Source organism: Pseudomonas sp. 18175, from assembly GCF_050432925.1.
Taxonomy (GTDB): Bacteria; Pseudomonadota; Gammaproteobacteria; order Pseudomonadales; family Pseudomonadaceae; genus Aquipseudomonas.
Genome location: NZ_JBKFTO010000009.1, coordinates 113,029 through 228,371 on the forward strand (window position 1 = coordinate 113,029; position 115,343 = coordinate 228,371).

Below are 115,343 nucleotides of genomic sequence, written 5' to 3' on the forward strand. Positions count from 1 at the left end.
CCACGCGGGTGTCCGGGAAGTAGGCCATCAGGCCCACCACCAGCACCAGAAACGCCAGCGCCAGGTAGGAACTGACCGGGTACAACCACATGCGGTACTTGAGGCCGGCCTGCTCGGCCGGGCTCAAGCCTTTGCGGAATTTGAGCTGGGCCAGCAGGATCATCAGCCAGGTCCAGATCGCGCCGAAAGTGGCGATGGACGTCACCCAGACGAACACCTGGTCCGGCACCAGGTAGTTGAGCAACACCCCCAGCAGCAAAGCGAAGATCGACAACAACAGTGCCTTGCGCGGCACGCCATTGCTGGAGGTTGTACCGAAGGTGGCCGGCGCCTGGCCATTCTGCGCCAGGCTGTAGAGCATGCGCCCGGTGCTGAAGATGCCGCCGTTGCACGACGACAACGCCGCAGTGATCACCACGAAGTTGATGATGCCGGCCGCCGTCTTGATGCCCAGGCGCTCGAAGGTCATCACGAACGGGCTGCCCTGAGTGCCGATTTCATTCCACGGGTAGATCGACAAAATCACGAACAACGCACCCACGTAGAACAGCAGGATGCGCCAGAACACCGAGCCGATGGCACTCGGGATGGTCTTCTGTGGGTTCTTTGCTTCACCGGCGGTAAGGCCGATCATCTCCACGCCCAGGTAGGCGAACATCACCATTTGCAGGGACATCAGCACACCCTGCACGCCATTGGGCATGAAGCCGCCGTGGGCCCACAGGTTGGAAATACCCAGCGCCACGCCGTCATTGCCAAAGCCGAACGCGATAATGCCGACGCCGCCGATGACCATCGCAATAATCGTGACGATCTTGATCAGCGCAAACCAGAATTCGAATTCACCGAAGGCTTTTACCGCGATGAGGTTGATGGTGCCCATGCTGATCAATGCGGCCAGCGCCCAGATCCAGCGCGGCGTTTCGGGGAACCACACGCCCATGTACACCGCGACGGCAGTGATCTCCGCGACGCAGGTCACCAACCACAGGAACCAGTAGTTCCAACCAGTGAGAAAGCCCGCCAACGGGCCGAGGTAATCTTGGGCATAACGGCTGAACGAACCGGCGACGGGGTTATGCACCGCCATTTCGCCAAGGGCGCGCATGATCACCAGGATCGCCAGGCCGCCGATGATGTACGACAGCATGATCGCCGGGCCGGCCATTTCGATGGCCTTGGCCGAACCGAGGAACAGGCCGACACCGATGCAGGCACCGAGGGCCATCAGGCGAATGTGCCGTTCACCGAGTTCGCGTTTGAGCGGGCCGCCTTGAGCGGTCTCGCCATGGGGCAGTGGGTTGCCGACTGGCATAAAGGTACAACCTCATTTTGTTATTGGAGTGTCCGCCGAGGGGCTGGCCCGGTGGGGCGTGCAGTATAAAAAGCCCGGCTCAGGTTCTTTCACCATAAAAGCGGGCCAATTCAGTGAAAGAGCCCGCAAAAATACGACTTTACAGGAGTACTTCACCTGCACCGAGCGACCAAACGTCGCACAGCCATTAATGAAAACTTCCTACAAATAAAACAGAATCACCTCACAAACAGTCCCCAGCGACTAAGCTTCCAGCAAGTCCGATCAATCTGCGTGCAGGGATCAATCGACTATGGGCGCACTGTGGCAAACCGAATCGAGCAAGGCTGCGAAAGTACACGGCAGTTCGGACCCAGCGCCTTTACCCAAAAATAAACCCCGGCCGCGCTACGGGCTTCGGCTGTTCGGGTTAATCGTGCTGGCGGCGCTGGTTGCCCTGGGTTTTGCCGCCAACAAAGAGATGCGCACCTCACGCCTGCAGGCCCAGGAACTGAGCCGCCTGGCCCACGACCTCACGTACCAAGTCAAGCCCGGCGCCAGTGACGCCCTGGTCTATCCCGGCGCCGGGCCGTTCGATCGACGCCTGGGCTACAGCGACCTCGGCACCTTCCTGCCACGCCTGCTCAAACGGGGTTATGTCATCCAGGCCCAGGCGCGCTTTTCGCCCGCGCTGATGGACTACAGCGCCAAGGGCCTGTTCGTGCCCTACACGGAAAAGATCCAGGCCGGGCTGTCGATCACCGATTGCCGTGCGGTGCCGCTGTACCAGTACAACTACCCGCAACAGCTGTACGCCAGCTTCGCCGCGATCCCACCGTTGGTGGTCAACAGCCTGTTGTTTATCGAGAACCGCGACCTGCTCGACCCCACCCAACCCCAGGCCAACCCAGCGGTGGACTGGCCGCGCTTTGCCAAGGCCGCATGGTCGCAAGTGGCCAAACTGCTGCACCTGCCCGGCCAGAGTGCCGGCGGCAGTACCCTGGCCACCCAGTTGGAAAAATACCGCCACTCGCCGGATGGCTTGACCGTATCCGGCGGGGAAAAACTACGCCAGATGTTCTCCGCCGCCGTGCGTGCTTACCAGGACGGCCCCGATACCCTGCCCGCACGCCAGAACATCCTGCGGGACTACCTCAACAGCGTGCCGCTGTCGGCGGTGCCCGGGCATGGCGAAGTGCACGGCATGGCCGAGGGTTTGCGGGTGTGGTACGGCGCCGATTTCAACCAGGTCAACCAGGCGTTGCGTGGCCCGGTGAACGCAGCACAAGGTCTGGCCTTGCGTGAAGTGCTGTCGCTGATCATCGCCCAGCGCCGCCCGTCTCATTATTTGGCCAAGGGTCGTGATGAACTGGCGCAGCTCACCGATAGCCACCTGCGCCTGCTGGCCCAGAATGGCGTGATCGATCCCGCGCTGCTCAAGGCCGCCCTGGCGAGCAAGGTGACCTACCGCGATTGGGTGCAACAACCCACGGTGCAACCCATCGAGACCAACAAAGGCATCAGTGTGGCCCGCAGTCGCCTGGCCGCGTTGCTGGACCGGCCACTGTACGACCTGGACCGCTTGGACCTGTCCGCAACCTCAACCCTGAACGCGCAGTTGCAAGGTGAAGCCAGCGACTACCTCAAGCACCTTGCCGACCCAGCGTACGCCCGCCAGATCGGCCTGCTCGGCGAACGCCTGCTCACCCCCGCCAGCACCGCGCAAGTGCGCTACAGCTTTACCCTGTTCGAGCTGACCCCGGACGGCTCGCGGGTACGTGTGCAAACCGACAACACCGACCAACCCTTCGACATCAACGAAGGCAGCAAACTGGAACTGGGCTCCACCGCCAAACTGCGGGTGCTCACCACCTACCTGCAAATCATCAGCGAGTTGCACGCCAAGTACGCAGCCCAAGCTCCCGCCGCGCTGAAGAAATTCACGGTGGACGATCAGGACCGCTTGAGTCGCTGGGCCCTCGACTACCTGATCCAGGCGCCGGACAAATCCCTGGCGAAGATGCTCGACGCAGCCCTCGACCGCACCTATTCGGCCAACCCCGCCGAGCGCTTTTTTACCGGCGGCGGCCTGCACACCTTCCATAACTTTCGCAGCCAGGACAACGGCCGCAACCCCAGCCTGCGCGATGCCCTGCGCGAATCGATCAACCTGCCGTTCATTCGCCTGATGCGTGACGTGGTGCGCTACGTCACCTATTCCGGCGAGAACAACAGCGCTGAACTGCTCAAGGACGACAGCGACCCACGCCGCCAGGAATACCTCGCCGGTTTTGCCGACCGCGAAGGCACCACGTTCCTGCGCAAGTTCTGGAAGAAGTACCAAAAGAAAGACACCCAGGCGCGCCTGGACACCTTCCTCGACAGCCTGCGCCCTACGCCGATCCGCCTGGCCGCCGTGCATCGCTACTTGCTGCCCAATGCCAGCCAGGACAGCTTCAACCGGTTTGTGCGTGCCCATCTGACCGGGATCAAAACCAATGAAAAACTTACCGATGAGCGCCTCGAAAAACTCTACACGGCCTACGGCCCCGGCACCTATGACCTGCCCGACCAAGGCTATATCGCCAAGGTCCACCCGCTGGACCTGTGGCTGCTGGGCTACCTGCTCAACCATCCCGAAGCAACCTTTACCGAGGTCGTGAAAGCCAGCCAGTTCGAACGCCAAGAGGTGTACAGCTGGCTGTTCAAGAGCCGCCACCAAAGTGCGCGCGACAGCCGCATCCGCACCATGCTGGAGATCGAGGCGTTCCTGGATATTCATCAACGCTGGCAAGCCGTGGGCTACCCGTTCGACCACTTGGTGCCGTCGCTGGCCACCGCCATCGGCAGCTCCGGCGACCGCCCCGCCGCGCTGGCGGAACTGATGGGGATCATCCTCAACGACGGCGTGCGGCCACGGGTGTTGCGCATCGACACCCTGCACTTTGCCGCCGGTACGCCGTATGAAACCCAACTGGCCAACGACCCCGTGCCGGGCAAACAGGTGATTCCCGTGGAAGTGGCCAGGGCCTTGCGCGGCGCCCTGTCCCAGGTGGTGGATGCCGGCACCGCCAAGCGCGTCGCCGGCAGCTTCAAGCTGGCTGACGGCACGCCGCTGGCCATGGGCGGCAAGACCGGCACCGGGGACAACCGGATCGAAGCGATTGGCGCGGGCGGGCGGATTCTGAGTTCAAAATCCATTAACCGCACCGCGACCTTTGTGTTCTACCTGGGAGAGCATCACTTCGGCACATTGACGGCCTTTGTGCCTGGCCAGTCGGCCGAACACTTCACCTTTACCTCGGCGTTGCCGGTGCAGGTGCTCAAGGGCATGGCACCGATCCTGCTGCCGTACCTGCAACCGGGGGAGCACACGCAGTGTGTGCCCGGTGCTTTAGTCGACGTTGAAAAATATCCGCCGCGCCAGGGCTAGGCCAATGGCCGAGCGGTGAATCTCCAGCGGTTTGCCTCCAGTGGCTTCGGCACGTGCCTGAGCCTTGCGCCCCAGGCGGTTCTGTTCGGGGGTTTTCAGGTGGCCGGCACTGAAGTGGTCATCCAGGTCCTGGGCACGCGCGTAATGGAAGTGGGCATAGGCCAGTACTTTAGCGGGCTGCACAGCCTCCACCCGGTACACCTGCAAGTAGTCGACAGGCGGCCCCTTGAGCATCACCCGTGCCCCCTCGCGCACGATGTGCACTTGCTGGTGTTGCTGCAAGAACACCAAGCCGTCCTGAGTCAGCACGTTGTTGCAGGTGGCGCGGATCCGCATAGCCAGCCCGGCCTCGTTCAGGCGCGTCACCGCCTTGCGCAGCTCGGCTTCGGCGGTGCGGGCATTGGCTTGCTGCACCGCCGCCAAACGGATATTGGCCTCGCTGTTGAGTCGTTCGCGGATCTTGTTGGCCAACCACAGACGTCGACGCGCTTCAGCTTCGAGCAGGTCTTGCAGGGAGGCCAGGTCATTGGCCCGGCCAGCCAATTGTTCAACGTTGGCAATCGCGCTATCGACTTGTTGCAACAACGTGCGGGCGGTCTTCAACAGGCTGCCCAATTCGGGGTCAGGGCGCGGCGCCGGGGTTGACGGCGTTTGCTCCCAGACGCCGTCATCGGCCTCGGTAAAGGTGCCGATCACCCTGCCGTTGGCATCCGCCAATTGTGCAGCGTTGCTGCTTTGCGGCTCCGTGCGAGCCACCAGCAGATCACGGTTGCGCATGCGAATGATCTTCTTGCGCTGGGCAGGGGCGGGCTTGGGCGCCGGCACTTCAGGCGCCGCAGGCCCCAGTAACGCCGTCAGGTCGCGCTCTACCTGCTGGTGCAAAGCGGTGAGCAGCTGCTGGAATCTATCCAAAGACTCCAAGTCGAACTTCTCCGGCTCCATGGCGCGCCAAAATTCAATCTGGTCATCGGTCTGGGCGAAGATGTGGTCGATGCTTTCGAGCAGCGCAATTTGCTCGGCATTGCTGGCCTGCACTTGTGCCCGTTCGGCCAGTGAGCGGCTGGCCCAGCCTGCACGTACGACGGTCGCCGACATGCGTTCAAGCAGGTTGCCCTCGAACGACTGCCCCGGCACGTCGATAGCCAAGCCCCACAAGGCGGTCAGTTGCAAGGATTGCAGGTCCAACAATGACGGACGCGCCGGCGTCTGGGCCAGCAGTGCCGCGCTCTTGTCGCGCCCGAACCGGGGCACTTCGCGCAGTTCATTGAGGTAACGATCTTCCTGGCTGCGCCAGTCAATCGCACTGTCGTAACTGGCCGCGACCCTGCGCATCCCTTGATTCAACGCGGCATGGTCCTGTTCGCCACCGCCGGTTTCAGAGCGTTCGAGCAGCGATATAGCCTCGGCGTTAGCCTGCTGCACTTGGGCGCGTAATCGCGTGTCGAGCAGTTGCAGCGTGAGCACGATCGACTCCAGCAGTTGGCTGAGTTCGGCCTCATAACGTGGCCGGGGGCCCAACTCACGCAAGCGTCGCAGCAGCCCCAGTTCGCCAATCGATTGCCGGGCCTTGTCCTCCAGCGCCTGGCGGTAGCGGGCCTGGGCCTGGGTGCGCCGCTGTTCGTCGGCCTGGCCTTGGGCGTGCTGCAATAGGTTGCGCGCAATTTCCAGGGCACGTTGCAGGCGCGTACCTTCAACCGTGGCTTGCTGGTACTGGGTTTCCAGCAAGTGGCGATCGACCGGCGCGGCGCGCGCCTCGTCAGCGCCGCCGCTCAAGCGCAATTGCAGGTCCAGGTCCCAACTGCCGCCCCCCACGGCTTTAAGCCACGGCCCGAGGATGCTGCCATCGGCGCTGATCACCCGCACACGCCCCTGTTCTATCCGCACGCGAAAGAGCTGACCACGCACCAGCGCCTGCCACTGTTGCTGCACCCGCAGCAACCCCCGCCAGGGCCCGCGTGGCTGGGCACCGGGTAAGGCCTTGGGCCAGGGCAGGGGAAAGGTTTTCAGGCTCAGCGTATTCAAGCGCGCCTGCACCGGGGGCGTCAGCACATCGCGGGCATTGGCCCAGGCGGCAGGGGCGATAAATTTTGCGGGGGCCGAGACCCGAGTGAGCGGCACGCGGGGAAGGTCATTCTTGGGTGCGAACACCGCGTGTTCAAGGTCCAGATGCTGCTGCACATCATCGGGCGTGGCCTGGTGCGCGAGGATCGACATCAGGTTCACCAATACGTCCATCACTGCGGCACTCCGGGCCTGGGGGTCGGAGCTTTGCAACCCGGCAATGTCCTGCTGGGCACTTGCGATCAACTGTACCAGCCAGCCGACAAGCTTCGCCGGACCGCTCAGAAGCGGTTGTATCAAGCCAAAAATCAACCAGGCGGCGCGTTTGACATCGGCCCAGTTATTCTCGGTATTGGACACCGATTCGCGGTCGGCAATATCCATCACTGCCTGGACCGCATCGACGAACAGCAGCCGGGTCAGGTCGTCTCCGGCTACGGTTTTGCTCAACTGCACGGGCGGCGGCCTGGTGTACTGGGTGAACTCATCACCCGGCGCGAAACGCCACACATGGGGCTCGCGAAAACCATCGTGGTCGTACACGCCTTGACGCTGGGGTTTGATCGCACTCAACACACTGTCGTGCAGCGTGCCGGGTTGCTTGATCGCCTCGAACAACGCCTCCAGCGAAACGAACTCCAGCAACGAGGCTTCGAACGACGGTCGGTACAGCAAGTGGCAACCGCTTGCTCCCTGTTGCGGGCCAATAACGTACATATTCGCCACTGTATCCACCGTGTCCGCCAATGAGGTGGCCGTGACCTTGAATGCCAATGGCCACAACGCCAACCCCTGACGCTGCGCCGCCGTGGCTTGCAGGGCCGCACGCAGCCGACGGATACCTTCGCGGGTGAGGCCATGTAGGCCCTTGATCTGCCATTCCAGCGCCTGCATCGGCAGTTGAATACGCAACTGCTCGCCGAAGCGTCGGCTGCGGCGTGCAGATTCGACAGGCTCATCCAGCAGATGCTTTTTCAGCAGGTCCAGGTAGGTCTGGCCGACGTCGACAGACGTGACGCAGGCTTTGAGCGCCTCATAGTTCAACCCGGCAGGCCGTATGGTTTTGGCGGTGTAGGGAAACCCGGCCAGGTTTTCCAGGGCCAACTGCGTCAGGTTCAGCTCGATATGCTCGACCTCCCCGGCCACAAAACCGCCCGGCACCGGTACAGCGACAGCGATCACACGGTCGAAGCTCAGGATGATGTCGTCTGGCTTGAGGTGGGCGGTCTTGGGGTCCTTGCGCAGGCACAGGTGCAGTTGTTCACTGGCGTAACCTTTGAGGGTGGGGATACCGTCCAGGTAGTCCGCCGTGCCGTGTTGTTGGCGATCCAGCACCAGGGCTCGCAGCAACTGGGCGTAGGCGATGCTTGCATCGGGATCGGCCTGCAGCAACCACAGCGGCAATTGGTCGTGCAGGGCCTGCTGGCGATCACTGAGGGGGCGCACGAACCAGCGATGGGTGTCCGTGATCTGCCTCAACTGCGCGAGGTAATCCTCCACCGGGCGCGGTAGCTGGGGGTTGAGGCGGTTGATGTCCTGCAACTGGCGCTGCAAGAAACTGGCGGCCAGTGCATCGAAGGGATCGCCCTGCACATCCACGGTAAACCACGGCCCGGATCGACGGGTATACGCTGGCAACAGCGCTTGCAGCGCGTCGAGGTTATCCAACCATTGCACGCCGCTGGCCGGGCTGAACAGTAAAAAACCCGCTTGCGCCGGTTGGCTGAACAACAGCAACGGCAGCATCTGTGGCGGTTGCCGAAGATGCACGGTTTGCACCTGCAATGCCGGGCTCTGGGCGCTCCATAGCCGATCAGGGCGCCGCGCACGCAGATGCGCCTTGGGAAACATCGCATCAAAACGCTCCCTGGCCATGCCTGGGGGCGGTGAAGCATCGTAGAACAACGCCAGCAACTCATCCGACAGGCCGCCCCAGCGTGTCACCTCCACCGGCAGCGCCTCGCGCCACCAGACTTGCAGGCGTCGGCTATACGCGCCCAACAACCCGGCGCCGCATTGATTGATCAGCGCCTCCGCTTCGGCAAGGCTTGGGCCAGCGGCCACATAGTCCTCGCGTACCCGTTGCAGCACCCGGTGGTAGGCCTCCACCAACAAGGTCGGCCGGGCGGCGGCCAGGCGCTGCAGCACCCAGTCCACCAGCGACCGATAAGGCCCGCTGGGCGCGACGACATACACGTGGCTGGCAACGTAGTTACGCCCGGCAAAATGCAGGTCCAGGTAGGCCTGGGCACTGTTGGCGGCTACCTCATTCAGGGTTGGAGGGGGGCTGAACAGGGCGTGTATCTCGCCCATGTGCAGTTGGCGCAAGGACGCATCGGAAACAGTCATCAACTCAGCTCTCGGTGGCATTCAAACCACCACCCTAATCGCGCCGCCTGCCCTTGCCGCACTACACATCTACCTCCCTTAACTATGTAGCTCCCGGTGCCAGGCCCGGGCTCATAGGCTGAGCGCCTTGTCCATGATTCAAGGTCACCTGCCATGCCTAAAGGCCCGCATTACTCATTGATTGCACGCAACCTGCCCGATTGGCTGGGCTCCACTGCCTGGCCCCGGGCGCAGGCACTGGGCCAGGTCTCGATGGCGCAGCTGCCACCGCTGCTGCGCAGCGACGCCCAGCGCCATGGGCCAATAAAGCTCGCCAACGCCCAGGCCTGGGCCACGCAAAACACGGTGGACCAACGCCTCAAAGACCTACAGGACGTCTATGCGTTTGCCGCGCCGTTGCTCACAGCGGCGCTGTTGCAACGCTACGCCATCGAGTTGGATGTGCGCACCACCCACCTGTTCCTGGTGATCGCCAAAGGCACAGTGCTCAAGGGCACCACCAGCCGCACCGTGTCGCTGCTGGACGCCGCACTGCAAAACTTCGCCGGTAACGAAACCTTTACCGACACTTCCAGCTACATCACCCGCCCAGACGCACGCGGGCACTTCATGATCGAGATGCATAAGGACCGCATGAGCATCGCCCAATTCGTCGCACTCTGCCGCGAGCTGGACATCGGCGCGCAGTACGCACGGCACCTGAAACAGCACCTGCTCGACGGCGCAGACCTGCAACCTCAGGTGATCGCCAGCCAACAAGCCGCGCTGGCCAACGCCGCGCATTTGGCGCAGCTGCACACTGAGATCGAGCCCGCCACCTTTCACCTCCTGCAACGCACGGTGAAGGGCGAGCGCGGGGTGATGCAGTTTTATCGGCTGCGCATGCAGGGCACATTGCTCACCGGCATCTTGCTGGTCGCCACCGACCTCGACCGGGCCGCCGATGTGGTGCCAGTCGTGGCGTACATCCCCCACGATCCCCACGGCGCGATCCGCGAATTCCCCAGCACCCTGGCGTTGCGCAACGCGCTGCTCGAACAGTTGAAAGCCCCCGACTACTGCCAGTTTTTCAGCCAGTTTGTCGATCACGCTGAACGCTCGGCGTTTTTCAGCGGGCTGCAACAACACCCGACTCTCGCCGCCGAGCGTATCGACGGCGACCTGTGGCTGCAGCTGTACCAGGCCGCGTTGAACAAGATCCTCAACGATGGCCGCAGCCTCGCGGTATCCACTGCCGATGCCGACCGCCGCGCACGCTGGGCCTGGTGGGACAAGGTCAGTCAAACCCTGGAAGGCGTGCTCAATGTGGCCCTGCTGGTGATCACGCCCTTCGTACCGTTGCTGGGCGAAGTGATGCTGGCCTACACCGCCTACCAACTGCTGGATGAACTGGTGGAGGGCGTGGTGGACCTCGCCGAGGGCCAGGCGATGGAAGCCGCCGGGCATTTTGTGGGGGTGGTCAGTGATGTGGTGCAACTGGGGGCGTTTGGCGTGGGTGGGGAGTTGGCCCAGTCAGTGTTCGTCAATGGGTTGAAGCCGGTCGAGGTCAACGGCAAGACGCGCTTGTGGAACCCCGACCCGCAGCCCTACCGGCAAAACCTGCAGCTGCCTGCCGGCTCGATCGCCGATGAGTCGGGCCTGCACAGCCACCTTGGGCAACGGATCCTGCGATTTGAGGGCGAGCACTATGCAGTCAAGCATGAGGCCGGCCAATACCGCATCCAGCACGCCACCCGCGCCGACGCCTACGCGCCGCCGCTTCAGCGCAATGACAGCCCACGGGCCTGGAGCGATCAGCGTCGCCTGCAAGCGCTCGGCCCTTTCATCCCGGCGCAACACGCGCAGATCCTGCGCACCAGCGGCCTCGACCACGCCACGCTGCGCGCCGTGCAGGCCGACACACTGGCGGCGCCGTTGCTCGACGACACCCTCAAGCGCGTGCGCCTGCACCAGCAGGCCAGCGACTTACCGGAGCAATTACGCGCCGGCCAACCGGTGGATCAAGACACTTACTGGAGCCCACATGTCGCCCGTGAGCTGCCGGGTTGGCCCCACGACCGAGCGATCCTGGTGTATGAACATGCCGACCTCAGCGGCGAGCACCTGCGCTTTGGCGAGCCCGATGCGCCGCACACCCTGGCCATCAGTCGCGATGACTTGAACCAGGGCAGGTTGCCGGAACGCCTGGTGGATACGCTCGATACTCCCCAGCTCACCGGCCTGCTCGGCGAGCTCCCCGACAGCCGCGCAGCGCGCATCGACGCCCTGCGCAACCGCCTGGCCGACCACCTGGCCCAGCGCAGAGGCTCGCTGTTCGCCTACCTCTACCGCCACAGCGAAGACCTCACCACCGAACGTGGCCTGCGCGTGCGCGAAGCCTGCCCCGGCCTGCCCAAGAGCCTGGTGCGCCACATACTGGAGCAGGCACGGCCCGATGAGCTGGCGGTGCTGGACACGCAAAAACGCCTGCCGCTGCGCCTGAAAAACCTGGCCCGCGAGTGGCAGCTGCAAGCCCGCAGCGCCCACGCCTATCAAGGTTTCTACGACCCCCAACTGCTGACCCCACAAACCGAACAAATGGTGCTCGACGCCCTGCGCCTGTTCAGCGACAACCTGCACGATTGCCGCATCGAAATCCGCCAGCACACGCCGATTGCCAACGTGCGCGCCAGTGCCGGGCCACAAGACGCCCGCCAGCGTCGCCTGCTGCTGAAAACCGACGGTGTGTATGAGGTTTACGACGAGCATCAGCAACGGTTGCAACCGGCTGCCGACTTGTTTGACGCGCTGCTCAACGCCCTGCCCACGGCCAAACGCGAGGCGCTGGGCACGGGCCAGGCGCTCAAGGGTTGGGTGATGGACACACTGCTCGCCCCCGAAGCACGCCGCACCGTGATGGCGGGGCCGCAACCGGGCACAGCGGCGCCCACGGCCTACTCACCCTGGCTGCAAAAACCCATGCATCCGGTAGCGCCATGGAGCAGTGATTTATTCCCCGGCACTCTGGAGCAGCGGGTCAAAGTGCTGTACCCCTACGCCGAGCAAGCGTTGATCGACAGCTACCTGCACAGCCTGAGCGACCCGCTGCAACGCCAGCGCTTCGAGGCCCGCGAAATCGAGAAAGCCGAACTGCACGTCGACCTGAGCAATTGGATCAATACCGCCCCGATCTCCGAAGCACCGGGAGTGGCCGATCAACGCTACTACCTGGCAAAGGCGCTGTTGCGCACTTGGGAAGAAAACCTCGGCACCGACGACTCTGGCGTGCGCCTGAGCCTACAAGGAATAAGGCTGACAGGGCTGTTGGGCAACTTGCGCCTGCGCGCCAACTTCGACCATGTGCTGCACCTGGAAATGATCGACGCAGGCCTGCTGGATAACGACACCCTGTTACTCGACAGCTTCCCGCAGCTGGTCAGCCTCAGCCTGCGCGGCAACCAATTGACCCAACTGCCGCAAGCCATCCGGAGCATGCCGTCGCTGACGTATTTGAGCCTGGAAAGCAACCCGATTGAGTGGGCCCCCGTGAGCCTGAGGCAACTCGCCGAACTGTCCCACCTACGCCAGTTGTCGTTGGGCCACAACCGGCATCTGGTGCAGGCCCCGAACCTGGCTGGCCTGCCGCATCTGGAGGCGCTGTCGCTGCGTAACACGGGGATCAGCGACTGGCCCGAGGGCTTGTTCGATCAACCCCGCCCCTGGGGCTTTTACCTGGATGTGCAGAACACCGCGATCAACCGCCTGCCGCAGTTTCTGCCCTGGCAACCCGAAGCCCAACTGCTGGCGTACACCCGCCTGGACCGCAATCACCTGAGCGCCAGCGACGATCAACTGCTGGTCAGCTATCGCCTGGAAATCGGGCTGGACCCCTATCGCAGCTATCCGCCCAAGGGCGATGCGCGCTTCTGGCTGGAAACCGAAACACCGCAACACCAAGCCTGGTTGCAGGAGCTCTGGCAAGACATCGAGGCTGAGCACGGCTCCCAAGGGTTCTTCGAGGTGCTCAAAAGCCTGGAACCCTCGACGCTGTTTGAGGATGACGCCGATGCCGAGTTGTATGAACAGGGGCGCGGTGACCTGACCGACAAGGTTTGGCGCATGCTGCTGGCCATGGCGACCGATGCCGACTTACGCACGCGCCTGTTCCAGATGGCCAGTAACCCGGTGACCTGCGCCGATGCCGGCGCACATACCTTCAATGCAATGGGCATTGAGGTGCAGTTGGTGGAGATCAACCGTGACCTGCACGGCCAGGAGCGCGAGTTGAAACTGGCGCACCTGGCCAGGGGCAAGTCCCGCCTGGATCGCCTCAACCAAGCGGCCCAGGCCGACATCCGCCAGCGCATCCAGCCTCGGGCAGAAGGCGGCCAGGGCTTGCGTTTCAGCACCAACGTCATCGACGGCGAACCCGGCACGGTGGATGAAGTGGAGGTGTACCTGGCCTATCACAGCGGGCTGAAGGCGCGCCTGAAACTGCCGTGGGTGTCGCCGCACATGCACTACCGCGCCACCGCCGAGGTTGACCTGACCCTCCTCAACCGCGCCTTCGACCACGTGATGCGCCTGGAGGCCGGCGACGGCCTGGTGGACGGCATGCGCGAGCAAGCGTTCTGGGATCGCTACCTGCGCGACACCCACGCGTCGGCGTTTCAGGCCAGCATCGCGCGCGCCAATGCGTTGATCGACCCGCTGGACGACTTGCTGTTCACCCAAAACCAATGGGCCAGCGCCGGTCCGGCGGAACAGGCGCTGCTCAAACCGCGCCTGCAAGCCCTGGCCGATGCAGTCAACGCCCCACATGCCGAGGTCTTCAGCGGCCAACCAATGAGCCCGCAGACTTATGAACGCTTGCTCGCAGCAGGCTTCACCGACGCCGTCCCCAGTGAGGAGAACCTCGCTCGCCGCCTCACCCGGGACGTGGTGCAGCGGTTGCAAGGGCATGAGTCCGGGCCCGACTCATAACCCGGAAACAGGCAAAACAACCGTTTGTCAGAAGTGCTTGCGCACGCAGTAAGATATATCTTACGTTATATCTAGACACACACAGAGGCTCCTACCTATGCGAGACCATCCTCACCAGCGCGACGGCTTTGACCCGCGCGCAGGCCGCGGTCGCGGCCCCCGGGTATTTGCACCCGGCGACTTGAAATTGCTGCTGCCGGCGCTGATCGCCGAGCAGCCCTGCCATGGCTATGACTTGATCCGCCGGATCGAAAGCCTGTTCGACGGTGCCTACAGCCCCAGTCCCGGCGTGATTTACCCGACCCTGACCTTTCTGGAAGAAAGCGACCTGATCGTCAGCGACCCAGAAGGCGGAAAAAAACGCTACACAATCACTGACGCCGGTCGTCTCTTCTTAAGCGAACAACAGGTTGCCCTGGACGGCGTGCGCATGCGCATCGACGTGAGCAAGCGCTCGCTGCGCGGCCATGACCGCCCGCCGGAGATCCACGAGGCGGTGCACAACCTGCGCCATGCCTTGCATTCGCACCACGGGCGCTGGAGCCCGGAAGAAATCGTTCGTGTCGCGGCGCTGCTCAATCGCACCGCTCAAGCCATTGCCGACGGGAAAGACCAATGAATAACCAAGTGATCCACCGCGTCAGTCACGAAATCAAACGCCGCCGCCTCGAAGTACTGCGCGTGGTCGATATCACTGCGCGCATGCGCCGCATCACCTTGGGAGGGCCTGAACTGGCGGGCTTTGTCAGCCTGGGCAGCGACGACCACATCAAGCTGCTGTTCCCGCAGAACGCTGCCGAACAGGCTGCGCTGGAAAGCCCGACGTTCAGCATCAAGGGCGATGGCCCGCAACCGGCGATGCGCGACTACACGCCACGGCGTTTTGACCTGGATATCGGCGAGCTGGACATTGATTTTGTGCTGCACGGCGATGGCCCTGCGTCCACCTGGGCCGAGCAGGTGCAGGTCGGCCAGCACCTGTATATCGGCGGGCCACGGGGTTCGATGATCGTGCCGGACATCTTCGACAGCTACCTGCTGATCGGCGATGAAACCGCCCTGCCCGCCATTGCGCGGCGCCTCGAGGAGTTGCCAGCCGGGCGCAAGGTGCTGGCAGTGATCGAGGTTGCCGACGCAGCGGAAAAGCAGACGCTCAAAAGTGCAGCGGATGTTGAAGTGATTTGGGTGATTCGCGACCAGGACGACCTGTTGGAAACGGTGCAGAAATTGACGCTGCCGAGTGGTTCGTTGTACAGCTTTGTGGCGATGGAAACCAAGGTGTCGCGCCAGGTGCGCCGCGTGTTGCTCGACACCCATCACGTCAACGAAGAGTTCCTGAAGGCCGTCGGTTACTGGCGTGCAGAAGGCAGCGAAGAAGACTGATCCAGACTCGGTCAACACTGTGGGAGCGGGCTTGCTCGCGAATACGGAGTGTCAGTCGCTGAATTTATTGACTGGTCCACCGCATTCGCGAGCAAGCCCGCTCCCACATTAATTCAGCGGTGACTTCAAGGACTTGTCCAGGCCCACCACCGCCAACGCAACCAGCACAAACCCCGCCAAAATCCCCCCGGCATTCACAAACACTTGTGGATAACCCAGGGTGCCCACGTCGATAAACGGGTACTGATACTGCCCGAGCAAATCCCCCCGCAACAGCGCATAGGCGAAATACACCAGCGGGTAAATCCCCCAGGCGCCGATGTGCTTGAGCTGCAAAGCACCCTTGGGCACGCACCGCCACCAGTAGATCAAAAACAGCACCGGCATCACGTCGTGCAGCAACTCGTCGGCGATAAATTGGAAGCCTTCGGGCTGCCACAAATGCCGCAGCAACAGGTTGTAGGCCAGGCCCACCACCACAATGCTTACTGCGATGCCGCCGCTGACCTTGGGCGCGAGAAAAAACCGCTTGGCGCTTGAGTCCCGATTGACCACGGCATAGCTCAACACCACCGCCGCCAAGGTGTTGGTCAGCACCGTGAAGAAACTGAAAAAATTGACCAGCCCGCCCAGCAGGCTGGCACCGGACTCCCAGCGCGAATAGAAAATCAGGTATTGCTGGATCGCCAGCCCCGCCCAACCGGCCAGCGCCGTTGCTGCCACGAACCGCTTCATGGGGTCAGTCCAGTGGGCGTTTGGTGCGCATCAGCTTCACGTACAACCCTTCGACTTTCTCCCGCGCCCACGGGGTTTTGCGCAAGAAAGTCAGGCTCGACTTGATGCTCGGGTCGCTTTTGAAGCAACGGATATCAATGCGCTCGGCCAGGCCCGCCCATTCGTAGTGTTCCACCAGAGTGGTGAGGACGTGTTGCAGGGTCACGCCGTGGAGAGGGTCGTTGCTTGTCGCGGTCATGCCGGGCCTATGAAAAAAGTACTCACGAAGGCGCACACCTTATCACCCCACCCACCCAGTTATAAAAAGTTCCCGTTCCCAGCGAAAAAGAGATGTTATATTGTAACTATTACTTTCAAATCTTTTCGCCGTTTTGCCAAGGAATGTCCGATGTCTCTCTCTTCTCTGTGGCGCTTGACCCCGCTTGCCGCCGCCCTGCTGATCAGCTCCGAAGCCCACGCCCTTGAGCTGCAACCCCAAGTCATCACGGGTAATCCGTTGGGTAGCGAACAGCTCGCTTCACCCACCACGGTGCTGGAAGGTGATGACCTGACCCTGCAACAAAAAGGCAGCCTGGGTGAAACCCTCAACAAGCAGCCAGGCGTGTCGTCGTCATACTTCGGCCCGGGCGCCAGCCGGCCGATCATCCGTGGCCAGGATGGCGACCGCATCCGCATCCTGCGCAACGGCGTGGGCGCGCTGGATGCGTCGTCGCTGTCCTACGACCACGCGGTGCCGCTGGACCCGGTCAACGTCGATCGCATCGAAATCGTGCGTGGCCCGGCGGCCCTGTTGTACGGCGGCAGCGCCATCGGCGGCGTGGTCAACACCTTCGACAACCGCATCCCCACAGAAGCCATCGAAGGCATCCACGGCGCCGGTGAACTGCGCTACGGCGGCGCCGACACCACCCGCAGCAGCGCGGGCAAGCTGGAAGCCGGCAACGGCACCTTTGCCCTGCACCTGGACGCCAATGCGCGGGAATTCAACGACCTGAAAATTCCTGGCCAGGCCCGCAGCCGTCACGCGCCAGAGAGCGATGACGCCCCCGGCAAAAACGGCCGCCTGGGCAACAGCGACGGGCGCCAGGACGGCGGCGCAGTGGGGGGGTCCTACACCTGGGATGACGGTTATGCCGGTTTGTCCTATAGCAGCTACGACGCCAACTACGGCTCCCCCGCCGAGCAGGACGTGCGCATCCGCATGAAGCAGGATCACTACGCCTTCGCGTCCGAGATCCGCAACCTGCAAGGCCCGTTTACCTCGGTAAAAGTCGATGCGGGTTACACCGACTACGAACACCGTGAAATTGAAGGCGGCGAGACCGGCACGATTTTCAAGAACAAAGGCTATGAAGCGCGTGTGGAAGCACGTCACCAGCCCATCGGCCCATTCGATGGCGTAGTCGGCGCCCAAGTAACCCGTAACGAATTCTCGGCCCTGGGCGAAGAAGCCTTCGTGCCGCAGACCGACACCAACGCTGGCGCGCTGTTTATCCTCGAAGAAATGCAGGCCACCGAGCGCCTCAAACTCAGCCTTGGCGGGCGCCTGGAACACACCAGCGTGGATCCGGACGCCAAAGGCAACGAACGCTTTGCCGGTGCCGATAAATCCAACGATTTCACTGCCGGCAGCCTGTCGTCGGGCGCGGTGTACACCCTCACGCCGGTCTGGTCGGTGGCCGCGACGTTGGGCTACACCGAGCGTGCGCCGACGTTCTACGAGCTGTATGCCAACGGCGCCCATGTGGCCACCGGTACCTACGAGTTGGGCGACGCTAACCTGAAAAAAGAAAAAGCCGTGTCCAGCGACCTGGCGCTGCGCTTTGACAATGGCACCCACAAGGGCAGCTTTGGCGTGTTCTACAGCCACTTCTCCAATTACATCGGCCTGCTGGGCAGTGGTCGTACGCTGAACGATGAAGGTGAAGAAGACGCAGACGGCATCCCTGAGTACAAATACTCCGGCGTACGCGCCCGTTTCGCCGGCTTCGAAGCCCAGGATCACTGGAAACTCGGCGAAGGTGCCTACGGTAAATTCGCCCTGGAGCTGTCGGGCGACTACACCCGCGCCACCAACCTGGACACCGGCGAAGCCCTGCCCCGCATCGCCCCATTGCGCTTGAACAGCGGCTTGCTGTGGGAACTGGACCGCTGGCAGGCACGCATCGACGTGGAACATGCCGCTGGCCAAGGCCGTGTGCCGGATAACGAAAGCGGCACCGATGGCTACACCACCCTGGGTGCGAGCGCGGGTTACCGCTTCAACGTGGGTGGCAGCCAGTGGCTGGCGTTTGTGAACGGGGAAAACCTGACCAACCAGACTGTGCGTTATGCCAGCTCGATCCTGCGGGATATTGCCCCTGCACCAGGCAGAAGCGTGCAATTTGGCATCCGCACCACCTTCTAACAAACACCGCCATTTTCCTGTAGAAACAGGGTTTATGTGGGAGCGGGCTTGCTCGCGAAAGCGGTGGATCAGTTGAAATATCTTTGACTGACACACCGCTTTCGCGAGCAAGCCCGCTCCCACAAAAGCCCGCTTCCGCAGGGTTTATTGCAGCGACACTTGGTCACTGTTACCAATTCAGAAATGATGCATATCGCGATTCGTCCTTTCTCTCCAAGACAACTCCCTTTATCCTTCCCGGCAACAACCTGAAACGTTTCACTCTCCCGGTCGATCCCATCTTGCCGAATCTCCGCCTTCGCAAAGACAGCGCTGTCTTACACCCCTCCGCGCCTGGGAATAAATCGCCCGCCTGTGGATAACCCCCCTTATCCCCAGAAAAACCAAATAACGCTGAACCAAGCCTGTGCCGAATCGTCATCTACAGTGAAGCACGGGGTTACATAATTCCAACGTCACGGAGAAACACACTATGAGCACTGATGGTGCTTCGAGCCAAAGCCGCCTGTTGCCCAGGCTGCTAGGCGTCTTGCTGCTGATCATGGGCCTGGCCTTGTTGGCCGGGGGTATCAAGCTGACGATGCTCGGCGGGTCGCTGTACTACCTGCTGGCGGGTATCGGCATCGCCCTGACCGGCCTGTTGCTGTTGGCGAACCACCGCGCCGCGCTGGGCCTGTACGCAGTGGTGCTGTTCGCCAGCACCGTGTGGGCCTTGTGGGAAGTGGGCCTGGACTGGTGGCAGTTGGTGCCGCGCCTGGCCCTGCTGTTTGCCTTGGGCATCGTCATGCTGCTGCCGTGGTTTCGCCGTCCGTTGCTGCGCAGCCAACCTGCACCGCTGGGCACCGGCGCGCTGAGCATCGCTGTGGTACTGGCGGGCGTTACCGCCCTGGCCAGCCAATTCACCAACCCAGGTGAAATGGTCAAGACCGGTCAACTGGACCGCGACGCTGTACCTGGCATGGCCAGCGCTGCGCCGGCTCAACCCGATGGCGACTGGAACTCCTACGGCCGCTCGGCCTTTGGTGATCGCTACTCGCCCCTGGCACAGATCACACCGCAAAACGTTAGCAAGTTGGTGCCTGCCTGGACCTACCGCACCGGCGACATCCCTGGCCCGAATGATCCAGGCGAGACCACCGCGGAAAACACCCCGCTGAAAGTCAACGGCATGCTCTATGTGTGTACTCCGCACAGTCAAGTGATTGCCCTGGACCCGGACACCGGCAAGGAAATCTGGCGCTTCGATCCGAAGATCAGCAGCATGGGCGCCGAGAACTTCAAGGGCTGGGCCCACATGACTTGCCGTGGCGTGTCGTATCACGATGACGCTGTGTACGCTTCTGAGCAGAGCCCGACCGGCAGCGCCAGCCCGGCTGCCGCGCCGACTGCCTGCCCAAAACGCATCTTCGTACCGACCGCCGACACCCGTCTGATCGCCCTGAACGCCGACACCGGCAAGATGTGCGAAGACTTCGGTGACAAAGGCCAGGTTGACCTGCGTGCCAACATCGGCAGCTTCGCCCCAGGCGGTTACTACTCCACTTCGCCACCGGCCGTGACCAAGAACCTGGTCGTGATCGGCGGTCACGTGACCGACAACGTCTCCACCGACGAGCCAAGCGGCGTGATCCGCGCGTTCGACGTACACACCGGCAAGCTGGTGTGGAACTGGGACAGCGGCAACCCGGACGACACCACCCCGTTGGCCGAGGGCAAAACCTACACCCGCAACTCGCCGAACATGTGGTCCATGTTCGCCGTGGATGAAAAACTCGGCACCCTGTACCTGCCGATGGGCAACCAGATGCCTGACCAATATGGCGGCGACCGTACCGAAGACTCGGAACGCTACAGCGCCGGCCTGACCGCCCTGGACATCGACAGCGGCCACGTGAAATGGACCTTCCAGTTCACGCACCATGACCTGTGGGACATGGACGTAGGCGGCCAGCCAACCCTGATCGACATCAAGACCGCTGACGGCGTGAAGCAAGCGGTAATGGCATCGACCAAGCAAGGCAGCATCTACGTGCTGGACCGCAGCAACGGCAAGCCGGTAGTGCCGATCAACGAAATCCCTGTACCGCAAGGCGCAGTGGCCGGTGATCACACCTCCCCGACCCAACCCAAGTCCGACCTGAACTTCATGCCGCCGCCGTTGAAAGAACGCGACATGTGGGGCGTGACCCCGTTCGACCAACTGATCTGCCGGATCGACTTCAAGTCGATGCGCTATGACGGCCCGTTCACCCCGCCGTCGCTGCAAGGCTCGATCGTGTACCCAGGTAACTTCGGCGTGTTCGACTGGGGCGGCATCTCCGTCGACCCGGTACGCCAGATTGCCTTCGTCAACCCAAGCTACATGGCGTTCAAGTCCAAGCTGATCCCGGCTGCCGACATTGCCAAACAAGGCCCACGGGTCAGCGAAACCGAAGGCGTACAGCCGAACAAAGGCGCACCGTACGGTGTGATCCTCGAAGCGCTGCTGTCGCCACTGGGCCTGCCGTGCCAGGCGCCGGCCTGGGGTTATGTGGCAGCGGTCGACCTGACCAACCACCAAACCATCTGGATGCACAAGAACGGCACCGTGCGCGACAGCTCGCCGGTTCCGATCCCGCTGACCATGGGCGTACCTAGCCTGGGCGGTACGTTCACCACCGCCGGTGGCGTGTCGTTCCTCAGCGGCACCCTGGACCAGTACCTGCGTGCCTACGACGTGAAAAACGGCAAGCAACTGTGGGAAGGCCGCCTGCCAGCAGGCGCGCAAACCACACCGATGACCTACACCGGCAAGGACGGCAAGCAATACGTGCTGGTCGTGGCGGGTGGTCATGGTTCCCTGGGTACCAAGCAGGGTGACTATGTGATGGCGTTTAAACTGCCGGATTAAGCTTTACTGGCGGTCATAAAAAGGCGGCGACCCTCAACAGGTCGCCGCCTTTTTCATTTACAACGCAGATCAAAATGTGGGAGCGGGCTTGCTCGCGAATGCGGTGTGTCAGTCAAAGCATCTGTTACTGATCCACCGCATTCGCGAGCAAGCCCGCTCCCACATTTGAACCTCATTGTCTGGGGGTCAGTGTTCGATCACTTCACCGCGCATCACCGCCAACCGGGCAATCAGGCGATTTTGTACGGGCACCGAGATGCCCTCTTGATCCATCGCCTTGATCAAGTCTTCCACCAGCGCATTGAAGTCACTGCGGCTCACGTTCTGCCCCTTGTGACTCTCCGCCATGCTATCCCCGGTATAAGTGCACGGCCCGCCCGCTTCCACACAGAACTGCTCGATCAATTTGTTGCGCAGGCGCTGGATATCAATACGCCGAAAACGCTCAACGATGCGCTCATCACGGGCGATGTTGAGCAACATGCCTTCAACAATCCGCGTGATGCCGGGCATGGCGCCGAGGTCGCGGTACAGGCTGTCATCCTTCGGCGGTTGCTGGGCACAGGCGCTGAGCAACAAAACCAATACGGCGGGTAGCAAACGCATCAGAAACTCCCCTGCACAGACAAGTAGGTGCCGTTCTGATTATCCAGCGTGGCGATTTCCCCTAGGCGTGCGTAGGCCAATACAAACGACACATGCTTGTTCGGGAAGTAGCCGACAAACACATCGGCCCAATCGCTCTCACCGGCAAACGACAGGTTGTCGGGCTTTTCGCGGTACTCCACGCCCAGCGCCCAGCGCGGGTTGAACAGCACCGCCACCGAGCCCTCCTTGAGCAGGCTGCGGCTGTCACGGCGGTCGCCGCCAAAGCCGAGCAAGCCGGTTTCATTGGCGCGGCTGTAGCGCAGGCTGCCGTTGACCAGCACGTTGTAACCAAAGGCCGCGCCCATGAACAGGCGACTGGCGGCGAGGTAGCCTTCGACGTCGCTGTCGCGTTTGGCGCCCACGAGGTTGGGGATGTCGAAGTTGGTCTGGTGCTTGTACTCCAGCCCCAATGAAACCTGGGGCAAGGCGTCATAGATCACATCGCCAAACAGGCGCACCTTGAGGCCGAGCACGTCCTGGCCGAGGTTGTCTTCAGGCAGGTTGAGCGTGTGCACCAGGGTGCCGAGGTCGAAGCGCTGGCGGGCAAAAGACACTTCGACCCGGTTGTCATACGCCAGCGCCAGCCCGGCCACATCGAGCCGGTAGTCCGGCAGGTTAACCGTGGTGGCGAACGCCGTGGCGCCCCACTCATGTTGTTCGCCGTAACCAGCCAGTACTGCCCACGGCGTGATGCCGCCGCCCGCCGCGCCTTCAAGGCTGCTGGCGCCGCCAGTGGCGATCAGGCGGCCGTTATCGGCCCACGCCGTTTGCAAGGTCAGTGCACCCAGGCAACCGATCAGAAAAGAAAAACGCACGCTCATGCCACTCAATGAACCAGGGAAGTTTGCGCACTGAGGGGCAACGCCACCCAGGCTTCGAAAGCGTCGGCGCTCAAGGGCCGACTGATCAGGTAACCCTGGGCCGTGTCGCACTGCCAGCGCTCCAGCAGGCGCAGGCTGTGGGCGTATTCAACGCCCTCGGCGACCACCTTGAGGCCCAGGTTGTGGCTCATCTCGATGGTGGAGCGCACGATCACCGCGTCTTCACTGGTTTCATCGAGGTTGCGCACAAAGGATTGGTCGATCTTCAACTCTTGCACCGGCAGGCGCTTGAGGTGCGCCAGCGACGAATAACCGGTGCCGAAGTCATCCACCGACAGGCTGATGCCGCAGTCGCGCAGCAGGTGCAGGACTTTCAGGGCTTTTTCCGGCTCGCGCATCACCGCGCTTTCGGTGATCTCGAACAGCAGTTGTTCGGCGGGCAGGCCATAGCGACGCAACAACGCCGAGACCCGATGGGCCAGTTCGTCGCCGAGCAAATCATCGGCCGAGATGTTCAGCGACAGTTGCAGGTACAGGCCGCGCCGGTTCCATTCGCACAGTTGGCGAATGCCCTCCTCGATCACCCACTGGGTCAGCAATTGAATGCTGCCTGAACGTTCGGCGAGGGGGATGAATTCTGCCGGCGAGACCATGCCGAACTGCGGATGCTGCCAACGCAGCAGGGCTTCGGCCTGGCGTACATGGCCTTGGCGGATGTCCAGCTTGGGCTGGTAGTGCAGCAGCAACTGGCCCTGATTCGGCGCGTGGCGCAGGTCGCGGATCAGGGTGATTTGCCGGCGGTGCGCAAGGTCGCGGCCCTGCTCGTAGACCTGCAGGCGGCCAGGCATCTGTGCGGCATCTTTCATGGCGATGGCTGCGCGTTCCAACAGGGTGTGGGCGCTTTCGCCATCGGCCGGGTAAGCCGCAATGCCCAGGCGGCAGTCCAGCGCCAGGTCATGCCCGTTGATGCGTTGGGGGCGCAGCAGCAGTTGTTGCAGCTGGTCGGCCATGCCCACCGCTTCGTCGCTGCCGGCGCCATCGAGCAATAGCAGGAACTCATCGGCAATCAAGTGGGCCAGGGTATCGCCGGGGCGCAGCGCGGCTTGCAGGCGCCGGCTGATGCCCAGCAGCAGTTGGTCAACCGCATCGAGCCCGGCGGTTTCGCTGGCGGCGCGCAGGTTGTCGATGCCCAGGTAGATCACCGCCACGGGCCGTTGGAGCGCAATGGCACTGCCCAGGCGCTCCATCGCCAGCGCACGATTGGGCAGGCCGGTAAGGCGATCATGCAGGGCGTTATGGGCCAGTTGATGCTCACGCTCGGCGATGCCGCTTTGCATGGAATTGACCGCATGGGCCAAGCGCCCCAGTTCATCGCTGCGTTCCAGCAAAACTGGGGTCTGGTAGTCACCCTGGCCGATGCGCTCGGCCGCCAGCGCCAGCGCCTGCACCGGGCGCGACACGCCGCGGGCCAACAACAAGGCGCCGATCAACGAGGCCAACAGCGCGATCAGGGCAATGCCGAGGATCTTTTCATCCAGTGGCACAAAGGCCTGCATCGCTGCATCCAAGGGGCTTTGCAGCAGCGCCAGCACTTGGCCTTGGTCGTCACTGGCAAGTACCAGGGACTGGCTGAGAAAGCTGTGCTCCAAGTGCTCGGTGGTGGCCACGCCACGGCGGCCAGAGTCTGCGCGCATCAACGCAATGATGCTGTCGCGCAGCAACGCAGGCTGGGTGCTGACCAACTCGCCAGGCTGCTGGCCGTCAATCGCCAGGAACGACACCTGCAGGTTGCTCAACCCATGCAGTTCTTCGGCGAAGGCTGCGTCCATGCTGAACCCCATCACTACCCGCGCAATCGGCAGCGGCGCCAGCACGGGCGCTTCCACCAGCAGGTGCGGCTGGCCTTGCAGCGGCACCATCAACATGGCCTGGCGATTGCGCCGTGCGTCACGCAGGGCCTGGTCGAAGCGAAAGATGGAGCCCTCGGGCACTGCCTCCAGGGTGCTGGCCAGGACCTTGCCATCCATGCCCAACAAGATCATGTCGCTGGCATTGATGCGGCGGCCATGGTTGAGCAGCACCGAGCGCATCGTCGCCGAGTCGCCGCTGGCCACTGCATCGCGAAAACCGAAATCTGCCGCCAGCAGTTGCACGCCATCGGCCAGGCGTCGACCACGCACGTCCAGCAAGCGTTCGAACACCCGCGCGCCGACATCCAGTTGCGCCTTGGCCTGACTGCGCACGGCGTCGCCCGTTGCGGCTTTCACGCTGAAGTACAGCGCGCCGATCACCACCAGCAACAGCAGGATCAGCACACTGGCGACACGCGCCTGGAAACTACTGCGCAGTTTCACGGGCAGCTCGGTTGAAGGCATCGCCAAAGGCCGTCGGTGTAGGGGTGGGTGGCAAGTCGGCGGACGGTGGCTCCAGGCTCAGCTGCACGGCGTGGCTCAGCCCCGCCGCCGGAATGTTCAGCGTGCCGCCGTCCCGCGGTTGCATGCCGGCCAATTGCGGGTGCCACAGGGTGACGTGGTAGGCGCCGGCCGGCAGGTCGGCCAGGCGCACGCGGCCCTGGGCATCGCTGACGCCGAAGCGTGGGTCGTCGGTGACGTAGATGTAGCCGAGCATCCAGTCGTGGATATTGCAGCCGAGCACCACCACGCCGGGCTTGTCGAACAGCAGCGGGTCGGTAGGTGTGCCTTCGTACAGGCGCAGTTCAAAGCGCTTGGCCGCCGAAAACGAATAGACCTGGTGACGGATATTGTCGCTGTTGGGGAAGCGCACCTGGGTGCCGGTGTGAACCGCCAGCACATGGGGCGCGAATTTCTGGCCGCGTTGGTCCATGTCGGCCTTGAGCGTTCCGACCGGCGCACCGACCGGGCCTTGCAGGGTCACCACGGCGTCGCTGACCGGCGTCTGGTCGGCCTGGCGCAGCACCACGTCGAGGGTCGCCGCGCGCGCCAGGTCATGGGCCGAGAGCATCAAAGCAGCAAAGGAAAGTTGCAGGAAAATCCGATTCATCAAGGGTCCGCGCGGCAATAGAAAAATAGGCGGCCTGCCTTGGCACTGAAACTTAAGCAATGCGTGTCACGACGTAGATGATGACGCAAGCAAGGCAAATTGCCATCATTGATTTTAGCGTAAAGCCTGACCGTTGGTCGGCTAAAACCTATGCAACCGGTCAAGGTATGTAGAGCTTATCGGCGCAGCCCAAAGAATCTGTAGCCGCGCAAAAGGCCTTTTTCTAGAGCGGCACCCGCTCACGGCGCATCCACATCTCGAAGGCCATGGCGTTCAACGGCCGGCTGATGAGATAGCCCTGGGCGGTATCGCACTTCCACTGCTTGAGCAGCTTCAGGCTCGGCGCGAACTCCACGCCTTCGGCCACCACCCGCAGGCCCAGGTTATGGCTCATTTCGATGGTGGAGCGCACGATCACCCCGTCGCCGCTGGTGCTGTCGAGGTTGCGCACAAAGGATTGGTCGATCTTCAATTCCTGCACCGGCAGGCGCTGCAATTGCGCCAAGGACGAGTAGCCGGTGCCAAAGTCGTCCACCGACAGGCTGATGCCACAGCCCCGCAGTTGCTCCAGCACGCTGAGAGCCTGTTGCGGGTTGTGCATGATCGCGCTTTCGGTGATCTCGAAGATCAGTTGCTCAGCCTCCACCTGGTACTGCATCAACAAAGCAGTGACGTGCACCGCCAGATCATCATTGGCCAGGTCGTCCACGGAGATGTTCACCGACAGCTGGATAAGCATGCCGCGCTGCGCCCACTCGCCGATCTGGCGGATGGCTTCTTCGATCACCCAAAGGGTCAGGCTGGCCATGCTGCCGGTACGTTCGGCCAAGGGGATAAATTCGGCAGGCGACACCAGCCCCAGGGTTGGGTGCTGCCAGCGCAGCAAGGCTTCGGCTTGGCGCACATGGCCGTGCTTGAGGTCGAGCTTGGGCTGGTAGCACAGGTACAACTCGCCTTCGACGGCGGCGCGGCGCAGGTCGCGGATCAACGTAATCTGACGTTGGTGGGCCAGGTCGCGGTCCTGCTGGTAGATCTGCAAGTGCCCCGGCAGGCTCGCTGCGTCATGCCGGGCGATGGCGGCGCGGCTGATCAACTCTTCGACCTGTTGGCCGTCATCGGGGTACGCGGCAATGCCGATGCTCACTTCATGGCGCACTTCGTCGTTGCCGATACGCTGGGGCTCGGTGAGCAGTGCGTAGAGGCGGTCGGCGCGGGCGACGGCGCGGTCGATCTCGGTATTTTCCAACAACACCAGAAACTCGCTGCCGGCGATACGCGCTGCGGTGTCGCTGGCCAACAGGCTCATGGACAGGCAGCGGCTGGCTTCGCGCAGCATCTCCTCGACACCCTCGGGGCCGAAGCCTTCGTTGATCACCCGGTAGTTTTCGATCCCCAGGTACAACAACACCACCGGCCGGCGCGCGCTGATCGCACTGCCCAGGCGCTCCATGGCCAGGGCGCGATTGGGCAGGCCGGTGAGCGGGTCATGCAAGGCGTTATGGGCCAGTTGCCGTTCGCGCACGGCGATACCGCTTTGCATGGCGTTGAAGGCGCGGGCCAGTAGGCCGAACTCGTCGTGGCTGCGCACCCGCACCGGCGAGCGGTAGTCACCGGCACCGATGCGCTCGGCGGCCTGCACCAACGCGTTCAGCGGGCGCGACACCCGTCGGGCCAAAAACAACGCACCGGCCAACGACACCACCAGCACCGCCAGGGCAATCCCGAGGAACTGCCGGTCCAGCGGCGCAAAGGATTCCAGGGCATGGTCCAGCGGGCTTTGCAGCAACACCCGCACGTCATCGCCGTCGCCGGTATTGGCCAGCGGCAACACTTGGCTGAGCACGCGTTGGCCATAGAACAGGTTGATCTGCGCATCGGGGTCGATGTGTTGATTGCGCAGTAGGCTGACAAGGGTGGCTTGGTACGCATCGGGGTGAGTGCTGTACAGCGGGCCGGGCTGGCCGTTTTGTACGCTGAGGAAGGACACCTCCAGGTTGCTCATGGAGCGCAGTTCATCGGCGAACAGTTTGTCCATGGGAAAGCCCATCACAACGCGTGCAATGGGCATCGGGTCGAGCACTTCATCCTGCACCAACAGATAGGGGCGCCCATCCATGGCCACGATCAGCATCTGCAGGCCACTGCGCCGCGCTTGGCGCAGGGCCTCGCCATAGGGGAACGACTGACCGCGGGTAAACACCGGCAACGTGCTGACCACGACCTTGCCGTCCAGGCCCAGCACAAAGACTTCACTGGCGCGGATACCGGTGCCGTGGCGACGCAACGCGGCCAGGATCGGCACGGTCTTGCCTTCGGCCACGGCCTGTTTAAAGGGAATATCGACGGTGAGCCAGTCCAGCCCGTATTGCAGGCGGCGCCCACGCAGGTCCAGCAGGCGCTCGAACACTTGTGTGCCGGTTTTCAGTTGGACTTGCGCCTGGTTTTCCACGGCGCGGGTGGTGGCGGTTTTCACCGCGAAATACGTGGCGGCAACCACCACCAGCAGCAGCAACGCCAGCACCCCGGCAATCCGGGTTTGGAACGTGTGGCGCCACCTCATTGCAGCGCCTCTGGGCAGCGCCCGCCGCTCTGTGCCACTCCGTCCCTTCGTCATATGCATTCCTGGCAGCCTGACCAACCGTCAAAAAAATATCCATTTGAATTGAATATTCGGTTTGAGCAGATTAGCTGGGACAAGCCATATGTGCACCCAATAAAACCGGGGATTTTACTGCCATTTTATTGGCGACAAGCTTCAGCCGCGCGCCCGCATAAAGTCGCCCCAACGCCGCACCAGGTAGTTGTGCTCGTCCATCACCGAGTTCCATACCGCGATATGCCCCATGCGCTGTTCATAGGAGCCGCCGTCGCGCACTTCGCCGATATCGATCAGCGGCAAACCATCGCTGCCCAGCAACTCTTCGCGGGCAGGTTTGCCGGCGTACCAGTAGTCCCACTCGGCGCTGCTGAGGTGGTCACGGCTGCGGGCAGGGTTGCCGATGTAGTAACCCTGGCGGGCCATCACCGCACCGGGCCAGCCCGACAGCCACCAGTTGAGATAGGCATACGCCGCATCCAGCACCGGGCCTTGGGCATGCCGGGACAGCGACAAGCCGCCAAACCAGGCGCGATAGCCTTCACGGGGCACCGCCAAGCGGTATTTGACCCCGGCACGGTGCAGGCGCATTAGGGTCGGCGACCACAGGCTCTGGATATCGATGCTGGGGCTGAGCATCAATTGTGCGGCCTCTTCGTCATCGGACCAGAACGCGGCGAAGTGGCCTTCTTTCTGTTTGCGCACGAGGATATCGGCGAGCACGTCGATCTCTTCGATGCTCATGTTGCCGATGTCCTTGAACTGCGCCAACCCCGCGCCCTGCACCGCCAGCGCGGCATCCAAAGCACCGATGGCGGCGTCGCTTTGCAGGGCGGTGCGCGCACTCCAGGCGGGGTCCAGCAGCCAGCCCCAGCTTTCATTGCCGTGGCAAAAACCTTCGGGCAAACGCTCGGGGCGGTAGGCGAAGCTGTCGGCGTTATGGGTCAGGGGCAGCATGCTGATGCGCTCGGTGACCGTGCTGGCGAGGCTGCCATCGTGCTGCACGAACAGGCGCTCGCTGGGCACGCTGCCGCTGCCCAGACGGTCGTTGGGCGACAGGCGGCCGCGCTTGGGCAGGTCATTGATCTCGTGCCACAGCGCAATGCGCCGGGTGTCGATGGGTTGGATCGCCCGCGCTGGCCACACAAAGTCGACGTTGTGGAACCATTGGTCATACAGGTCATAGCTGTCGGGTTGCATCACGGCGATGCGCTGGGCCTGCTCGACGTCATGCACCTGGTACACCAGGCGAATGCCCAGTTCTTGTTCGGCACGTACACGCAAACATTCAAGCAGGGTCACGGAGGTGCCGAGCACACGCAGTGTGATCATGCCGCGAACCGCCGCGAGAACACTTCAAACGAGCGGCGCAACACCACCGGGTCAAGGCCACGCAGGATAAACACCAGGCGCGATTGACGGTCACTGCCCGGCCAGGCCGGCAAATGGACCGGTGCATGCAGGCAATGCTGCACGCCATGGATGACGATGGGGGCGTTACTAGCGTTCACGTTGAGCAGTCCTTTGACCCGGAGGATTCGTTCGCCGTGGCATCTTAACAGCATCGACAGCCACACCCCGAAGCCAACCCAATCCAACGGCTGATCGAAGGTCAGGCAGCACACTTGCGCGGTGCCGTGGGTGGCGGTGGTGGGTTGATGCAGCTGCCAGCGGCTGACTTCAACGGCGGGTTCGGCACTGCGCAGGCCTTCGCCGAGCAGCAGTTGGTCGCCGCTATGGATGTCCTGGGTGTTGAGGATCGGCGTACCGGCGTTCAGCGCTTGCAAGTGCGTACGCAGCACCGTGCAATCGCCCGCCAGGTCGGTCTTGCTCAGCAGCAGGCGATCCGCTGCGGCCACCTGGGCCAGCCATTCCGGGTGCAGGCGTTCTTGCAGGGCCGCGTGGCTGGCGTCCACCAGGGTAATCACCAGGCCAATATGGAAGCGCCCGCGCAGTTGCACGTCGTTGTTCAAGGTAGCGAGGATCGGCGCCGGATCGGCCAGGCCGGTGGTTTCCAAAATCACCCGTTTGAACGCCGGAATTTCACCGCGTTCGCGGCGTTGCAGCAGCCCCAGCAGCGCGTCCTTCAACTCGCCGCGAATCGAGCAACACACGCAGCCGCTGGGCAGCAACACGGTGTCGGGGGCGACTTCTTCCACCAACAGGTGGTCGATACCGACATCGCCGAATTCGTTGATCAACAGTGCAGTGTCACCGAGGCTTTCGCCTTGCAGCAGACGCTTGAGCAAAGTGGTCTTGCCGCTGCCGAGGAAGCCGGTGATGACATTAAGGGCGATGCTCATAGTCGTTTCCCATTGTGGCGAGGGAGCTTGCTCCCGCTGGGCTGCGTAGCGGCCCCAAAAACTTGGGAGCGCTGCGCACTCCAGCGGGAGCAAGCTCCCTCGCCACAGTCAGTGTTCAAGGTGGTCGAGCAGTTTGGGGTCGAGGGGATCCAACGGTCGGCCAAGCATGGTTTCGGCGGCCTGCCAGAGCTGATCCAACCCACTGGCCAGTGCCTGTTTGCCGGTGGCGCCGAGCAACAGATAAGAGGCGCCCTGAAAGTCCTCGACCTTGAGCCGGAACACCGCCAACACCTGGTTGATCGCCGCAATCCGGCGCAGCCGTTCGCGGCGCCTGGGCAACTCATCGCCCAAAGGGTCGCTCCAGTGCAGGTCTTCGCCGAGCAGTCCGCAGAGTCCGCACATGGCTACACCTCGCTCATGGCATGACATCGCCGGAGTTCGGGCCCAGGGTCTGGCCAACGAACAGGTTGCCGCCCGGCTCACTGGCCAGCAGCACAGCGGTGGGCGCCACTTCATCGGCCAGGCCGAAACGGCCCAGGGGCAGCTCCTTGGCCTTGGCGCGTTTCCAGTCGTCGCTGATGCCGCCCACCAGCGGCGTTTCAATCGGGCCTGGGGCGATGGCGTTGACCAGCACATTGTCCTTGGCCACTTCCAGGGCCAGGGATTTAGTGAAGCCGATCACCCCGGCCTTGGCGGCGGCGTAGTGGGTGAGCTCGGCGCCGCCTTTGATGCCTAGCTGGGACGCGACATTAATGATTCGCCCCCAGCGCTGCGCGAGCATGTGGGGCAAGGCGCGCTGGCTGGCGATGAATACGCTGGTGAGGTCGACGCGCAGCATGTCGTTCCACATCTCGAGGGTGAGGTCCACGCAACGCGCCTGGGTGAGCATGCCGGCGTTATTGACCAGGATGTCGATGCCGCCGAAGTGTTCGACGCATTTATCCACACTGGCTTGGGCGCCTTCGACGGTGCCTACATCGCCCAGGCACTCGAAGACCTCGGCACCGAGGTTACGGCAGGTGATCGCGGTTTCGGCGAGGCTGGCGGCGTTGCGGTCGGCCAGCACCAGCCGTGCGCCTTCGGCGGCGTAGGCACGGGCGATGGCGGCACCGATGCCGCTGCCGGCGCCGGTGATGACGGCGCGGCGGTTAGAAAGTTGAGGCATGTAAATTCTCCTGGATCAAACACAGATCCAATGTGGGAGCGGGCTTGCTCGCGAATGCGGTGTGTCAGTCACCATTGATTTATCTGAACCACCGCTTTCGCGAGCAAGCCCGCTCCCACATTTGGACCCCGTACATTCAGTCCGGCCAGCGCACGGTCAGGCCGCCGTCGATGACGATGCTTTGCCCGGTCAAATAACTCGACGCCTCACTGGTCAAAAACTGCACCAACGACGCCACTTCATCCGCCCGCCCTACCCGGCCCAGCGGAATCGCTCGCGCCGCTTTCGCCAGCCCCTCAGGCCCCAGCGAGTTCTTCGCATCCAAGGATTGGGGCGTCTCGATCAACCCCGGGATCACCGCATTGCAGCGGATGCCCTTGGCCGCCAACTCCACCGCCAGCGAGCGGCACAACCCCGGCACACCGGCCTTGGCCGCCGCGTAGTGGCTGTGTTCCTGCCAGCCATACACACCACCGGCAATCGATGAGATCGCCACCAGCGCGCCGCCTTCGTTCATATGCCGGGTGGCCGCACGGAAGGTGCGCATCACCCCCGTCAGGTCGACATTGAGCATCTCGTCCCACAGTGCGTCGGTCATCTCCAACAGCGGCGCACGGCGCAGCAAGCCGGCGTTGGCCACGGCGTAATCGAGGCGACCAAAGTGCTGCACGGCTTGTTCGGCCAGGGCATCCACCGAGTCGGTATTGCCCACGTCCAGCGGCAGCATCAGGCATTCGCCGCCGGCTTCTTCCACCATCGCGACGGTGGTTTGCGGGTCATGGGGGTCGGTCGGGTAATACCCGCCGACCACCGCCACACCGTTGCGCGCATAGGCCACGGCGAGGGCTTGGCCGATGCCGCTGGCGGCACCGGTAATCAAGGCAACTTTACGGCTCATCACACACTCCTTACTGAACGGTTTCCGGGCGCACATGGCGCGCAGCAAACATCAACATGCCGGACAAGAAGCACGGCACCGCGCCGAACCACAGCGCAGCGGTCTGCCAGTCGCTGCCGGCGGACAGCACCTGGGTGGCACCAAAACCTGCGACCACCGCACCAATCGGGCCCATGGCATGGATGATTGCGCCGCCAGTGGCACGGATGCTGGTGGGGAAGCTTTCGCTGATAAAAAACAGTGCCGCCGAGTACGGCCCGATCAGGAAGAACAGGCCCAGGCTGTACAGCCCCACCACCATCGCCATATTGCTTGGGCCAAACAGCATGCCGGCGAATGCCAGGCCGCCGAGCATCCAACCCAGGCCGATCACGTTGCGACGGCCGATCTTGTCACCCATCCAGCCGTGGCTGAGGTAGCCGCAGTAACCCACCAGGTTCGACAGCACGAGGATGATCAGCGAGTTCTCGAACGAGATGTGGTGCACGCTGACGATCACCGAAGTGCCCAACACGCTGAACACTTGGATCGCTGCCCAGTTGAGCAACAGCGCCGCACCAATCACCAAGGTGGCACGGCGCGCCGGGCCACGGAACGCGGCTTTAAGGCCCGCCTTGCTGTGTTCGTCGTAGTCCACGCCATAGGTGACGGCAACGTTTTGCGCTTCGGTGACCGCGCCGCTTTTGCGCAGTTGGCTGATGCGTTGGTGGATCTGGAACTGCGGGCTCTCCTTGAGCTTGCGCGCCATGATCGCGATCACCACCGCCGGGATCGCGGCGAAGATAAAGCAACCCTGCCAACCGATGATCGGCAACAGCAGCGCGGTCAAACCGGCAGCAATCAACGCACCCACCGGCCAGCCGCCCTGCACCAGGCTGTAGATAAAGCCGCGACGCTTGGTCAGGCGCGGGTCTTCGGAGGCGCCATACAGCTCGGTCAAATAGGTGGCATTGACGGTTTCCTCGGCGTAACCCAGGCCGCCCAGCGAACGGATCAGAATCAGCGGCGACTTGCCCCACGCGCCGCCGATCGCTGTCAGTGCCGAGCACAGTGCAGAACCGGCCACGGTGAAAATGATGCCTTTGCGGCGCCCCAACTTATCGACGATAGGGCCGATGGCCAGGGCAACCACGGCGGTACCCACCGCCACCCAGGTCGCGATCTCGGCTTGCTCCACTTCACCCCAACCAAAGTGCCGGCCGATCTCCGGCAGCAAGGTGCCAAACAGAATGAAGTCATACACCGCAAACACCCAGGCGAAAAACGCGATCCAGGTGGCAAAACGCACTTCCTTGGAGGTGAGTTGCCGGGGTTTCCAGCCAGTCAGGTCAAGCTTGTTGTAGATGGACATGAGTCGCGCCTCGGGGGTGGGGGCAAAGGGTCAGGTACGCGGTTGACGGCGGATGAAGTCATCGGCGATTTCGTCGAAGGTGACGAAGCGCACACCGGCATGGCTCTGGATGTGTTCGATCAACCGCTCCAGCATCAACAGCACTTGCGGGCGGCCGGACACGTCGGGGTGGATGGTCATGGTGAACACCGCGTGTTCGTGTTCGCGGTAGACCCAGTCGAACTGGTCGCGCCACATTTCTTCAAGGTGACGCGGGTTGACGAAGCCGTGGCTGTTGGGGGCCTTTTTGATGAACATCATCGGCGGCAGGTCGTCCAGGTACCAGTTGGCCGGGATCTCCACCAAGTCGGTTTCTTCGCCGCGTACCAGGGGTTTCATCCAGGTGTCGGGGTGCTGGCTGTAGTCGATCTTGGTCCAGGTGTCGCCCTTGCGCACGTAGTAGGGGTGAAAGTCGTTGTGCATCAGGCTGTGGTCGTACTTGATGCCTTTTTTCAGCAGCAGTTCGTTGGTGACCTTGCTGAATTCCCACCACGGTGCAACGTAGCCAGTGGGGCGCTTGCCGGTGACTTGGGTGATCAGCTCGATGGATTTATCGAGGACGATTTCTTCCTGCTCGGCGGTCATGGCGATGGGGTTTTCATGGCTATAGCCATGCACGCCGATCTCGTGGCCGGCGTCGGCCACGGCTTTCATCTGCTCAGGGAAGGTTTCCATCGAGTGGCCGGGGATAAACCAGGTGGTGCGCAGGCCGTAGCGCTCAAACAATTTGAGCAGGCGCGGCGCGCCGATTTCACCAGCGAACAGGCCGCGGGAGATGTCGTCCGGCGAGTCCTCGCCGCCGTAGGACCCGAGCCAGCCGGCGACAGCGTCAACGTCGACGCCAAATGCACAGAGAATGTCTTTAGCCATGGTGTGTCTCCTTAAACGTTAAGTACGGATTCGACGGACAACGCCGCGCGCAACAGGCGAGCGTCTTCCCCCGTCGGGGCGCTGAGCAGCAGCCCGGTGGGCAAGCCCTGGGCATCGCAGCCGCTGGGCAGGTTCACGCCGGGCATGTCCAGAAAACTGCCGGGCATGGTCAGGCGCAGGGTGGCGAGGTTGGTTGTGACGAACAGGTCATCGTCGGCTTCCAGCGGCGCCAAGGCAGGCGCGACATGGGCGACGGTGGGGGTGATCAGAATGGCGCCGTCGAGGTCGTCCAGCAGTTGCTGTTGCAGGCGGCGACGGGCGTCGAGCAGGTGCAGCAATTGGCTGGCGGGCAACGTGCGGGCGGCTTCGAGGCGGCGGCGCACGCGGGGGTCGAGGTGTTCGGCGTCGGGGCTGTCGAGCAAGGTTTGGTGCAGGGCGAAGGCTTCAAACGAGCCGAGCCAGCCGTGGTGTTTGATCAGCTCAAGGGTGGCTTGGAAAGCGGCACATTCACGTTCTTCGATCAGCGCGCCTTGGGCCTTCAACTGTTCAACGGTACGCAGCAGGTTGTTGCCCACGGCGGGCTCCACGTCGTGTTGCGCCAGCACAAAACGTTGGCCTTTGAGGCTGCGGGCGCTGTGGGTTTGGCGGCGACCGTGGAGCAAGTCGTCGATGGCCAGCGCATCGCGCACACTGCGGGTCAGCGGGCCGAGGCTGTCGAGGGTATGGGCCAGGGGGAACACGCCGTCACGGCTGTAGCGTCGGCTGCTGCTGCGATAGCCCACCAGGCCGTTGAACGCTGCTGGAATGCGGATGGAACCGGCGGTGTCGGTGCCCATGGCGATGGGCACGATCCCGGCCGCGACGGCCACGGCCGAACCCGAGGATGAGCCGCCGGGGATGCGCGGTTGGTCGCTGCCGTGAGGGTTATGGGGCGTGCCGAAGTGCGGGTTCAGGCCAAGGCCGGAATAGGCCAGTTCGCTGAGGTTGGTCTTGCCTACGCTGACCATGCCGGCTCGGCACAACAGGCCGACGCTGGGGGCATCGAGCAAAGCGGCGGGGGCATTGCGGCGGTAGGCGGCGCCAGCGGTGGTGATGCTGCCGGCTACGTCAAACAGGTCTTTCCAGGCCAGGGGCACGCCATCGAACACACTCAAGGGCTGGCCGGCGCGCCAGCGAGCGGCAGAAGCCTGGGCTTCACGGCGGGCGCGCTCAGCGGTCAGGGAGATGAACACCCCTGAGGATTGATCGGCGCTGGCGAGTGCCTGTTCGAGGGCTTGCACCGGGTCGCTGCGACCGCTGGCGAAATCCTCGGCCATGGAAGTGGCGTCTGACATCAGGATGACCCTCACAAAACGTACATATTAATAAAATATACATTTTACAAAGGCAGCTTTCGTGCCAGTCTCAGTATGTCGCCGTGGGCGGGGTTCGGCTTTTTAGCCCAGAGCTACGGGATAGATGGTTTTGATCGAGGGAAAAAAATCTTGTCTGGACGCGAGGAAGCGCCCTCAATGAAATAATGTATCTTTTATTAATAAGTACATTTTGGTGCAGAAAAGTAACATTCCTACATTCAAGGCCCCAAAAAAGTGCCACCGACGTGGCGCAGGGTGACAGGCACAACTTATGAGAGAATCCCCGGCCACCGTCCTACGTGCACCAGAGAAAGCGATGAAAGCAGTGTCCGCCTCGGCCTCCCGCTACGCGATGATTCACCAGGTATTGCGTGACGCGATCGTCAACGGCACCGCCCGCCATGGCCTGGTGTTGCTGGAAGCCCCGCTGGCCGAACTGTTCGGCACCAGCCGCGTACCGGTGCGCAAGGCGCTGGACCTGCTGCATGCCGAAGGCCTGATCTGCCGCTTCAATGGCCGGGGTTACCTGATCAACCCCGAAGGCCTGGCCATGGAGCCGTTGCGCCTGCCCTTGAGCCATGCGCACCTGGGGCTCAATGGCGAAGATGAACTGGTGGACACGCGGCCACTGGGCGAACGCATCGTCGAAGAAATCGGCGCGGCACTGTCCACCTGCATTGCCTTCGGCCATTACCGCCTGGATGAGCAAGCCGCCGCCGACCATTACGGCGTCAGTCGCGCGGTGGTACGTGAAGCGCTGATGCGCCTGCGCGACCGTGGCCTGGTAGAAAAAGAGCCCTATTCCCAGTGGCTGGCCGGGCCGCTGACCGCGCGAGAAGTCACTGAAGACTACGAACTGCGCGCCTGCCTGGAGCCCGAAGCCCTGCGCCAAAGCGCACCAAACCTCGACCGCGAGCTGCTCGAAGCCATGTTGCAACGGGTGCTGGACGCCCAGGACAGCCCCCACTGCAGCCTGGAGGCCATCGAGCAGATCGAAGAGGATTTACACCAGCGTTGCCTGGCCGGGTTGCAAAACCGCAAGATCGCCGCGTTGATCCGCCAGGGCCAGAGCCCGATGATCATCAGCCGAATTTTCTACCGCTTGCTGGGGATCGGTGCCGATCCGGCGATGTTAGCCGAACATCGCTTGATTCTGGAGTTGTTGCTGCATGGGGCGTTTGATGCGGCGGCATTGAATCTGCGCGAGCATTTGCAGCGGGCCAGGCAACGGATGTTGCAGCGCTTGAAGGTGTTGTCGGTGCTGCCGGAACAGCCTTTGCCTTCCTACCTCCACAAAATCAGTTGATTTCATGCAATTTGTTGCTAACTGCACCTGACCATTGAAACCACCGCTGCCCCGCCCCATCTAACCTCCATACTTCCTTATGCAGGTGCCCCATGAGCGACCAGCAAGCCTTCCCCGATTACGACCTGAACGACTACGCCGACCCCGAAAACGCTGAATCCCCGTCATCTAACACCGGCCTGGCTCTGCCTGGGCAGAACCTGCCGGACAAGGTCTACATCATTCCGATCCACAATCGGCCGTTCTTCCCGGCGCAAGTGTTGCCGGTGATCGTCAACGAGGAGCCCTGGGCCGAAACCTTGGAGCTGGTGAGCAAATCCGAACACCATTCCCTTGCCCTGTTTTTCATGGACACACCGCCCGAAGACCCACGGCACTTCGACACCTCCGCCCTGCCGCTGTACGGCACCCTGGTGAAGGTGCACCACGCCAGCCGCGAGAACGGCAAGCTGCAGTTTGTCGCCCAGGGCCTGACCCGCGTGCGCATCAAGACCTGGCTCAAGCACCACCGCCCACCGTACCTGGTGGAAGTCGAATACCCGCACCAGCCCTCCGAGCCCACCGATGAAGTGAAGGCCTACGGCATGGCGCTGATCAATGCGATCAAGGAACTGCTGCCACTCAACCCGCTGTACAGCGAAGAGTTGAAGAACTACCTCAACCGCTTCAGCCCCAACGACCCGTCGCCCCTTACCGACTTCGCTGCCGCGTTGACCTCGGCCACTGGCAACGAGTTGCAGGAAGTGCTGGACTGCGTGCCCATGCTCAAGCGCATGGAAAAAGTGCTGCCGATGCTGCGCAAAGAGGTGGAAGTCGCACGCCTGCAAAAAGAACTGTCCGCCGAGGTGAACCGCAAGATCGGCGAGCACCAGCGCGAGTTTTTCCTCAAGGAACAGCTCAAGGTCATCCAGCAGGAACTGGGGTTGACCAAGGACGACCGCAGCGCCGATGTCGAACAGTTCGAGCAACGCCTCGAAGGCAAGACCCTGCCGGCCCAGGCGCAAAAACGCATCGATGAAGAGCTGAACAAACTGTCGATCCTGGAAACCGGCTCGCCGGAATACGCCGTCACCCGCAATTACCTGGACTGGGCCACCTCGGTGCCATGGGGCGTATATGGCGAAGACAAGCTCGACCTGAAACATGCGCGCAAGGTGCTGGATAAACACCATGCGGGCCTGGACGATATCAAGAGCCGCATCCTCGAATTCCTCGCGGTGGGCGCGTACAAAGGCGAAGTCGCCGGCTCCATTGTGTTGCTGGTGGGGCCGCCGGGCGTGGGCAAGACCAGCGTGGGCAAATCCATCGCCGAATCCCTGGGGCGGCCGTTCTACCGGTTCAGCGTCGGCGGCATGCGCGATGAGGCCGAGATCAAGGGCCATCGCCGCACCTACATCGGCGCTCTGCCAGGCAAACTGGTGCAGGCGCTTAAAGATGTGGAAGTGATGAACCCGGTGATCATGCTCGACGAGATCGACAAGATGGGTCAGAGCTTCCAAGGCGACCCAGCCTCAGCCTTGCTGGAGACCCTGGACCCGGAACAGAACGTCGAATTCCTCGACCACTACCTGGACCTGCGCCTGGACCTGTCCAAAGTGCTGTTCGTGTGCACCGCCAACACCCTGGACTCCATTCCCGGCCCGTTGCTAGACCGGATGGAAGTGATTCGCCTGTCGGGCTATATCACCGAAGAAAAAGTCGCCATCGCCAAGCGCCACCTGTGGCCCAAACAGCTGGAAAAAGCCGGCGTATCGAAAACCAGCCTGAGCATCAGCGACGGCGCGTTGCGTGCATTGATCGACGGTTACGCACGCGAAGCCGGGGTGCGCCAGTTGGAGAAACAGCTGGGCAAACTGGTGCGCAAGGCGGTGGTCAAGTTGCTGGATGAGCCGAACTCGGTGATCAAGATCGGCAACAAGGACCTGGAAAGCTCCCTCGGCACGCCAGTGTTCCGCAATGAGCAAGTGCTGTCCGGCACCGGTGTGATCACAGGCCTGGCCTGGACCAGCATGGGCGGCGCCACCTTGCCGATTGAAGCGACGCGTATTCATACGCTCAACCGTGGCTTCAAGCTCACCGGGCAATTGGGTGAAGTGATGAAGGAGTCTGCCGAAATTGCCTACAGCTACATCAGCTCAAACCTGAAGTCGTTTGGCGGTGATGCGAAGTTCTTCGACGAAGCCTTCGTGCACTTGCACGTACCGGAAGGCGCCACGCCCAAGGACGGCCCGAGCGCTGGAGTGACCATGGCCAGTGCGCTGTTGTCGTTGGCGCGCAACCAACCGCCGAAGAAAGGCGTGGCCATGACCGGCGAGTTGACGCTGACCGGGCATGTGCTGCCGATTGGCGGGGTACGCGAGAAGGTGATTGCGGCGCGGCGCCAGAAGATCCATGAACTGATCCTGCCGGAGCCGAACCGTGGCAGTTATGAAGAGTTGCCGGAGTACTTGAAGGAAGGTATGACGGTGCACTTTGCCAAGCGGTTTGCGGATGTGGCGAAGGTGCTTTTCTGACAGTTATGTAGCGCCTGGTCTGGCCCTTTCGCGAGCAAGCCCGCTCCCACATTCGACCGAGTACATCCTTTGGAACGCGATCAAATGTGGGAGCGGGCTTGCTCGCGAAGAGGCCAGACCAGCCAACACAAAAACCCACCCTGTCACACCTTGTCTCATCTTCGGTTATGCTCGCCCTTCGTCGTAAATGAACGGAGCCCCCATGACCGCTGCCCGTCTGCTTCTCCCCTTGGGCCTTGCCCTGCTGACTGCGTGCGCCAGTGCGCCGAAGCAAAACATCACCGTGGACAACCAGAGCGCTTGCCCGCTTGCGCTGAAAACCGGGCAAAACCTGATTCTCACGCTGCCCAGCAACCCCACCACCGGCTACCGCTGGGCCATCCAGGATTCGGCCGGCGGCGTGCTGCGCGCGCTGAGCCCTGAGGTCTACAGCAGTTCGGAATCCGGCGTAATCGGTGGCGGCGGCCAATCGACCTGGCGCTTCCAGGCCTTCGCGGCTGGCCAGGGGCGTCTGCGCCTGACCTCCCAACAACCTTGGGAGCCCGAAGCGGAACCAGCCGAAACCTTCGATTGCGCCATTACGGTGAACTGATATGCCCTGGCTGATTCTTGCGTTGATGGGCGCCGGCACCTTTATCTACGGCCTGACCACCCATGCCACGTTACTGTGCCTGCTGGTCAAGCCGCTGCCGGTGTTGGCCCTGCTGGGTTGGCTGCATGATGCGCCGCCCACCGACTACCGACGCTGGATCAGCCTGGGGCTGATTTTTTCCGTGGTGGGCGATGTGCTGCTCGCTTGGCCGGCTGATCTGTTCATCTTTGGTCTTGGCGCGTTTTTATGTGCGCACTTGGCGTACTTGAAAGCCTATTTCAGCGACTGCCGCCGTTTGGCGCTGCTGCCGCTGGTGTTGGCATTGGGCGTGGGCGCGATCCTGCTGAGCATTCTGATTTCCCACGGCCTCGGCGACTTGCTGATTCCGGTGGTGGTGTATGCGCTGGTGATCAGCGCCATGCTTTGGCGCGCGCTCGCACGGTTGGGCAGCGACGTGCCGAGACGTTCGGCGCAGCTGGCGCCGGCGGGGGCGGCGTCGTTTGTGTTTTCTGACACGCTGATCGGTATCAACCGCTTTGTGATCGCGTTCGAGGCGGCGCCCTATTTGCTGATCGTCACTTATTGGCTAGGCCAGTGGGGGATTACGGCTTCGGCGTTTGGAGAGCAGCCTCACCCTTCCCAAGCGTGAAGTCATAACTCTTGATGACGTAGATCAACTGGCCTTGAACCGCCTGTAGAAGCGCATTCACTTCTGCACGTTGCTTGGCATCTTGGGCAGGGTCTTTGTTGGGAACCAAGCAGTCACGTGCCAGCCACTCCATGTACAGAATTTTCATGATATCGGCCAGGATATCGCAGGCATTGCAGAGAACCCGCATGCTGTCCCGCACATGTATTGTCGCGCTACCCGCAGCTAAATCATCAACGTATTTCCTCAGTTCGGAAAACTCGACAGGGGTAATCCTCTTATCCTTGTTGATCTTCGCCAGCATCGCTTTCAGCTTTTTGTCGGATACCACCAGTTTCAGGCTCATGGTTCCATCCTCGATAAATAGTTAGCCACCCCGAATCTAGGCGCGCGCCAACCACCCGTCTACTGTCAAACTTAACAGGTACCCCATCTGCCATCCCTGAAACACTGCCCCCCATAACTTTCCCGCACCTTAGATAGAATAAAAACGTCTATAGAACTGGTACTTCTGACAGTTACCCAGCCGGGTTGGCTACCTTTACCGTTCATGGGCAGCGCACACAATCAGGTGGGCGAGTGGGTCAAGAGGGTTAGATCATGGCCACCCGTAAAACTAACGAGAAAGCACCGAACACATTGGCCGCATTGATTAACGATGTGGAGCACTTCAATGCCGATGAGGTTCATCTGGATGATAAGGATGGGAAGATTGCTATTGCAGGTGTGCAGAACAACTCAGAGCGCACACTGCGCCTTATCAATATTCAGTTGATGTCGGATATACAGAGCGGCGAATATGATTATCCAAGCACTGAGATTCCCGTACTCGGAGGCGCTGCGCACGCGGCTCCCGCACACTATGACACTCGTAAAGGCAGTGTGAGCATTAACGTTGACCGTAAACGTGGTCTTTACAAAGGCCACTTCCGCTTCACTGCGGTAAACATCTTCCCGCCCAAAAACACTATTGAGGTAGTCGGCGATTTCGATATTGATACGAGTTCCACTTCCAAAAAATGACGAAGGTCTCCCCCCGGCAAACCGCCGGGGCAGTGAAGCCGGTACGGCGTGCTATATCACGGTTCTCATCACTCACTCTTAGCAGGAATAAAAGCATGAAGGCCACTAAACAGAACAAGCGAGCCGATTATCGGGTTTCACTGTCGGCCGATACAGTAGTCATCGCACCTGATGCGACAACGTTTGTTAGTCGGAGCATTGAACTTCATTCACCCTTCAGCACTTACGGCTTCGTAATAACCCAAAACCCTAACTCCACTCAAAGCAATAGGTCTTTGGAACTGTTGTTAGACAAGGATATTCCGAGCGGTGAATACCCAGCAAACGGATCAGGTGGTCTATTTCATGGGTTCTCGTATACCGTCTCTAACGCAACGCCTTTTTTTCCGAGTCTCATTTTGTACACCGCGATTGATGGCGTGGTAAAAGTGGAGGCCCATCGCGACGGTGCTCTTGAACACTTCAAGATTGAATTCAGTGTCAATGTTAGAAGCCATGAAGGGGAGACCATTCCACTCACCGGACATTCCGAAATCTTCGTCAAACACCACTCGTAATCTCTGCGGGGAACGCCAATAGACACAACTACAGTCTAAGAACGTTTCCTGCCTAACTACACGTATCATCAGACAATCCGCGCGAATGTTCGCCAATTTAGCTAAAATGCCGGCCTTTCCCCATCAACGCCGGAACAACCGTGAGCAAAGAACCCGATCGCCTATTCGCCCAGCCCCTGCCCCAGGTGCCGGACTTCGCCTTTAACGAGGACGTGGTGCGGGTGTTCCCCGACATGATCAAGCGCTCGGTGCCCGGCTACCCCACCATCGTCGAGAACCTCGGCGTGCTGGCCGCGCAGTTCGCCCAGCCCAATAGCCTGCTCTACGACCTGGGTTCATCCCTCGGCGCCGTCACCCAGGCCCTGCGCCGCCATGTGCGCACCGATGGCTGCCGGGTAATCGCGGTGGATAACTCGGCGGCGATGGTTGAGCGCTGCCGTGAATACCTCAATGGCCAGGACTCGATGTTCCAGGAGCTGCTGCCGGTGGAGGTGGTCGAGGGCGATATCCTCGCGTTGCAGTTCCAACCGGCCTCGGTGGTGGCGCTGAACTTCACCCTGCAATTTATCGCCCCCGATGAACGCCTGGCCTTGCTCACGCGCATCCGCCAATCGTTGTTGCCGGGCGGCGCGTTGATCCTCTCGGAGAAGCTGCGCTTCAACGATGTCGAGGAACACGCGCTGCTCACCGACCTGCATATCGCGTTCAAACGCGCCAACGGCTACAGCGAACTGGAAATCGCCCAGAAGCGCAGCGCCATCGAAAACGTCATGAAGCCCGACAGCCTCGAAGAACACCGCCAACGCCTGCTGGCGGCGGGGTTCTCGAAAGTCGTGCCGTGGTTCCAGTGTCTTAACTTTGCCTCGTTGATTGCCTTGCCATGATTGATCTGTCCCCCCTCGCCCGCCATTTGGTCGGCACTCCCCTGGCCGTGTGGGCCCAAGGCCTGCAAGCGCAACTCGATAGCAAGATGGAAAAAGGTCATGGCGACCTGGAGCGCTGGCAGAGTGCGTTGGATGCGCTGCCGAAGATCCTTCCCAGCGAAGTGGATCTGCTCAACGGCCTGACCCTGGACACCGATTGCGACGCCGACACCCGTGCGCAGATGCACGCCGCGCTGATGGGCCTGAGCCCGTGGCGCAAAGGCCCTTTCAACCTGTTCGGCGTGCATGTGGACACCGAGTGGCGTTCGGACTGGAAGTGGTCCCGCGTTGCACCGCACTTGAACTTGAAGGGCAAGCGTATCCTCGATGTGGGCTGCGGCAACGGTTACTACATGTGGCGCATGCTTGGCGCCGGGGCCGACAGCGTGATTGGCGTGGACCCGAACTGGTTGTTCTTCTGCCAGTTCCAGGCGGTGCAGCGCTACCTGTCCGAGCCGAAGGCCTGGCATCTGCCGTTCCCGTTTGAAGACCTGCCGGCGAATCTCGAAGGTTTCGATACGGTGTTTTCCATGGGGGTGTTCTACCACCGACGTTCGCCCATCGAGCATTTGCTCGCGCTGAAAGACACCCTGGTCAAGGGTGGTGAGCTGGTGTTGGAAACCCTCGTGGTGGAAGGCGATCAGCAACAAGTGCTGGTGCCGGAAGACCGTTACGCGCAGATGCGTAACGTGTGGTTCCTGCCGTCGGTGCCGGCGTTGATGCTGTGGCTGCGGCGTGCCGGGTTCAGTGAGGTGCGGTGTGTGGATGTGAGCGTGACGACCGTCGAGGAACAGCGGGGGACTGAATGGATGAAGTATCAGTCGTTGAGTGACTTCCTCGACCCTGAAGATCACAGTAAGACGATTGAAGGGCTGCCGGCGCCGATGCGGGCGGTGATCATCGCCAAGAAGTAGCGGTGAGGTCTCATTGAAGAAACAGAGATCAAAATGTGGGAGCGGGCTTGCTCGCGAATGCGGTGGGTCAGTCACCTTATACTTGGCTGACACACCGTATTCGCGAGCAAGCCCGCTCCCACATTTGATCTCCAGTGGTCTTCAGAGTGGGGGCTTGGCCCGGCGAGCCTTGAAGAACTCACTGAGGACGGTGCCGCACTCCTCGGCCAACACCCCACCTTCAAACAGCACCCTGTGATTCAAAAAACCCTGGGTAAAAAACTGCCCCTGGCTTTGCACAACCCCGGCCTTCGGCTCCAGCGCGCCATACACCACCCGCGCCACCCGTGAATGCACGATCAAACCGGCGCACATGCTGCACGGTTCCAACGTCACATACAGTGTGCTGCCTACCAACCGGTAATTGCTGATGGCCTGCGCTGCGTCACGGATGGCGACCATCTCGGCATGGGCACTGGGGTCGTTGCCGCTGATGGGGCAGTTGAAGCCGCGGCCGATGATTTCACCGTCCTGCACCACCACCGCGCCTACGGGTACTTCGCCCAATGCCGCGCCTTGGGCGGCGAGGGCCAGGGCTTCGCGCATAAAGTCTTGGTCGCGGCTGCGGTCGATGATTGCCGTGGGGCGAATCTGGCGCATCACGCCACCTCGATGGCGGCCATCAGGCCGGTTTCCATATGGTCGATCACGTGGCAGTGGAACATCCACACCCCCGGGTTATCCGCCACCAATGCCACGCGGGCGCGTTCGTTCTTGCCCAAAAGGTAGGTGTCGGTGAAGTACGGGATCACCTTGTGGCGGTTCGAGGCAATCACCTTGAAGCTCATGCCGTGCAGGTGGATCGGGTGCTGGTACTGGGTCATGTTCTTCAATTCGAAGATGTAGCTCTTGCCCTTCTCCAGCTTGGCGATGGGCCGGTCGGCACAGGTCTTGTCGGTGATGTCCCAGGCCTTGCCGTTGATTTGCCACAGGCTCGGCGGCTTGCCGTTATCGGTTTCGACCGACACCGAACCCACCCACTCAAAATTGAAGTTGAGTTTCTCGGCATTGGCCAGGTCGGGTTCGGCAATCGGGTTGGCGGGCAACGCGGGCGGCCATTCAGTCGGCGCGTCGGTGTTGGCCACGGAGCGGAAGGTACCCAGGCGCACCGGCCCGTTGCGGATCGACAACTCTTCACCGGCCGGCGGTGCCTTGATCGCCAGGCAAATGCGCATGCCCGGGCCTAGCCAGTACTCCTTGCCCAAAGGGCGCGGTTCCACCGGGTTGCCGTCCAAGGCGTAGATCTGCGCTTCGACGTCGGGAATATTGATGCGATAGGTCAGGGTGTTGTCGAGGTTGAGCAAACGCACGCGGGTGATCTGCCCCGCAGGCAAATCGATCACCGCCTGGGACACGCCATTGATCGTCGACAACCGCCCGGCCGTACCGCCACGCGCCGCTTCACGGGGCACGCTAAAGGCCACGAACGCGCCCTCCTCGTCCACATGCCAACTTTTCAGGCTCAGGGTGCGTTCGTGCTTGAAACCGGTGGGTTCACGCTCCTCAATGATCAGCGGGCCGACCAGACCACGGCCGAGCTCCTCGCTGCTGTTCACATGGGGGTGATACCAGTAGCTGCCGGCATCGGGCACGCGGAATTTGTAGTCGAAGTATTCACCGGGCAATACCGGCAATTGGGAGACGTAGGGCACGCCGTCCATTTCCAGCGGCAAGCGGATGCCATGCCAATGGATGGTGGTGGCGACCGGCAGGTGGTTGATAAAGCGCACCCGCAGCCATTCGCCCTGACGAACCCGCAGCTCGGTGCCTGGCGCCGACGGGCCGAACGCCCAGGCTTGGGTTGTGTGGCCCGGCACCAGCTCCACGTCCAGCGGCGCAGCGATCAGTTCGTAATCGTGCCCTGCCTCGGCCTCGGCGACTTTCCCCAGCCAGTAGCGGTAGGCGCCACCGGCACCGACGCCTACGACGGCCAGGCCTGCAAGACCACCCAGGATTTGTCGACGGGAAAAGGATCGGGACACAACAACCTCACGTATCTGCCGCAGGCCCAGGGCCTGCAAAGGGCAGATACGATACACCTGCAAGGCCTAAACAGTAAGGCTTCGCATTGCCGCACGGCTGAATTCTGGATACACCGGAGATCAAATGTGTGGGCTTGCCCCAATGCCAGTCAGTTAAGGGTTAGAAAGAGTAAAAGCTAACCTGTGGCGAGGGAGCTTGCTCCCGCTGGACTGCGCAGCAGTCCCATCTTTGGGGCCGCTACGCGGCCCAGCGGGAGCAAGCTCCCTCGCCACACTGACGGTGTTTGCCCTTAACTGACTGGCATTAGGGCTTGCCCGCGATCGCGGTGGGTCAGCAAATGCAGCTTTGACTGGTTCACCGCAATCGCGGGCAAGCCCGCTCCCACATTTTTTGATCTTCAGTGGCTTTTAGACTGTGTTATTTCAGGCCTTGGCGGCAGCCAGGATCAGGGCTTTCATCTCAGCCACCGCACCTTTGAAACCGACGAACAGCGCGTGGGCCACCAGGGCGTGGCCGATGTTCAATTCGTTGATGCCCTTGATCGCAGCAACGGCTTCGACGTTGTGATAGTGCAGGCCGTGACCGGCGTTAACGATCAGGCCTTCACGCAAGCCCACCGCGACACCGTCGATGATGCGTTGCAGCTCATCGGCCACTTCGGTCGGCGTGGTGGCGTCGGCATAACGGCCGGTGTGCAGTTCGATGGCGGGCGCGCCGACACGGCGGGAGGCTTCGATCTGGCGTTCGTCGGCGTCGATGAACAGCGAGACTTCGCTGCCGATCTGCGACAGGCGATCCACTGCTGCCTTGATCCGCGCTTCCTGGCCGGCCACATCCAGGCCGCCTTCGGTGGTAAGTTCCTGGCGGGTCTCCGGCACCAGGCAAATGTGCGCCGGGCGGATGCGCTCGGCGAACGCCATCATTTCTTCGGTGACGCCCATTTCGAAATTCATGCGGGTTTGCAGCACGTCCTTGAGCAGCAGCACATCACGCTCCTGGATGTGGCGACGGTCTTCGCGCAGGTGCACGGTGATGCCGTCGGCGCCCGCTTCTTCGGCGTCCAGCGCGGCCTTGACCGGATCAGGGTAACGGGTGCCCCGGGCCTGGCGCAGGGTAGCGACGTGGTCGATGTTGACGCCAAGAAGAATGCGATTGCTGCTGGTCACGGAAGCGCTCCTGAATAGGGAAAGAAACGCTGCACAGCATACACGGGGTTGTCAGGGCTTTCGAAACAACTCGCGGCTGACCAGTGGCCGTCCGCCCAAGTGCACAGCCAAGGCCTGGCGCATCAAGCGCTTGGCGGCGGACAATGCACCCGGCGCGCTCCAGTCGGCTTCGCTCATGGCCAGCAGCTCGGTGCCCTGGAACAGGCCCGGTTGCAGCAGGTAAACGCGCTCCAGGCCGGCGTCCACTTGCAGGCGATACATGCCGTCGGCGGCGATGGGCTCGCCGTGCAGGTCGTTGGCCAGTTCAAAGCCGTAGCCTAAATCGTCGAGCAGACGCCATTCGAAGGCGCGCAGCAAGGGCTCCAGCGGGCGGCCTTCGGCGAGGGCGAGCAACGTCGCGGCGTAGTGATCAAAGACAGCCGGATGCGGGTCTTCGGCGGGCAGCAGACGGATCAGCAGTTCATTGAGATAAAGGCCGCTGAACAGCGCTTCGCCATTGAGCCAGGCCGAGGTGCCGACGCTTTCCAGGCGACCGACGTTTTTCAGCTCGCCCTTGCCGCGAAACTCCACGTCCAACGCCACGAATGGCCGTGCCTGTGTGCCGGCCTTGCCCCGAGCGCTGCGCAAGACTGCGCGCAGGCGGCCTTGGGGCGTGAGGAAGTCCACCAGGGCGCTGGTCTCGCGGTAGGCGCGGCTGTGCAGGACGTAGGCGGGTTGGCTGAGGGGTTGGGACATGGGGTCTCACTGCTGGAATGCATTGTTGAAAACTACACAAACCGAATGTGGGAGGGGGCTTGCCCCCGATGGCAGTGTGTCAGTCACTTATTTATTAACTGACCTACCGCTATCGGGAGCAAGCCCCCTCCCACATTTTTAGTCCTGCGGTGTTCTTACAGGTCGCCGTAGCCCAGGGAGCGCAGTGCACGCTCGTCATCGGACCAACCACCCTTAACCTTCACCCACAGGTTGAGCATGATCTTGGAATCGAACAGCAATTCCATGTCCTTGCGCGCTTCGGTGCCGATGCGCTTGATGCGCTCGCCCTTGTCGCCAATGATGATTTTCTTCTGGCCGTCACGTTCAACGAGGATCAGCGCATGGATATGCAGGGTTTTACCCTGCTGCTTGAACTCTTCGATTTCGACGGTGATCTGGTATGGCAGCTCGGCGCCCATCTGGCGCATGATTTTCTCGCGCACCAGTTCGGCGGCGAGGAAGCGGCTGCTGCGGTCGGTGATCTGGTCTTCCGGGAAGAAGTGTTCGTTCTCCGGCAGGTGACCGGCGATCACACGCTCCAGGGCTTCAAGGTTATGACCGTGCTGGGCTGAAATAGGGATGATCTGGGCGTTCGGCAGTTGTTCCTGCAGCCAGCTCAGGTGCGGCATCAGCTCGGCTTTGTCTTCGATGCGGTCGGTCTTGTTCAGCGCCACGATCAACGGGCCGGTAACGTATTGCACGCGTTCGAGGACCATCTGGTCTTCGTCGGTCCACTTGGTGCGGTCCACTACGAAGATCACCACATCGACGTCTTTCAACGCCGCCGAAGCGGTCTTGTTCATGTAGCGGTTGAGTGCCTTTTCGCCACCTTTGTGCATGCCCGGGGTGTCAACGTACACCGCCTGCACATTGCCTTCGGTCTTGATGCCCAGCATGTTGTGGCGGGTGGTCTGGGGCTTGCGCGAAGTGATCGCGAGCTTTTGGCCGAGGATGTGGTTCAGCAGCGTGGACTTGCCCACGTTCGGGCGGCCGACGATGGCAACATAGCCACAGCGTGTTGCGGTTGAATCAGTCATGGCCATTCTCCACGCCCAGGGCAATCAGTGCTGCAGCGGCCGCTACCTGTTCGGCAATACGACGGCTCACACCCTGACCTCGGCTTTTTTCGTTCAGTAAGGTGATTTCACATTCCACGAAGAACACGCGGCAATGGGGCTCGCCCTGGATATCCACCACTTCGTAGCGTGGCAGTTCGCAACCACGGGACTGCAAAAACTCTTGCAGGCGGGTCTTGGGGTCTTTGTTGGTGTCGACCAGCGTCAGGCTCTCGATCTCGGAGGTCAGCCAGGCGGTGACCCGCTCCTTGGCCGCTTCCATGCCGGCATCGAGGTAGATCGCACCGATCAGCGCTTCAAGGGCGTCGGCCAGGATCGATTCACGCCGGAAACCGCCGCTCTTCAACTCGCCAGAACCCAGGCGCAGGTACTCGCCCAAGCCGAAACCACGGGCCAGCACGGCCAGGGTCTCGCCCTTCACCAGGCGTGCGCGCAGGCGCGACAGCTGGCCTTCACGGGCTTGGGGGAAACGCTCGAACAGCGCTTCACCGGCGACAAAATTGAGGATGGCATCACCGAGGAATTCCAGGCGCTCGTTATTGCGCCCTGCAAAGCTGCGGTGTGTGAGGGCAAGGACCATCAATTCCTGGTCCTTGAAGGTGTAGCCGAGCTGGCGCTCGAGACGTGCTAGAGAAACGGTCACGGTTTATCCATATCTAGTTGGTGGCACCGGCGGCCATCGACGATTGACGCAGTGTTCAAATTCAAATCCTGGTTGGTACTGCATGAGGCTAGGCGAATAATTGTCCCAACCCCAGAAAAGCATTCGGCGCTGTGTTCACAGCGCCGTCTGTATTACTTGATCAGCCCGACTCGCGAGAAGTTCGGCAGGTGGCTGAGCTTGGACTCAGGCCAACTCATCCAGACCGCAAAGGCCTTGCCGACAATGTTCTCGTCGGGAACCATGCCCAGCAGGTCCTTGGGAATGGAGGGGTCATTCCAGTAACGGCTGTCATTGGAGTTGTCGCGGTTGTCGCCCATCATGAAGTAGTGCCCGGCAGGCACCTTCCACTCGCCATCAGGCTGGCGGTAGCGCGACATTTCCTTGCGGATCTCGTGCTCCACTGCGCCGAGTTTCTCTTGGTACAACTCGGCGCTGCCCAGGGAATTCGGCTCGGAACCGATCAGCTTCTCAGCCACCGACTCGCCATTGATGAACAGGCGCTTGTCGCCGGTGTAGCGGATCACGTCGCCTGGCAGGCCGATCACACGCTTGATGTAGTTGACGTTCGGGTCGCTTGGGTAGCGGAACACCATCACATCGCCGCGCTGCGGGTCACCGACTTCAATGACCTTCTTGTCGATCACCGGCAGGCGAATGCCGTAGGCAAACTTGTTCACCAGGATGAAGTCGCCCACGTCCAGCGTAGGTTTCATCGACCCCGAAGGGATCTGAAACGGCTCCACCAGGAACGAGCGCAGCACCAGCACGATGAACAACACCGGGAAGAACGATTTGCCGTATTCAACCAGCAAAGGCTCTTTGTTCAGCTTCTCGACGACCACGGCATCGGGCTGGCTGACGCTGCCCTGATAGGACGCAATAGCCGCCCGACGACGCGGGGCGAAGAACACCAGATCGAGCAACGCCAACAGACCGCAAACGGCAACGGCGATGACCAGCAACAGCGGGAAATTTAGTGACATAGGACCTAACTATCCAACCTGAGCACTGCAAGGAAGGCTTCTTGTGGAATTTCCACGTTGCCCACTTGCTTCATGCGTTTTTTACCGGCCTTTTGCTTCTCAAGCAGCTTGCGCTTACGGCTTACGTCACCGCCGTAGCATTTGGCCAGTACGTTCTTTCTGAGAGCCTTGACGGAGGTCCGCGCAATGATCTGCCCGCCAATGGCGGCCTGGATCGCGACGTCGAACATCTGGCGCGGAATCAGTTCTTTCATCTTCTCGGTCAACTGGCGACCTTTGTAGTGCGCGTTGTCCTTGTGCACGATGAGTGCCAGGGCATCGACCTTGTCGCCGTTGATCAGCACATCCAGCTTAACCAGATTAGCCGATTGGTAACGGTCGAAATGGTAATCGAGCGAAGCATAGCCGCGACTGGTGGATTTGAGACGGTCGAAGAAGTCCAGGACCACTTCGTTCATCGGCAAATCGTAGGTCACTTGCACCTGGGTACCCAGGAACAGCATGTCGTGCTGCACGCCACGCTTTTCGATACACAGGGTAATGACGTTGCCCAGGTGCTCTTGCGGCACAAGAATATTGGCGCGCACGATCGGTTCGCGCATGTCTTCGATGGAAGACAGGTCTGGAAGCTTGGACGGGTTATCGACGTAAATCGTTTCACCGGTCTTCAGCGCCAGCTCAAAAATAACCGTTGGCGCGGTGGTGATCAGGTCCAGGTCGTATTCGCGCTCCAGGCGCTCCTGGATGATCTCCATGTGCAGCATGCCCAAGAACCCGCAACGGAAGCCGAAGCCCAGCGCGTCGGAGCTTTCCGGGGTGTACTGCAACGACGAGTCGTTGAGGGTCAGCTTTTGCAGGGCTTCGCGGAAGTCTTCGAAGTCATCGGAGCTGACCGGGAACAGGCCGGCGTAAACCTGCGGCTGGATGCGCTTGAAGCCAGGCAGCACGTCGACGTCTGGGGTGCTGCTCAAGGTCAGGGTGTCACCTACCGGCGCACCGTGGATGTCCTTGATACCGGCAATGATAAAGCCCACTTCACCGGCCTTGAGGTCGGTGGTCGCGGTGTGTTTCGGGTTGAATACACCGACGCTGTCCACCAGGTGGATCTTGCCGGTGGACTTGACGAGGATCTTGTCGCCCTTCTTCACACGGCCATGGCGCACGCGTACCAGGGAGACAACGCCCAGGTAGTTGTCGAACCAGGAGTCGATGATCAACGCTTGCAGCGGATCTTCGTAGTTGCCGGTGGGGGCTGGGATGGTCTTGACCAGACGCTCGAGCACTTCGTCAACGCCCAGGCCGGTCTTGGCGCTGCACTCGACGGCGTCGGTGGCGTCAATGCCGATGATTTTTTCGATTTCTTCTTTTACGCGATCCGGATCGGCCTGTGGCAGGTCGATCTTGTTCAGCACCGGCATCACTTCCAGGCCTTGCTCGATCGCGGTGTAGCAGTTGGCGACGGACTGGGCTTCAACACCCTGGCCTGCGTCCACGACCAGCAAGGCGCCTTCGCAGGCGGCCAACGAGCGGCTGACTTCGTAGGTGAAGTCAACGTGGCCGGGGGTGTCAATGAAGTTCAACTGGTACTTGATACCGTCTTTTGCGGTGTAGTACAGGGTAACGCTGTGGGCCTTGATGGTGATGCCGCGCTCACGCTCGAGGTCCATGGAGTCCAGGACCTGGGCTTCCATTTCACGCTCGGCAAGGCCACCGCACATTTGAATGAACCGGTCGGCCAGCGTCGACTTGCCATGGTCAATGTGGGCGATGATGGAGAAATTGCGGATATGACTCAAATCACTCACGGATCAACACTCAAAAAGGCTGCAGGCAGATTGCCCGCTGAAAAATAGCCGGGAATTGTACCTGATGCTCTGCCCAGGCGTCATCTTTGCTGACCAGAACAAAAATGCCCCGATCTCTCGATCAGGGCATTTTTTGCACATAAGCGCCGTATCAACCGGCCCGGCGCAATAGCCAGAACCCGGCCAGGGCACAGATCGCGGTAGGCACCAGCACCGCAAACAGCGGCGAGAAGCCGAACACCAGGCTCGACGGGCCAAGCAGGTCCTGGGCAATGCGGAAGGTGAAGCCCACCAGCACACCGGTAAACACGCGCTGGCCGAGGGTTACCGAGCGCAGCGGGCCGAAGATGAACGAGATCGCCATCAACACCAACGCAGCAGTCACCACCGGCTGCAGCACTTTGACCCAGAACGCCAGCCAGTAACGGCCGTTGTTCAGGCCCTGGTCCTTCAAATAGTGGATATAACCCCACAGCCCGGAGATCGGCAGGCTTTCAGGGATCATCACCACCGTATTGAGCAATTGCGGCTTGAGGGCGATGTCCCACTCTTCGCTTGGCGCATTGATCACTTCGGTACTGGCCTTGGTGCCTTGGCCGATATTGCGGAAGTGGGTGGTGGTGATATCGCTCAACTGCCATTTTTCGCCGCTGTACTGCGCACGTTTGGCGAAGCTGGACGACAGCAGGTGACGTTCTTTGTCGAAGGTGTAACGCGTCACCCCCACCAACAGGCCACCCGGTTGCACGGCATTGATATGAATGAACTCATCACCCTGACGGTGCCACAAGCCGTGCTTGGAGCTTTGTGCATCCCCCGAACCCTGGGCCAGGGCGCGATTGGCCTGGGCGGTGGTTTCGGCCGGTGGCGCCACATACTCACCGATCAACACGCTGCACAGCATCAGCAGCAGCATGGGCTTCATCACCGCCCAGACAATACGGCCGATGGACACCCCGGCCGCGCGCATGATGGTCAGTTCGCTATTGCTGGCCAGGCTGCCCAGGCCGATCAGGCAGCCGATCAGCGCGGCCATCGGCATCATGTCGTAGAGGCGGCGCGGCGCGGTGAGGGCCACATAGCTCAGCACGTCCCATACGGTGTAGCTGTCGGTGACGTTGCCCACTTCATCGATGAAGGCGAACAGCGACGCCAGCCCCAGGATGATGCCCAGTACCGCCAGGATGGCGATCAGTACGCTGCTACCAATGTAGCGATCGAGCTTAGCCACGAGCCAACTCCTTCTGGCCACGACGGCTCTTCATTTTCAAACGGATCGGTTCCCAGTAGAGCAGCCCCAGGCCGATTACCAGGAAGATCCCGTGCACCCACCACAGGCCCAGGGTCGGCGACAGCTTGCCCTTCTCAAGGGAGCCACGGGCGGAAATCAGGATGGTGAGGTAAGCCATGTACAGCAGGATCGCTGGCAACAGCTTGAGGAAGCGGCCCTGGCGCGGGTTGACGCGCGACAGCGGCACGGCCATCAGGGTCACGATAAACACCAGCAGCGGCAAGGAAACACGCCATTGCAACTCGGCAATGGAACGCCGGTCGTCGCTGCCCAGCAGTTGCGAGGTCGGGATGGCGTCGCGGTCGGTGACTTCGTCGCTCACGTCCGGACGGGCCAGCATCACACCGTAGGTATCGTATTTGATGGCGCGGTAATCGGCCTGGCCAGGGCTGCCGTCATAGCGGTAGCCGTTTTCCAGGATCAGGTAGCGGCTGCCGTCGGGGCGCACTTCCTGGCGGCCCAAATCGGCCACCAGCACGGAAATGCCACGGTCTTTCTTGTCTTGCCCCAGGCGCTTCTCGGAGATGAACACCCCGCCAAGGTTGGCGCGATCTTCGGTCAGGGTCTCGGTGTAGGTCACTCGCGTGCCGTCATTGAGTGCCTGGAAGCGGCCTGGCTCGAGGGTGTCGAACTCGGTCATCGCGTCCTGCTTGTTCAGCACCAGCTGGAACTGCATGGCACCTTGCGGCGCCAGGCTCAGGCTCAGCCAGGCCACGATCAGCGCAACGCCCGCGGCCGGGATCATGGTCATGCCCAGCAAACGCTGCTGGCTCATGCCGGTGGCCGACAGCACGGTCATTTCGCTTTCCAGGTACAGGCGCCCGTAGGCCAGCAGGATCCCGAGGAACAGGCCCAGCGGCAGGATCAGCTGCAAAAAGCCCGGCAGGCGAAAGCCCATGATCAGGAACAGCGAACCTGGGTCCAACGCGCCGGAGGCAGCCTGGGCCAGGTATTTGACGAAACGACCACTCATGATGATGACCAGCAACACCGCACTCACGGCACTCAGGGTCAACAGGACTTCGCGGGACAGATAACGGAAGACGATCAAACCAGACACTCCAGGGTTGTCAGGCTAAGGCGGCCAAACAAGCAAGCATACCGAGTCAGCCCGTTTGAAGGGGCCGGCTAAAAAGATGGCGCATTATCCTGTGATTGACCGCGCCTGTCACGGAGCAACCTCCGTGCACGTGCACAAAGCGCGCAGCAAGGGTTGTCAGGCTCCGCCGCCGAGGTTCAAACTGCGGCCTTTGTCGCTGGCGGCTTACACAGCGGCCATGCATTAAAGCCTGGGTACAGACGCCAGGCTCTCAAGACCTTTATAAGGGACCCGAAAATGGAACTGGTTGTAAAAAGCGTTAGCCCCGAAACGTTGAAAACCGCCACCCTCGTGGTCGCCATTGGCGAAGGCCGCAAGCTCGGCGTTGCCGCCAAACAACTCGACGAACTGAGCGGCGGCGCGATCAGCGCGGTCCTCAAGCGCGGCGATCTGGCCGGCAAAGTCGGCCAAAGCCTGCTGCTGCAGAGCCTGCCCAACCTCAAGGCCGACCGCGTATTGCTGGTGGGCGTGGGCAAGGACGCCGAACTGGGCGACCGCCCGTTCCGCAAAATCATCAGCGGCATCCTCACTACCCTCAAGGGCCTGGGCGGCGGCGATGCCACCCTGGCGCTGGATGAAATCGTCGTAAAAGGCCGCGACAGCTACGGCAAGACCCGCCTGCTGGCCGAAACCCTGGTGGACGGCGGCTATATCTTCGACCAGTTCAAGAGCACCAAGGCCGAACCTCGCGCCCTGAAGAAAATCACCCTGCTGACCATCAAGGCCGCCCAGGCTGAAGTGCAGCGCGCCGTAACCCACGCGACCGCCATCGCCAACGGCATGTCATTCACCCGCGACCTGGGCAACCTGCCGCCGAACATCTGCCACCCGACTTACCTGGGCGAACAGGCCAAGGCGCTGGGCAAAGAGTTCAAGGGCCTCAAGGTTGAAGTGCTGGACGAGAAGAAGATCAAGGAACTGGGCATGGGCTCGTTCTACGCCGTGGGCCAGGGCAGCGACCAGCCGCCACGCTTGATCGTGATGCAATACAACGGTGGCAAGAAGGCCGAGAAGCCTTACGCCCTGGTAGGCAAAGGCATCACCTTCGACACCGGCGGCATTAGCCTCAAGCCGGGCGCGGGCATGGATGAAATGAAATACGACATGGGCGGCGCCGCCAGCGTGTTCGGCACCCTGCGTGCCGTACTTGAGCTGAAGCTGCCGATCAACCTGGTGTGTATCCTGGCGTGCGCCGAGAACATGCCGAGCGGCGGTGCGGCGCGTCCGGGCGATATCGTCACCACCATGAGCGGCCAGACCGTCGAGATCCTCAACACCGACGCCGAAGGCCGCCTGGTGCTGTGCGATGCCCTGACTTACGCCGAGCGTTTCAAACCGCAGGCCGTGATCGACATCGCCACCCTGACCGGTGCCTGCATTGTGGCCCTGGGCTCCCACACTTCGGGCCTCTTGGGCAACAACGACGAGCTGATCGAGCAACTGCTCAGCGCAGGCAAGGCCGCCGACGACCGCGCCTGGCAACTGCCGCTGTTCGATGAATACCAGGAACAGCTGGACAGCCCGTTCGCCGACATCGCCAACATCGGTGGCCCGAAAGCCGGCACCATCACCGCTGCCTGCTTCCTGTCGCGCTTTGCCAAGAACTTCAACTGGGCTCACCTGGATATCGCTGGCACGGCCTGGACCAGCGGCGGCAAGGACAAGGGTGCAACGGGTCGTCCGGTTCCATTGCTGACCCAGTACCTGCTGGATCGCGCCAAGGCCTAACCCTGTAGGAGCGAGCTTGCTCGCGAAAAACTTGAGGACGACGCGTTAACCCTGATTAAACGCGTCATCGTTGACGATCTTCGCGAGCAAGCTCGCTCCTACAGTTTTGAGGTGTTCCAGGAACTGCAATGACCCAAGTCGACTTCTATATATTGCCCAGCGCCGACCCGCTCGCGCGCCTGGACTTTGCCTGCAAGCTCACTGAAAAAGCCTGGCGCATGGGCCACCGCATCTACCTGCATTGCAGCGATGCCGCCCAACGCGATGAACTCGACGCCCGCTTGTGGCGTTTCAAGGGCGAAAGCTTCGTGCCCCACGGCCCCGCCGAATCTGAACCCGAAGGCCTGGTTGTATTGGGTTTGGGCGACAGTTGCGGCGATCACCATGACCTGCTGGTCAACCTGGACCTGAAAGTGCCGCCCTTCGCCAAGGCATTTGCCCGTGTAGCCGAAGTGGTCGTGGAAGACCCGGCTATTCGTCAGGCCGCGCGGGAGAGTTTCCGCTTTTACCGCGAACAGGGCTATCCTTTGCAGGATCACCGGCTACAACGACTTTGAGTAAATGATGGACACTCCCAACCTTAAAAAAGACGACCACCTGCTGGACGACCTTGAGTCGATCCGCCAGTTGCTCGGTGATGATGACTTGCAACCGCCCTTGTTGACCGACTCGGTCGTTGACGAGCCACAGATTCCGATGCTGTTCGACATGGTCAACGGCAAGCCCGCCGCACCGGAGCCCGTAGCGGCGGCACCTGCCGCGCCCGAAAAAGGTCCCGACGCCCTGCTGCTGCACCTGGACAACGAACTGCGCGCCGCCGCGCAACTGATCATGCAAGACGTGATCGACGACTTCGCCCCGCATATCGAAACCGAGATCAAGCGGCGGATGGATGCGCGGATGGAGCGGTTGCTCAGCCAGTATCAATCCTGACATTTTCATACAGCTGTCGTGTCACGACAGCTTATTGCTATTGGCCAGAGGGTAGTTATCTGATCACTACCGGCTATCTGCACTGTTATTTTTGACAGTAGATTGTGCGAGTGAAACTGACGAGAGTTGCTTGGCAACTTAACGTCAATGGAGCGCACGCCATGTCAACCCTATCCGCAGGCAGTAACCCTATTTTCACTGGTGCCGGGCCTGGCCCTGGCGGCCTGGCCATTATCTATGGCCAGGCCGCGCCTAACGCCATCGTTTACCTGTACCACTCAGGAGGGTCTCCACTTTACGGAACCACCACCGCCGACGCCTCCGGGCTCTTCGCCCTCACCACCACGACCCCATTGATTCAGGACGCCAACGGCAACACCCCGATTGCCATCGCAGAATTCAATTCGACTGGCCAGCAGGTTTCCGGCTGGACCAGTACCACTGTAAACAGCAGCGCGATGAATGCGCCCCCAGCTCCTACTAACCCAACCCCAGGTGGTGCCATTTTGGCATCCGGCAGCGCACCGATTTTCGTTAACTCGGCCGCCGCAGGCGCAGGAGGCGCGATCATCAACGGTGTCGCTGCCCCCAACGCAATTGTTCACGCATATCACGCCGGCGGAGCTCCGTATTATGGCTCTGCCACGACTGATGCGTATGGCAACTTCAGTCTGGCAACAATCACCCCCCTCGTGAAAGATGCTGCTGGCAATACCCCGATTGCGTTGGCTGAATTCAATGCGACCGGTCAACAAATCTCTGGGTGGACTGGCGCCACCATATGAAGCAACCCAGGCGTGCAAACTAGATTTGTCCCCTGGACGACAGGGCCGATGCAAAGTTTTTGCATCGGCCCGCCAGCGCTCTTTACGCGCAGCGGCTTATCCCCGTTATACTTGCCGGCTTTCCTGAATTAATGCCAACTAGGGTCCCGCCGCGCATGGATAAGACCTACCAGCCGCACGCCATCGAAACTTCCTGGTACAACACCTGGGAATCCGAGAATTATTTCGCCCCGCAAGGCGCGGGCGATTCCTACACCATCATGATTCCGCCACCGAACGTCACTGGCAGCCTGCACATGGGCCATGGCTTCAACAATGCGATCATGGATGCGTTGATCCGTTTCCGCCGCATGCAGGGCCGTAACACCCTGTGGCAACCGGGCACCGACCACGCCGGTATCGCCACGCAGATGCTGGTGGAACGCCAGCTCGAAGCCACCGGCCAGAGCCGTCACGACCTGGGTCGTGAGAAATTCCTGGAAAAGATCTGGGAATGGAAAGACCAGTCCGGCGGCAACATCAGCCGTCAGATCCGTCGCCTGGGTTCGTCCGTAGACTGGAGCCGCGAGCGCTTCACCATGGACGACGGCCTGTCGGAAGCCGTGAAAGAAGCCTTCGTGCGCCTGCATGAAGACGGCCTGATCTACCGCGGCAAGCGCCTGGTCAACTGGGACACCAAGCTGCACACGGCGATTTCCGACCTCGAAGTGGAAAACCACGACGAGAAAGGCTTCCTGTGGAACCTCAAGTACCCGCTGGCCGACGGCGCCAAGACCGCCGAGGGCAACGACTACCTGATCGTCGCCACCACCCGTCCGGAAACCATGCTCGGCGACGCCGCCGTAGCCGTTAACCCGAACGATGAGCGCTACCAGGCCCTGATCGGCAAGTTCGTCGAGTTGCCGTTGGTTGGCCGCCGCATCCCGATCATCGCAGACGACTACTGCGACCCTGAATTCGGCACCGGCTGCGTGAAAATCACCCCGGCCCACGATTTCAACGATTACGAAGTCGGCAAGCGCCACAACCTGCCGCTGCTGAACATCTTCGATAAGAACGCCGCCGTGTTGCCGGCCTGCCAGGTGTTCAACCTGGACGGCACGCTGAACGAAAGCATCGACGGCAAGATCCCGGCCGAATACGCCGGCCTCGACCGCTTCGAAGCGCGCAAGCAGATCGTTGCCGCCTTTGATGCTGCCGGCCTGCTGGTGAGCGTTGACGACCACGGCCTGAAAGTACCGAAGGGCGACCGCTCCGGCACCATCATCGAGCCTTGGCTGACCGACCAGTGGTACGTGTCCACCAAACCGCTGGCCGAACCTGCCATCGCCGCCGTGGAAGATGGCCGCATCCAGTTCGTGCCAAAACAGTACGAAAACATGTACTTCTCGTGGATGCGTGACATCCAGGACTGGTGCATCAGCCGTCAGCTGTGGTGGGGCCACCGTATTCCAGCCTGGTACGACGAGTCCGGCAAGGTCTACGTAGGCCGCGACGAAGCCGAAGTACGCGCCAAGCACAACCTCGGCGCTGACATCGCGCTGCAGCAAGACAACGACGTATTGGACACCTGGTTCAGCTCGGGCCTGTGGACCTTCTCCACCCTGGGCTGGCCGCAGCAGACCGAATTCCTGAAGAAATTCCACTCCACCGACGTACTGGTCACCGGTTTCGACATCATTTTCTTCTGGGTTGCCCGGATGATCATGCTGACCATGCACCTGGTGAAGAACGAGGACGGCACCCCGCAGGTTCCGTTCAAGACCGTGTACGTGCACGGCCTGGTGCGTGATGGCCAGGGCCAGAAGATGTCCAAGTCCAAGGGCAACGTGCTGGACCCACTGGATATCATCGACGGCATCGACCTGGAAACCCTGGTGCAAAAGCGCACCTCGGGCCTGATGCAGCCGAAACTGGCGAAGAAGATCGAGAAGCAGACCCGCGACGAGTTCGCCGACGGCATCGCCAGCTACGGCACCGACGCCCTGCGCTTCACCTTCTGCTCGCTGGCGTCCACCGGTCGCGACATCAAGTTCGACATGGGCCGCGTCGAAGGCTATCGCAACTTCTGCAACAAGATCTGGAACGCTGCGCGCTACGTGCTGGATAAAGGCGAAGACTGCGGCCAGAACGGCGAAGCCTATGAGCTGAGCCTGGCGGATCGCTGGATCATCTCGCAGTTGCAACGCACCGAAGCCGAAGTGACCCGCCAACTCGACCAGTTCCGTTTCGACCTGGCAGCACAGGCCTTGTATGAGTTCATCTGGAACCAGTATTGCGACTGGTACCTGGAGCTGTCCAAGCCAGTGCTGTGGGACGAAAACGCCCCGGTCGAACGCCAGCGCGGCACCCGTCGCACCCTGGTGCGCGTGCTGGAAGTGGCGCTGCGCCTGGCGCATCCGTTCATGCCGTTCATCACCGAAGAAATCTGGCAGCGCCTGGCGCCGCTGGCCGGTATCGAAGGCAAGACCATCATGCTGCAACCTTGGCCGGTGGCCAATGAAGCGCGCATCGATGAAGCGGCCGAAAGCGATATCGAATGGCTCAAGACCCTGATGCTCGGCACGCGCAACATCCGCGCCGAGATGAACATCGGGCCGGGCAAGCCATTGGCAGTGTTCGTCAAGAACGCCAGTGCTGAAGACCAGCGTCGTCTCGCCGAGAACGATGCGCTGCTCAAGAAACTGGCCAAGCTGGAGTCCATCACCGTATTGGCGGCTGATGCCGAAGCGCCGCTGTCCGCTACCGCACTGGTTGGCGAGATGGAAGTGCTGGTGCCGATGGCCGGTTTGATCGATAAGGGCGCTGAACTGGCCCGTCTCGACAAGGAAATTGCACGCCTGCAAGGCGAAGTGCAGCGGGTGGGCGGCAAGCTCTCCAACGCGGCGTTCGTCGACAAGGCGCCGGCTGAAGTGATCGACAAAGAGCGCGCCAAGTTGGCCGAGGCAGAACAGGCCCTGGGCAAGCTGGCGGAGCAACATGCGCGGATTTCCAGCCTGTAAGGTGTGATCTGTGTAAGAAAGAGGCCTCCGGGCCTCTTTTTTTTGGCCTGAAAACCCAATCGATGTGGGAGCGGGCTTGCTCGCGAATGCAGTGTGTCAGGCACTGCATCTGTTTCTGATGCACCGCATTCGCGAGCAAGCCCGCTCCCACATTTAACCGAGATCACCCTGGGAATGTGTGACAATAGCCTCCACTTTGAGCCAAACCCAGAATCATCATGACCGCCCCCAGCACACCCAAGCCTCCACGCAAGAAGCCTAAAACCGCCGCCACGGCCAAACCCGTCGCGCCGCGCAAAGAGGCTACCTTGCACCCGCGCAACCGCCACACAGGCCGTTACGACTTCCCGGCGCTGATCAAGACCACGCCGGAACTGGCGAAATTCGTGATCCTCAACCCGTACGGCAAAGAGAGCATCGACTTCGCCAGCCCGGATGCGGTGCGGGTGTTCAACCGGGCGTTGCTCAAGTCGTTCTATGGCATCCAGCACTGGGACATCCCGGCTGACTACCTGTGCCCACCGGTGCCGGGGCGTGCGGACTACGTGCACTTCCTCGCCGACCTGCTGGCCAGCAACAACGATGGCAAGGTTCCACGCGGTTCCATCGTCAAGGTATTGGATATCGGCATGGGCGCCAACTGCGTCTACCCGCTGATTGGCTACATGGAGTACCGCTGGAACTTCCTCGGCTCGGAGGTCGACCCGATCGCCGTGGCCGCCGCCAAGGCCATCGTGCAGTCCAATGACCTGAGTAAGGTCATCCAGCTGCGCCAGCAGACCAATCCCAAGCAGATCCTGCTGGGCCTGCTGGAGCCGGGCGAGCGGTTTGACCTGACCATGTGCAACCCGCCGTTCCATGCGTCCATGGACGAAGCCACCAAAGGCAGCGAGCGCAAATGGCGCGCCTTGGGCAAGGCTGATCCGAAGCGTAAGTTGCCGGTGCTGAACTTCGGCGGCCAGTCGGCCGAGCTGTGGTGTGAAGGCGGCGAAGCGCGGTTTGTGACGCAACTGATCGCCGAGAGCGCGCATTTTGCCCATAAGGTGTTGTGGTTCAGCACGCTGGTGTCGAAAGCGTCGAATTTGCCCGCAATCGAGACAGCACTGAAAAAGGCCGGGGTGTTGGAAAGCCAGGTAGTGGAAATGTCCCAAGGCCAGAAGCAAAGCCGCTTCGTGGCCTGGACCTTCCAGACCAAGAACGAGCAGCAGATCTGGCGTCAGCGCTGGGTTCGCGACTAAACCCAGTGTAATGAGGGTGCCTGCTGTGACCGGGGAGCTTGCTGTGGCGAGGGAGCTTGCTCCCGTTCGACAGCGAAGCTGGAGCCGGCTTTTTTAGGGCCGCTTCGCAGCCCAGCGGGAGCAAGCTCCCTCGCCACAAGTACAAATCGCAGGCAACAAAAAACCGTGCCCGGATCGCTCCGGAGCACGGTTTTTTTTGCTGCGTCTTACTTGTTAACAGCGTCGGTCAGGCCTTTGGCCACAACCAGCTTGATAACTTTCTTGGCAGCGATTTCGATGGCAGCGCCAGTCGAAGGGTTACGGCCAGTACGGGCAGGACGCTCGGTCACTTTCAGTTTGCCAACGCCTGGCAGAGTGATTTCGCCGCCGTTTTCCAGCTGATCAGCAACAACTTGGCTCAGTTGGTCCAGCAGAGCGCGCACGGTAGTTTTCGGTGCGTCTACGGCTTCAGCCAGGTCAGCGATCAGTTGGTCTTTAGTAATAGCCATTGTGGTGTTCCTTCCCTATCAAATTCATATGGATTGCAGAGTGCAGTGTCAGCCATCGAGCCGGACCGTCAAGGTCTGGCACCCCCGACCATAACCACGAAGTTCGGGGTTATAGATGCTTGAAACGGGGATTGGTTCGACCTGACAGATGCTGAATGCACGCTTAACGCCGAGACTTGGCGTAAGACGGGGCAAAACTAGCACAGAGACGGGGAAATATCCGCTTCTACCTAGCCATTTGGTCAGCTTTATCGCTCTAAACCGTGAAAAAAAGGCATATGCCTCGTCGGACAGCCTCCAAAACGCCCTTCGACGGGTGCCATGGCCAATGGGTGCGGTACACTGGGCGCCTTTTTGGGGAGGCCAACCGCTCCCCTTCAACCAGCCGAGAAGCCCATGCCGATCCGTCATTGCATCGTCCACCTGATCGACAAAAAACCCGACGGCACACCCGCAGTTCTTCATGCCCGCGATTCGGAACTGTCCGAATCCGCCGCTATCGAGAACATGCTTGCCGACCTCAACGAGAGCTATAACGCCAAACAAGGCAAGGCCTGGGGGTTCTTCCATGCCGAGTCCGGCGCGCACCCGTTCAGCGGCTGGTTGAAGGAATATTTCGACGGCGGCCAGGATTTCACCAGCTTCAGCCGCACCGCCGTCGAGCACCTGCAAAAGCTGATGGAAGAGTCCAACCTCTCCACCGGCGGCCACGTACTGTTTGCCCACTATCAACAAGGCATGACCGACTACCTGGCCATCGCCCTGCTGCACCACAGCGAAGGCGTGGCAGTGACCGACGAGCTGGACGTGACTCCATCACGCCACCTGGACCTGGGCCAGTTGCACCTGGCGGCGCGCATCAACGTCTCCGAGTGGCAGAACAACAAGCAGTCCAAGCAGTACATCTCGTTTATCAAGGGCAAGAACGGCAAGAAGGTCTCGGAATACTTCCGCGACTTTATCGGCTGCCAGGAAGGCGTCGACGGCCCAGGCGAAACCCGCACCCTGCTCAAGGCGTTCAGCGACTTTGTTGAAAGCGAAGACCTGCCGGACGAATCTGCCCGCGAAAAAACCAAGACTCTGGTGGACTACGCCAGCAGCCAGGCCAAGCTCGGCGAGCCCATGGGCCTGGAAGAACTCTCGGGGCTGATCGATGAAGATCGACCTAAGGCGTTCTATGACCATATCCGCAACAAGGACTACGGCCTGTCGCCAGAGATCCCGGCGGATAAGCGCACCCTCAACCAGTTCCGCCGCTTCACCGGCCGCGCCGAGGGCTTGTCCATCAGCTTTGAAGCGCACCTGCTGGGCGACAAGATCGAGTACGACGAAGCGGCTGGCACGCTGATCATCAAGGGGCTGCCGACTCAATTGACCGACCAGCTCAAGCGCCGAAACTGATGCTTGGCGGGGTCTTCAAGAAAGTCCTGCTGGTGTTGCTGGTGGTGGTGGTAATCCAGAACTGGGGCAAGATCGAGCGGGTGTTCAACCCGTCCCAAATGGCACCTGAGCAAACCCGTGCCTCGGCGCGGGTGGTGCTCTACTCCACCGAGTGGTGCGGGTACTGCAAACAGATTCGGCGCTTCCTGGACCAAAAGGGTATCCCGTACCAAGCGTTTGATATCGAGAAGGACGCCCAGGCGCGCAAGGCGTATGAGGCGCTGGGTGGCGGTGGGATTCCGTTTGTGGACGTCAACGGCACGTTGATCCGCGACTACAGCCCCGAAAAGATCATGGCCGCGCTGAAGTAATCAGCGCAACACGATCATGCGGCCCAGCACGTTGTGCTGTTCAAACCCCAGCACCGCCTGCAACGCATTCAACACCGCCTGTGGGTCTTTGCTCGGGAAACTGCCGCTGACGCGCTTGGCACCCATCGCTTCGTTGAGCAACAGGATGCGGCCTGGGTAGTAACGGCCCAGGTCCTTGACCACATCGGCCAGCGGCGCCTTGTAATAATTGAGCCAGCCATCACGCCAGGCCAAGCGAGACTCGCTGTCCACGGGGTGCATGGCATCGGCAACACCCTCGGCGTAGGCCACTTGCTGTCCCGCCGTAAGAATTTGCTGCTGCCCTTGTTTGGAGGGCGTCACGCCAACCCGGCCGGACAACACCGTTACCTGGGCGCCCGCCGGTTGCAGGCGCACTTCGAATTGCGTGCCGAGCACCCGCGCTTCACCACTGCCCGCCTCCACCACAAAGGGTTGCCCGGTGTGGGTCACGCGGAAAAAGCCGGCCCCGCGGCGCAGTTGGATATGGCGCTCGCCATGGCTGAAATCCACGGCAATCGCGCTGTCCGCGTCGAGTGTGACTTGGGATTGATCGGCCAGGGTGACGGTTTTCACCTCCCCCGGTGCGCTCACATAGTCGGCGCCAAAGTCATCGACCCAGCGTGACGGCTGCCAACCGGCGCCCATCGACACCATCAACAACAGGCACGCCGCCATGGCCAGCGCGCCAGACCAGCGCACCGCTCGTGAGCGTCTGGAGGTATTCATTGCATTGAGGTAACCCTGCAACGCCAAGGCGTCTTCGTCTGCCAGTTTGCGCGCCGGTACTTCACTCAACTCCCACAGCACCTGGGCCTGGGAATACGCCTCGACGTGCGCCGGGTCTGCCCGCAGCCACTGGCTGAACGTGGCCTGGTCGCCGCTGCTGGGTTGGTCGTGCAGCAGGCTCAGCCAGGCCAGTGCGGCGTGTTCCTGCTCGGGCGTGGGGGTGAGGTTCACGGTGCTTTCCCTGGCGTGCGTGGGGGCGATGGTTCGCGAAGGCTGGCCTTGCAGGCTTCGAGGGCACGCATCATATGTTTTTCCACGGCACTTTGGGACAGGCCCATGGCCTTGGCGATTTCCGCGTACTTGCGGCCGTGGATGCGGTTGAGCAGGAAGATCTGCCGGGTACGCTCCGGCAGGCTGCGCAGGGCCGCTTCGACATGGCGCAGGTCATTGCCTGCTTCGAGTGCTGCCTGGGGTTCGCAGCATTGGCTACCCTGTTGTTCCGGCATCCAGCCTTCGCTGCTGCGCACCCGCGCACCTTCACTGCGTAGGTGGTCGATAGCAATGTTGCCAGCACAGCGCAGCAGGTAGGTGCTGAGTTCCTCGACCTGCACCAGCGGGCGGCGCCAGAAACGCAGGAACAGGTCCTGCACCAAGTCGGCCGCCGTCGCGCGGCAGCCTACTCGCCGGTTGACCAGGGCTTCCATTTGCGAACGCTGGGACAAAAACACCTGCAGGAAATGCGCACGCCCGCCCGCCGCATCAGCGTGCTGGCTGTCTTGGGGTTCGGGCGGCGTGCTCATCATCATGCAAAGGGCTCAGAGAGTGGCGAAGGCCGCAACGGGGCTGGCCAGCAGGCCGATGCCCGCCAGGATCAGGGCCAGCCTTGGCCGATACGGCAACAACAGCACCAGCAGCAATGCACTGAGCATCAACACCGCGCACCATTCCACCAGGCCCTGGCTCCAGCCGGCAACGGCCACCGCCGGCCAGATCGAGCCGACCAGCAATAACCAACCACCCCCACGCAGACCCAGGCGCCGCCGCGCTGAGGGTTTGCTGTGCAGCAGTTCGCCATGGTGGCGGTCGGTGGACAGGCACAGTGCGGTGAACCCCGTGTAGCACATCAACAGAGCCAGCAGCATTCAGTGCGCCTCCTGCTTAAGAGTCATCGCGCGTGCGCGCTCGGCCTTGGGTTGCGGCGCCGTGCGGTGTTGCATCTTCCAGGCCGCCCAACCGAGGAACACGCCACTGGCCAGGCACGTCAGGTCGAAACCGGCCATGGTCCAATCGCCCTTGGCCAGCGATGTGCCCAGGTGGTACGGCGTGGTCAGTGCATTAAGGAGTGGAACCGCGACAAACAGCAGCGTGCCAAAAGCCAATTGCTCGACCCAAGCCTGACGGCCACGGCGCAAGATGGCGTGCAGAAAGCTCAGGCCCCAGGCGATAAAGAAGGCTTGCACTTCCCAGCCGGAGCGCTCGGCAACGTTCACGGGCAACAGGCGGTTGGCCCAGAAGAAGGTTGCGATGGCGATCATCAAGCCGGACATGCTGGCGATGTTCAGCACTTCCACCAGGCGCAACTCAAATGGCATTACGCCGGTCTTGGCGTGCTTGAGCTGGCGCTTGCCCAGCCAGATCACCAGGCCGGTGCCGATCATCGCCGTACCCGCCAGCCCACAAATAAAGTACAACCAACGCAGCACCGGGCCGGCAAATTGGCCCATGTGCAGGCCGTAGAAACTGCCACCGATCACGGCTGGCAGCGACTGCTCGCCGCTGGTGCGCAACAGTTCGCCGGTGTTGCCGTTGAACGACACGATGCTGTCGAATTCATGCACCACCTTGTCGGAGCTGGCGCGGAACACATTGACCGACGCGTTCACATCGCCGGGGTTATTCACCCCCAGTCGCCCCACATGGCCGCCCCCCCACTGCGCCCGAGCCTGTTCATACATCGGCAACAGCGACATCAACTTGCCCGGCTGCCCCAGCGCCGGCGCGTTGTTGGTGGCGGGGAACACGTCATTAAAGAAGGCACGGGTATCGTTGCCATAGGAGGCCAGGATCGGCGCCGGCATGACCATGCTCATGAAGATCACCAGGCTGCTGTAGGTGATCATCAGGTGGAACGGCAGCACCAGCACGCCCACCGCGTTGTGCCCGTCGAGCCAGGAGCGCTGGCCTTTGCGGGGGCGGAAGGTGAAGAAGTCCTTGAAGATTTTCTTGTGGGTGATGATGCCGGTGATCAAGGCGACGAACATCACCATCGCGGCAATAGTCGATAGCCAGCGGCCCCAGGGGTGGGGCATTTGCAGTTGGAAATGGAAGCGATAGAAGAAGTCGCCGCCCATGCTTTCGCGGGCTTGCACGGCTTGGCCGCTGACTGGGTCGAGGGTTTTCTGGATGAAATTGCCGCGCTTGCCAGGGTCGAGCTTGTCTTGCCACATCACCGACAGGCCAGGATCGCGGTGGTCCGGCAGGTTGATAAACCAACGCGCAGCATTCGGTGCCTGTTGTTGCAGATAGGTTTGGGCAACGCCGAGGCTGCGGGCATCGTCGATAGGATGCGCCAGCACTTCAGGTTGCATCCAATGAGTAATCTCTTCCTTGAAATAGGACAGGGTGCCCGTCAGGAAAATCGCGAACAACAGCCAGCCAAAGATCAGCCCCGCCCAGGTGTGCAACCAGGCCATGGCCTGGCGAAAGCCTTCTTTCATGTGCGCACCATCCACAGCCCCACACCCGCCAGGGTGGCAAATGCGGCGCTGGGTAACATCACGCCAAACCAGGCACGCCATGCGGTGCGGCAGGCAAAACACCAGAGCACCGCCAACAGGTAGAACACAAACGAACTCATCATCCCGGTAATCACCGCGTCGGCGCGGGAGGTGGGCATCCACAACGCCAGGCAGATGGCGGCCAGGGAGGCCATCAGGTAGCCACCGACCACAGCCGCGAGCACTCGGGATGTGACAGCCAGACGGTAACGCGTGGGAAGTGAGGTTTTGCTTTTCATGCGGGAGGCGCCAGGTTCATCAGCCAGCAATATTAATGATAAATATTCTCATAAGCAAAACAGAACGTTTAAAACACCTGCCCGCACGCATTGCCGAACCCCACCCAGCCGCCTACAATGCGAACAATTCTTGTTCTCTAACGTATGCCGATACGTGTGGAGTGATTGTGTTGCAGCCGTCCACTACCGTCGAAGTGTTGTACAACGACCATCACCACTGGCTCACCGGCTGGTTGCGACGCAAGCTCGGCTGCCCGGAAAGCGCGGCTGACCTGGCGCAAGACACCTTTATCCGCGTGCTCACGGCCCGTGAAACGCCCACGCTGATCGAACCCCGCGCCTTCCTCACCACCGTCGCCAAGCGCGTGCTGTTCAATTTCTACCGCCGCCAGGACCTCGAACGCGCCTACCTCGACGCCCTGGCACAAATGCCCGAGCACGTTGCGCCGTCGGAAGAAGACCGCGCGATCATCCTGCAAACCTTGGTGGAGCTGGACCAACTGCTCGACGGCCTGCCCGTTCAGGTCAAGCGTGCATTCCTACTGGCGCAACTTGACGGCCTGACCTACGCGCAAATCGGCGCCGAACTGGGCATTTCCATCGCCACCGTCAAACGTCACCTGACCAAAGCCGCCATGCGCTGCTATTTCGCCCTATGAATTTCTCGACCCAAGTCGCCGAACAGGCCGTGCACTGGCTGATGGAAATGCAGCAAGGCGCCCTCAACCCACGCCAGCAAGCGGCGTGGCAGCAATGGCTGAATGCCCACAGCGAGCACCAGCGTGCGTGGGACCATATGCAACGCGTCAACCAGCGCCTGCGCGGCATGCCGTCGCCCCTGGCCCATGCCGCACTGAACGCGCCAACTTCCACCAGCCGTCGTCAGGCCCTCAAGCTGTTGCTGATCCTCGGCGCCGGTTCCGCCGCTGCCTGGGGCCTGCGCCAGCAACATATCCTGCCGCCGCTGACTGCCGACTACCGCAGCCCGGTGGGCCAGCGGCGCAAAGTGCAGTTGGCCGATGGCAGCCAGTTGCAGCTCAACACCGGCAGTGCGGTGGATGTGCATTTCGATGGCCAGCAGCGCCTGATCCGCCTTCTCGAAGGCGAGATCCTGTTGACCGCCGCCAGCGGCAACACACCGCTCAACGTCTTGACCGGCCAGGGCCTGCTCAGCAGTCAAAAAGCGCGCTTCAACGTGCGCCAATTCAACGACCACGCCCAACTGGCGGTACTCGACGGCCAGGTCGAGGTGATGCCCAACACCTACAGCGGCCTGCCGTTGGTGGTCCAGGCCGCGCACCAAGTCAACTTCACCCGCAAAGGCTGGGACACCCCACGCCCCACCGACGCCAACAGTGGCGCCTGGGCCGATGGCATGTTGATGGCTGCGCACATGCGCCTCGAAGACTTCCTCGGCGAACTGGGCCGCTATCGCCGTGGCCAACTCAATTGCGATCCGCAAGTGGCCAACCTGCTGATCTCCGGCAGCTACCCGCTGGACGACAGCGAGCGCATTCTCGACCTGCTGGAGGTGAGCCTGCCGGTCAAGGTGCGGCGCTTTACCCGCTATTGGGTGAACGTACAGGCCCGCGCCTGAAATTATTTTCAACATCTGTGAGCCGTTTTCCACACCTCGCGTGACAGAGAAGGAAAGCCACCTTGATCCTTCCTTCTCAGGACCGCTCTTCATGCCCCAGCAACCGACGCTTCTTGCCCGCACCCTGCGCCAACTCCTACTCGGCGCCAGCCTGAGTCTTACGGTGCTGCCCGCTGTGATGGCCGCCGAGGCCAAGCCTTATCACATCGCCCCCACTTCGCTGGAAGCTGCGCTGAACCAGTTTGGCCGCGAAGCCGGTGTGTTGATCTCCTTCGGTTCCGAAGTGACAGCCGGCCTGCAGAGCCGTGGCCTGTCGGGCAATTTCAGCGCCGCCGAAGGCCTGCAGAAGCTGCTGGAGGGCACCGGCCTGCAAGCCCGCGCCGAAGGCGACAATGCCTACAGCCTGCAACCGGCCAATGCGCCGGCGACTATCGAGCTGGGCACTTCCAGCGTGGTCGGCGACTGGCTCGGCGATGCTGCACAAACCAACGTGTTCGAACACCCCGGCGCCCGTGATGTCATCCGCCGCGAAGAATTCGAACGCCAAGGCGCCACCCAGGCCCGCGATGTACTCAACCGCATCCCCGGCGTGAACGCCCCGGAAAACAACGGCACCGGCAGCCACGACATGGCGCTCAACTTCGGTATTCGCGGGCTCAACCCGCGCCTGGCGTCGCGCTCCACGGTGTTGATGGACGGCATCCCGGTGCCCTTCGCGCCTTATGGCCAGCCGCAACTGTCGTTCGCGCCTATCAGCATGGGCAACATGGACGCGGTGGACGTGGTGCGCGGCGGCGGCGCCGTGCGTTACGGCCCGCAGAACGTCGGCGGCGTGGTCAACTTCGTGACCCGCGCCATCCCGGATGCGCCCACGGTCAAAGGCGGCTTGCAGACCGAAACCAGCCCGTCTTCCAGCCATGACGGCTTCAAGACCACCGCCAACCTGCTGGCCGGCGGCACCGCTGACAACGGCCTGGGCGGCGCGATCCTGTACTCGGGCACCCGTGGCGGCGACTGGCGCGAAAACAGCAATACACGCATCGACGACCTGATCCTCAAGGGTAAATACCAGCTGGATGAAGCCAACAGCTTCAACGCCATGGCCCAATACTACGAAGGCCAGGCCGATATGCCTGGGGGCTTGAACGTTGCGGACTACAAGGCCGATCCGTATCAGTCCACCCGCCCCTACGACAAATTCTGGGGTCGGCGCACCATGTTCAACGCCGGTTACCGCTACCAGGAAGACCGCCGCGAATTCACCGTAAACACCTTCTTCACCACCACCCTGCGCAACGGCTACCTGGACCAGACGCGCTTCCTGTCCCTGTCGCCCCGTGAATACTGGGTGCGCGGCCTGGAAACCCGTTTCGCCCAAGGCTTCGACCTTGCCAACACCAGCCACGAAGTCGGCGTGGGCTACCGCTATATCAACGAAGCCGGGCACGAACTGCGCTACACCACGCCGATTACCGCCAACCAGCAGATCCCGACCACCAATAGCAAAAACGACCGCGACACCCGTGGCAGCACCGAAGCCAATGCGTTCTTCATCGACGACCGCATTGATATCGGCAAGTGGACCATCACCCCAGGCGTGCGCTACGAAATGGTCAAGTCCCAACAGACCGACCACATCAACAACCTCAACTACAAAGGCGACTACAACACCGCGTTGCCAGCGCTGAACGTGCTCTACCACCTCACCGACAGTTGGAACCTCTACGCCAACACCGAAGGTTCGTTCGGCAGCGTGCAGTACAGCCAGATGGCCAAGCGCGTGCCCAAAGGTGAAGTCAAACCGGAAAAAGCCCGCACCTGGGAAATCGGCACACGCTACGACGACGGCACCTTGCGTGCAGAGATCGGCGCGTTCCTGATCAACTTCGACAATCAGTATGAAAGCAACCAGACCGACGACTCGGTGATTGCCCGTGGTGAAACGCGCCACCAAGGCATCGAAACCAGCGTCAACTACGCCCTCGACGGTTTGAGCCCGGCGCTGGCCGGCTTTGACGTGTACGCCAGCTACGCCTACGTCGACGCCACCATCCGCGAAGACGGCCCGAACAAAGGCAACCGTGTGCCCTTCTCCTCCAAGCACAAAGGCACGATGGGCGTGGGCTACACCGAAGGCCGCTGGAAACTCAATGTGGACAGCAGCTTCCAGAGCAGCCAGTTCGCCGACAACGCCAACACCCAGCAGGAAAGTGCTGACGGCAGCACCGGACGTATCCCTGGCTACATGCTGTTCAGCAGCCGCGCGGCGTACGATTTCGGCCCGCAGCTGTCGGATTTGAACGTGGCGGTAGGTGTGAAAAATATCTTTAACACCCAGTACTTCACCCGCTCGTTTGATGACAATAACAAGGGCAAGTACGTCGGCGAGCCACGCACGGTGTACGTGCAGACCTCCATCGCGTTCTAACAACACCACAACCTGTGGCAAGGGCGCTTGTTGTGGCGAGGAAGCTTGCTCCCGCTGGAGTGCGCAGCAGTCCCATTCGTTTAAACGACGGGTGGGGCCGCTGCGCGACCCAGCGGGAGCAAGCTCCCTCGCCACATTAACTGCCCGCCAGGCAGCTCGGGGTGGCCGCCACCAGGGCGTCGATGGCGCAGCGGGTTTTGGCCGGCATATGGGGTGCGGTCGGCCAAATCACGTGGATCGGTGAGGGTTGCTCGCGGTAGCCCGGCAGTACCGCCACCAATTGTCCGCGCAGCACATAGTGCGCAATCAACCAACTTGGCAGCCAGGCCAGGCCGACACCTGCAATCGCAGCGTCGGCCACGGCTTGGAGATCGTCCAGTACCAAGGGCGATATCACCCCCGAGCGATGGGGAGTATTGGCTCTGTAAGCAATGCCTCGATGGCCTGCCAGGTCATTGCTCGACTCAATTCGAGCCGCTCGTTGCAAATACGCCGGTGACGCGGCCAACCCCACGGCCTGCTCCCCCAGGCGACGTGCGCTCAAACGATCGGTGTCGGGCAAGGGGCCAATGCGCACGGCGATATCGAAGCCCTCTTGAGTCAGGTCGATCATACGGTCAGAGAAGCAAATCTCGACCTCCAGCTGCGGATACCGGTCCATCAACCCCCACAACGCAGGCGCCGCATAGTGGTGCCCAAACGCTAATGGCACGCTGGCCCTCAACCGCCCGCGAGGCTGTTGGCGGCCGCTTTCCAGTACCGATTCGGCGGCCTCAAGTTCGGCCAGTGCACGCAGACAATGCTCGTAGTACGCCTGCCCGTCTTCTGTCAGATGCTGGCGTCGGGTCGAACGCTGCAACAGGCGCGTGCCCAAGCGCGCTTCCAATCGCGCCAGGCCCTTGCCGACCGCAGAGCGTGTGAGGTTCAGCCGTTCGGCGGCCTCCGTCAGATTGCCGCTTTCCACGATCTGGAGGAACAGTTCAACGCCATCAAAACGTGGGGTAGTCATGGTTTTATTGTCGCCCTTCATTCCCGTATCAACGGAAAACTTATCACGAATAAAGCGCTGAATTCCCATGAAAATAGCCTGACTTCATCTTTCAGGAGCATCCCATGCCACCCGCAGCCACGTTATCGGCCAGCAGCACGCCCAGCACCGCCAGAAACGGCGTCGCCCTCACCGCCGTATGCCTGGTGGCCCTGATGTTCGGCCTGGAAATCTCCAGTGTGCCGATCATCCTACCCACCCTCGAACAGCAACTGGGCACCGGTTTCCAGGACGCTCAATGGATCATGAATGCCTACACCCTGGCCTGTACCAGCGTGCTGATGGCGGCGGGCACTTTGGCGGATCGCTTCGGCCGGCGGCGCATGCTGGTGCTGTGTTTATGGCTGTTTGGCCTGGCATCGCTGGCGTGTGGGCTGGCCAACGACGCTTCAACCCTGATTGCGGCACGTTTCGTACAAGGTGTGGGTGCTGGCGCGATGATGATCTGTCAGTTCGCGATTCTGTCGCACCAGTTCCGCGAGCCGGCAACGCGGGCCCGGGCGTTTGCAGTTTGGGGCGTGATCGCGGGCATTGGCTTGGGCTTCGGGCCGATGGTGGGCGCGTTGATCCTGGCAGTGGCGGACTGGCGCTGGGTATTTCTCGTACATGTGCCGCTGACCTTGCTCACGTTGGGGCTGCTGCATATCAGCGTGCAGGAGTCCCGCGACCCCGCCGGGCATCGCCTTGACATCGCCGGCATGCTCACCCTGACGCTGGCCGTGTTCGCCCTGGTGTATTTCATCACCCAAGGCAGCGAGTACGGTTTCGGCACGCCGGCCATGCTCGGTTGGGCGGCGTTGTCGCTGGTCGGCATGTTGCTGTTCATCTGCGCTGAACGCCGCAGCGCCCACCCAATGTTCGATTTCTCGGTGTTTCGCATCCAACGTTTCAACGGTGCGTTGATGGGCTCAATCGGTATGAATTTCAGCTTCTGGCCGTTCATGATCTACCTGCCGCTCTACTTCCAGGCCGGCCTGGGCTACGACACCCTGACCACCGGCGGCGCCCTGCTCGCCTATACCTTGCCGACCTTGCTGATCCCACCATTGGCCGAACGCCTGGCCTTACGCTACGGCGCCGAACGCATCATCCCTCTGGGCCTTGGATTGATGGGCGCAGGCTTCCTGAGCATGGCCGCCGTGAACAGTGCCGCTCAACCGAGCATCGTGCTGGTACTGGCCAGTTGCGTAGTTGCCGGGGTTGGCCTGGCGCTGACTAACTCACCCACCACCAACACCACCACGGGGGCCGTCTCGGCGGACCGTGCGGGCATGGCCTCGGGCATCGACTTGAGTGCGCGACTGATCACCCTGGCACTCAATATCGCGCTGATGGGGTTGGTGCTGCTGCTGGGGATCGCTCATCAGTTATCGGCTGTGTTGCCCGCAAGCACCGTGCTGGATTGGCCAGCGATCAGCCAGAACATTGCAGCGGGCAAACTGAACTCGCCAGGACTTACGTTTACCGATGCCCAGGCTGCGCTGCGCCACGGCGCCGGGTGGGCGATGCTTTTCGCGGGGTTTGGGGCTGCCGGGCTGGCGCTGCTGAGTGGGTATTTCTTCCGACGCGAACACTAACGAAAACGGGCCTGCATTTGCAGGCCCGCTCTATGGGGGATGAAAGAACTTTCAGCTATCAGCTATTAAACACGGCGCGTTCTTTTTCCAGAAACTCCTGTTCAAGCTCATCTTCATTGACCTTGGTGTCCGACAGACTTCTACCGGCAGCGCGTGGCTTGCCTTGCAGTCGGCCAAACAGATGTTCCAGCGCATGATCCAGCTTGGTGGCCGCACCGTCGATCGCCTGTTCCAGGGTGTCGGCTTTGTGCAGCACCGAAACCGGTTGATGACCTTTTGGTCGCGCTTCCAGACGGCAACTCAGATCATGGGGACCGGGCTTGTCGCCGTTCTCATCCCGCAGGTAGACCTCCACTCGGGTCAGGTCTTCTTCGTAACGTTCGAGCGTGCTCTCAATGGTAGTTCGTACCCACTCCTCCAGTCGGATGCTGCTTTCAATATGGTTATCGCTATTGACTTGGATTTGCATAGTTCTTCCCTTATTTCAGCTAGCTCGCGAGAGGTCACAACTGCAACACCGATGCGGTGAAACCATGACCTCTTAACTACACAATTGAGCAGTCAGAGAAACAATTCAACCCCTTTGAAAAGATAAATCCTACATTACAAATTAAGTCTGACTACGAGCAAAAACACTGTTAGGGTGGGGAGTTAGTTACATCTTCTTACGCCTAGCCGACCTCACAATTGCCCCTCTCCCAAGGGGTGCAATCCGCGAAAAATCTCCGCCTCCTCCACCAGCCAATCATGCACCGCCCGCACGCCCGGATGGCTCAGCGCGCCCGGCGCATACAGCAACACGTAGCGTTTGTGATTGGGCACCGCCAGGCCGAACGGCACGATCAAGGTGCCGCGCTCCAACTCATCGTTGAGCAAGGTGCGCCGTGCAATGGCCACGCCCATGCCGGCGATGGCGGCTTCGATGGTCAAGTGGTTGCGGTTGAAGGTGTGGCCACGGCGTACATCGGCGTCGTGATAGCCGATGGCATTCAGGTAAAACTCCCACTCGGCGTACTCATAACTCCCACGCCACGCGGTAATGTCATGCAGCAGGGGGAAATGCACCAGGTCGGCCGGGCCATGCAACGGCGGGCGACCCCGTAGCAGGCTTGGTGCGCACACCGGGAAAATCTGCTCATCCAACAGGGCTGTGGATAACAGGCCGGGGTAGCTGCCATCGTTGAGGTCGATGGCCAGGTCGAAGTCCCCCTCATGCAGGGCGATGCTGCTGTCTTCGGCAACCATGCGCAGTTGTATGTCCGGAAAACGTTGCTGCAAGCGTGGCAATCGCGGGGTCAGCCACTTGCCGAGAAACGACGGAATCGAGCGCAGGCGCAATGTACCGCTGATCATCCCTGCATCCAGCCGCTGCAATTCGGCATCGATGCTGCCGTAGGCCTCCCCCACCGTCGCCGCCAGGCGTTGCCCCTCGGCGCTCAGTTCCACGCCGCGTGCCCGGCGATGAAACAACCGAAAGCCCAAACGCTCCTCCAGCTGCCGGATCTGCTGGCTCACCGCCCCTGGCGTGATGTGCAGTTCTTCGGCGCAGCGGGTGAACGACAAATGCCGCGCAGCACAGGAGAAAACGTGCAGCCAGACGTAGGTCTGGCCATGAAGGGGCCGGGCCATAGGGTTTAGTCCTGCTAAAGGGTGTCTTAGGATAATTCGTTGGTCAGTGCCGATCCAGAGGCTCAGTATCGCGCCAATTGCGCTCGTCCTACAAAACATGGCAGCGATTCCTACTCCATTGCTTGTAAGGCTTTAGCATGGCTATCAGTGTTTTTGATCTATTCAAGGTGGGCATCGGCCCGTCCAGCTCCCACACCGTCGGCCCCATGCGGGCGGCGGCGACCTTTGCCCAAGCCCTGATTGACCAACAATTGTTGGGCGCTACCCGTCGCATTGAAGTGCGTCTGTACGGCTCGCTGTCCGCTACCGGCGTCGGCCATGCCACCGACCGCGCCTGTGTGATGGGGTTGATGGGCGAGTGGCCGGACAAGGTCGATCCCACCACGATCAACACGCGTATCCAGCACCTTCGCGAATCCGGCCGGCTATTGCTCGCAGGCCAGCAGGACATTGCCTTCAACTGGCACACGGATCTCCTGCTGCTGGACGAGAGCCTGCCCTACCACCCCAACGCCATGTCCCTGCACGCCTATGGCGACAGCGGCCTGTTGAGCGAGCAAACCTATTACTCGGTGGGCGGCGGCTTCATCATCGAAGCGGCTGAGGCCGAGTCGGGTATTGCGCCGACCAGTGATGTGGCATTGCCCTACGACTTTTCCAGCGCCGTCGAGTTGCTGGCCCTGTGCAACAAGCACGGCTTGCGGGTTAGCGAATTGATGATGGCCAACGAACGCGCCTGGCGCAGCGATGAAGACATCCGCAGCGGCCTGCTGCATATCTGGTCGGTGATGCGCGAGTGCGTAGAGCAAGGCCTGCGCGATGAAGGCATCTTGCCCGGTGGCCTGGACGTGCCGCGCCGTGCGGCGAAATTGCACCGCAGCCTGTTGGAAATCGGCAAACCGAATGTGATCACGTCGACCTTGTCGGCGATGGAGTGGGTGAACCTGTTCGCCCTCGCCGTCAACGAAGAAAACGCCGCCGGCGGGCGTATGGTCACCGCGCCCACCAATGGCGCGGCGGGGATCATCCCGGCGGTGCTGCATTACTACATGAAATTCAACGCCGACGCGTCTGACGACGATGTGGTCAATTTCTTCCTGGCCGCCGCCGCTGTCGGCATCCTGTGCAAGAAAAATGCCTCAATCTCCGGCGCCGAAGTCGGCTGCCAGGGCGAAGTCGGCTCGGCCTGCGCCATGGCCGCCGCCGGGCTCGCCGATATCCTTGGCGCCACCCCGGAGCAACTGGAAAACGCCGCCGAAATCGGCCTGGAACACAACCTCGGCCTCACCTGCGACCCCGTCGGCGGCCTGGTGCAAGTGCCCTGCATCGAGCGCAACGCCATCGCCGCCGTCAAGGCGATCAACGCCACGCAAATGGCCCTGCGTGGTGATGGCAAACACTTCATTTCCCTCGACCGGGTGATCCGCACCATGCGCGATACCGGCGCCGACATGCATGACAAATACAAAGAAACTTCACGGGGCGGCCTGGCCGTGAGCTGGGTGGAATGCTGAGGAGCATTCCCTGACCGTCCCAACGTGAGCCCGCGCAAAAATAATAACGAGGCAATAACGATGACCGATGTACGTACACCTGCTGCCGAAAATCCTGCTGTAGAGAGCACCGTTACAACTGGCTGGACCAAACACGACACCACCTGGATGCTCGGCCTCTACGGCACCGCCATCGGTGCCGGCACCCTGTTCCTGCCGATCAACGCTGGCGTCGGCGGCTTCTGGCCGTTGATCGTGTTGGCACTGCTGGCTTTCCCGATGACCTTCTTCGCCCACCGTGGGCTGACGCGCTTTGTGTTGTCGGGCAAATCCGGCGACATCACCGAAGTGGTCGAAGAACACTTCGGCGTCGGCGCGGGCAAGCTGATTACTTTGCTGTATTTTTTTGCGATCTTCCCGATCCTGCTGGTGTACAGCGTGGCGCTGACCAACACCCTGGGCAGTTTTATGGAGCACCAACTGCACATCGCGCCGCCGCCCCGGGCGATTCTGTCGCTGGTGCTGATCCTCGGCCTGATGGCCATTGTGCGGTGCGGCCAAGGCGTGATCGTCAAGGCCATGAGCGTGCTGGTCTACCCGTTCGTCGCGGCCCTGCTGTTGCTGGCGTTCAGCCTGATTCCCAACTGGAACGGCGCGTTCTTCGCCTCGGCCGGTGATGGCATGCCAATGCCACTGTTCTTCAAGACCCTGTGGCTGGCGATCCCGGTGATGGTGTTTTCCTTCAACCATTCGCCGATCATCTCCGCGTTCGCCGTCGACCAAAAACGCGTGTACGGCCCACAGGCCGAGCGTAAAAGCAGCGGCATCCTCGCCACTGCCCACGGCATGATGGTGCTGACGGTGATGTTCTTCTGCTTCAGTTGCGTGCTGGCCCTGTCGCCAGCGGACCTGGCAGCGGCCAAAGCGCAAAACATTTCGATCCTGTCGTACCTGGCCAACCACTTCCAGACCCCGGTGATCGCCTACGCTGCGCCGTTGATTGCGCTGGTGGCCATTACCAAATCGTTCCTAGGCCACTACATCGGCGCCAGCGAAGGGTTCCAGGGACTGATCGTCAAATCCCTGCGCGGACGCAACCGTTCGATGTCGGCCAAATGGCTGGAACGCAGCACTGCACTGTTCATGGTGCTCACCTGCTGGGCCGTGGCCACCTTCAACCCGAGCATCCTGGGCATGATCGAAACCATGGGCGGGCCGATCATCGCGTGCTTGCTGTTCCTGATGCCGATGTATGCGATCCGCCGCGTGCCATCGCTGCGCCAGTATTCGGGCCAGGTATCCAATGTCTTTGTAGTGGTGATCGGGCTGATTGCGCTGTCTGCGATCGTTTTCTCAGTACTGCCCTGAAATAGCCCACCGCTCTCAAGAACAACTTAGATCAAATGTGGGAGGGGGCTTGCCCCCGATTGCGGTGCATCAGCCAATGAATACTTGGCTGACACACTGCAATCGGGGGCAAGCCCCCTCCCACATTCAAACCCCACTGCCTGGTAGATCGCTGTACGGCACGGCCCTTGCTGTACAGCCCTTGAGGAAAACGGACCTTGCGAAAACCTCAGCGACGGAGTGGCCAGTGGTCAGGAAGCGCGAACTAATCCCGACACCGGTCGTCAATGACTGCATGTTCTTATCAGGCGGTACGCACCATGGACAATCCTTTTCAGATCATCACCGACACCTTCACCCCTGAATACCGCGTCAATTTGAGCATCCAACGGCTGGACGGCAGCATCATGCTCACCCTCTCCAACGAGGCGGGCGTGGTGGCCAAACGCATGATCAGCGCCGAACAGCGCAACGACCCGGCCCGTCTCAAGCGGCTGGTGCAAAGCATTCAATTCGGCATCGCCATCGAACAGGGCCACAGCGCCATGGAGATTCTGGCGGTGATGACCGATGGCGATCACAAACTGTTGCAGCGCCCGCCGGCGCGGACGCTGCCCTTTAGCGTCGGGCTTTAAAGCTCGCCCTTCTCGGTTTCCAGGCTCGCCTCGCCCTTGCGACGCGGGCCTTCGACTTTCACCGAAGGGAACGCCGACGACGCGTAGCGCACCACCAGAATCGAGAACGCCAACAGCAAAATCCCACCGCACAGGTAGATGATGCCCACGTCTGGCGGGTTGTGGTGGGACACGTTGGAGATCAAAAGGCGCGTCAGCGCGGTGATCGCTACGTAGATCAGGAAGCGCACCGGCATGTGGTTGGTCTTGAAGTAAATCCCGACCATCGCCCCCAGTTCCAGGTAGATGAACAGCAGCAAGATGTCGTCGATCTTGATGTGCCCATTCTCCAGCATCCCCAAAAACTCCATCACCGCCGCCCAGGCCGTCACTGCACCAATGGCGAACAACGCCAGGTAGTGGAACGACTCGACAAACAGATTGCCCAGGGACTCGGCCAGTTCATGCACGTTCTGGCGCAGCCTTTCGGCCCAGTTGATTTTCACGATGGTGCTTCCTTAGGTCGACTCGACCGGATAATGCGGGTTGGACGTGACGGTTGTTCTGCATGCAGAAAAAAGGCCAGACACTGCTAGGTGAGATGATGGCGGGGTGATATGAGGCACGTGCTCGGACAAGCAGAGAACAAATTTTGCTCATCCGAACAGGTTTGCTAGGGATACCGCTGGCGCGCATGTAATACCGAGAGAACCCGAATATGGTCTGCCACCTGATAAACGACCAGATAATTCGGATGAACCACCATTTCTCGCGTACCGACGACTCGGCCAGGGCGATAAAGATGGGGTCTTCGAGAGAGAGCCAGTACCGAGGCTTCGATTGCTCGGTTTAGCTCAAGAGCGGCTACAGGGTTGCGGTCGCTGAGGTAATCAATAATTTGCCGGAGTTGCACCCGCGCTGCGGGGGCCCACTCAATCAGCATCGCCTTTCTTGCGTTTGGACTCGATCAGCGCCTGCATCTCAGCCATCACCTGGTCATGAGGAATACCGGGGCTCGGGTCATCAAGAGCAGCTTGCACCTTGGCGCGAAACCAACGGTCGTAATTGTCGGCGTGCTCGTCGGTATCCAAAGGGATACCGGAGGAAAAAGACGTGTCCATGAAAGCCTCCGTTATCGATGAGGAAGGAGTCTAGTCGCTGACGATTTTGCTGTCGTGTTTCAAGCGATGAAGTGAGTAACAGGAAAAAACGAAGCTGCTGCGACTATCTTTTTGACCATTCCCACAGGCGTGGGAACGGTCAACGGGCAAGGAATCAAGCTGGGGCGACTTGCTCCAGAGCTTGATCGACTAACAAGCTGCCCATTTCCACCAGTTGGTGGATGGCCAACACCAAACTTCGCTGCGGGCCTTCAAGGTCGAATGCCAGCGTACTAGCCATTTCTCGGGCACTACCTAAGGTCTCGCTGGCGTTTGCCAGCAAGGTTTCGACATCTGCATTAGGTGTAACGCTGAATAGAACCGAATCACTCGACGGAGGGTTGGGGGTGATTTTCTTCATGGTGCATAGCCTCGTAATGGGACCTTCACCGTCTGCCGCCAAGCAGATTGGGTGACGGATTACACAAGGTTGGCGGACCGGTTACGGGCAACCCGGCACCCCGAAGGGTCCCTGTGCAACCCGTCATGACACATGAATGAAAGCAAAAAATACCGCCTGCAATCATGTTGGGTGCGCTGTAGCGCCATCGTACACCGGGCCGCCAAGCCCGCTCGCTGCAAATGCAGCGCCCGAGGAAGGTCAGCCAACGAACAATTCCAACGCAACCCCGGCAAGTTGTCAGAAATTTCCCTTGTAGCAAACCCCCACATCCCAACTACATTAAATTCCTACCAACCCCACACCAAGGTTGACTTATCCCTTTCACTGTATATAAATACAGCATCTTTCAGGCGCCACCCCGCTGAATAACTGGCCAGCTTCACCCCCGGGCCAGCCTGCAACACTCCGACCCACACTGGACAAAACGACGAGGCCACTATGGCTGTTGAAACCCTTTACCGCAGTACCCGCGATTTGGAGACTACGTTCGTGGACCGCAAACTTGCCGATGCACATGACCAGATGCTGGAGCTGGCCGAGGAACTCGCCAAGGTGCTGATGGCCAACGTGCCGGACCTTTCCGAAGAGCAGGCAGAAAACGCCAGTATCTTCATGGCGAAGAACCGCACCGTCTTTGCGGCCGCGTTCAAGAGCAACGCCTCGGCCTTGAGCGAGCTGTCTGGCGCCGCCGAATAAGCCCTGCTGGAAAAGTGTTTTCCAGTAATGGCACTGACATGACGGTGCCTGCCCCTTAGGATTTCTTTCTTTGCGGGTAGGAACCGACCATGACGCAGCTGCGCCAAGACCTCACTTTCATCATGCCGTTTTCGAACGTGCTGCATTTGCCCTTTGCGCAAAAGCTCAAGGCCACGCAGTTGGCAGGCTTCGGCGCCTTGGCGCTGCAACCCCAGGAAGTCCAGCGCATCAATGCCGGCGGTTTGTCGATTGCGGACATGAAGTCGATGGCCGCCGACCATGGCGTAACCATCGCCCGCCTCGACCCGCTCTGCACCTGGAACCCCAACTGGCACCCCAACAATATGGACAGCGCGTTCATTGCCGATCACTCGATGACCACCGAGGCGTTTTTTGCGATGAGCCAGGCGTTAGGCTGCGGGCATATGAGCCTGAACGCCACCTATGTGGCCGACGCTTATTCCCTGGAGCAACAGGTCGAGCACTACGCGGCGATCTGCCGCTTGGCGGCTGAGTTCGGGCTGGTGTGTGACCTGGAGCCGATCCCGATGTGGGGCGTGCAAACCCTGGAGCAAGGCTGGGACATCGTGCGTCAGGCGGATGCGCCCAACGGTGGCCTGGTGTTCGACACCCTGCACTTCGTACGTGGCAACTCGACGCTGGAAGCGATAGAAGCCATGGCCGGTGACAAGATTCATTGCGTACAGATCTGCGATGGCATCCACCCGCTGGAACAAGGCGTGACCCTTGAGGCCGATTGCTTCAACCGGATGTGGCCGGGCACGGGCAATTTCCCGCTGGCGGACATCGTCACTGCACTGGAAAAAATCAACGGCTTGAACCAGGTCGGCCCGGAAGTCTTCTCCCTGGCGAACCAACAACTGTCCGCCGAACAAGTCGCCCGCGCCTGCCGCGAATCCCTCGCCCATTACCCCGAGTTGTTAAGCAACCACTAAGCAAAAAAAGGGCTTGGAACCGAAAAGATTCCAAGCCCAAAGCGGTACACCGACACACCATGCAGCCATTGCTCAAGCAGTGCCCTCAGGCACGATTCTTCTGATACACATCCACGAACACCGCGGACAACAGCACGGCGCCTTTGATCATTTGTTGGTAGTCCACGCCGATGCCCATGATCGACATGCCGTTGTTCAGCACGCCCATGATGAACGCGCCGATCACCACCCCAATCACCTTGCCCACGCCACCGGACGCCGAGGCGCCGCCGATGAACACGGCCGCGATCACGTCCAGCTCAAAACCACTGCCGGCACGAGGTGTGGCGCTGTTCAAGCGGGCCACGAAGATCAACCCGGCCACCGCCGCCAGCACGCCCATGTTGACGAAGGTGAAGAACGTCACCCGCGCCGTGTTGATGCCAGACAGCTTGGCCGCCTTGAGGTTGCCGCCCACCGCGTAGACCCAACGCCCGATCACCGTGCGGTTCATGATGAAGGTGTAGAGGCCGATCAACAGGCACATGATCACCAGCACCGCCGGCAAGCCCCGGTAGGTGGCGAGCAGGTAGCAGAAGCCGATGATCAACGCGCCGAGCACGCCGTTTTTCAACAAAAACAGCGGCATCGCCACCGGCGCGGTGCCTGCCTTGATCGTACGGCGGCGCGCGCGCCACTCCACCCACACAAACGACGCCACCACCAACACCCCCAGCAAAATCGAGGTGATGCGCAAGCCGCCGCCCTGGAAAGGATCCGGCAGGAACCCGGCGCTCAGCGCCACGAAATGCTCAGGAAACGGCCCGATGGATTGGCCATTGGAAATCGCGATGGTGGCGCCGCGAAACACCAGCATCCCGCCCAGGGTCACGATAAACGAGGGCATGCCCCAGAACGCCACCCAATACCCTTGCGCCGCACCGATCAAGCCGCCCGCCAGCAGGCAGATCAGCGACACGGTGACGAAGTCCATGCGGTACTGCACCATCAACACCGCCGCAATCGAGCCGATCACGCCGACAATCGAACCCACCGACAAGTCGATATGCCCGCACACGATCACCATCAGCATGCCCAGCGCCATCACCACGATGTAGCTGTTTTGCAGGATCAGGTTGGTCAGGTTCAACGGCTGCAACAACGCGCCGTCGGTGAAGATCTGAAAGAACACCACGATCACCAGCAACGAGGTGAGCAGGCCGTACTCGCGGGCACCGCGCTTGAACGCAGGAAACAGGTTGGCTTTGGGCGCCACCGGCGGGGCTATTACGTTATTCACAGATCACCTCGTTTTTCATAATCGCGTGCATGATGCGTTCCTGGGAGGCTTGCGCGATGGGGAACTCACCGACAAAACGGCCTTCGTTCATCACGTAGATGCGGTCACAGGTACCGAGCAATTCGGGCATCTCGGACGAGATCATCACCACGCATTTGCCCTGTGCCACCACGTCGTTGACCACCGTGTAAATCTCGTACTTGGCACCCACGTCGATGCCACGGGTGGGCTCATCGAGAATCAGCACTTCGGGGTTGGAAAACAGCCACTTGGCCAGCACCACTTTCTGCTGGTTGCCGCCGGACAGACGCTCCACCGGCTGGCGCAGGTCAGGGCTGCGGATACGCAAGGTGCGTCGATAGCCGTCACCCACACCGCTCTCTTCCCCTTCATTGACCACCCAGCGCCGTGCCAGGGACTTGAGGCTGGCCAGGCTGACGTTGCGGCCAATGCCGTCACCCAACACCAGGCCTTGGCCCTTGCGGTCTTCGGTGGCATAGGCGATGCCTTGGTCGATAGCCTTGCGCACCGTGCGCAGGTCCAGTTGCTTGCCCGCCAGGTGCGCAGTGCCGCGAATGTTTTTGCCGAACGCGCCGCCGAACAGGCTCATGGCCAATTCGGTGCGGCCCGAGCCCATCAGCCCGGCGATGCCGATCACTTCGCCGCGCCGCGCGTGAAAGCTAATGTTGCGAATGAAATCCTGGCCCGGTCGGTCCGGGTGTTCCACCGACCAGTCGTTGACCTCGAACAGCTTGTTCCCCAGTTGCGGGTCGCGGGTTGGGTAGCGGTCGGCCAACTCGCGGCCGACCATGGCTTGCACCAGACGGTCTTCCTTCAGCGGCTCGACCGTGCAGTCGATGACGTCCACCGTGGCGCCATCGCGAATCACCGTGACACCATCGGCCACCTTGGCAATTTCATTGAGCTTGTGGGAAATGATGATCGAAGTGATGCCCCGGCTTTTAAGCCCGAGCATCAGTTCGAGCAGGCGTTCGCTGTCGTTCTCGTTGAGGCTGGCGGTCGGTTCGTCGAGGATCAGCAAACGCACTTCCTTGCCCAGCGCCTTGGCGATTTCCACCAATTGCTGCTGGCCGATACCCAACTGATTCACCGGGGTCTGCGGCGAGACCGCCAGGCCGACTTTATCGAGCAACACCTTGGCGCGCTTATGGGCCAGGGACCAATCGATCACGCCCCGGCTGGCTACCTCGTGCCCAAGGAACAGGTTCTCGGTGATCGACAGCATCGGCACCAGCGCCAGTTCCTGGTGGATGATGCAAATGCCTAGGGCTTCGCTGTCACGCAGGTCGGCAAACTTGCGCTCAATGCCATCAAAGTGGATCGCCCCTTCATAACTCCCGGCGGGATACACACCGCTGAGGATTTTCATCAGGGTCGATTTACCGGCACCGTTTTCACCGCAGATCGCGTGAATCTCGCCCGCACCCACCTGCAAATTCACGTCGGACAGGGCTTTGACCGGGCCGAAGGTTTTCTGGATGCCGCGCATATCAAGAAGAGGGTTGGTCATGCTTGCGCTCCCATCGAGTGGCGGCTGCGCCAGTGGACGCAGCCGCTGCCTTGTTGCAATCAACGCAGGCGGTCTTCGCTGTAGTAGCCGGAATCGATCAGGACTTTCTGCACGTCTTTTTTCTCGACGGACACAGGGTCCAGCAGTTGAGTCGGTACGATCATCGCGCCGTTGTCGTAGGACGTGGTGTCATTGACCTGCACGGGTTTGCCTTGCAGGGCGTTGTCCATCATGACGGCCGCGGCCTGGGCCAGCGCACGGGTGTCCTTGAATACGGTAGAGAACTGGTCGCCGCGCAGGATCGCCTTCACGCTCGGCACTTCGCCGTCTTGCCCGGTGACCACTGGCATGGCCGAACCATCGCGGCCATAACCGATGCCGCGCAGGGAAGACACCACACCAATTGCAATCTGGTCGTTCATCGCCAGCACCGCATCCAAGTGGGTGGTGGCGTAGAACGCGCTCAACAGGTTATCCATGCGCGATTGCGCCAGGGCGCCGTCCCAGTTTGGAGTCGCCACTTGCTCCAGCTTGATCTGGCCGCTGCGTACCACCAGCGTGCCGTTATCGATGTAGGGTTTGAGCACCGACATCACGCCGCCGTACACCACGTGCGCGTTGTTGTCATCGGTGGAGCCGGCAAAGATTTCCAGGGTGAACGGGCCTTTGGCGGTTTTCAGGTTCAGCGCGTCGACAATCGACTGGCCCTGCAAGACGCCGGTCTTGTAGTTGTCGAACGTGGCGTAGTAATCAAAGTCTTTGGAACCGCGAATCAGGCGATCATAAGAAATAACTTTGATGCCCTTCTCTTTGGCCTGTTTCAAAACATCGGCCATGGTGGTGCCGTCAATTGGCGCAATAATCACGCCTTTAACGTTTTTAACCAGCAGGTTTTCAAGTTGGGAAAGTTGGGTCGGCACTTCGTATTGGGCGTATTGGATATCGGTCTTGTAGCCCAGCTTTTCCAGGGCCTTGACCATGCTGTCGCCATCGGAGGCCCAGCGCGCTTCGGTCTTGGACGGCATGGAAATACCGATCAGGCCCTTGGAGGTTTCGTCTTTCTTGGAGCAGCCAACGACCGCAACCGCCACTAATGCCGTGGCGGCGAGTTTCATCCACTTGCGCATGTTTTCACCTGTATAGATTAATTTATTCTTTTTGTACTACGTGATGAATCCGCCTCTATTGCAGAGGCGGAGAACAGCTGGGACTTGTAAAACAATTAACCGACTAGCACTTCCTCGCCCGACTTCTGTGCAGACTCAAACATCGCGTCCAACAACAAGTTGATGTTGTGCGCCTGGGTCGCGGGAATCTGCGACGGCGTGCCGTTGCGCAGTGCCTGTACAAAGGCGGCGGCCTCGCGGTCGAAGTAGATCGGGTTGCCGATCTCGGCCACTTCTGGTGAATACACGGTTTTGCGCACGGCCCAGATCTCGGGGAAGCTGGTTTCGTTCCAATGGGTCCAGCCTTGGGCGTGGCCATTTTTGCCGTCGTGGTACAGCTTGTAAGAAGCCGGCATCGGCGTGGAATGCATAATGCCGTGGGTGCCGTAGGCAGTGATATCCCACGCTTCGGTCCAAGGCAGCGGGTCCCAGGACATAAAGTCGATGGTGACCATTTTGTCGTCGTAGTTCAGCACCGCCGCCGCCGCGTCTTCGCGGGCCGACTCGCTCATCTGCCCGGCGAACTTGGTGATGCGCGCGTTCACCGAACGGGGCATGCCAAAGTGCAGCAGGATGCGGTCGATGGTGTGGCAGCCAATCACATAGAACGCGCCACCCAAGTCGCCGGGTTGCTTCATGTGGTTGCTGTCGGCTTCATCGTGGGAGCAACCGGCGTGGGCACGCACTTGCAGGACTTTGCCCAACTCGCCGCTGGCGAGCACTTGTTGCATTTTTTCCACCGACGGTGCGAAGCGCCAGCAGTAGCCGACTTGGAACAAACCACCGGTGCGTTCCACTGCATCGACAATCCGCTGGGTGTCTTTCGAACCACGCCCGGCGGGTTTCTCGCACAGCACGGCTTTACCGGCTTCCAGCGCCTCGATGGCCCAATCGGCCATCAGGTAGCTTTTTGGGTGCACCAGCACAACGTGTACGTCAGGGTCGGCGAGGATTTCTTCCTTGGTGCGTGCTTCAAGGCCCAGGGCATCGACAAACGGCGCCAGCAACGGGCTGTCATCGTAGGCGCCCATAAAGCGCACATCGGCCATGCGCTGGAACGCCTTCACACGCCCGGAGGTGTGCGGGTGGGTAATCCCCAGGCAAGCAACGCCCAACGGTTTGGCTTGGTTAGTCTGCGACATCTTCAACTCCTTATTGCTTGAGCGGGTGCACGAGGCACCCGCCGCTACTTACAGCGCGACTGCGCGACCGGTACGTACCGATTCCACGGCAGCTTCCGCCAGGCGCAGGGCCTGCAAGCCATCGTTCGGCGTGACCGGCAACGGCTTGCCGTCCACCAGCGCGCCGACGAACGCATCCAGCTCGGATTTGTACGCTTGCTGGTAACGCTCAAGGAAGAAGTTCAGCAGCGGCTCGCGAGCGTCGGTAACCTCGGCGCTCCAACGGCGGATGGTGGTCGGGCGCAGGTTGTCCATCTGCAACATGCCCTTGGAGCCGAACACTTCGATGCGCTGGTCGTAGCCGTACACCGCCTGGCGGCAGTTGTTGATATGGCACTGTTTGCCCGACGCGGTTTGCATCTGCACCATCGCGGTGTCGTAGTCGTCGTATTTTTCCATCATGGCCGGGTCGATCAGGCGGCTGCCGATGGCGGTCAGTTGCACCGGTTCTTCACCCAGCAACCAGCGACCGATGTCCAGGTCGTGGATGGTCATGTCGCGGAAGATACCGCCGGAATGCTTGATGTAATCCTCAGGCGCCAGGCCAGGGTCGCGGCTGCTGATGATCACTTGGCGCACTTCACCGATGTCGCCGGCGTCGATGGCGGCGCGCATTTCGGCGAAGGTGGTTTCAAAGCGGCGGTTGAAGGCCAGCATCACGCGGCCTTTAAGGCTTTCGATTTCTTCGGCGGCGGCCTGGCTTTTGAGCAAGTCCAGGTCGATGGGCTTCTCGCACAGCACGGCTTTGCCCTGGCGCACGGCACGCATCATTAACTGGATGTGGGTGTTGGTGGGGGTGCCGATGACGATGGCGTCCACGTCGTCGCGGTCAATGGCCGCTTCGCAATCGGTCATGGCGTCGGCGCCCAGAGCACCGGCCAGCGCTTGCGCGGCAGAGGCGTAGGGGTCAGCGACGGCGATCAAACGGGCATTCGGGTTTGCGGCCACGTTGGCGGCGTGAATTTTGCCAATGCGCCCAGCGCCCAGAACTGCAATACCTACCATGATCTTTTCCTCTTTTATTGTGGGAATAACGGGTGTGTGCACAGGTAGTTAGAAACGCAAACCTTCAAACTGCGCCATGGTGGAATCGAAGGCGCGCTTGGAAACCACGTCCAGCGGCAGCTTGCGCAGCTCGGCGGAGATCAGTTCCACGCCCCATGGGCCGCGGTAACCGGTGTCCAGGATCGCCTGGGCAAACGAAGGAATATCCAGCTGCCCTTCACCGCAGCATTTGCGATGGTGGGTGGAGTCGTTGAACACGTCGCCCACCAGTTCCAGGTCGGCGTCGTCGATTTCTACGCCCTTGATCAGTTCAAGGGGGATCTTGCTGATTTCGTCAAAGCCCATGCCGCCACGGGCGATGTGCCAACTGTCGACCATCAGGCCACCGTTGGGGCGCACGCCTTCGGACACCGCCAGGGCTTTGTCGATGGTGTTGACGCTAGAGAACGGCAGAAACTCGATGGCCACATCCACCTTATATTCGGCGGCCTTGTCGCACAGGATCGCGAAGCTTTCGCGCATCAGCGGCACGTCTGGCTCGCCTTCTTCAAACAGGCCGGCGGCACATTTGAGGCGAGTGGCGCCGACGGCTGCGGCCACGTCCAGCAGCTCTTTGCACATGCGGTCGGAGACGCTGCGGCGCTCGCAGGCCAGGTGCCAGTCGATCAAAAATTCAACTTCCAGGTGCTTCATGCCGTTGTCCTGGAAGATTTGGCGCACGGTGGGCAGGCCCAGGCGCTCGATCCAATGCAGGATGTCGGCGTACACCAGGCCCATGCCGCGCCAGCCGGCCTTGGAGGCGGCTTGTGCACGTTCTTGCAGGGTAAACGGGCTGATTTCACTGGCGGCGCCGGGGTAGGTGTCGCCGGCGATGGTCCAGTAAGACGCGATTAATTCGATCTGATGACTTGGCATTGATGATCACTCGGTCAGTTGCACGCGGCGTCGCCGCAATGAGCAAGGGCGGGTCGATGGGAATGGATCAACAAGAAGGGGCCGGCGCAACGGCCAGCATCAGGAGCGAAATTGAACGGCATGAGGCGAAGATGGCTCATGGTTTTCTGCACTTCTTGTTTTTATGGGGAGTGCAGCGAGTCTAATTTCTCCCATGGCACGAATAAACCCGTAACATTGGGACACAGCTTCCCACCACGCGGGATAATCGTCATGGACCCCTTCAAAGAAATCGAATTATTCGTACAGGTGTCGGAATCCGGCAGCATCAGCAAGGCCGCCGAGCGCCTGGGTTTGTCGGTATCGGCCGCCAGCCGTCACTTGATTGCACTGGAGGCGCGCCTGGGCGTGCGCCTGGTACAGCGAACCACGCGCAAGTTGTCGCTGACCGAGGTTGGCACCGAATTCTATCGGCGCAGCCGCTCGGTGCTGGCCGACATGCGCGAAGCCGAGAGCGTGGCCCGCGATGCGGTGGTCAAGCCCAGCGGGTTGTTGCGGGTCACCGCGTCGCTGTCGTTTTGCCTGCTGCATATCGAGCCCTTGCTGCCGGAATTCACTCGGCGCTATCCCGAGATCAATGTGGATATCGTCGCCGCCAACCGCTACCTGGACGTGATGGAAAACAACGTAGACGTGGCCATCCGCACCCGGCAGTTTGAAGCCGACAACAACCTGACCATCCGCCGCCTGGCCGAGACGCGCCGGGTGCTGGCCGCCTCACCGGCGTATCTGGCGGCCCACGGCACGCCGTCACATCCGATGGAGTTGCTGCGGCACAAGATGTTGATCTACGACTATGCCAACAACCCCACCGAACTGCCGTTCAAAAAGGCTGGGGAGTCGGCAGCGGTGAATGTGCGCTCGTTTGTGTCGGCCAACGATGGCCAGGTAGTGGTGCGTGCCGCATTGGACAACCTGGGCATCCTGGTGCAGCCCAAATACATCGTTTACGACCAACTGCAAAGCGGCGAGCTGGTGTCAGTGCTCGATGACTGGGACTTGCCGCGCCTGACCATGAACATCGCGTTCCAGACCCGGCGCCACATGCCGGCCAAAGTGCGTTTATTCATCGAAGCCTTGGCCCAGCGCTTTCGTGAAAACAACTATGAACACCTGTGGACCAAGTAGGCGCAGTTTTTCATCAGTGAAATAAAGATTTCCGCGAAAGGCATTTTTCACCTCCCAGAGTAAATATAGGCTGCGGCCATCCTTATAAAAGATGACGCAGCCCATGCTCAGTACCGAAGCCATCAGCGCCCATATCCGCGACCTCGAAGCACGCCGCTACGCGGCCATGGTGACCGGCGATATCGATACCTTCATCGCGCTGGCGCATCCGCAGCTCATCTATACCCACTCCAATGGCGTGGTCGACTCGCTCTCCAGCTATGTCGCCAAATGCCGCGACGGCTATTACCAATACCTGCGCCTGGAGCACCCCATCGACAGCATCCAGGTGCTGGGCAATGTGGTGCTGGTGCATGGCGTGATGGCCGGCGAAATCATTTCCGGCGGCACCCACAAGACCCTCAACAACCGCGTACTCGCGGTATGGACCGCCCTGGGCGGCGAGTGGAAGCTGCTCAGCTACCAACCAACGCCGATCAAATAACCCCCGCCGCTGCACGGCCCTGCGTGCCCGTGCAGTCCGCTTTCAACAAGAACAGGAACTGCTCCGTGGCCACTGCAAACTTCACCTACACCGGACTCCCTGCCCGCGTCATTTTTGGTAAAGGCTCCCTGCAACAACTGGAAGCCGAGATCGACCATCTGGGCTCGCGCCGCGCACTGGTGCTGTGCACCCCGGAACAACGCGACCAGGCCGAAGCCATCGCCGAAATGCTCGGCGCCCGCGCGGCTGGCGTATTCGACAAAGCCGTGATGCACGTCCCTATCGAAACCGCCCGCGAAGCCCGCGAAGTGGCGCGCAAACTCGGCGCCGATTGCGCGGTGGCGATTGGCGGTGGCTCCACCACTGGCTTGGGCAAGGCAATTGCGCTGGATTCGGGGCTGCCGATTCTGGCCATCCCCACAACCTATGCGGGTTCGGAAATGACCCCGGTGTACGGCCTGACTGAAAACGGCATCAAGAAAACCGGCAAAGACTTTCGCGTACTGCCCAAGACCGTGATCTACGACCCGGAACTGTCCGCCACGTTGCCTGTGGATATGTCGGTGACCAGCGGCATGAACGCCATCGCCCACGCCGCCGAAGGCCTGTACGCCCAGGACGGTAACCCGGTAATGGGCCTTTTGGCCGAAGAAGGCATTCGCGCCATGGCCGAGGGCTTGGGGCGCATCGTCAAGGCGCCGCAGGATCTGGATGCACGTTCCGACTGCCTGTACGGCGCGTGGCTGTGCAGCACCGTGCTGGGCAATGTCGGCATGGCCCTGCACCACAAGCTGTGCCACACCCTCGGCGGCACGTTCAACCTGCCCCACGCCGCGACCCACACCATCGTGCTGCCCCACGCCATTGCCTACAACGCCAAGGCTGCGCCAGAAGCGGCCAGCCGCATCGTGCGTGCGCTGGGTGGCCAGGCGGATTCAGCCGGGCAAGCGCTGTACGACCTGGCAAAATCGCTGGGGGCACCGTTGACGTTGAAGTCGTTGGGGGTTACCGAAGCTGACCTGGATCGCGCCACGGACATTGCGCTGACCAATCCCTACTGGAACCCGCGCCCGATTGAGCGCACGGCGATCCGCCAACTGCTGCAGGATGCCTACGAGGGCAATCGCCCGGCGTAAATCCTGAGCACAACACAGATCGAAAAATGTGGGAGCGGGCTTGCTCGCGAATGCGGTGAAACAGTCAATATAGATGTCGACTGACCCACTGCATTCGCGAGCAAGCCCGCTCCCACATTGGGCCTGCGGTGCTCTGTAGATCTCACTCAGCGGGTCCAATAGCGCTCATATTCTTCGCGCTTGAAATGATCGAGCAAGAAGTCGATGAACAGTCGCGTCTTGGCCGGCATGTAGCGTCGATCCTGAAACGCCAGGTTGATGGTCAGCCTCGGCAAATGCCAGTCATCCAGCACCGGCACCAAACGCCCCGCCACCAGGTCGTCGTAGATGATGTACTTGGGCTGCACCAGGATGCCTGCACCGGCCAGGGCGGCGGCGCGCACGATCTGCCCGTCGTTGGACTCCAGCGACGGCTGGATTTTCACACTGAGCTTCTCATCGCCCTTGGTGAACGCCATCACATTGGGATGGTTGGCGTGGCTGTAGATCAGCACGTCATGGCCTTCGAGGTCGCTCACAGTCTTGGGGTGGCCGCGCTTGGCCAGGTAGGCAGGCGACGCGGCGAGCACGCGACGGGTCTCGGCCAGGCGACGAATGGTGATGCTTGAATCCGCTTCGAATTCACGGGTGCGCACCGCCAGGTCGATGTCGCTGTCCATGATGTCGTAATAGCGGTTGGCGCCGAGCAACTTGACCTTGATGCCGGGGTACAGCTTTTGGAACTTGGGCACCAGCGGCGCAAGGTGCAACATGGAAAACGAGATGGTCGCCGTGACGGTCAGGGTGCCAGTGGGCTCCACCAGCGCGGCGTTCACCGAAGCCTCGGCTTCGGCCATTTCCGCCAGCAGGTTTTTGCAGCGGGCATAGAAGTCGTGGCCGGCGTTGGTCAAGGCCAGGCGGCGAGTGTTGCGCTCCACCAAGCGCACTTTCAGGCGGCTCTCCAGCGCGGCAAGATGCCGGCTCGCGGCAGCGTTGGAAATGTCCAGTTTCTCGGCGGCTTTACTCAACGTACCCAGCTCGGCCGTGTGAACAAACAGCTCAAGTTCAGTGAAGCGATCCACTAGCCACCTTCTTATTTTTTCACCAGTGAAATAAAGAATTTCACCTTCAGTGTTTTATTCCATGGCCGCGCACTTTAGCGTAGTTGCACCTGATCGGGAACGGTCTGCGTTGACCTCGCCGTGGCGACACAAAACAAGAAATGCACCTAGGGACATTTATGCGAAATCTCGACGAACACACCATTACCCAAGCGGTATTGGCCCGCAACGCCAATACCTCGGATGAACGCCTGCAACAGATCATGACCAGCCTGGTCCAGCACCTGCACGCGTTCGCGCGCGAGACGCAACTGACCGAACAGGAGTGGGAAAAAGGCATCGAGTTTCTTACCGCCGTCGGCCAGATCTGCACGCCGACGCGCCAGGAATTTATCCTGCTGTCCGACACCTTGGGCCTCTCGACCCTGGTGACTGCACAGAATCACAAAAAACCCGAAGGCTGCACCGAAGCCACGGTATTCGGCCCGTTCCACGTCCAGGGCGCCCCACGCTACGACCTGGGCCAGGACATCAGCTGCGGGCTCCCAGGCGTGCCGTGGTACATCAAGGGCCAGGTACGCGACATCAGCGGCGCTCCGGTGCCCAATGCGATCCTGGAGGTCTGGCAGGCCGATGACGCCGGTTTCTACGACGTGCAAAAGCCCGGCCTCGACCCCCACGACTACCAGGCCCGCGCCATCCTGCAAGCCGACAGCGAAGGGTTCTATCACTTCAAGACCATCGTGCCGGAGTGCTACCCGATCCCCCACGACGGCCCGGTGGGCAAAATGCTGCAAGCCATGAACCGCCACCCGTGGCGCCCGGCGCACCTGCATTTCATGATCATTTCCCCAGACCACGAACGCCTGGTCACCCACGTGTTTCGCGAAGGCGGCGAATACCTGGACAGCGACGCGGTATTTGGCGTTCGCTCATCGCTGATCGCCGATTGGGTTGAACACCCGGCGGGCCTCGACCCCTACGGCCTGCCGTGCCCCACGTACTTCTTCACCCTGGACTTCGACTTCGTCCTCAACCCCGTCAGCCGCTGATTCCACCACGCCCATGCCACCTGCCGTCAGTCGACGGCGGGTCTATGCCTTACGCCCTTCTGGAGCTACCCATGCAATCGGTCAAACACATCGTCATGTGGAATCTACGTGGTGACAACGAACAGGAACGCAGCGCAAACATCCATAAAGTCAAAAGCGCGTTCGAAGGTATCCGCGATCAGATTCCTGGCTTGATGCAGCTTGAGATCGGCGTGGACATCAGCCAGATCGACTACGCCTGCGACGTGGTGCTGTTCTCTGAATTCGAATCGCTGCAGGCCCTGCAAGCCTACGCCAGCCACCCCGCCCACCTGCGCGTGCGTGAAGCCCTGGGCAACCTGCGCACCGACCGCTACCAGGTCGATTACGTCAGCTGAAACCCAGGCAAAAAAATGCCCAACACTTAGGTTGGGCATCTTGTGCAGCACGCTTCAGATCAGAAACGCACCAGCATTTTCAAACCTGCCACCAGCGCGTTGTCCACCTGCTCGACCCCACCCGGGGCCTTGATGAATTGCAGGTTGGGACGCAGCGTCACCGCCGGCGTCACGGCAAAGCCATAGTAAAGCTCTGCATCGTATTCGCTGCGACGTACCGGCAGGTAGGACGGGTTGTCGTAGTCCTCAATCCCCGACAGCTCGTTACTCAGGCGAGCGTAGCGCGCCACGTCTTCGTTGACGTGAATGCGGGCGATACCGACACCAAAGGCATCATTGGGACGCGCATCGAACGGCCCTTTGTAGACCAGCCCAGCCTGCACGAATTTGTCCACCAGGTTGGTGGCCTTGTCATGCACGGTGGCGTTGAAAAACACGCTCAGGCCGCGCTCGCTGGAGCCGTCCCGCGAGGTCAACTGCTGCTGCGCCACCACCCACGCGCCGTGCTTGCTGCCATGGCTCTTGAAGCTGCCACCGGACAACGGCTGGGCCTGGCCATCGGCTCCCTCGTACACATCGTCAGCCTTGGCCGAACTGTAGTAGTAACCGGCGCGGTATTCGCCCGGCAGGCCATTGACCTTGGGCGACCACACCAGCTCCACCGGAATCAACGCACCCTGGGTGCCGCTGCCGCTGAGCTTGAAGCCATTGCCCACTTCCAGGTTGGACGGGTTCACTTCAAACGCACCGATCTGCGCATACACCTCAGGGGTCAGGTTGTATTTGACCCGCACCGCCCATTGACTCACCGGCCAGTTGTACCAGACGGAACCGGCCCAGTTCGCCGCTTGGGCGCCGCAGAAGGCGTTGTTCTGGAAGTCGCAGGGGAAGGTGTTGAAATCGGCGCCTTCGCCAAAGCGGCCGACTTTGACGTTGAGGTCGGTGTTGAGGAAGTCCTGGCTCACCCACATCTCGGTCAGGCGCCAGGTCTGGCCGCGGCCATACACTTCCTGGGTAGAACTGAGCATGCCCGCACGCGGGTCGCTGATGCGGTCATTGGCCAGGTTGCGGCCGCTGCGCTCGGTGATCATCAGTTGGAACTTGGCGCCTTCCCAGCCCGAGAGCTTGTTCAGGTCGATGGTGGTGCCCAGCGCCACCTGGTCGGTGTAGCGCGCCGTGCGGTCGTGGTTGTAGCCACCGTGCAGGTTGCCGGCCGCCTCGCCCACGTATTCCAGGGTCAGGTCCACGCCCTTGTCATACAGCTTGGCGCGTTCGCCGCCCCAGTCCCCCAGCAGGTAGCGTGAGGAATCGAACGGAGCCTCGGCCATGGCCTGCCCGGCCAGCGAGCCAAGCGCCCCCATGACGGTGAGTTTGGCGACCAGGCGTGGGTTTACTGCGCGCAGTGTGAATTTCAGCATTTAAAGCCCCTTTATTGTTTTTTTATGCAACGGACACACAACATCAAGCCCCGTAGGCACTACGGGATTTAGTAGGAAAGGTTGGGGTGCGGCCCGCCCCAGGCAGGGCGTGGCCGCGGGTGATTACCAGCCGGTGCTGGCCGAGACTTTCTTCGCGCAGGGCTGCGCGTCGAGTGCAGGTTGGCCTTTGAAGCGGCGCTCCATCAGCTTCTCGATTTCTTCCAAAGACAGGCCTTGGGTTTCCGGAATGCAACGTGCGCAGAACACGATGGAACCGATGTTAACGATGGCAAACAGGAAGAAGGTCATGCCGCCGAACGCGCTAAGCGCAATCGGGAACACAAACGCCACAATCGCGTTGAACACCCAGAACAGCCCCACCGCAATACCGTTCATCAAGCCACGGGAATGGGTCGGGAAGATCTCCGACATCAACACCCAATACACCGGGCCAATGCACATCTGCATGAAGAACAGGAACACCAGGATGCCCGACAGCGCCAAGTAGCTTTGCAGCAGCGAGTTGGGCATAAAGTTGATCACCGCGCCCAGGAAGAGCTGCGCGAACACCACCATCACCAGGCCCATCAGCAGCATCGGGCGACGGCCCATGCGGTTGATCGCCCACATGCCGATCAGGCAGGCAATCACCGAAATGAGGCCATTACCCATGGTCGCCACCAGCGCCGCGTTGGTGCCCATACCGGTGGATTTGAGGATTATCGGCGTGTAGTACATGAAGGCGTTGACGCCCGTGGCCTGGATCATGAACCCCAAGCCCACGCCCACCAGCAGCAGCTTGATCAACCATGGCTCGTTCAACTTGCTGAACATGCCGGTGTGGGTCTTTTCATAGGAGCACTGCTCGACGATCTCGCGCACTTCCTGCTCGGCTTCCTTGCGCGTGTCACGCAGGCCCACGAGGATGTCGCGGGCTTCATCCACACGCCCCTTGGCCACCAGCCAGCGCGGCGAGGTGGGCACAAAGTTCACGCCGATATACAGCAGCGCCGCCGGGATCAACGCGATGGCGAGCATGTAGCGCCACACAATCGGGCTGTCGAACAGATGCGCCAGCAAGGCACTGGCGACGTAGGCCAGGCATTGCCCGGAGACGATCATCAGCTCGCTTTGACACACCAGCCGCCCACGGTGTTTGGGCCCGGCAAGTTCAGCGATAAACACCGGCACGATGGACGAAGCGCCGCCAACGGCAAAGCCTAAGGCGAAGCGGATCATGATCATCGCCCAGAGGTTGGGCGCCAATGCACTGCCGATGGCGCCGGCCGCGAACAGCAGCGCCAGCAATTTGAGCATCACCAGCCGGCCGTAGCGGTCCGACAATTGTCCAACGAAAAAAGCGCCAAAGGCGCCGCCAAAAATCAGTGAGGAGGCCACCGCACCTTCGGTCACGGGGCTTAATCCAAGACCGCCCTGGGTGGCGGGAAGCGACATGAACGGAAGCGCTCCAGAGATGACACCCGTGTCATATCCGAACGCGAGGGAGCCCATCGTAGCGATCGCCGCTACGCGCCAAAGAATCTTGGCCTGGGAACGAGGCGTGGCTAGATCACCATGCTGCATGACATCTACCTTTTTCTTAGAGTTATTTGTGTAATCGGTAGGCAGAGGCTATCCGCACTCTGATGAAAGAAAAACCTGCTGAGGGGAATTGTGTTTTTCGCTGACTGAAATTCTGAAGACGGGCGCCGCAGACGCGACGCCGCCTCAACAGGCCGCTCTCCAAGGGACAGGAGAGCGGCCTGACGCATTATTTTGCCGCGTCGGGCAATGCGTACGCGATGACGTAGTCACCGCGGTTGTCGTTGGTGTTGGTGCGGGTTGCACCACCCACGGTGATAACCACGTACTGCTTGCCATCACGACCAACGTAGGACATCGGCGCGCCCTGCCCGCCCACCGGCAGGCGACCGCGCCACAGCTCTTTGCCGCTGTCGTTGTCCAGGGCACGGATGTAGTAATCCAAAGTGCCGTGGAAGAACGTCAGGCCGCCACCGGTCACCAGTGGGCCACCCATGGTCGGCATGCCCAGCGGCATGTTCACACCCGGGACGATACCGTGTACCGGTGCGTCCTGGATGCTGCCCATCGGCACTTGCCACTTGGTCTTGCCGGTGTTCAGGTCGATGGCGGTCATGGTGCCGAATGGCGGCTTGAAGCACGGAACGCCCAGTGGCGACACGAACATCGAGCGCTCAACGCCCCATGGCGTACCCAGTTGCTCGGAGTACTCGCCTTCGGTGCTTGGCTTGAGACCGATTTCCTTGGCCTTTTCACGCTTGATGAACATGCCCCACTGCGCCATGCGGATGTCATTGACGATCAGCGTGCCGGTGGACGCGTCAATCGCGCCGCCACCCCAGTTGATACCACCGTAGTAGCCTGGGTAGATCAGCGTGCGCTGGCCTTCGACGATGGGGGTGAATTCACCTTCCCAACGCATTTCCTTGAAGTCGATGCGGCACATCAACTGGTCGAAGACCGTTGCGCCCCACATGTCCGACTCTTTGAGTTTTTCAGCGCCAACAGACAATTGCGAGTACGGCTGGGTCGGCGAAATACGCATGCCCGGCACGCCATCGGTGGCGACCTTGCGTTGTTCAACCGGGAACACCGGCTTGCCGTCGCGACGGTCGAGCACGAAGATCTGGCCGCGCTTGGTCATGGCGATGATAACCGGCGTGGTGCCGCCTTCTTTGTTTGGCAGGTCGTACAGGATCGGTTGGGCCGACACGTCGTAGTCGAACATGTCGTTGTTGGCGGTACGGAAGTGCCAGGCGTCTACGCCGGTTTTGACGTCGATGGCGACGATGGAGTCGTTGTACTCGTCCGAACCTGCGTGGCGATCACCGTTCCAGAAGTCTGGGGTCTGGTTGCCGGTTGGGATGTAGACCAGGCCGAGTTTTTCATCAAAGGCAGCAGTGCCCCAGAAGTTCGGCGACTCTTTCGGGTACAGCTCGCCTTCCGGCAGCGGCACGCCACGCTTGGGGTTACGCGCATCCCAGGCCCACAGCAGCTCGCCGGTGCGCACGTCGAAGCCACGGGTCACGCCGGACGGCTCGTCGGTCTTGAGGTTGTCGTTGATCTTGCCGCCGACCACGATCACATCACCGGCCACCAGGGGCGCGGAGGTGAGGTAGTAGGAACCGTCGGTGTTCGGGCCGATGCCTTTGAGCAGGTCGACTACGCCTTTGTCACCGAAGGACTCGCAGAGCTGGCCGGTCTTGGCGTCCAGCTCCAGCAGGCGTGCATCGACGGTGGTGGTAACGATGCGCTGACGGCATTCGCCGCCCGCTACCGGTGCTGCCGGTGCTGCACTGGCAGTGGCTTTATCGGCGTCGAAATAGCCGAGGCCACGGCAGCGTTTCCAGCCGGCGTTGGCCGGGGTTTCCTTGATGTGCGCGTCGAACTTCCACTTCTGCACGCCCGTGATCGGGTCCAGTGCGAAGACGTTGTTCAGCGGCGAACACAGGTAGACGGTGTCATCGACTTTCAGCGGCGTGCCTTGATACTCGGCGCCGTTGATGGCCATGTCGCCGGTGTGGAAAGTCCACGCCACTTGCAGGTCTTTGACGTTGGTCTTGTTGATCTGGTCGAACTGGGCAAAACGCTCGCCGTGGGTGTTACGCCCATACGCGGTCCAGTCATTGCCATCGGCCTGGCCGGCCTGGGGCGCGATCACCTTGGCACTGGCGCCAGCTTCGGCCACCACGGTCGGGTGCGGTTGGAACATGCCGTAGCCGATGCCGGCAATGCTCGCCACCAACACCAGGCACACCACCGCACGAGGTGCAGCGCCGAGCAGGCGGCGGTTGCCTTGCAGCGCCGGCGCCAACAGGGTCAACACCAGCGCGATGACGATAAACGTCATCAGGCGCGGCACCAACTGCCAGAAGTCAAAACCCACTTCCCACAGCGACCACACCAGGGTGAAGGCCAACAGCGCCAAGGCCAACCAGGTAGCGGCAATTTTGCGGCGCATCAGGCACACGCCACTGGCAACCATCAACGCGCCAGCCACCACGTAGTAAAGGCTGCCCCCCAACCAGGCGAGCTTTACGCCCAACCCGGCCACAGCCATGCCGATCAACGCCAGTACGGCCCCGATCAGGAGTGTCAGTATTCTCATTTTTCATCCCGTTGAGTTAAGTGAAGCAACGGCCGGGTTTTCCCGACTCAATAAGAGAGCGCTCTCACAAAACAAAAGAGAGCGCTCTCTTATTGAGTCAAAAAAAAGCCCTTACATCGCTTAGGGCCTTGATCTAGACGCTTGCGTGCGTATTTGACGAGGGCGCGCAATGGTAAGGACGGATGAGAATCACGTCAATTTAAAGTGCGGCAATCGGCCACACCTTTAGGACATGGATTGCGATTTCAATGTGGGGACGTGCTCCCGATTGCCATAGGTATCTACACAACGATTGGACCTGACCAACCCCGAAGCTCTGGCCGTAGCTTTGGCTTTTGATTTGGCTTTTGATCTTAGGCGCCCCGTTAAACCACGCTGGCCGAACGCAGGCTTGAATCCGTGGGTAACCCGGCAGGACGCCGGGTTAGCCGTCCTGGGCCAAGGATGGCCCATGACGGCGGCCCACGGATTCAAGCCGGAGTGAGGGCACACCGAGCCTAGGCGAGGTGCCGAGTGGTGGGGCAAGAGCCCTTTGGTTACTTTGGGGCTTTTTCCAAAGTGACTCGCCGTAAGGGCGAAACCAATAGCCGCCGTTACCCTAATAATGGATATGTACACCGAAAAAATGCCATCGCAGGCAAGCCAGCTCCCACATTAGGGCGATGTACACCTAATAAAACTCAGCCGCCTGACAGGCCGTCTTCGCGAGCAAGCCCGCTCCCACATTGGGCCGGTGTTCGGCTAAGGCTGCGAGGGAGCCGCAGTAGAACGCCGTACAATCAACTCCACCGGCATCAACAGCCGGCGGGATGGCTTGTTGACCCCGGCCAGCAGCACCTTGAGTGCACTGACCGCCACTCGCGCCTGCTCAACGGTGTCCTGTTTCAGGGTAGATAACGAAAACAGCTCATTCGCCGCACTGGGGATGTCATCAAACCCCACCACCGACACATCGCCCGGCACCGACAACCCCATGCCCTTGAGCCGGTCCAGCACCCCCAGCGCGATAAAGTCATTCGACGCCAGGATCGCCGTGGGTTTGCGCGCCCCCTCAAACAGCACATCCACGCCCCGCCGGCCGAAGGTCGCGTCGTGGGAGCCTTCTACAAACAGCGGCTCCAGTTGCGCCTCCTGCATCACCGTAAAGTAGGTCTTCGCCCGCTCACGCGCCGAGGCCTCGCGCCCACCGCCCAGATGCGCAATCGCACGGTGCCCCAGGCCGATCAGGTGCGCCATGGCCTGGCGGATACCCGACTCATCGTCCACCGCCACGGTGGTCACACGCGGATGCGGAATACGCTTGCTGCCGATGTACACACAGGGCAACTTGTCGGCGATTTCGCTGATAGTGCGCGCGGTGTGCGGCGTGCCGATCATGATCACCCCGGCCGGGCGCAGCCTCAGCAAGCGCTCGATGTCTTGCAGCTCGCAGCCCTGCTCCACCGGACGCAACGAAGTGACTGGGTCAAACCCCGCCTTGATCAGCTCACGGTCAACCGCCTGGGCCAGTTGGATATGAAAGGAGTTATTCGGGTCGCCCAGCACCAGCCCGACGATGGACGACTGCGCAAACACCAGGCTGCGTGCGGCCAGGTTCGGTCGGTATTCCAGTTGGGCGGCGATCCCACGGATGCGCTCACGGGTTTCTTCACGTACCCCAGGGTCGCCGCGCAGGGCTCGCGACACCTGGGCGCGCGACATACCAGCCGCTTTCGCGACGTCATCAAGGGTAGTGAACGGCTTGGTCATAACAACAAGTGCCTGGAGGGGATCGGCGGCAATTGTAGGTGAAACCCTTCAACGGTACAGCAGGCGTTCGGCCAATTCGTCCGCCACCCGCGCAGGGCTGCGTTTCTCAGCCTGGGCGTGGGCGAAGATTTCGGTGAGGCGGGTGCCGATATTTGACAGGTGGGCGGTGATGTCCGGCAGGTCTGCGCCATTGTGCTTGAGGGCCACATAGATCAAGCCGCCGGCGTTGATCACATAGTCAGGGGCGTAGAGGATGCCGCGCCCTTCCAGTTGGTCGGCGATGTCCAGGTTGGTCAGCTGTGTGCTGGCCGACCCCGCCACCGCCGCACAACGCAATTGGCCGACGCTCTGGCGATTGAACACCGCACCCAGGCCACACGGGGCGAGGATGTCACAGGGGGTGCTGAGCAAGGCGTCGTTGGCGATGGGATGCGCACCCAGTTGCTCCATGGCCAATTGCACCTTGCCGTGGTCGATGTCGCTCACCAGCAATTCCGCCCCAGCTGCGTGCAGTTGCTCAGCCAGGGCAAAACCGACATTGCCCAGGCCCTGGACCGCCACGCGCAAGCCCTCAAGGTTATCGCTGCCCAGACGGGCCATGGCGGTGGTACGAATGCCCGCGAATACGCCCATGGCAGTGTGGGACGAGGGGTCGCCAGCCGCCGAGGTACTGGTGACGAAACGGGTCTGTTGGGCGATGCAATCCATGTCGGCCACCGAGGTGCCGCTGTCGATCGCGGTGATGAAGCGGCCGTCGAGTTTTTCAATGCAGCGACCAAAGGCTTCAAACAGGGAGGCGCGGCTTTCGACATGCGCCGGACGCAGGATCACCGCGGTGCCACCGCCCACCGGCAAGCCAGCCAAGGCCGCCTTGTAGCTCATGCCCTGAGCCATGCGCGCGGCATCCACCACGGCACTTTCATCGTCGGGGTAAGAGAGATAGCGGCAGCCGCCAAGGGCAGGCCCGAGGCGGCTGTTATGGATGGCGATGACCGCCTTCAGCCCGGTGACCGGGTCGACGCTCAGGTGCAGCGATTCAAGGCGGGTGCTGTGCATGAGAGCAAACATCGTCAAGCTCCCGAATCACTTCTGGTAGTGGGCCAAGTATAGGCTTGCGGTAGAAAAGTGCCGGAACACGCTGGAATAAGCCGCGGACTTTTGTGGGCCTTGAGACATAAGTACAGGGGATATTTCCCAAGCCACTGGACGAAAATTCCCAGCAAGGCTAAAACGGAGGCATCCGCCGGAGAATGCAATGAATCCCCGCAAAGCCTTTTTCGCCTGCCTGGACCGTTCCCCCCCTGCGCTGTTTGAAGCGGCGCTGTGGATTGCTGCCGAGCACGATGCGGCGGTGCAACCATTGGTAATCCTGCAGGAGCTGACCTTGCTGCAACAAACGGTCGGGCGGGGCCTGCCGCTGTTGCCGGCGGATGAGCTGGGCCAACCGTTACTGCGCTGCCTGAATGACCTGGGGTTCGCCCAGGATGACTTCACCCCCCTGCGCCCCGCCGCTGCCCTGCTGGACAAGGTGTTGCAACGCAAACGCGGGCAACCCCTGGCCATGGGCCTGATCGCCCTGGAACTGGCGCGGCGCCTGCATATCCCAATGGTCGGCGTGAACTTTCCGGGACACTTCCTGCTGCGGGTACCCGGCGCCGACCATCTTCTGGACCCGTGCGGTGGCCGGCGCCTCTACCCCAACGATTGCCGAGAGCTGCTGCACCGCCAATACGGCCCCAACCTCAAGTTGCAGGCCGAGCACCTGCACACCGCCGACCCACGCTCGATCCTGCAACGCCTGTCACGCAACCTGCGCCAGCTGCACCTGTCCAATGACGCCCCGCTCGAAGCCCTGGTCGACGCCGAACGCGTGCTGGAACTGGGCAACGCCAGCGCCGCCGACTACCTGGCGCGAGCCAGCCTGTACCAGCGCCTGGATTGCCCCAATGCCGAGCGCTTCGACCTGGAACACGCGTTGTTGCTCAGCGAAGACCCGATCCAACGCCTGCGCCTGACCGAGCGCTTAGGCCACCTGCCCCCCAATTCAGTCGTGCACTGACCCCTGTAGGAGCGAGCTTGCTCGCGAAAAACCCGAGAGCGCCGCGTGCATTCAGGCAGCCCGCGTTATCGTTAACGTTTTTCGCGAGCAAGCTCGCTCCTACAGGGTATCCGGTTGGTTGGCGGGATGGGCCTGGATAAACGCCGGATGCTGCGCCGCCAACGCCGCCACTCGGCCGATACGCGGGCACGCCGTCAACGGCACCTTGAAGCGCTCGGCGGCATACAGCTGGGGAATCAGAAACGCGTCCGCCATGCCCGGCTGCGGGCCAAAGCAAAAGCCCTGATCACCAATCAACTGCTCCACAGCCCCCAAGCCCTGGCTGATCCAATGGCCGATCCATTCCAGCACCTGCGCCTCATCGTGCCCCCACTGGCGCAGCAGGTTCTGGGTGCTGGAATTGTGCAGCGGGTGGATATCGCAAGCGATGATCGATGCCACCGCACGCTCATGGGCGCGGGTGGCCAAATCTTTGGAGAGCAATGGCGCCTGTGGATAACGTTCGTCCAGGTACTCGATGATCGCCGGCGACTGGATCAACAGCTCGCCATCATCGGCACGCAGGGCCGGCACACGGCCCTGCGGGTTGATCGCCAAGTACTCGGGCTGGCGATTGGCGCCACCCGCCGGCACCAGCAGGTTGACCGGCACCGCGGTAAAATCCAGGCCCTTGAGCGCCAGCGCAATCCGCACCCGGTACGACGAAGTAGAACGGTAGTAAGTATAGAGTTCCATCACCCAGCCCTCTTAAAGCGCAGTGACCACGGTGCCACGGCACTCACCAAAACCGATGGGCGCAAAGCCTTCACGGTGGCAGCGGGCACGCAGGATGATTTCATCACCGTCTTCCAGGAACTTACGCACTTCGCCGGACGGCAACTCGATCACCTTCTTGCCGCCCTCGGTCATTTCCAACAAGCTACCGAACTGCCCCGCCGCCGGCCCGGACAAGGTACCCGAACCAAACAGGTCACCGGCCTGCAACTGGCAACCGTTGACGCTGTGGTGCGCCACCAATTGCGCGACGGTCCAGTACATGTGCAGGCTGTTGCTCAGGGCCAGGCGATGGGCCGGCAGGTTCTGCTCGCGCATGGCGGCGGTGGTCAACAGCACTTCCAGTTCGATATCCAGGGCACCGGCGGCCTGGTCGCGTTTATCCAGCAGGTACGGCAGCGGTTGTGGATCGCCTTCGGGGCGTGCCGGTTGGGCTTTGCGAAACGGTTCCAGGGCTTCGGCAGTGACGACCCACGGTGAGATCGTGGTGATAAAGCTCTTCGACAGGAACGGCCCCAGCGGCTGGTATTCCCAGGCTTGGATATCTCGCGCCGACCAATCGTTGAGCAAACAGAAACCGGCGATATGGTCGGCAGCGTCGCCAATCGCAATGGAGTCGCCCATGGCGTTGCCCTGGCCGATCCAGATGCCCAGCTCAAGTTCGTAGTCCAGGCGGGCACAAGGGCCGAACGTCGGCTCGGTGGCGCCAGCCGGCAAGGTCTGGCCTTTGGGACGGCGCACGTCAGCCCCCGAAGCACGAATGGTCGAGGCGCGGCCGTGGTAACCGATGGGCACGTATTTGTAGTTGGGCAGCAACGGGTTGTCGGGGCGGAACAATTTGCCAACGTTCTGCGCGTGTTCGATGCCGACGTAGAAGTCGGTGTAGTCGTTGATGCGCGCCGGGACGTGCATCTGGCAATCGGCGGCGCGGTGCAGCACTTGGGCCTCACGGGTTTGCAGCGGGCTGCCTTCGGCCAACAACGCCAGCAGGCGCTCACGCAGGGCCACACGCGGGCCACGGCCCAGTTCAAAAAACGCGTTCAACTGGCCACCGGCAGTGGCTTCGACAGCCCGTCGCGCCTCGCCTTCAAACGCGTCGATGGCCGCGTGCAGGTCGAGGATCGAATCGCCAATCGCCACGCCGCTGCGCGGGGCCGAGCCGTTGATGCTGAACACCCCCAGTGGCAGGTTTTGCAGGGGGAAGTCGGTATGACCGTTGGCGGAGGTCACCCAGCTGCGGGGGGTTGTGGACTGAGTCATGGGTTATCTCCGATTCGGGTTGAAGGTGACGGGCAGCGAGGCCCAGCACGCGTCGTAGGCAGGTTGCAGTTGCGGGCAGTCCAGGGCGAACTGTGTGGGACGCAGCACTTGGCTGGTCTCGAACATAAAGGCCATGGTGTTATCGATCTTGTGGGGCTCAAGCTGCGCGTTGATGGCCTTGGTGCAGGTCTCACCGTCCGGGCCGTGGGCGCTCATGCAACTGTGCAGCGACGCGCCGCCGGGCAGGAAGCCTTCGGCCTTGGCGTCGTAGGCGCCCTGGATCAGGCCCATGTATTCGTTCATCAAATTGCGGTGGAACCACGGCGGACGGAAGGTGTTCTCGGCCACCATCCAGCGCGGCGGGAAGATCACGAAGTCGAGGTTGGCCAGGCCGTGCACGCTGGTGGGCGAGGTCAAGACGGTGAAGATCGACGGGTCCGGGTGATCAAAACTCACAGTGCCGATGGTGTTGAAGCGGCGCAGGTCGTATTTGTACGGCACGTTGTTGCCGTGCCAGGCCACCACGTTGAGCGGCGAATGGTCGAGTTCACAGGCCCAGAGTTCACCGAGGAATTTTTGCACCAGGGTTGTCGGTTGTTTCAGGTCTTCGTAGTACGCCACCGGCGTGAGGAAATCACGCGGATTGGCCAGGCCGTTGCTGCCGATAGGCCCGAGGTCCGGCAGGCGCAGCGGCGCTCCGTGGTTTTCAGCGACATAGCCGCGGGCCTGGGCGTCCAGTAATTCGATGCGAAATTTCAGGCCACGGGGCAATACGACGATTTCCAGCGGCCCTACTTCCAGCACGCCCAACTCGGTGGCGATGCGCAGGCGGCCTTGCTCGGGGACAATCAGCAGTTCGCCATCGGCGTTGAAGAACACGCGCTCCATCGAACGGTTGGCACGGTAATGGTAGATGCTGATGCCTGAGGGTTTTTCCGACCCAGAGTTGGCAACCATACCCACAAGGCCATCGATAAAATCCGTCGGTTCATTGGGAATATCCAACGGGTTCCAGCGCAACCGGTTCGGCGTCACCGCCCCCAGCGGCCCACCGGCTAGTTGCCGCTCCAGCTTGATAAACGCCGGGTGGTTGGCGGACGGTTGTATGCGGTACAGCCAGGTACGCCGGGCTTCGCTGCGCGCCATGGTAAAGGCGGTGCCGGAGAAGAGTTCGGTGTACAGCCCGTAGGGCGCTTTTTGCGGGGCGTTCTGGCCGATGGGCAGTGCGCCGGGCAGGGCTTCGCTGGCGAATTCATTGCCGAAGCCCGAAAGATAGTCGAGGTTCATGGATCATCCTCTATAAGGAAGTTGTTTTTATCGTAATCCAGTTACGCATAACGTAATTTGATCACTCTCGACCGTCAAGCTATAAAGACGCCCATTCATCTCTCGGATTCTCGCCCCTCCATGGAAAAGCCCCGCGACACCGGTAAACAGAAAGTCCGCTCGGCCGAAGTGGGCACCGATATCCTCAAGGCCCTGGCCGAACTGTCGCCAGCCACTTCGCTGTCGCGCCTGGCCGAACATGTGCAGATGCCCGCGAGCAAGGTGCATCGCTATTTGCAGGCGCTGATCGCCTCGGGTTTTGCCGAACAAAACACCGCCACCAACCATTACGGCCTGGGCCGTGAAGCCTTGCGCGTGGGCCTGGCCGCGCTGGGCAGCATGGACGTGTTGAAGGTCGGCGCCCTGCCCCTGGCGGAGCTGCGCGATGAATTGAATGAAACCTGTTTTCTGGCGGTGTGGGGCAACCAGGGCGCCACCGTGGTGCATATCGAGCCGGCGGTGCGCGCAGTCACGGTGGTGACGCAGTTGGGTTCGGTACTGCCGCTGCTCAGTTCGTCCACCGGGCTGGTATTCAGCGCCTACTTGCCGTCGCGGGAAACCGTGGATCTACGTGAGCGTGAGATCCAGGCCGGTATCGCCCACGCCCTGGTGGACGACCAGGCCTACGCCAGCACCTGCGAACAGATCCGCAACCGTGGCCTGCACTTTGTGCATGGTTTGCTGATGCCGGGGGTAGATGCGCTGTCGGCACCGGTGTTCAACGCCGTCGGGCAGGTGGCGGCGGTGATGACCGTGGTCGGCCCCACCTCGCTATTCCACGCCGATGAAGATGGCCCGGCGGCGCAGCGCTTGCTGGCGGCGACCCGGGCCGTGAGTTGGCGCATGGGCTATCAGCCCTGAGTCACCAGCTTGCCAGGGCCAGCGCTACGCGGTTTTCCAGTGCCTTTATCTGCGCGCCGCTGGCCAGGTAATTGTTGCTGATCATGGAAAACACCAAGCGGTGCCCGTGGGCGTCGGTGATGTAGCCACTCAAGGACGACACCCCTTGCATGGAACCGGTCTTGGCATGCAGGTTGTCTTGCGCCGCCGTGCCACGCAGGCGATAGCGCAGGCTGCCGCCGCGCATGCGCTCGCGGTTGCCGGCGATTGGCAGCGCGTTGTACCAGGCATCGAACCACGGCTGTTTGTTGGCGGCCAGCATCAGGTCGGTGAGGGTTTGCGCTGAGACGAGGTTCATGCGCGACAACCCCGAGCCATCGACCTGATTCAGCGTGGCCGTATCCAGCCCCTGGCGCTGCATGAAACCCGCCACCGCCACCACCCCCGCCGCTGCCGTGCCGCTATTGGCCGTCTTGCGTCCCATAGCCTTGAGCAGAGCTTCGGACATGTTGTTGTTCGAAAGCTTAAGCAGCGGCGTGATCAGTTCCTGCAACGGCGCCGATGGGTGCTCGGCCAGCACGCTCGCCGTCGCCGGGCTTGCCCCACCCACCACCCGACGCCCCAGCACCGTGATGCCCTGCTGCGCCAACGCCTGCTCAAACAGGTTGGCCACCAGTTGGGTGGGCTCCCACACACTCACCAATTGGCGGCTTTGCTTGCCCGGCGCAACTGCGCCGCTGAGCTGCAACAGGTTAGTGCCGTGACGGCGGTTGATCCCATAGCTATTGCCTGGGCCACTGGCCGCGTGGTTGCTCACTTGCAGATAATCGGTGGGCGGGAAGATCTCAACACCCACCGGCTGGCCGCCCCCTAAAGGCGCCTTGGCCGTGACCAGCACGGTGCCCGCATCGAAATCCGTATTGGGCGACACGGTCAGCGCCGAAATTTGCGCGCCGTAGTAGGTGCTTTCATCGTCATGGGACCAATCGACGCCCAGCCGCTCGGCGTCGAACCAGGTGTCGTCGAACACCAGGTCGCCTTGCACTTGGCGGATGCCCTTGCTGGCGAGTTGTGCGGCCAGGGCCTGGTAGTCGGCCCATTGCAGGGTCGGGTCGCCCAAGCCCCTCAAGTACAAGTTGCCGCTCAGGCGCTCGCCTTGCTGCGTGCCGTTGGTCAGCAGTTGAGTGGCAAAGCGGTAGTGCGGCCCCAGCACGTCCATGGCCGCTGCCGTGGTCAGCAGCTTCAGATTGGAGGCGGGAACCAGCCGCGTACGCGGATTGTGTTGATAGAGCGTGTTGCCGCTGCGGGCATCACGCACCATCAGGGAAACCGTGGCGCCCTGCAACGCCGGGTCGGCCAGTAACTGGTCAAGGGTTGGCCCGGTCCCCGTCGTTGAAGGCGAGGCGCAACCACCGAGCAACAGGCCAAAACCCAGCGCCATTGCACCGGCGTGTATCCATCGTCCCAACCGCATAACCCTGGCATTCCCACTCTGAAAGAGTGTGCAGCTTGGTTAATTCACTGCGCTCAATCAAGTGCCAAGGTGGTGATGGAGAATGTGCCGGCCTGAAACTGTGGGTCGGCTTTCGGCTCGGCGGCCGGCAATACGTAGTCCATCGCCGGCAGATACACGCGCTGGCGCTCGGCATCGAACGCCATGTTGTAGGCCATCGGCAAGGTGCTGACGGTGACCGCCAGGGCGTAATGGTCGGCGTCCTGCTGATCGATCACTTGCAGGTTTGCATCCACGCCGCTGGGAATCAGCAGCCGACGGTGTGGCGCGTCATAGGCCAGCGCGTTGACGTCACGCCCGATCGGCAACTTTGCTTTCACTTCACCCGTTTCGCGGTCCGCCACGATCAACACTGGCGCATCGCCTCGGCACGCGATGAACAGGCGCTGCCGCTCGACATCCTGGGCCAGCGCGCTGGGCTTGGGGCAGTCGGCGAATTGCCAGGTATCGAGCACGGCAAAGCTGCTGGCGGCATAACGCGCTACCTTGCCTTCATCGCGCATCGGCAGGAAGAAGCTGCCATCGCCCTTGAGCAACAACGGGTCGACTTTCTTTACCGCCAGTTCATGGGCGCCGGTGATGCGTTCGCTTTTGGGATCGAACTCAAACAGCGTCGAACGATCCGCGCGGCGCCCGCTGACGATGATCACCTTGCCGGTGGACGGTTCATACACCGCGCTGTTGAGGTTGCTTTGCGCCACTGCGATGCGCTTGAGCGGCTTGAGTGTGGATAACTTCACCACGCCCAGGCTGCCGTCGGTATTGAGCACAAAGACCCGGTCCAATTCCGGCACGAAGACCACGCCGTTGGCGCCCTCGGACTGGCCCACCGTCTTGACGACGCGCTGGTGCTGCACGTCAAACACAGTCAGGCCGTTTTCGCGGCGGGCCACGAACAGGTAGGGGCGCGTCGGATCAATCCCGACAAAGCCCCAGCTGTGGCCGGCACCGGGCAAGGTCACCCGATGTTCGCGGTGGTACGACGGCCCATCGGCCAGCGCAGACGCGCTGATCAACAGGGCCAGGATTGCACCGAGCTTTTTCATCAGAACTCCAGGGTGCTGGACACCGACACCTGCCGCGCATCACCAATCGACACAAACAGACGGCTGGCCGCCGAGGTGTAGTAGGTGCGGTCGAACAGGTTCTTCACGTTAAGTTGGAACTTGACCTTCTGCCCTTCGATCTTGGTGTTGTAGGTAGCAAACGCGTCCGCCACGGTGTAGCCCGGCAGGGTGAAGTCGTTGGCGGCGTCGCCGGCGCGTTCGCCGACATAGCGTGCGCCGGTGCCCACGCGCAGTTGGTCGCCACCGAAGATGCTGCCGAAGTCGAAGGCCACCGACAGCGAGCCGGTGTGCTTGGCCACGTTTTGCAGGCGGTTGCCTTCCAGGGTAGGGTCGTTGTCCTTGATGTCTTCGGCGTCGGTGTAGGCGTAGCTGCCGATCAGGCTCCACTGGTCGGTCAACTGGCCAGTGGCGTCCAGTTCCAGGCCACGGGAGCGCACTTGGCCGGCGATGCTGTAGATGGTATTCGCGCCGGAACCGACGGAGACCAGTACGTTGCGCTTGTCGATGTTGAACAAGGCGGCGCTGGCGGTGATGCGCCCCGGAATATCGAACTTGGCGCCCAGTTCCCAGGATTTGGACTCTTCCGGTGTCAGGTCGCCGGTCAACGTGCTGCCATCAGCCAACGCCGCAATCGTGGAGTTGGGCTTGAACGATTCGGTGTAGCTACCATAGAACGACAGCTCATCGGTGTAGCGATACACCAGGCCCGCACGCGGCACCCAGGCCTGTCCGTTGCCATTGGTGTTGGCCTTGAATGGCACGCCCTTGCCGGCATATTGGTCGTACATCTGGTAGCGCGCACCGGCCACAAAAATCCACTGGTCGGTGAGATGGATCGCGTCCTGGAAGAACAGCGAGTCGCTGCGCAGCAAGTCAGTCTGGGCGCTGTCGGCGGCGCTGACGGTGGTGCCGGCGACTTCGTTGCCGTACACCGGGTTGTTGTAGTTGAAGGTGCTGCGCGAGTTCTGGCGAATCAGGTCGGCGCGGTAGATCTTGCGGTACTCGTCGTCCATACCGAACACCAGGTCGTTTTGCAGGCCGAACACATTGACCTTGCCTTCCAGGCTGGCCGTAGTGAAACGATCGGTGGTGATCGCGCCCTTGGTGCCGTCCATCTTGCGGGTCAGGGTGCCATTGCTGTTCACCGCACTCACACGCACTTGGCTGGCGTCGTAGGTTTCGCGGTTCCAGCTGTAGCCGAAGTGGGCTTTCCAGTCGTCGTTCAGGTCGTGGTCGGCCTCGAAGCGGTACAGGTCGGAGCGGCCTTCCATGTTGTTGAAGGGCTCATCCAATCGGCGAGTGGACGGGATGTTCAACGGGTGGTTGGTCTTGGGGTCGATGGCGGTGCCACGGTCGAACGGCGAGAGAAACTCGCGGTGCTCGTAGGCAAACAACAACTTGGTGTTGTCGCCATACCAGGCCAGGGACGGCGCCACCAGGGTCTCGCGGTGGGTGCCGAAGTTGCGCCAGTAATCTTCGTCTTCATGGTCGACGATCAGGCGATAGGCCAGGCCGCTGTCACCAATCGGGCCGGTGGTGTCGAGGCTGCCGCCGCTGCCGTTCTTGCCGTCGCCGAAAGTGGAGCCGCGCACGGTCAAGGCGGTGGATTGCACCAGCTCAGGCTTTTTGCTGACGATGTTCACCACACCGCCCGGGTCCTGAATCCCGTACAACAGCGACGACGGGCCCTTGAGCACTTCGACGCGCTCGGCGGTGGCGTTCAGCGCACGGCCCTGCACCACCGGCATGCCGTCCTGCATGATCGAACCGTTACGGTTATCGCCAAAACCGCGCAGCATCACCGCGTCCTGGGTGCTGGCCAAGGTGTTGGCCTGGGTGATGCCGCTGATATTGCCCAGGGCGTCATCCAGGTTTCGTGGGTTCTGGTCGCGCAACACCTGGGCTGGCACCACGTTGACGGTTTGCGGGGTTTCCAGCAGCAGGGCCTTGGAGCGCATGACCGAACTGGTGGGCGGCGGCTGGTAGCTGGTGGTGTCTTGGGCTTGTTGGCTGGCGCCGCTGATGGTGGTGGCGCCGAGGTTCACCGCGCCTTCGGTGGGCATGGGCTCCAGGGCCAGGGTACGGGCATCGATCTGGCGGAAGGTGAAACCGGTGTTGCTCAGCAGGCGTTGCAACGCCTGGGTGGCGCTCATCTGGCCATTGACCGCCGGGGCGCTGAGGCCGTAGGGCGCTTCATCGGTGTAGATCACGCTGATCCCGGTGACCCGGCTGAAATCGCTCAGGGCCTGGGGCAGCGGTTTGGCTGCCAGGGCAAAGTTGAACTGGGTGCTTTGTTGC

General features: G+C 61.4%; 97 protein-coding genes (2 of these 97 only partly in view). 38 read left to right on the forward strand and 59 right to left on the reverse strand.

What is annotated here, in order from left to right; all coding sequences use genetic code 11:
* Positions 1-1,315: the 5' portion of an amino acid permease gene (locus tag ACLD1Y_RS14520; protein ID WP_429478594.1), read on the reverse strand. The gene continues 98 nt to the left of window position 1, outside the view; the window shows 1,315 of its 1,413 coding nt (coding positions 1-1,315); it begins with the start codon at positions 1,313-1,315; its stop codon lies beyond the left edge, outside the window.
* 292 nt (positions 1,316-1,607) lie between these two features.
* Between ACLD1Y_RS14520 and ACLD1Y_RS14525 the strand changes: the two genes are divergently transcribed.
* Positions 1,608-4,727 carry a transglycosylase domain-containing protein gene (locus ACLD1Y_RS14525; protein ID WP_429478595.1) on the forward strand — a complete coding sequence of 1,040 codons (3,120 nt, stop codon included), beginning with the start codon at positions 1,608-1,610 and terminating at the stop codon, positions 4,725-4,727.
* On the opposite strand, the gene ACLD1Y_RS14530 is transcribed toward ACLD1Y_RS14525, so the two are convergent.
* Positions 4,689-9,137, reverse strand: coding sequence for a hypothetical protein (locus tag ACLD1Y_RS14530; protein ID WP_429478596.1), 4,449 nt, complete (start codon positions 9,135-9,137; stop codon positions 4,689-4,691). The two genes, ACLD1Y_RS14525 and ACLD1Y_RS14530, sit on opposite strands and share 39 nt — an antisense overlap.
* Before the next feature lie 153 nt (positions 9,138-9,290).
* On the opposite strand from ACLD1Y_RS14530, the gene ACLD1Y_RS14535 reads away from it, so the two are divergent.
* From ACLD1Y_RS14535 to ACLD1Y_RS14545, 3 genes are all read left to right on the forward strand, one after another.
* A complete protein-coding gene (locus tag ACLD1Y_RS14535) occupies positions 9,291-14,099 on the forward strand; it encodes an NEL-type E3 ubiquitin ligase domain-containing protein (RefSeq protein WP_429478597.1) in 4,809 nt (1,602 codons plus the stop codon).
* Positions 14,100-14,196: 97 nt separating this feature from the next.
* Positions 14,197-14,718: a PadR family transcriptional regulator gene (locus tag ACLD1Y_RS14540; RefSeq protein ID WP_429478598.1), complete on the forward strand. Its 522-nt coding sequence runs from the start codon at positions 14,197-14,199 to the stop codon at positions 14,716-14,718.
* A complete protein-coding gene (locus tag ACLD1Y_RS14545) occupies positions 14,715-15,482 on the forward strand; it encodes a siderophore-interacting protein (protein ID WP_429478599.1) in 768 nt (255 codons plus the stop codon). The genes ACLD1Y_RS14540 and ACLD1Y_RS14545 overlap by 4 nt, the downstream gene beginning before the upstream one ends.
* A 108-nt stretch (positions 15,483-15,590) precedes the next feature.
* Here ACLD1Y_RS14545 and ACLD1Y_RS14550 read toward each other — a convergent pair whose 3' ends face one another.
* Both ACLD1Y_RS14550 and ACLD1Y_RS14555 read right to left on the reverse strand, forming a co-directional pair.
* Positions 15,591-16,217 carry a Pr6Pr family membrane protein gene (locus ACLD1Y_RS14550; protein WP_429478600.1) on the reverse strand — a complete coding sequence of 209 codons (627 nt, stop codon included), beginning with the start codon at positions 16,215-16,217 and terminating at the stop codon, positions 15,591-15,593.
* 4 nt (positions 16,218-16,221) lie between these two features.
* The gene (locus tag ACLD1Y_RS14555; RefSeq protein WP_024073644.1) at positions 16,222-16,455 is read right to left on the reverse strand and encodes a VF530 family DNA-binding protein; all 234 of its coding nucleotides are present in this window, start codon (positions 16,453-16,455) and stop codon (positions 16,222-16,224) included.
* A gap of 150 nt (positions 16,456-16,605) precedes the next feature.
* Between ACLD1Y_RS14555 and ACLD1Y_RS14560 the strand changes: the two genes are divergently transcribed.
* A complete protein-coding gene (locus ACLD1Y_RS14560) occupies positions 16,606-18,624 on the forward strand; it encodes a TonB-dependent receptor (RefSeq protein WP_429478601.1) in 2,019 nt (672 codons plus the stop codon).
* 472 nt (positions 18,625-19,096) lie between these two features.
* Positions 19,097-21,514 (forward strand): glucose/quinate/shikimate family membrane-bound PQQ-dependent dehydrogenase, encoded by a 2,418-nt coding sequence (locus ACLD1Y_RS14565; protein WP_429478602.1) that lies wholly within the window; start codon positions 19,097-19,099, stop codon positions 21,512-21,514.
* A gap of 186 nt (positions 21,515-21,700) precedes the next feature.
* On the opposite strand, the gene ACLD1Y_RS14570 is transcribed toward ACLD1Y_RS14565, so the two are convergent.
* The 13 genes from ACLD1Y_RS14570 to ACLD1Y_RS14630 all read right to left on the reverse strand — a co-directional run bounded on the left by ACLD1Y_RS14570 (position 21,701) and on the right by ACLD1Y_RS14630 (position 36,560).
* On the reverse strand, positions 21,701-22,120 hold the full coding sequence (locus ACLD1Y_RS14570) for a group I truncated hemoglobin (RefSeq protein WP_429478603.1): 420 nt from the start codon (positions 22,118-22,120) through the stop codon (positions 21,701-21,703).
* Positions 22,120-22,983, reverse strand: a complete 864-nt coding sequence (locus tag ACLD1Y_RS14575; protein WP_429478604.1) for a DUF3034 family protein — start codon at positions 22,981-22,983, stop codon at positions 22,120-22,122. The genes ACLD1Y_RS14570 and ACLD1Y_RS14575 overlap by 1 nt, the downstream gene beginning before the upstream one ends.
* A gap of 5 nt (positions 22,984-22,988) precedes the next feature.
* Positions 22,989-25,337 carry an EAL domain-containing protein gene (locus ACLD1Y_RS14580; RefSeq protein ID WP_429478606.1) on the reverse strand — a complete coding sequence of 783 codons (2,349 nt, stop codon included), beginning with the start codon at positions 25,335-25,337 and terminating at the stop codon, positions 22,989-22,991.
* On the reverse strand, positions 25,321-26,004 hold the full coding sequence (locus tag ACLD1Y_RS14585) for a methylamine utilization protein (protein ID WP_429478607.1): 684 nt from the start codon (positions 26,002-26,004) through the stop codon (positions 25,321-25,323). The genes ACLD1Y_RS14580 and ACLD1Y_RS14585 overlap by 17 nt, the downstream gene beginning before the upstream one ends.
* A gap of 223 nt (positions 26,005-26,227) precedes the next feature.
* Complete coding sequence (locus ACLD1Y_RS14590) at positions 26,228-28,564, reverse strand: putative bifunctional diguanylate cyclase/phosphodiesterase (RefSeq protein ID WP_429478608.1); 2,337 nt, start codon at positions 28,562-28,564, stop codon at positions 26,228-26,230.
* Between the two features lie 195 nt (positions 28,565-28,759).
* Positions 28,760-29,932 (reverse strand): ABC transporter substrate-binding protein, encoded by a 1,173-nt coding sequence (locus ACLD1Y_RS14595; protein WP_429478609.1) that lies wholly within the window; start codon positions 29,930-29,932, stop codon positions 28,760-28,762.
* Positions 29,929-30,903 (reverse strand): CobW family GTP-binding protein, encoded by a 975-nt coding sequence (locus tag ACLD1Y_RS14600; RefSeq protein WP_429478610.1) that lies wholly within the window; start codon positions 30,901-30,903, stop codon positions 29,929-29,931. Before ACLD1Y_RS14600 ends, ACLD1Y_RS14595 begins: the two co-directional genes overlap by 4 nt.
* 108 nt (positions 30,904-31,011) lie before the next feature.
* Entirely contained in the window at positions 31,012-31,305 is a 294-nt protein-coding gene (locus ACLD1Y_RS14605) for a hypothetical protein (protein WP_429478611.1), read from the reverse strand.
* Positions 31,306-31,318: 13 nt separating this feature from the next.
* Complete coding sequence (locus tag ACLD1Y_RS14610; RefSeq protein ID WP_429478612.1) at positions 31,319-32,068, reverse strand: SDR family NAD(P)-dependent oxidoreductase; 750 nt, start codon at positions 32,066-32,068, stop codon at positions 31,319-31,321.
* A gap of 136 nt (positions 32,069-32,204) precedes the next feature.
* On the reverse strand, positions 32,205-32,966 hold the full coding sequence (locus ACLD1Y_RS14615) for an SDR family NAD(P)-dependent oxidoreductase (protein ID WP_429478613.1): 762 nt from the start codon (positions 32,964-32,966) through the stop codon (positions 32,205-32,207).
* A 10-nt stretch (positions 32,967-32,976) separates the two neighbouring features.
* Complete coding sequence (locus tag ACLD1Y_RS14620) at positions 32,977-34,317, reverse strand: MFS transporter (RefSeq protein ID WP_429478614.1); 1,341 nt, start codon at positions 34,315-34,317, stop codon at positions 32,977-32,979.
* Positions 34,318-34,347: 30 nt separating this feature from the next.
* Positions 34,348-35,226: a polysaccharide deacetylase family protein gene (locus tag ACLD1Y_RS14625; RefSeq protein WP_003210406.1), complete on the reverse strand. Its 879-nt coding sequence runs from the start codon at positions 35,224-35,226 to the stop codon at positions 34,348-34,350.
* Positions 35,227-35,237: 11 nt separating this feature from the next.
* The gene (locus ACLD1Y_RS14630; RefSeq protein ID WP_429478615.1) at positions 35,238-36,560 is read right to left on the reverse strand and encodes an amidase; all 1,323 of its coding nucleotides are present in this window, start codon (positions 36,558-36,560) and stop codon (positions 35,238-35,240) included.
* A 337-nt stretch (positions 36,561-36,897) separates the two neighbouring features.
* On the opposite strand from ACLD1Y_RS14630, the gene ACLD1Y_RS14635 reads away from it, so the two are divergent.
* The 4 genes from ACLD1Y_RS14635 (at position 36,898) to ACLD1Y_RS14650 (ending at position 41,641) form a co-directional block, all read left to right on the forward strand.
* Entirely contained in the window at positions 36,898-37,887 is a 990-nt protein-coding gene (locus tag ACLD1Y_RS14635; RefSeq protein ID WP_185707695.1) for a GntR family transcriptional regulator, read from the forward strand.
* Between the two features lie 92 nt (positions 37,888-37,979).
* The gene (lon, locus tag ACLD1Y_RS14640) at positions 37,980-40,400 is read left to right on the forward strand and encodes an endopeptidase La (RefSeq protein WP_429478616.1); all 2,421 of its coding nucleotides are present in this window, start codon (positions 37,980-37,982) and stop codon (positions 40,398-40,400) included.
* Between the two features lie 202 nt (positions 40,401-40,602).
* On the forward strand, positions 40,603-40,992 hold the full coding sequence (locus ACLD1Y_RS14645) for a protease inhibitor I42 family protein (protein ID WP_429478617.1): 390 nt from the start codon (positions 40,603-40,605) through the stop codon (positions 40,990-40,992).
* Position 40,993: 1 nt separating this feature from the next.
* Positions 40,994-41,641 (forward strand): lysoplasmalogenase, encoded by a 648-nt coding sequence (locus ACLD1Y_RS14650; RefSeq protein ID WP_429478618.1) that lies wholly within the window; start codon positions 40,994-40,996, stop codon positions 41,639-41,641.
* On the opposite strand, the gene ACLD1Y_RS14655 is transcribed toward ACLD1Y_RS14650, so the two are convergent.
* A complete protein-coding gene (locus tag ACLD1Y_RS14655) occupies positions 41,595-41,987 on the reverse strand; it encodes a hypothetical protein (protein ID WP_429478619.1) in 393 nt (130 codons plus the stop codon). The genes ACLD1Y_RS14650 and ACLD1Y_RS14655 overlap by 47 nt on opposite strands.
* 254 nt (positions 41,988-42,241) lie before the next feature.
* On the opposite strand from ACLD1Y_RS14655, the gene ACLD1Y_RS14660 reads away from it, so the two are divergent.
* The 4 genes from ACLD1Y_RS14660 to cmoB all read left to right on the forward strand — a co-directional run bounded on the left by ACLD1Y_RS14660 (position 42,242) and on the right by cmoB (position 45,058).
* Complete coding sequence (locus ACLD1Y_RS14660) at positions 42,242-42,664, forward strand: hypothetical protein (RefSeq protein WP_429478620.1); 423 nt, start codon at positions 42,242-42,244, stop codon at positions 42,662-42,664.
* A gap of 95 nt (positions 42,665-42,759) precedes the next feature.
* Positions 42,760-43,221 carry a hypothetical protein gene (locus ACLD1Y_RS14665; protein WP_429478621.1) on the forward strand — a complete coding sequence of 154 codons (462 nt, stop codon included), beginning with the start codon at positions 42,760-42,762 and terminating at the stop codon, positions 43,219-43,221.
* A 140-nt stretch (positions 43,222-43,361) separates the two neighbouring features.
* Entirely contained in the window at positions 43,362-44,105 is a 744-nt protein-coding gene (gene cmoA / locus ACLD1Y_RS14670) for a carboxy-S-adenosyl-L-methionine synthase CmoA (protein ID WP_429478622.1), read from the forward strand.
* Positions 44,102-45,058 carry a tRNA 5-methoxyuridine(34)/uridine 5-oxyacetic acid(34) synthase CmoB gene (gene cmoB / locus ACLD1Y_RS14675; protein ID WP_429478623.1) on the forward strand — a complete coding sequence of 319 codons (957 nt, stop codon included), beginning with the start codon at positions 44,102-44,104 and terminating at the stop codon, positions 45,056-45,058. Before cmoA ends, cmoB begins: the two co-directional genes overlap by 4 nt.
* A gap of 141 nt (positions 45,059-45,199) precedes the next feature.
* Here the strand turns inward: cmoB and tadA are convergent, their stop codons facing one another.
* From tadA to lptF, 10 genes are all read right to left on the reverse strand, one after another.
* Positions 45,200-45,697: a tRNA adenosine(34) deaminase TadA gene (gene tadA, locus ACLD1Y_RS14680; protein ID WP_429478624.1), complete on the reverse strand. Its 498-nt coding sequence runs from the start codon at positions 45,695-45,697 to the stop codon at positions 45,200-45,202.
* On the reverse strand, positions 45,697-47,079 hold the full coding sequence (locus tag ACLD1Y_RS14685; protein WP_429478625.1) for a multicopper oxidase family protein: 1,383 nt from the start codon (positions 47,077-47,079) through the stop codon (positions 45,697-45,699). The genes tadA and ACLD1Y_RS14685 overlap by 1 nt, the downstream gene beginning before the upstream one ends.
* Positions 47,080-47,502: 423 nt before the next feature.
* Positions 47,503-48,246, reverse strand: coding sequence for a pyridoxine 5'-phosphate synthase (gene pdxJ, locus ACLD1Y_RS14690; RefSeq protein WP_257784104.1), 744 nt, complete (start codon positions 48,244-48,246; stop codon positions 47,503-47,505).
* Between the two features lie 51 nt (positions 48,247-48,297).
* Positions 48,298-48,981: a DNA repair protein RecO gene (recO, locus tag ACLD1Y_RS14695; RefSeq protein ID WP_135287579.1), complete on the reverse strand. Its 684-nt coding sequence runs from the start codon at positions 48,979-48,981 to the stop codon at positions 48,298-48,300.
* Positions 48,982-49,136: 155 nt separating this feature from the next.
* The gene (gene era / locus ACLD1Y_RS14700) at positions 49,137-50,039 is read right to left on the reverse strand and encodes a GTPase Era (protein WP_017734281.1); all 903 of its coding nucleotides are present in this window, start codon (positions 50,037-50,039) and stop codon (positions 49,137-49,139) included.
* Complete coding sequence (rnc, locus tag ACLD1Y_RS14705; protein ID WP_012722401.1) at positions 50,032-50,721, reverse strand: ribonuclease III; 690 nt, start codon at positions 50,719-50,721, stop codon at positions 50,032-50,034. Before rnc ends, era begins: the two co-directional genes overlap by 8 nt.
* A gap of 152 nt (positions 50,722-50,873) precedes the next feature.
* Positions 50,874-51,725, reverse strand: a complete 852-nt coding sequence (gene lepB, locus ACLD1Y_RS14710) for a signal peptidase I (protein ID WP_429478626.1) — start codon at positions 51,723-51,725, stop codon at positions 50,874-50,876.
* 5 nt (positions 51,726-51,730) lie between these two features.
* The gene (gene lepA, locus ACLD1Y_RS14715) at positions 51,731-53,530 is read right to left on the reverse strand and encodes a translation elongation factor 4 (protein ID WP_003210439.1); all 1,800 of its coding nucleotides are present in this window, start codon (positions 53,528-53,530) and stop codon (positions 51,731-51,733) included.
* 151 nt (positions 53,531-53,681) lie between these two features.
* Positions 53,682-54,761 (reverse strand): LPS export ABC transporter permease LptG, encoded by a 1,080-nt coding sequence (gene lptG / locus ACLD1Y_RS14720; protein WP_429478627.1) that lies wholly within the window; start codon positions 54,759-54,761, stop codon positions 53,682-53,684.
* A complete protein-coding gene (lptF, locus tag ACLD1Y_RS14725; protein ID WP_429478628.1) occupies positions 54,754-55,872 on the reverse strand; it encodes an LPS export ABC transporter permease LptF in 1,119 nt (372 codons plus the stop codon). Before lptF ends, lptG begins: the two co-directional genes overlap by 8 nt.
* A 285-nt stretch (positions 55,873-56,157) precedes the next feature.
* Between lptF and ACLD1Y_RS14730 the strand changes: the two genes are divergently transcribed.
* From ACLD1Y_RS14730 to rlmF, 6 genes are all read left to right on the forward strand, one after another.
* Complete coding sequence (locus ACLD1Y_RS14730; protein ID WP_429478629.1) at positions 56,158-57,648, forward strand: leucyl aminopeptidase; 1,491 nt, start codon at positions 56,158-56,160, stop codon at positions 57,646-57,648.
* A gap of 128 nt (positions 57,649-57,776) precedes the next feature.
* Complete coding sequence (locus ACLD1Y_RS14735) at positions 57,777-58,205, forward strand: DNA polymerase III subunit chi (RefSeq protein WP_012722396.1); 429 nt, start codon at positions 57,777-57,779, stop codon at positions 58,203-58,205.
* Positions 58,206-58,212: 7 nt separating this feature from the next.
* Positions 58,213-58,581, forward strand: a complete 369-nt coding sequence (locus tag ACLD1Y_RS14740) for a DNA polymerase III subunit chi (RefSeq protein ID WP_429478705.1) — start codon at positions 58,213-58,215, stop codon at positions 58,579-58,581.
* Positions 58,582-58,742: 161 nt separating this feature from the next.
* Positions 58,743-59,366 (forward strand): hypothetical protein, encoded by a 624-nt coding sequence (locus ACLD1Y_RS14745; protein WP_429478630.1) that lies wholly within the window; start codon positions 58,743-58,745, stop codon positions 59,364-59,366.
* A gap of 155 nt (positions 59,367-59,521) precedes the next feature.
* Positions 59,522-62,368, forward strand: a complete 2,847-nt coding sequence (locus ACLD1Y_RS14750) for a valine--tRNA ligase (RefSeq protein WP_124527342.1) — start codon at positions 59,522-59,524, stop codon at positions 62,366-62,368.
* A gap of 218 nt (positions 62,369-62,586) precedes the next feature.
* Entirely contained in the window at positions 62,587-63,606 is a 1,020-nt protein-coding gene (gene rlmF / locus ACLD1Y_RS14755) for a 23S rRNA (adenine(1618)-N(6))-methyltransferase RlmF (RefSeq protein ID WP_429478631.1), read from the forward strand.
* Positions 63,607-63,812: 206 nt separating this feature from the next.
* Here the strand turns inward: rlmF and ACLD1Y_RS14760 are convergent, their stop codons facing one another.
* Positions 63,813-64,094 carry an HU family DNA-binding protein gene (locus ACLD1Y_RS14760; RefSeq protein WP_003188840.1) on the reverse strand — a complete coding sequence of 94 codons (282 nt, stop codon included), beginning with the start codon at positions 64,092-64,094 and terminating at the stop codon, positions 63,813-63,815.
* 396 nt (positions 64,095-64,490) lie between these two features.
* Here ACLD1Y_RS14760 and yejK point away from each other — a divergent pair, with 396 nt between their 5' ends.
* Positions 64,491-65,495, forward strand: a complete 1,005-nt coding sequence (yejK, locus tag ACLD1Y_RS14765; protein WP_252950668.1) for a nucleoid-associated protein YejK — start codon at positions 64,491-64,493, stop codon at positions 65,493-65,495.
* Positions 65,495-65,845, forward strand: a complete 351-nt coding sequence (locus ACLD1Y_RS14770; RefSeq protein WP_429478632.1) for a glutaredoxin family protein — start codon at positions 65,495-65,497, stop codon at positions 65,843-65,845. The genes yejK and ACLD1Y_RS14770 overlap by 1 nt, the downstream gene beginning before the upstream one ends.
* Here ACLD1Y_RS14770 and ACLD1Y_RS14775 read toward each other — a convergent pair whose 3' ends face one another.
* Genes ACLD1Y_RS14775 through ACLD1Y_RS14795 form a run of 5 tightly spaced genes read right to left on the reverse strand, consistent with a single transcriptional unit; the run spans position 65,846 to position 69,608 of the window.
* Complete coding sequence (locus ACLD1Y_RS14775) at positions 65,846-66,823, reverse strand: FecR family protein (protein ID WP_429478633.1); 978 nt, start codon at positions 66,821-66,823, stop codon at positions 65,846-65,848.
* Positions 66,820-67,398, reverse strand: coding sequence for an RNA polymerase sigma factor (locus ACLD1Y_RS14780; RefSeq protein WP_429478634.1), 579 nt, complete (start codon positions 67,396-67,398; stop codon positions 66,820-66,822). The genes ACLD1Y_RS14775 and ACLD1Y_RS14780 overlap by 4 nt, the downstream gene beginning before the upstream one ends.
* A gap of 9 nt (positions 67,399-67,407) precedes the next feature.
* Entirely contained in the window at positions 67,408-67,734 is a 327-nt protein-coding gene (locus tag ACLD1Y_RS14785) for a DUF3325 domain-containing protein (RefSeq protein ID WP_429478635.1), read from the reverse strand.
* Positions 67,735-69,309: a PepSY-associated TM helix domain-containing protein gene (locus ACLD1Y_RS14790; RefSeq protein WP_429478636.1), complete on the reverse strand. Its 1,575-nt coding sequence runs from the start codon at positions 69,307-69,309 to the stop codon at positions 67,735-67,737. It abuts the gene before it with no gap.
* Positions 69,306-69,608, reverse strand: a complete 303-nt coding sequence (locus tag ACLD1Y_RS14795; RefSeq protein WP_429478637.1) for a DUF3649 domain-containing protein — start codon at positions 69,606-69,608, stop codon at positions 69,306-69,308. The genes ACLD1Y_RS14790 and ACLD1Y_RS14795 overlap by 4 nt, the downstream gene beginning before the upstream one ends.
* A 170-nt stretch (positions 69,609-69,778) precedes the next feature.
* Between ACLD1Y_RS14795 and ACLD1Y_RS14800 the strand changes: the two genes are divergently transcribed.
* From ACLD1Y_RS14800 to fecA, 3 genes are all read left to right on the forward strand, one after another.
* Positions 69,779-70,267 (forward strand): sigma-70 family RNA polymerase sigma factor, encoded by a 489-nt coding sequence (locus ACLD1Y_RS14800; RefSeq protein ID WP_429478706.1) that lies wholly within the window; start codon positions 69,779-69,781, stop codon positions 70,265-70,267.
* Entirely contained in the window at positions 70,264-71,205 is a 942-nt protein-coding gene (locus ACLD1Y_RS14805) for a FecR domain-containing protein (RefSeq protein ID WP_429478638.1), read from the forward strand. Before ACLD1Y_RS14800 ends, ACLD1Y_RS14805 begins: the two co-directional genes overlap by 4 nt.
* A gap of 91 nt (positions 71,206-71,296) precedes the next feature.
* On the forward strand, positions 71,297-73,633 hold the full coding sequence (gene fecA, locus ACLD1Y_RS14810; RefSeq protein ID WP_429478639.1) for a TonB-dependent Fe(3+) dicitrate receptor FecA: 2,337 nt from the start codon (positions 71,297-71,299) through the stop codon (positions 73,631-73,633).
* Between the two features lie 136 nt (positions 73,634-73,769).
* On the opposite strand, the gene ACLD1Y_RS14815 is transcribed toward fecA, so the two are convergent.
* A complete protein-coding gene (locus ACLD1Y_RS14815) occupies positions 73,770-74,642 on the reverse strand; it encodes a LysR family transcriptional regulator (RefSeq protein WP_429478640.1) in 873 nt (290 codons plus the stop codon).
* A gap of 104 nt (positions 74,643-74,746) precedes the next feature.
* On the opposite strand from ACLD1Y_RS14815, the gene ACLD1Y_RS14820 reads away from it, so the two are divergent.
* Entirely contained in the window at positions 74,747-76,258 is a 1,512-nt protein-coding gene (locus tag ACLD1Y_RS14820; protein WP_429478641.1) for an MFS transporter, read from the forward strand.
* 58 nt (positions 76,259-76,316) lie between these two features.
* Here the strand turns inward: ACLD1Y_RS14820 and ACLD1Y_RS14825 are convergent, their stop codons facing one another.
* Positions 76,317-76,727, reverse strand: coding sequence for an HPF/RaiA family ribosome-associated protein (locus ACLD1Y_RS14825; RefSeq protein ID WP_429478642.1), 411 nt, complete (start codon positions 76,725-76,727; stop codon positions 76,317-76,319).
* A 212-nt stretch (positions 76,728-76,939) separates the two neighbouring features.
* Complete coding sequence (locus tag ACLD1Y_RS14830; protein WP_429478643.1) at positions 76,940-77,887, reverse strand: LysR substrate-binding domain-containing protein; 948 nt, start codon at positions 77,885-77,887, stop codon at positions 76,940-76,942.
* Between the two features lie 137 nt (positions 77,888-78,024).
* Here ACLD1Y_RS14830 and ACLD1Y_RS14835 point away from each other — a divergent pair, with 137 nt between their 5' ends.
* The 3 genes from ACLD1Y_RS14835 to ACLD1Y_RS14845 all read left to right on the forward strand — a co-directional run bounded on the left by ACLD1Y_RS14835 (position 78,025) and on the right by ACLD1Y_RS14845 (position 81,362).
* The gene (locus ACLD1Y_RS14835; protein ID WP_429478644.1) at positions 78,025-79,401 is read left to right on the forward strand and encodes an L-serine ammonia-lyase; all 1,377 of its coding nucleotides are present in this window, start codon (positions 78,025-78,027) and stop codon (positions 79,399-79,401) included.
* 60 nt (positions 79,402-79,461) lie between these two features.
* Positions 79,462-80,748, forward strand: coding sequence for a serine/threonine transporter (locus tag ACLD1Y_RS14840; protein WP_135287558.1), 1,287 nt, complete (start codon positions 79,462-79,464; stop codon positions 80,746-80,748).
* 299 nt (positions 80,749-81,047) lie between these two features.
* Positions 81,048-81,362: a DUF3509 domain-containing protein gene (locus ACLD1Y_RS14845; protein WP_429478645.1), complete on the forward strand. Its 315-nt coding sequence runs from the start codon at positions 81,048-81,050 to the stop codon at positions 81,360-81,362.
* Here ACLD1Y_RS14845 and ACLD1Y_RS14850 read toward each other — a convergent pair.
* The 4 genes from ACLD1Y_RS14850 to ACLD1Y_RS14865 form a co-directional block, all read right to left on the reverse strand.
* A complete protein-coding gene (locus tag ACLD1Y_RS14850) occupies positions 81,359-81,847 on the reverse strand; it encodes a phosphate-starvation-inducible protein PsiE (protein WP_429478646.1) in 489 nt (162 codons plus the stop codon). The two genes, ACLD1Y_RS14845 and ACLD1Y_RS14850, sit on opposite strands and share 4 nt — an antisense overlap.
* A 167-nt stretch (positions 81,848-82,014) precedes the next feature.
* Complete coding sequence (locus tag ACLD1Y_RS14855; protein ID WP_429478647.1) at positions 82,015-82,284, reverse strand: type II toxin-antitoxin system RelE/ParE family toxin; 270 nt, start codon at positions 82,282-82,284, stop codon at positions 82,015-82,017.
* On the reverse strand, positions 82,274-82,462 hold the full coding sequence (relB, locus tag ACLD1Y_RS14860) for a type II toxin-antitoxin system RelB family antitoxin (RefSeq protein ID WP_429478648.1): 189 nt from the start codon (positions 82,460-82,462) through the stop codon (positions 82,274-82,276). The genes ACLD1Y_RS14855 and relB overlap by 11 nt, the downstream gene beginning before the upstream one ends.
* 154 nt (positions 82,463-82,616) lie before the next feature.
* The gene (locus tag ACLD1Y_RS14865) at positions 82,617-82,862 is read right to left on the reverse strand and encodes a DUF6124 family protein (protein ID WP_429478649.1); all 246 of its coding nucleotides are present in this window, start codon (positions 82,860-82,862) and stop codon (positions 82,617-82,619) included.
* A gap of 480 nt (positions 82,863-83,342) precedes the next feature.
* Between ACLD1Y_RS14865 and ACLD1Y_RS14870 the strand changes: the two genes are divergently transcribed.
* Positions 83,343-83,600 carry a YebG family protein gene (locus tag ACLD1Y_RS14870; protein ID WP_429478650.1) on the forward strand — a complete coding sequence of 86 codons (258 nt, stop codon included), beginning with the start codon at positions 83,343-83,345 and terminating at the stop codon, positions 83,598-83,600.
* 89 nt (positions 83,601-83,689) lie between these two features.
* Positions 83,690-84,556, forward strand: coding sequence for a sugar phosphate isomerase/epimerase family protein (locus ACLD1Y_RS14875; RefSeq protein WP_429478651.1), 867 nt, complete (start codon positions 83,690-83,692; stop codon positions 84,554-84,556).
* A gap of 85 nt (positions 84,557-84,641) precedes the next feature.
* Here ACLD1Y_RS14875 and mmsB read toward each other — a convergent pair whose 3' ends face one another.
* The 6 genes from mmsB to ACLD1Y_RS14905 all read right to left on the reverse strand — a co-directional run bounded on the left by mmsB (position 84,642) and on the right by ACLD1Y_RS14905 (position 91,633).
* On the reverse strand, positions 84,642-85,835 hold the full coding sequence (gene mmsB, locus ACLD1Y_RS14880) for a multiple monosaccharide ABC transporter permease (RefSeq protein ID WP_429478652.1): 1,194 nt from the start codon (positions 85,833-85,835) through the stop codon (positions 84,642-84,644).
* A complete protein-coding gene (mmsA, locus tag ACLD1Y_RS14885; RefSeq protein WP_429478653.1) occupies positions 85,828-87,366 on the reverse strand; it encodes a multiple monosaccharide ABC transporter ATP-binding protein in 1,539 nt (512 codons plus the stop codon). The genes mmsB and mmsA overlap by 8 nt, the downstream gene beginning before the upstream one ends.
* Before the next feature lie 59 nt (positions 87,367-87,425).
* Positions 87,426-88,493, reverse strand: a complete 1,068-nt coding sequence (gene chvE / locus ACLD1Y_RS14890; RefSeq protein ID WP_429478654.1) for a multiple monosaccharide ABC transporter substrate-binding protein — start codon at positions 88,491-88,493, stop codon at positions 87,426-87,428.
* Positions 88,494-88,588: 95 nt separating this feature from the next.
* Positions 88,589-89,674, reverse strand: coding sequence for a Gfo/Idh/MocA family protein (locus ACLD1Y_RS14895; protein WP_429478655.1), 1,086 nt, complete (start codon positions 89,672-89,674; stop codon positions 88,589-88,591).
* 48 nt (positions 89,675-89,722) lie between these two features.
* Positions 89,723-90,718, reverse strand: coding sequence for an inositol 2-dehydrogenase (gene iolG, locus ACLD1Y_RS14900; RefSeq protein ID WP_429478656.1), 996 nt, complete (start codon positions 90,716-90,718; stop codon positions 89,723-89,725).
* A gap of 48 nt (positions 90,719-90,766) precedes the next feature.
* Positions 90,767-91,633: a sugar phosphate isomerase/epimerase family protein gene (locus ACLD1Y_RS14905; protein WP_429478657.1), complete on the reverse strand. Its 867-nt coding sequence runs from the start codon at positions 91,631-91,633 to the stop codon at positions 90,767-90,769.
* A 252-nt stretch (positions 91,634-91,885) separates the two neighbouring features.
* On the opposite strand from ACLD1Y_RS14905, the gene ACLD1Y_RS14910 reads away from it, so the two are divergent.
* From ACLD1Y_RS14910 to ACLD1Y_RS14920, 3 genes are all read left to right on the forward strand, one after another.
* Positions 91,886-92,800 (forward strand): LysR family transcriptional regulator, encoded by a 915-nt coding sequence (locus tag ACLD1Y_RS14910; protein ID WP_429478658.1) that lies wholly within the window; start codon positions 91,886-91,888, stop codon positions 92,798-92,800.
* Between the two features lie 103 nt (positions 92,801-92,903).
* Positions 92,904-93,284, forward strand: a complete 381-nt coding sequence (locus tag ACLD1Y_RS14915; RefSeq protein WP_429478659.1) for a nuclear transport factor 2 family protein — start codon at positions 92,904-92,906, stop codon at positions 93,282-93,284.
* Positions 93,285-93,349: 65 nt separating this feature from the next.
* Entirely contained in the window at positions 93,350-94,420 is a 1,071-nt protein-coding gene (locus ACLD1Y_RS14920; RefSeq protein ID WP_429478660.1) for a maleylacetate reductase, read from the forward strand.
* Positions 94,421-94,566: 146 nt separating this feature from the next.
* Here the strand turns inward: ACLD1Y_RS14920 and ACLD1Y_RS14925 are convergent, their stop codons facing one another.
* The gene (locus ACLD1Y_RS14925) at positions 94,567-95,481 is read right to left on the reverse strand and encodes a LysR substrate-binding domain-containing protein (protein WP_429478661.1); all 915 of its coding nucleotides are present in this window, start codon (positions 95,479-95,481) and stop codon (positions 94,567-94,569) included.
* Positions 95,482-95,639: 158 nt separating this feature from the next.
* Between ACLD1Y_RS14925 and ACLD1Y_RS14930 the strand changes: the two genes are divergently transcribed.
* On the forward strand, positions 95,640-96,512 hold the full coding sequence (locus tag ACLD1Y_RS14930; RefSeq protein ID WP_429478662.1) for an intradiol ring-cleavage dioxygenase: 873 nt from the start codon (positions 95,640-95,642) through the stop codon (positions 96,510-96,512).
* Between the two features lie 71 nt (positions 96,513-96,583).
* Positions 96,584-96,889, forward strand: a complete 306-nt coding sequence (locus ACLD1Y_RS14935; protein ID WP_429478663.1) for a Dabb family protein — start codon at positions 96,584-96,586, stop codon at positions 96,887-96,889.
* A 59-nt stretch (positions 96,890-96,948) separates the two neighbouring features.
* Here the strand turns inward: ACLD1Y_RS14935 and ACLD1Y_RS14940 are convergent, their stop codons facing one another.
* The 5 genes from ACLD1Y_RS14940 to ACLD1Y_RS14960 all read right to left on the reverse strand — a co-directional run bounded on the left by ACLD1Y_RS14940 (position 96,949) and on the right by ACLD1Y_RS14960 (position 105,274).
* A complete protein-coding gene (locus tag ACLD1Y_RS14940; RefSeq protein ID WP_429478707.1) occupies positions 96,949-98,250 on the reverse strand; it encodes a carbohydrate porin in 1,302 nt (433 codons plus the stop codon).
* Between the two features lie 180 nt (positions 98,251-98,430).
* On the reverse strand, positions 98,431-99,891 hold the full coding sequence (locus ACLD1Y_RS14945; protein ID WP_429478664.1) for a sugar porter family MFS transporter: 1,461 nt from the start codon (positions 99,889-99,891) through the stop codon (positions 98,431-98,433).
* Between the two features lie 187 nt (positions 99,892-100,078).
* A complete protein-coding gene (locus ACLD1Y_RS14950) occupies positions 100,079-102,457 on the reverse strand; it encodes a membrane-bound PQQ-dependent dehydrogenase, glucose/quinate/shikimate family (protein WP_429478665.1) in 2,379 nt (792 codons plus the stop codon).
* 741 nt (positions 102,458-103,198) lie between these two features.
* Positions 103,199-104,206 carry a LacI family DNA-binding transcriptional regulator gene (locus ACLD1Y_RS14955; protein ID WP_429478666.1) on the reverse strand — a complete coding sequence of 336 codons (1,008 nt, stop codon included), beginning with the start codon at positions 104,204-104,206 and terminating at the stop codon, positions 103,199-103,201.
* A 48-nt stretch (positions 104,207-104,254) separates the two neighbouring features.
* Positions 104,255-105,274, reverse strand: coding sequence for a Glu/Leu/Phe/Val dehydrogenase dimerization domain-containing protein (locus tag ACLD1Y_RS14960; RefSeq protein WP_429478667.1), 1,020 nt, complete (start codon positions 105,272-105,274; stop codon positions 104,255-104,257).
* Between the two features lie 187 nt (positions 105,275-105,461).
* Between ACLD1Y_RS14960 and ACLD1Y_RS14965 the strand changes: the two genes are divergently transcribed.
* Positions 105,462-106,265: a SirB1 family protein gene (locus ACLD1Y_RS14965; RefSeq protein ID WP_429478668.1), complete on the forward strand. Its 804-nt coding sequence runs from the start codon at positions 105,462-105,464 to the stop codon at positions 106,263-106,265.
* A 99-nt stretch (positions 106,266-106,364) separates the two neighbouring features.
* On the opposite strand, the gene maiA is transcribed toward ACLD1Y_RS14965, so the two are convergent.
* The 3 genes from maiA to hmgA are packed head-to-tail and all read right to left on the reverse strand — an operon-like array spanning position 106,365 to position 109,586.
* The gene (gene maiA / locus ACLD1Y_RS14970; RefSeq protein WP_429478669.1) at positions 106,365-107,000 is read right to left on the reverse strand and encodes a maleylacetoacetate isomerase; all 636 of its coding nucleotides are present in this window, start codon (positions 106,998-107,000) and stop codon (positions 106,365-106,367) included.
* A gap of 12 nt (positions 107,001-107,012) precedes the next feature.
* The gene (fahA, locus tag ACLD1Y_RS14975) at positions 107,013-108,299 is read right to left on the reverse strand and encodes a fumarylacetoacetase (RefSeq protein ID WP_429478670.1); all 1,287 of its coding nucleotides are present in this window, start codon (positions 108,297-108,299) and stop codon (positions 107,013-107,015) included.
* Positions 108,300-108,302: 3 nt separating this feature from the next.
* The gene (gene hmgA / locus ACLD1Y_RS14980; protein WP_429478671.1) at positions 108,303-109,586 is read right to left on the reverse strand and encodes a homogentisate 1,2-dioxygenase; all 1,284 of its coding nucleotides are present in this window, start codon (positions 109,584-109,586) and stop codon (positions 108,303-108,305) included.
* Between the two features lie 120 nt (positions 109,587-109,706).
* Between hmgA and ACLD1Y_RS14985 the strand changes: the two genes are divergently transcribed.
* A complete protein-coding gene (locus ACLD1Y_RS14985) occupies positions 109,707-110,486 on the forward strand; it encodes an IclR family transcriptional regulator (RefSeq protein ID WP_429478672.1) in 780 nt (259 codons plus the stop codon).
* 1 nt (position 110,487) lies between these two features.
* On the opposite strand, the gene dacB is transcribed toward ACLD1Y_RS14985, so the two are convergent.
* The 3 genes in view from dacB to ACLD1Y_RS15000 are tightly spaced (at most 53 nt apart) and all read right to left on the reverse strand, a layout consistent with a single transcriptional unit that may run on beyond the window.
* Positions 110,488-111,939: a D-alanyl-D-alanine carboxypeptidase/D-alanyl-D-alanine endopeptidase gene (gene dacB / locus ACLD1Y_RS14990; protein ID WP_429478673.1), complete on the reverse strand. Its 1,452-nt coding sequence runs from the start codon at positions 111,937-111,939 to the stop codon at positions 110,488-110,490.
* A gap of 53 nt (positions 111,940-111,992) precedes the next feature.
* Positions 111,993-113,024 (reverse strand): YncE family protein, encoded by a 1,032-nt coding sequence (locus tag ACLD1Y_RS14995; RefSeq protein ID WP_429478674.1) that lies wholly within the window; start codon positions 113,022-113,024, stop codon positions 111,993-111,995.
* Positions 113,024-115,343, reverse strand: the 3' portion of a protein-coding gene (locus ACLD1Y_RS15000; protein WP_429478675.1) for a TonB-dependent siderophore receptor. 104 nt of this gene lie beyond the right edge of the window; 2,320 of the gene's 2,424 nt are visible here — the last part of the coding sequence; the start codon falls outside the window, past its right edge; the stop codon is at positions 113,024-113,026. The genes ACLD1Y_RS14995 and ACLD1Y_RS15000 overlap by 1 nt, the downstream gene beginning before the upstream one ends.

What these genes read in the sequence shown, in the direction of transcription:
- ACLD1Y_RS14525 (WP_429478595.1), top strand. Translation starts at nt 1,608, where the DNA reads ATGGGCGCACTGTGGCAAACCGAATCGAGCAAGGCTGCGAAAGTACAC.
- ACLD1Y_RS14530 (WP_429478596.1), bottom strand. Translation starts at nt 9,137, where the DNA reads ATGACTGTTTCCGATGCGTCCTTGCGCCAACTGCACATGGGCGAGATA.
- ACLD1Y_RS14535 (WP_429478597.1), top strand. Translation starts at nt 9,291, where the DNA reads ATGCCTAAAGGCCCGCATTACTCATTGATTGCACGCAACCTGCCCGAT.
- ACLD1Y_RS14540 (WP_429478598.1), top strand. Translation starts at nt 14,197, where the DNA reads ATGCGAGACCATCCTCACCAGCGCGACGGCTTTGACCCGCGCGCAGGC.
- ACLD1Y_RS14545 (WP_429478599.1), top strand. Translation starts at nt 14,715, where the DNA reads ATGAATAACCAAGTGATCCACCGCGTCAGTCACGAAATCAAACGCCGC.
- ACLD1Y_RS14550 (WP_429478600.1), bottom strand. Translation starts at nt 16,217, where the DNA reads ATGAAGCGGTTCGTGGCAGCAACGGCGCTGGCCGGTTGGGCGGGGCTG.
- ACLD1Y_RS14555 (WP_024073644.1), bottom strand. Translation starts at nt 16,455, where the DNA reads ATGACCGCGACAAGCAACGACCCTCTCCACGGCGTGACCCTGCAACAC.
- ACLD1Y_RS14560 (WP_429478601.1), top strand. Translation starts at nt 16,606, where the DNA reads ATGTCTCTCTCTTCTCTGTGGCGCTTGACCCCGCTTGCCGCCGCCCTG.
- ACLD1Y_RS14565 (WP_429478602.1), top strand. Translation starts at nt 19,097, where the DNA reads ATGAGCACTGATGGTGCTTCGAGCCAAAGCCGCCTGTTGCCCAGGCTG.
- ACLD1Y_RS14570 (WP_429478603.1), bottom strand. Translation starts at nt 22,120, where the DNA reads ATGCGTTTGCTACCCGCCGTATTGGTTTTGTTGCTCAGCGCCTGTGCC.
- ACLD1Y_RS14575 (WP_429478604.1), bottom strand. Translation starts at nt 22,983, where the DNA reads ATGAGCGTGCGTTTTTCTTTTCTGATCGGTTGCCTGGGTGCACTGACC.
- ACLD1Y_RS14585 (WP_429478607.1), bottom strand. Translation starts at nt 26,004, where the DNA reads ATGAATCGGATTTTCCTGCAACTTTCCTTTGCTGCTTTGATGCTCTCG.
- ACLD1Y_RS14590 (WP_429478608.1), bottom strand. Translation starts at nt 28,564, where the DNA reads ATGAGGTGGCGCCACACGTTCCAAACCCGGATTGCCGGGGTGCTGGCG.
- ACLD1Y_RS14595 (WP_429478609.1), bottom strand. Translation starts at nt 29,932, where the DNA reads ATGATCACACTGCGTGTGCTCGGCACCTCCGTGACCCTGCTTGAATGT.
- ACLD1Y_RS14600 (WP_429478610.1), bottom strand. Translation starts at nt 30,903, where the DNA reads ATGAGCATCGCCCTTAATGTCATCACCGGCTTCCTCGGCAGCGGCAAG.
- ACLD1Y_RS14605 (WP_429478611.1), bottom strand. Translation starts at nt 31,305, where the DNA reads ATGTGCGGACTCTGCGGACTGCTCGGCGAAGACCTGCACTGGAGCGAC.
- ACLD1Y_RS14610 (WP_429478612.1), bottom strand. Translation starts at nt 32,068, where the DNA reads ATGCCTCAACTTTCTAACCGCCGCGCCGTCATCACCGGCGCCGGCAGC.
- ACLD1Y_RS14615 (WP_429478613.1), bottom strand. Translation starts at nt 32,966, where the DNA reads ATGAGCCGTAAAGTTGCCTTGATTACCGGTGCCGCCAGCGGCATCGGC.
- ACLD1Y_RS14620 (WP_429478614.1), bottom strand. Translation starts at nt 34,317, where the DNA reads ATGTCCATCTACAACAAGCTTGACCTGACTGGCTGGAAACCCCGGCAA.
- ACLD1Y_RS14625 (WP_003210406.1), bottom strand. Translation starts at nt 35,226, where the DNA reads ATGGCTAAAGACATTCTCTGTGCATTTGGCGTCGACGTTGACGCTGTC.
- ACLD1Y_RS14630 (WP_429478615.1), bottom strand. Translation starts at nt 36,560, where the DNA reads ATGTCAGACGCCACTTCCATGGCCGAGGATTTCGCCAGCGGTCGCAGC.
- ACLD1Y_RS14635 (WP_185707695.1), top strand. Translation starts at nt 36,898, where the DNA reads ATGAAAGCAGTGTCCGCCTCGGCCTCCCGCTACGCGATGATTCACCAG.
- lon (WP_429478616.1), top strand. Translation starts at nt 37,980, where the DNA reads ATGAGCGACCAGCAAGCCTTCCCCGATTACGACCTGAACGACTACGCC.
- ACLD1Y_RS14645 (WP_429478617.1), top strand. Translation starts at nt 40,603, where the DNA reads ATGACCGCTGCCCGTCTGCTTCTCCCCTTGGGCCTTGCCCTGCTGACT.
- ACLD1Y_RS14650 (WP_429478618.1), top strand. Translation starts at nt 40,994, where the DNA reads ATGCCCTGGCTGATTCTTGCGTTGATGGGCGCCGGCACCTTTATCTAC.
- ACLD1Y_RS14655 (WP_429478619.1), bottom strand. Translation starts at nt 41,987, where the DNA reads ATGAGCCTGAAACTGGTGGTATCCGACAAAAAGCTGAAAGCGATGCTG.
- ACLD1Y_RS14660 (WP_429478620.1), top strand. Translation starts at nt 42,242, where the DNA reads ATGGCCACCCGTAAAACTAACGAGAAAGCACCGAACACATTGGCCGCA.
- ACLD1Y_RS14665 (WP_429478621.1), top strand. Translation starts at nt 42,760, where the DNA reads ATGAAGGCCACTAAACAGAACAAGCGAGCCGATTATCGGGTTTCACTG.
- cmoB (WP_429478623.1), top strand. Translation starts at nt 44,102, where the DNA reads ATGATTGATCTGTCCCCCCTCGCCCGCCATTTGGTCGGCACTCCCCTG.
- tadA (WP_429478624.1), bottom strand. Translation starts at nt 45,697, where the DNA reads ATGCGCCAGATTCGCCCCACGGCAATCATCGACCGCAGCCGCGACCAA.
- recO (WP_135287579.1), bottom strand. Translation starts at nt 48,981, where the DNA reads ATGTCCCAACCCCTCAGCCAACCCGCCTACGTCCTGCACAGCCGCGCC.
- era (WP_017734281.1), bottom strand. Translation starts at nt 50,039, where the DNA reads ATGACTGATTCAACCGCAACACGCTGTGGCTATGTTGCCATCGTCGGC.
- lepB (WP_429478626.1), bottom strand. Translation starts at nt 51,725, where the DNA reads ATGTCACTAAATTTCCCGCTGTTGCTGGTCATCGCCGTTGCCGTTTGC.
- ACLD1Y_RS14730 (WP_429478629.1), top strand. Translation starts at nt 56,158, where the DNA reads ATGGAACTGGTTGTAAAAAGCGTTAGCCCCGAAACGTTGAAAACCGCC.
- ACLD1Y_RS14735 (WP_012722396.1), top strand. Translation starts at nt 57,777, where the DNA reads ATGACCCAAGTCGACTTCTATATATTGCCCAGCGCCGACCCGCTCGCG.
- ACLD1Y_RS14740 (WP_429478705.1), top strand. Translation starts at nt 58,213, where the DNA reads ATGGACACTCCCAACCTTAAAAAAGACGACCACCTGCTGGACGACCTT.
- ACLD1Y_RS14745 (WP_429478630.1), top strand. Translation starts at nt 58,743, where the DNA reads ATGTCAACCCTATCCGCAGGCAGTAACCCTATTTTCACTGGTGCCGGG.
- ACLD1Y_RS14750 (WP_124527342.1), top strand. Translation starts at nt 59,522, where the DNA reads ATGGATAAGACCTACCAGCCGCACGCCATCGAAACTTCCTGGTACAAC.
- rlmF (WP_429478631.1), top strand. Translation starts at nt 62,587, where the DNA reads ATGACCGCCCCCAGCACACCCAAGCCTCCACGCAAGAAGCCTAAAACC.
- ACLD1Y_RS14760 (WP_003188840.1), bottom strand. Translation starts at nt 64,094, where the DNA reads ATGGCTATTACTAAAGACCAACTGATCGCTGACCTGGCTGAAGCCGTA.
- yejK (WP_252950668.1), top strand. Translation starts at nt 64,491, where the DNA reads ATGCCGATCCGTCATTGCATCGTCCACCTGATCGACAAAAAACCCGAC.
- ACLD1Y_RS14770 (WP_429478632.1), top strand. Translation starts at nt 65,495, where the DNA reads ATGCTTGGCGGGGTCTTCAAGAAAGTCCTGCTGGTGTTGCTGGTGGTG.
- ACLD1Y_RS14780 (WP_429478634.1), bottom strand. Translation starts at nt 67,398, where the DNA reads ATGATGATGAGCACGCCGCCCGAACCCCAAGACAGCCAGCACGCTGAT.
- ACLD1Y_RS14785 (WP_429478635.1), bottom strand. Translation starts at nt 67,734, where the DNA reads ATGCTGCTGGCTCTGTTGATGTGCTACACGGGGTTCACCGCACTGTGC.
- ACLD1Y_RS14790 (WP_429478636.1), bottom strand. Translation starts at nt 69,309, where the DNA reads ATGAAAGAAGGCTTTCGCCAGGCCATGGCCTGGTTGCACACCTGGGCG.
- ACLD1Y_RS14795 (WP_429478637.1), bottom strand. Translation starts at nt 69,608, where the DNA reads ATGAAAAGCAAAACCTCACTTCCCACGCGTTACCGTCTGGCTGTCACA.
- ACLD1Y_RS14805 (WP_429478638.1), top strand. Translation starts at nt 70,264, where the DNA reads ATGAATTTCTCGACCCAAGTCGCCGAACAGGCCGTGCACTGGCTGATG.
- fecA (WP_429478639.1), top strand. Translation starts at nt 71,297, where the DNA reads ATGCCCCAGCAACCGACGCTTCTTGCCCGCACCCTGCGCCAACTCCTA.
- ACLD1Y_RS14815 (WP_429478640.1), bottom strand. Translation starts at nt 74,642, where the DNA reads ATGACTACCCCACGTTTTGATGGCGTTGAACTGTTCCTCCAGATCGTG.
- ACLD1Y_RS14820 (WP_429478641.1), top strand. Translation starts at nt 74,747, where the DNA reads ATGCCACCCGCAGCCACGTTATCGGCCAGCAGCACGCCCAGCACCGCC.
- ACLD1Y_RS14825 (WP_429478642.1), bottom strand. Translation starts at nt 76,727, where the DNA reads ATGCAAATCCAAGTCAATAGCGATAACCATATTGAAAGCAGCATCCGA.
- ACLD1Y_RS14830 (WP_429478643.1), bottom strand. Translation starts at nt 77,887, where the DNA reads ATGGCCCGGCCCCTTCATGGCCAGACCTACGTCTGGCTGCACGTTTTC.
- ACLD1Y_RS14835 (WP_429478644.1), top strand. Translation starts at nt 78,025, where the DNA reads ATGGCTATCAGTGTTTTTGATCTATTCAAGGTGGGCATCGGCCCGTCC.
- ACLD1Y_RS14840 (WP_135287558.1), top strand. Translation starts at nt 79,462, where the DNA reads ATGACCGATGTACGTACACCTGCTGCCGAAAATCCTGCTGTAGAGAGC.
- ACLD1Y_RS14845 (WP_429478645.1), top strand. Translation starts at nt 81,048, where the DNA reads ATGGACAATCCTTTTCAGATCATCACCGACACCTTCACCCCTGAATAC.
- ACLD1Y_RS14855 (WP_429478647.1), bottom strand. Translation starts at nt 82,284, where the DNA reads ATGCTGATTGAGTGGGCCCCCGCAGCGCGGGTGCAACTCCGGCAAATT.
- relB (WP_429478648.1), bottom strand. Translation starts at nt 82,462, where the DNA reads ATGGACACGTCTTTTTCCTCCGGTATCCCTTTGGATACCGACGAGCAC.
- ACLD1Y_RS14865 (WP_429478649.1), bottom strand. Translation starts at nt 82,862, where the DNA reads ATGAAGAAAATCACCCCCAACCCTCCGTCGAGTGATTCGGTTCTATTC.
- ACLD1Y_RS14870 (WP_429478650.1), top strand. Translation starts at nt 83,343, where the DNA reads ATGGCTGTTGAAACCCTTTACCGCAGTACCCGCGATTTGGAGACTACG.
- ACLD1Y_RS14875 (WP_429478651.1), top strand. Translation starts at nt 83,690, where the DNA reads ATGACGCAGCTGCGCCAAGACCTCACTTTCATCATGCCGTTTTCGAAC.
- mmsA (WP_429478653.1), bottom strand. Translation starts at nt 87,366, where the DNA reads ATGACCAACCCTCTTCTTGATATGCGCGGCATCCAGAAAACCTTCGGC.
- chvE (WP_429478654.1), bottom strand. Translation starts at nt 88,493, where the DNA reads ATGCGCAAGTGGATGAAACTCGCCGCCACGGCATTAGTGGCGGTTGCG.
- ACLD1Y_RS14895 (WP_429478655.1), bottom strand. Translation starts at nt 89,674, where the DNA reads ATGTCGCAGACTAACCAAGCCAAACCGTTGGGCGTTGCTTGCCTGGGG.
- iolG (WP_429478656.1), bottom strand. Translation starts at nt 90,718, where the DNA reads ATGGTAGGTATTGCAGTTCTGGGCGCTGGGCGCATTGGCAAAATTCAC.
- ACLD1Y_RS14905 (WP_429478657.1), bottom strand. Translation starts at nt 91,633, where the DNA reads ATGCCAAGTCATCAGATCGAATTAATCGCGTCTTACTGGACCATCGCC.
- ACLD1Y_RS14910 (WP_429478658.1), top strand. Translation starts at nt 91,886, where the DNA reads ATGGACCCCTTCAAAGAAATCGAATTATTCGTACAGGTGTCGGAATCC.
- ACLD1Y_RS14915 (WP_429478659.1), top strand. Translation starts at nt 92,904, where the DNA reads ATGCTCAGTACCGAAGCCATCAGCGCCCATATCCGCGACCTCGAAGCA.
- ACLD1Y_RS14930 (WP_429478662.1), top strand. Translation starts at nt 95,640, where the DNA reads ATGCGAAATCTCGACGAACACACCATTACCCAAGCGGTATTGGCCCGC.
- ACLD1Y_RS14935 (WP_429478663.1), top strand. Translation starts at nt 96,584, where the DNA reads ATGCAATCGGTCAAACACATCGTCATGTGGAATCTACGTGGTGACAAC.
- ACLD1Y_RS14940 (WP_429478707.1), bottom strand. Translation starts at nt 98,250, where the DNA reads ATGGGGGCGCTTGGCTCGCTGGCCGGGCAGGCCATGGCCGAGGCTCCG.
- ACLD1Y_RS14945 (WP_429478664.1), bottom strand. Translation starts at nt 99,891, where the DNA reads ATGCAGCATGGTGATCTAGCCACGCCTCGTTCCCAGGCCAAGATTCTT.
- ACLD1Y_RS14950 (WP_429478665.1), bottom strand. Translation starts at nt 102,457, where the DNA reads ATGAGAATACTGACACTCCTGATCGGGGCCGTACTGGCGTTGATCGGC.
- ACLD1Y_RS14955 (WP_429478666.1), bottom strand. Translation starts at nt 104,206, where the DNA reads ATGACCAAGCCGTTCACTACCCTTGATGACGTCGCGAAAGCGGCTGGT.
- ACLD1Y_RS14960 (WP_429478667.1), bottom strand. Translation starts at nt 105,274, where the DNA reads ATGTTTGCTCTCATGCACAGCACCCGCCTTGAATCGCTGCACCTGAGC.
- ACLD1Y_RS14965 (WP_429478668.1), top strand. Translation starts at nt 105,462, where the DNA reads ATGAATCCCCGCAAAGCCTTTTTCGCCTGCCTGGACCGTTCCCCCCCT.
- maiA (WP_429478669.1), bottom strand. Translation starts at nt 107,000, where the DNA reads ATGGAACTCTATACTTACTACCGTTCTACTTCGTCGTACCGGGTGCGG.
- fahA (WP_429478670.1), bottom strand. Translation starts at nt 108,299, where the DNA reads ATGACTCAGTCCACAACCCCCCGCAGCTGGGTGACCTCCGCCAACGGT.
- hmgA (WP_429478671.1), bottom strand. Translation starts at nt 109,586, where the DNA reads ATGAACCTCGACTATCTTTCGGGCTTCGGCAATGAATTCGCCAGCGAA.
- ACLD1Y_RS14985 (WP_429478672.1), top strand. Translation starts at nt 109,707, where the DNA reads ATGGAAAAGCCCCGCGACACCGGTAAACAGAAAGTCCGCTCGGCCGAA.
- dacB (WP_429478673.1), bottom strand. Translation starts at nt 111,939, where the DNA reads ATGCGGTTGGGACGATGGATACACGCCGGTGCAATGGCGCTGGGTTTT.
- ACLD1Y_RS14995 (WP_429478674.1), bottom strand. Translation starts at nt 113,024, where the DNA reads ATGAAAAAGCTCGGTGCAATCCTGGCCCTGTTGATCAGCGCGTCTGCG.